This is a genomic window from Stenotrophomonas sp. GD04024, assembly GCF_029837545.1.
GTDB classification, from domain to species: Bacteria; Pseudomonadota; Gammaproteobacteria; order Xanthomonadales; family Xanthomonadaceae; genus Stenotrophomonas; species Stenotrophomonas forensis.
Genome location: NZ_JAOEDV010000004.1, coordinates 1 through 112,712, shown reverse-complemented (window position 1 = coordinate 112,712; position 112,712 = coordinate 1). Strand labels below are relative to the sequence as shown.

Here is a 112,712-nt window from a genome sequence, read left to right as displayed (position 1 = left end):
GCTCGCGGCCTTCCAGCCGTTCGTGCAGTTCCATCGTGCCCTTGAACAGCAGGAACAGGCCACCGCCCAGCAGGATCAGGTCACGCCCGGAGAAGCTGTGATCGAACAGCGTAAGCAGCGGCTCGGTCAGCTTCATGATCCAGGCCAGCGCCGCCAGCAGCACCAGCCGCATCAACAGGGCCAGGGTGAGGCCGATCACCCGTGCGCGGTCGCGCTGGTGCGGCGGCAGCTTGTCAGCCAGGATCGCGATGAACACCAGGTTGTCGATGCCGAGAACGATCTCCAGCACGACCAAAGTTGCAAGGCCCATCCATATCGAGGGGTCAGCCAACCATTCCATTTCAGGTCCGTTTCGTCAGTAGGTAAGGGAGAAAAGCAGTCATTCAATCGGCATCCTGCGCCTGCGCCGGGTCATGACCGAGCAGGTCGCCGGGCGTGCACTGCAGCTCGCGGCAGATCGCATCGAGGGTGGAAAAGCGGATGGCGCGTGCCTTGCCGGTCTTCAGGATCGACAGGTTCGCCAGGGTGATGTCGATGCGCCCGGCCAGCTCGGACAGGGTCATGCCCCGTTCCTGCAGCATGCGGTCGAGGGTGATGACGATCGCCATCAGCGCGTGCCCATCAGACCAGACCGTCCAGGTCATCGCGCATCGCCGCGCCTACGGCAAACACGCGCGCCAGCACGAACAGCATCAGCACCGCGACCAGGCCGGTGATCGACATGCCACCGCCGACCTCCATCCAGGTGAAGTCCGGGCCCATCCAGGCCGCGTAGGCGCCGATCAGGATCGACAGCAGCTCCATCGCCAGCATCAGCCACGCCATGCGCTGCAGGCGCTCTGCATTGGCGTGGGTGAACGGCCGCTCGCGCGCTGCCGATTGCAGCAGCCGCAGCAGATGGCGCAGGAACACCAGGCACAGCACCAGCAGCACGACGATGGCGCCCAGCCCCAGGCAGAAATGCAGGAACAGATCGTTGCCATGCGCGGCCGCAGCAGCAGCATCGTGGACGCTGTCCAACAGCCAGCGGCGGTCGTGGGCAACCAGGGGAATGGCCAGCAGTGCGGCCAGGATGCCCAGCCAGCACATCGCCCGCACGGCCTGCACGGCCGCCTGGGCCAGGGTGAACAAGCCTCGCGCGGGTCTGGCGCGGGCGGGTCGAGCGGTCAAGCGGCCTCCGGCATTGGGGTGGCATGCCGCCCCAGGATGGATTTATCGATAAACGATATATCACAACCCGCGTGAAAGGCTGAATCGCGCGCGTAACGCGAACCGCCGCTTGGGCGCATACGGCGTGCAGGTGCCGGCCCGCCGCCGGCACCGCCCAGGTGACGTCAGCTCACAGGTGCTGACCGAAGAACGGAATCACCGCCGCCAGTGCCTGCCGTACCGGCTCCGGCTGGTCATACAGGTCGTAGTGCGACCCACCCTCCACCACTTTCAGCTGCTTGTGCTTCGAAGCTGCACGACCATGGATCTCCAGGCCATCGCGGTAGGCACCAAACGCCCCCGGCTTGTCACCGATCACCACCAGCAGCGGCTGGGTCAGCAGCACTTCGGCCAGATGGAAGGCATCCCAGCCCACCGCCGCACCACGATGCGAGAACAGCGCGCTGACCACGCCGTTGGGCTGCGGCCCGCGCGTGCGGTAGTAGTCCGTGGCCTCCAGCACGTCGATATCGGTGATGCCGGCAGCGCGCCCCTGCTCCACCGACGGTGGCAGGAACAGGTCCACGCGTGCCTCGCCGCCACGCATCTCGGCGGTGCGCTGTGCGGCGATGGCCTCCAGCGAACCAATCGGATCGAAGCCGCCAAAGCCCTCGCGGCTGAGCCGGCCGAAGTTGACGCCGGTGATGCTGGTGACCGCCTTGATGCGGCGCTCGGTCATGGTGGCGTTGATCGCATAGCCACCACCACCACAGATGCCGAGCACGCCGATGCGTGCGGCGTCCACGTACGGCAGGGTGACCAGATAGTCGACCACGCGGCGTACATCCTCCACGCGCTGGGTCGGGTCTTCGATCCGTCGCGGTTCACCCCCGCTGGCGCCCTGGAAGCTGGCGTCGTAGGCGATCACCACGTAACCCTCGCGGGCCAGCGCCTCACCGTAGACGTTGCCGGACGTCTGCTCCTTGCAGCTGCCGATCGGGTGCATGCTGATGATCGTGGGGTAGGCCCGGTTGCGGTCGAAGTCCGGCGGAACGTGCAGGTCGGCAGCGATATGCCAGGCCATGTCCGGGTTCTGGATCTTGACGGTTTCCATGCGGTGGCTCCTCGTGTGCGGCAGGGCGACCGGTGTCGCCGTTGCAAGCACGATAGACCTGGGATTGGGAGCAGAAAAGACGCCAATCTCAACCACAGTAGTAAGCTGTGATTACCAGAATGCGACGGGCGTGGCGCCCGACCGAGCCCCCATGAGTGCCCCCACCGCGATCAACCCGGCCCTGCTGCCGCAGCTGGCCTGGTTTGCCCACATTGCCCACCATCGCAGCTTCACCAAGGCGGCCGAAGAGATGGGGGTCTCGCGCCCCGCGCTGTCGCAGAGCCTGAAGACGCTGGAGAAGCAACTGGGCGTGCGCCTTCTGCACCGGACCACCCTCGAGATGTCGCTGACCGAGGAAGGCCAGCGCCTGTTCGACGCAGTGCAGCCATCGCTGAGCACCATCGACAGCGCAGTACGCGACCTGCGCGCCAGCCATGACGCCCCCTCCGGCCTGCTGCGCATCAACACCGCACGCCTGACCGCCAAGACGCTGATCGAACCACACCTGCCTGAATTCTTCGCGCGCTACCCCGAGCTGCGCGTGGAGCTGGTGATGGACGATGGCCTGTCCAGCATCGTCGCCGAAGGCTGCGACGCCGGCATCCGGCTGGGGGAACGGCTGGCCGAAGGCATGATCGCCGTGCCGGTGACGCCGATGCTGGAAATGGTGGTGGTCGCCTCGCCGGCCTACCTGGCCCGGCATGGCACGCCCAGCACGCCCGCCGAACTGGCCGGGCATGAATGCCTGGGCTACCGCCAGACCGGCAGCGGCACGGTCTATGCCTGGGAGTTCAGCACGCCCGGCCAGCCCGGTCATGATTTTGAAGTGGAACCGCGCGGGCGCTATGTCACCAACGACGATGAGGGCATGATCCGCGCCGCGCTGCAGGGACTGGGCGTGATGCAGCACATCGACCTGTCACTGCAGCCGATGCTGGCCGATGGGCGCCTGCTGCGGTTGATGCCGGAATGGTCCGCGCCGTTCCCCGGCTTCTACCTGTACGTGCCATCGCGCGAGCAGATGCCACCCCGCGTGCGCGCGCTGATGGAATTCATGATCGAGAAGCGCGAGGGCGTCGCCAACGCGCTCGGCCGCCCCGTGCAGGCACCGGCCACCGGCGGCTAGGCGTCAGCGCAGGTAACGATAGACCAGATCATCGGCATCACTGCGCACGGCCTGGGCGTCGAGCACGCCGCCCAGCCGCTGCGCAACGGCCTGCGATGCCAGGTTGTCCGGCGCCATGTAGCTGACCAGGGTCGGCAGCTGTGCCACCACGAAGGCCCAGTCGCGCAGTGCCCCGGCCGCTTCAGTGGCGAAGCCCTGCCCTTCATGGCCGTCATACAGCAGCCAACCCAGTTCCTTCTCCGGAAACAGCGGGCCATGATTGATGCCGACCTGGCCGATGCAGGCGTGGGTGTCGGTCCGTTCGATCATCAACGCACCGTGGCCGAACAGATGCCAGCTCGCCAGGTCATGGCAGAACTGGCCCCACGCGGCAACCTCATCGAATGGACCGCCCATGCCGCGGGCGCGCGGCGACGCCAGGAACGCGGAATAGATGCCGAAGTCATCCAGCTGTTGCGGACGCAGCCGCAGGCGCGCGGTGTGCAGGGTGGGGATATCGAGCATGCTGCCGGTCGGCTCAGTACACCGCCAGGTGACCGCAACCACGTCGCTGCGGTTGCCCTTCCATCGTCACCTGCACGCTGGCCAGGGTGTCGACACCTTCGGCATTGCGGCACGACTCTCGCTTGATCTCGACAACGGCGGGCTGCCTGTCCAGCTCACCATTGAGCACGATCAGCGAACTGGGCGCATCGGCCGGCTGCCCGAGATAGCGCAACGTACCCTTGTGGGCACGGCCATCGGCGTTGAGGCTGGCATCGTGGTTGCCGTTGCCGGTGGACGCGATCTCGATGCTCCACCCTGCCCCGCCACCGGTGAACGCAGGCACCGGGCTCATGCCGCCCGCGATCGAGGGAGGCCGCGGTTCATCGGCCGTGGTCTTCGATGCAAGGCTGGCACAGCCGGCCAGCAGGCCCGCGAGCAGCGCGGCGATGACAATGGGGCGCACGGTCATGGTGGACTCCTGCAGCGATCGGGCCGCCAGTGTAGGGCGTGCCACGTGCGCCGGCGATGAACGTGGCCGGTCAACGTGAGGTGCGTCCCCCACCGGCCACGCGCACGCGGTCGCGGCCCTGTGCCTTGGCCTGGTACATCGCCGCATCCGCAGCGCGCAGCAGGGTGCGCCAGCCCAGTGCGTCGGTACCGCCCTCGGCCACGCCGAAGCTGGCGGTCACCCGCAGCGCGGTGCCGCCCCCCACCCTGATGTCCAGCTGCTGCAGCGCCAACCGCAGCGATTCGGCCAGCCGGCGACCGGCATCCAGATCGCCACCGGCCAGCAGCACCAGGAATTCTTCGCCACCGTAGCGGGCGATGCTGTCGCTGCGGCGCAGGTGGCGCTGCAGGAGCTGCGCGACCTGCACCAGTACCTCGTCGCCGGCATCATGCCCATGGCCATCATTGATCGACTTGAAGCGGTCCACGTCCAGCAGGATCACCACCGCCGCCGCAACGCCCTCGGCATGGCGCTGCTGCACCCGCTGGTCCAGCGCGCGGCGGTTCAACAGCCCGGTCAGTTCATCGGTACCCGCCAGCTGCCGCAGCTCACTGGTCAGCGCCGAGCGTTCGCGCGAGGTCTCGCGCAGGACTTCGATCGCATCGAACAGGCGCTGCATTTCCGCCAGCGGATGGGTGACGTGCTGCTCCGGCCCCGGCGCGTCGGAGGCGATCTGGATCACCTGCCGCTGCGCCTGCAGCAGGGGCCGCAGGATCTGCACATGGGCAATGCGCAGCGCTACGCCCAGCACCACCAGTGTACCCACGACCGTCGCCACCAGTACCGCCAGGCGCATGGCGGCGCGGTTGCGGGTATGTTCGAAGCGGGCAATGGCAACGCTCAGGTAGCCATCGCGCAGCGCCTCCAGTGACTGCAAGGTCGGCACATAGCGCCGGGTGAACTCGGCGGCGGTCCAGGGCGGGGGTACACCGCGACGGCCATCTTCGATCAGCTGCTCGACCATCGGCAACGATTCACCGAAGAACTGCCGCCGCGCCATGTCCCAATGCCAGGACAACGCCGGGTCGCTGCGGAACACCGCCTCGTGGCTGCCGGCCAGCCGCCACAGCTCCAGCAGGCGGCCCTCGGTCTGCAGCGCCGCGCGCACCTGCTCGTTGCGCCAGGCACCCGGCACCGCCACCGGCGCCATCACGTTGGACGCCAAACGCCCGCCGTGCTCGCGCAGGTCGATCAGCACCTGGCCCTGCATCGCCGGAATCGCTGCCTCGCGATCGGCGCGGACCAGCACGTTGATCTGTGCGGACATGAGCAGATGCAGGCGGTCGACCACCGCGAACATGCTGCTGATCGCGCGCTCCACGTCTTCGACCCGGCGTGCGTCCTGCGGCTGCGCCGCCACCCGGTCCACGCTGGCACGTGCCGACTTCAGGCGGCGTTGCGCATCGGCCAGCATCGCATGTGCATCCACCTCGCCCGGATGTGCCTTGAACGCGGTGTCCAGCTGCAGCATGGCGGCGTCGACCCGCCGCCGCACCACGGCCAGCTGCATGGCCAGCCGCGCCTGCTCGGTGCTGTCGTCCGCGCGCGCGCCCAGCAGGCTGTTGGCCGGGCCACGTTCGGAGGAGACCAGGTTGGCCAGATCAAACGTCTGCCGCAGCTGGCGCAGGCTGACCAGATTGTCCTCGGCGGCGGCATAGCGCATCGTGCCCTGGACCAGGGCGATGACCATCAGCGGCAGGGTGCAGACCACGAACAGCCCCGCCAGGATCCAGACCCAGGTCCGCAACCCGATGGGCGATACCTTGCCGGCCATTCAACTTTCCCCTGACGTGCGGATCACTGTACTGAGCGGCCCCGGCAGTGCCAAGCCAGCACTACGCAGCCCCTGCCCCTGCGTATACCCCAGTCATCGCGAACGTGCCGCCAAGAGGCGGCACCCGGCTCGCCGAAACAGATCCGTCACGTCAGCGGGGTCAGATCCAGCGTTGATCCACCAGTTCCCGCTTCACATAGGCGTAGAACACCGGCGCGGCCACCAGCCCCGGCAGGCCGAACGCCGCCTCCATCACCAGCATGGCCAGCAGCAGTTCCCAGGCGCGCGCCTGGATCTCGCCGCCGACGATGCGCGCATTGAGGAAATATTCCAGCTTGTGGATGACGATCAGGTACAGCAGCGCCGCCACCGCCACGTAGAACGACACCGACAACGCGACGATGGTGATGATGGTGTTGGAGATGATGTTGCCCACCACCGGCAGCAGCCCGGCGACGAAGGTGATCAGCACCAGCGTCTTCGACAACGGTAGGTGCACGCCGAACAAGGGCAGCACACCCAGCAGGAAAATCGCGGTGAACACGGTGTTGAGCAGCGAGATCTTCACCTGCGCGAACACCACCTGGCGGAACGCAGTGGCCAGGCGGCTGGTGCGGCCGATCAGTTCCTGCGCCAGCGGCCCCATTTTCGGCAGCGGCAGTTCGTCATACAGCGCGATCATCGCGCCCAGCACCATGCCGATCAGCACGCGCACGCCCACCTGTACCACCGAGGTACCGGCCACGCCCAGCTGGCGCTGGTGCTCGGCGGCCCAGTCGTTCAGCGCTGCGCGCAGCGCCGGCATGTCTTCGGGAATGTAGGGCTGCAACAGCGCCGGCACCTGGTGCCGCGACGAATTGAGGATCTCCATCAGCCGTGCCAGCAGCGCGTCTGGCCCGCCGGTCTCGTTGCGGAAGAACGAGGCCACGCCGATCCCGGCCAGTACCAGCGCGCTGATGATGACCGCCGACAGCACGATCACCGCGATCGCCCGTGCCCGCCCCGGTGGCAACCGGCCTTCCACGGTGGAGGCCAGCAGGTGGGTCAGCTGGAACACCAGCAGGCCCGACAGCAGCGTCACCACCAGCCCCAGCTTCAGCGCCAGCCACATGCCCAGCAGCATCATCAGCCAGGCCGCGATCCTCGGAACGGGGGGCTTGGGCTGCACAACGAGGGCGTCTTGCATGGGGGCACGTCCGGGCGGGGTGGCCCATGGTAGAGGATTGGCCGTGCGATTCCGTGTGCAGGATGAACGGCCGTTACGCCGTCATTGGGCGGCGCCGTGTTCGCCGTAGCTGGCGTTGTTCTTGCCCTGCCGCTTGGCGTGGTACAGCGCCCGGTCGGCCTGCGCCAGCCAGTCCTCCACGCTACCGCCGCGTGGCGTGGCGGCAATGCCGATGCTGACGCTGAACTCCACGCCCGGGGTGGCCTGGCGGGCGGCCTCGAGCAGGTGCAGGCGCACCCGCTCGGCCACATGCATCGCATCCACCGGCGCGCAGTCGTGCAGCAGCACGACGAACTCATCGCCGCCGAGGCGGGCCGGGGTATCGCCGGGCCGGGCAAACGCGCGCAGGGTCGAAGCGATGTGCCGCAGGACTTCATCACCGGCACGATGGCCATGCGAGTCATTGATGCGCTTGAAATCATCCACGTCCAGCATCAGCAGGCAGGCAAAACCGCCCTGCCGCTGCGCCTTGTCCAGCGCCTGTTGCGCGCGCAGGATCAGGAAGCCGCGGTTGGCCAGCTCGACCAGCGGGTCCATCCGGCTCAAGCGCTGCAGCTGCCGGTTCTGCGATTTCACCCGACGCGCCAGCTGCCAGCTGAGGATGCTCAGACCGATGCCGTAGACGAACAGGAACGGCACGCTGAGCACGATCGTGCGTTGCGAGGTTACCGGCTGATAGGGAAACCCGAGGGCCCACCAGGTGATCGCAAAACCCAGCGCCAGTGCCAGCGTGGCGCGCATCGCCAGGCGCACGCCGCCGGCAGCGATCTTGTCGGCGACCAGCAGCGCCGCGAACAGTGCACTGGGCACCGCGCTCAACCCCATGAAGGCGATCCAGCCACCGCCGAACAACGAATCGGCCACCATGCAGCGGAACTGGACTACGGCAGGCTGCCGGGAGCGGTGGGTCAGCAGCAGCGCGAGCGCGGGCCAGGCCAGTGCATTGAGCAGCAGCAGAACCCAGGCCAGCGCACCGTCATGGCGTTCCAGGATGATCGAGGCGATCGGGATCGCGCCCAGGCCATTGCCCACGAAGCGCATCCAGCCGATGCGCCGCGCCGCGCCGATGCCCTCGACCGCGACCTCGGTCGAGTCAGTCAAGAACGGCATTGCCGACCCCCTTGCGCGATCGCACGTTCCATCTCAGAACTCCACCTCAGCACTCCAGCCCGGCACTCCACCTCGACGCGTGCCGGGCTGCCTGGCGTGAGTCTGACAGCTTCGCGTCAATTCGGGATCAAGGGATCAAGGGATCAAGGTCGCAACCCTGCCTGGGCGCCGCCGTCGAGCCCCGCAGCATCAGGCTGAAATCCAGCGTCTGCTGGAGTTGCACATCGGCATGCTCGATGATCGCCAGCAGCAGCTTGACCGCGCGCTCGCCGATCTCGCGCATCGGCTGCCGGATGGTCGTCAACGGCGGCGTGAGGTAACGGGAGGACGCCAGGTCGTCGAACCCCACGATGGACAGGTCATCCGGCACGCGGATACCCCGCTCACGGCAGGCCGCCAGGGCGCCCAGCGCCATCTGGTCGCTGAAGCAGAAGATCGCGGTCGGTGCCGGTGCCACGTCCAGCAACGCCATTGCCGCCGCGTGGCCGGATTCCACGGAAAAGTCGCCTGGCACGATGCGCTGCTGGCGTAGCCGCCCGCGCGCCTTGCCCGCGGCCCGGACACCCTGCAGCCGCTGCTGGTGCAGAGGGTTGTCGGGCGGCCCGCCGACCACGGCGATCTGCTCGTGACCCAATCCGTAGAGGTGTTCCATCACCGCGCGTGCAGCCGCCGCGTTGTCGATGTGGACGCTGGGAATGCCCAGCGCAGGATCGAACTCGCATCCATTGACCACCGGTGCGGCGGCGCCGCGCTGCTGCACGATCTCGCGCGCCGTCGGCGGCAATCGATGCCCCAGCACGATCATGCCGTCGGCCTCGTTGCGCCGGAGCATCTGCGCATAGCGCTCCTCGCGGTCGGGTTGATGCTGGGTATCGCCCAGCAGCACCGCGTAGCCAACCGCCTGTGCCGCCTCTTCTGCGCCTTGCAGGATCTGGGCGAAAAATGGATTGGCGATATCCGGCACGGTGACCAGGATCTTGCCGCTGCGCTGGGTCTTGAGTGTCCTGGCCACCGTGTTGGGCACGTAGCCGAGCGCGGCAGCCGCCTGCTCGATGCGCGCGCGCGTGGCAGGCAGCACCTTGTCCGGCCGGGAGAGCGCCCGCGACACCGTGCCGGCAGAGACGCCCACGTGCTTGGCGATGTCGTAGATGGTTGCCATGGTTTCAGCTCTTATTTCCGCTGTGCACTGCACAACGGGTCTGCGGGAGGCCCATGCTAGGGTAATGCAATCGATTGCATCGAGGGCGAATCATCTTGAAGACGCTCAAGGGTCCAGCGCTGTTCCTGGCGCAGTTCATCGGCGACAAAGCTCCTTTTGATCGGCTGGACACGTTGGCCGGATGGGCCGCGGGGCTGGGCTATTCTGGCGTACAAGTACCCACCACGGCGCCCCACCTGTTCGATCTGGCCCAAGCAGCACACAGCCAGGCCTACTGCGATGATGTTGCCGGCATGCTGGCCGGACACGGTGTGCAGATCACCGAACTGTCGACCCATCTGCAGGGACAGCTGGTCGCCGTCCACCCCGCCTATGACAGCCTCTTTGACGGCTTCGCACCGCCTGCGGTGCACGGCAACCCCGCCGCCCGCCAGGCCTGGGCGGTCGATCAGCTGATGCTGGCGGCCAAAGCCAGCCAGCATCTGGGACTGACCGCGCACGCCACCTTTTCCGGTGCGCTGGCCTGGCCGTACTTCTATCCCTGGCCGCAGCGCCCGCCCGGCCTGGTGGACGAAGCCTTCGCCGAACTCGGCCGCCGCTGGCGCCCGATCCTGGATGCGTTCGACGCCTGCGGCGTGGACCTGTGCTTCGAGATCCACCCCGGCGAAGACCTGCACGACGGCGCCACCTTCGAGCGCTTCCTCGACGTGGTGGATCATCACCCGCGGGCGAAGATCCTGTATGACCCCAGCCACCTGCTACTGCAGCAGATGGACTACCTGGGCTTCATCGACCGCTATCACGACCGCATCGGCATCTTCCACGTCAAGGACGCCGAGTACCGTGCGAGCGCCCGCAGCGGCGTGTATGGCGGCTACCAGGACTGGATCGATCGTCCGGGCCGGTTCCGCTCGCTCGGCGATGGCCAGATCGACTTCAAGGCGATCTTTTCGAAAATGGCGCAGTACGACTTTCCCGGCTGGGCGGTGCTGGAGTGGGAGTGCTGCCTGAAACACCCGGAGGACGGCGCGCGCGAAGGCGCTGCCTTCATCCGCGACCACATCATCCACGTGACCGAACGCGCCTTCGATGATTTCGCCGACAGCGGCACCGACGCCGCTTCACTGCACCGCATGCTGGGAATCTGAGTCATTACCGCCCCGGGAGGGCAAGCCATGACGCACGCCATGTCGCGCTTGGGCGCGATGATGTTTCTGCAGTTCTTCATCTGGGGAGCGTGGTTCGTCACCCTGGGCACGTACCTGGTGCAGGGCCCGCTGCAGGCCAGTGCAAGCCAGGTCGCGACCGCCTTCCTCAGCCAGTCGATCGGTGCCATCGTCGCGCCCTTCCTGGTCGGGCTGATCGCCGATCGCTACTTCGCGGCGCAGCGCATCCTCGCGGTCCTGCACCTGGCCGGTGCGGTGCTGCTGTGGCTGGCGTCCACCGCGACAGACTTCACCACATTCTCCGCCTGCGTCATGGGCTACATGCTGCTGTTCATGCCGACGCTGGCACTGGCCAACAGCGTGGCGATGCGGCACATGCAATCGCCTGAAAAGCAGTTCCCGCTGGTGCGCGTAGCCGGCAGTATCGGCTGGATCATCGCCGGCGTGCTGATCGGCTGGATGGGCTGGGAGCAGGCACACCGGCTCGAGCTGACCTTCCAGATGGCCGCGCTGGCGTCGCTTCTGCTTGGCCTGTATGCCTTCACCCTGCCACACACGCCGCCGCTGGCCCGGCAGCGCGACGCCGGGCTGGGTCAGATCCTCGGGCTGGATTCACTGCGGCTGCTGAAGTCGCGCTCCTATCTGGTGTTCTTCCTGGCCTCCATCGCCATCTGCATCCCGCTCTCGTTCTACTACAACTTCACCAACCCCTATCTCAACGATCTGGGCGTGCGCGGCGCCGCGGGCCTGCAGTCGCTGGGCCAGGTTTCGGAAGTGCTGCTGATGCTGGCCATGCCGTTCCTGTTCGTGCGGCTGGGGGTCAAGACGATGCTGGCGGTGGGCATGGCAGCGTGGGTCGTGCGCTACGGCATGTTCGCCTTTGGCGATGCCGGCAGTGGCTTCTCGCTGCTGGTGATCGGCATCGTGCTGCATGGCATCTGCTACGACTTCTTCTTCGTCACCGGCCAGATCTACACCGATGCCCATGCCGGCCCCGACGCACGCAGCAGTGCGCAGGGCTTCATCACCCTGGCCACCTATGGCGTGGGCATGCTGATCGGCACCTTCCTGTCCGGCGCGGTGGTGGAGCACTACACCACCGCCGCAGGGCCCGACTGGCAGCAGATCTGGCTGTTCCCGGCCGGCGTCGCACTCATCGTGCTGATCGCCTTCCTGCTGCTGTTCCGCGACCGGCCGGTGGTTGCGGCCGCAGCGTCCACGCACTGAGGACTGCAGCCGATGCCCAAGCCTGGAATCGCCATCATCGGTACCGGCATGATCGCGGCCGTGCATCGTCGCGCCGCCTTGCTGGCCGGTGCCGACATCCGTGGCGTGGCCGCCTCTTCCGCGCAGCGCGCCGCCGAGGTAGCGCAGGCGTGGGGTGTCCCGCGCGGCTATCGCGATATCGAGGAGGTGGTGGCCGACCCGCAGGTGCAGGTCGTGCACGTCTGCACGCCCAACCACCTGCATCGGGCCATGGCCGAAGCTGCACTGCGGGCCGGCAAGCACGTGGTCTGCGAGAAGCCGCTGGCAACCACGCTGGACGACGCGCAGGCGCTGGCCGCACTGGCCAGCTCGAGCGGGCTGGTGGCCACGGTTCCCTTCGTCTACCGCTACCACCCGGTGGTGCGCGAGGCGCGCGCGCGTATCGCCGCAGGCGACATCGGGCCACTACACCTCATCCATGGCAGCTACCTGCAGGACTGGCTGCTGGACCCGGCCAGCAACAACTGGCGCGTCGATCCCGCACTGGGCGGCACCTCGCGCGTGTTCGCCGACATCGGTTCGCACTGGTGTGACCTGGTGGAATGGGTCAGCGGCGAGCGCTTCGCCGAGGTCAGCGCGGCGTTCGACACGGTGATCGCCGAGCGCAGCGCCTCCGGCGCGCAGAGTTTCAGCACCCCGGCAGCCGGCGGTGCGATGCAGGCGGTCGCCAGCGAGGACGTGGCGGCGTCGATGTTCCGCACCGGCAACGGCACGCTGGCATCACTGACCGTCAGCCAGGTCTCTGCCGGACGCCGCAATCGTCTCTGGTTCGAGATCGATGGCGCCCGGGCCAGCGTGGCGTTCAACCAGGAAGATGCCGAGCGGCTGTGGATCGGGTGGCCCGACCAGCGCGAAGAGACCTTCGTGCGTGGGCCGGGAGCCGGCAGTGCCGAACAGCGCCGGTTGTCGGTGTTGCCGGCCGGGCACGCACAGGGTTACGCCCAGTGCTTCGAGGCCTTTGTCGCCGACACCTATCGCGCCATCAACGGCGAGCGGCCCGAGGGGCTGCCTACCTTCGACGATGGCCTGCGCTCGGCGCTGATCGTCGACCGTGTCATCACATCGGCCAGGACACGCGCCTGGACCACCATCGCTTGAAACCCGGGAGGATCTCTTGATGAAAGCCCCTGTCCGTAGAACCGCAGGCCTCGTCCTGCTGCTGCTCGCTGCCCTGCCCGCCTTCGCGGGCGAAGTGGCAAGCACGCAGAAGCCGATCGCGGTGCAGATGTACACCCTGCGCAACGCCGGCTCGCTCGAGCAGCAGTTGAAGATCGTCCACGACGCGGGCGTGCATGCGGTGGAAACGGTCGGCACGCAGAACACCAGCGCGGCGGACCTCAAGCAGCTGCTGGACCGCTATTCGATCAGGGCCATTTCGTCGCACGTGCCATTGGCCGAGCTGCGCAACAACCTGGACGGCGTAGTGACCTTCAACCGCGCGATCGGCAACAGCACGCTGGTGGTGCCCTACCTGGACCAGAAGGACCGGCCGGCCGATGCCGCAGGCTGGACCGCACTGGGCCAGGAACTGGGCCGCATCGCCAAACAGGTGCGGGCCAAGGGCATGTACCTGGCCTACCACAACCACGACTTCGAGCTGGTCGACTTCAACGGCAGGACGGGACTGGAACTGCTGTTCGCCGCCGCCGGTCCCGACCTGCAGACCGAGCTGGACCTGGCCTGGGTCGCGCGTGCAGGCCTGGACCCTGCGGTGATGCTGGGCAGGTTCCGCGGGCATGTCTTCGCGGTTCACGCCAAGGACAATGCCCCCAAGGGCCAGGCCGAAGACGAGGGCGGATTCGCCGCGGTCGGCCAGGGCGTGCTGGACTGGAACGCGATCCTGCCGGCCGCAGCGGCCGCTGGCGTGCACTGGTACATCGTCGAACATGACCAACCGCGCGATCCGGCCAAGGTCATCCAGACCGGCGCGGACTACCTGCGTGAACATCTGACCGTCAATGCGCCCGCCCGTGCGCAGCCCTGACGCATGAAGGAGCCCCACATGAAAATGATCCTGGCAATGGCCGTGGCCCTGGGCGGGCTGGGCTCCGCAACGTCCGCCTGGTGCAAGGACGACCCGGCTGCGGGTGCAAAGCTCTACACCGCGAACTGCGTGGCCTGCCACGGCGCCGATCGTGCGGGCATGCCGGGCGCCTTCCCGGCGCTCACCGACATCGGCAAGCGCATGGCACCGGCGCAGATCAAGGAAAAGATCAGCAAGGGCGGTGGGCTGATGCCGCCCTTCTCCCAGCTCTCGCAGCAGGAGATCAACGACATCGCCAGCTACCTGGCGAAGTAAGCGGCCGGCGACCACGCCGGCCGTATGCCACTACAGTTCGCGCACCCAGATGTTGCGGTAGCTGACCCTGGAATCATGTTCCTGCAGATAGAGCGGTGCGCACGCGTGTGGCGCATAGGAAGGTGCACCGATGTACTCGGTCTTTCCCGCCAGCACGGTGTCGTCCTGCACCAGCACGCCGTTGTGCAGCACCGTGATGCGCGCGGGCGACACCAGCCCTCCGCCCGCCGAGAAGCGCGGTGCCTTCCAGAGGATGTCGTAGGCCTGCCACTGGCCCGGCGCGCGCGAGGCATTCACCAGCGGCATGGCCTGCTTGTAGATCGAGCCCGCCTGGCCGTTGGCATAGGTCGGATTGTTGTAGCTGTCCAGCACCTGCAGCTCATACAGCTCCTGCAGGAAGATGCCGCTGTTGCCGCGGTTCTGCCCGTCGAAACCCTTCGTGTCGGTTGGGGTGCGCCATTCGACATGCAGCTGGACATCGCAGAAGCGTTGCCTTGTGCGAATGCCTTTGCTGCCGGGCACGACAGTCATCGCGCCATCAGCAACCTTCCAGGGCACGCGCCCACCCTGCTCGGACTCCCAGGCCGAGACATCCTTGCCATCGAACAATACGATGGCGTCGGACGGCGCCTTGCCTGGCGGCGTGGCCACGGTTGCAGGCACCGGCGTCCACACCTCGGTCTTCTTCGGATCGCGCGCAGGGTCGGCGCCCTCCTGTGCGAACACGGAACCGGCGGCCAGTACACCGGCCGCGATCAGCAGCGGCTTGATCATCATGCAGCGCTCCATCAGCTGGTCCCCCATGCAGGCGTGCCGGCAACATAGGCCAGGTCGCCATCGTAGCGACCCGGTACCGCAACGTAGTGCAGCACTTCAGTCGCGCCCACCTTCGAAGTGAAGAAGCCGAAGATGGCCAGCTGCTTGAGCATCGTGAAGTAATGCGGCATCGCCTCGCCCTCTTCCGGAGTGCCCGTCTCGGTCACCTCGGCCGTGCGTGCCTTTGCTTCTGCATCCAGCGTGCGCAGCAGCGTGTTACGGGCGTCTGGCGTGAGCGATGCGAAGCGGCCACCGGAGCGCGCGTCGATGTCGGAGAGGCCGGCGCGGAACGTCGCCTGCTGCCGGGCGGTGTAGCAGTCGGCAACGAAGGTCGCCATGAACGGACCCGCACCGGCATCCTTCGCTCCCGGTGTTTTCGTCCGTGGCAGGATGGTCTCGGCGATCTCGTCCAGCAAGGCGATATCGGCGTCGGAGAAGGCAGGCATCGCCCCGGCAGCCGGTGCCTTGCCCTGTACCAGCGCCGGCAGACCGACCATGGCCGCACCCGTGGCAGCAACGATCATCTTCAGCAGTTCGCGACGATCCATCAGAGGTTCCCCGCTTTCAGTTCGCGCACGGCATGGTCGGCGGCGCGGGCTGTCAGCGCCATGTAGGTCAGCGACGGATTCACGCACGCGCTGGAGGTCATGCAGGCACCGTCGGTGACATAGACGTTGGGTGCATCCCACACCTGGTTGTGCTGGTTCAATACCGAGCTCTTCCGATCACGGCCCATGCGCGCGGTTCCCATTTCATGGATGCCCTTGCCCGGCGCGTAGTCGTTGTCGTGCATCTTCACGTCCTTGACCCCGGCCGCCTCCAGCATCTCGGCGGCATCGGCGGCCATGTCCTTGCGCATCGCCAGTTCATTGGCGCGCATGGCAACGTCCATCGCCAGCACCGGCAGTCCCCACTTGTCCTTGCGCTCGCGGTCCAGGCGGATCGTATTGTCGTGGTGCGGCAGCATTTCACCGAACCCGGTCATGCCGATGCGCCAGTCACCGGGCACGGTCAGCGCGTCCTTCAGGTCGGCACCGATGTTCAACTCGGCGATCTCGCGCGACCAGCCTGTGCGGCTGGCGCCGCCCTGGTAGCCGAACCCGCGCAGGTAACCGCGCTTGTCGGCGGCAACGTTACGGAACCGCGGAATATAGAAACCGCAGGGTCGACGGCCGAAGTAGTACTTGTCTTCGTAGCCCTCGACGCGGCCGGAAGCACCCGCTCCGAAATGATGGTCCATCACGTTATGCCCCAGCTCGCCGGACGAGGAACCCAGGCCGCCCTCCCATACATCGGTGGCCGAGTTCATCAGCAGCCAGGTCGAGTTGAAGGAGGAGGCGTTGAGGAAGATCACCTTGGCGGTGTACTGGTAGGTCTGGCCGGTCTCGGCATCGATGACTTCCACGCCGCGCGCACGCTTGCGATCCTTGTCGTAGAGCACTTCCTTGACGATCGAGAACGGCCGCAGCGTCAGGTTGCCGGTCTTCATCGCCGCCGGCAGCGTCGCCGCCTGGGTCGAGAAATAGGCACCGAAAGGACAACCCAGGATGCACTTGTTGCGGTACTGGCAGTTGACGCGACCCTGCTCGGGCATCGGCTTGGTGATGTTGGCGGTGCGCGAGTGGATCATGTGGCGGGTGCCGCCGAAGGCTTTCTTGATCCGTGCGGCCACGTCCTTCTCGACGATGTTCAACGGGATCGGCGGCAGGAATTCGCCGTCCGGCAACACGTCCAGGCCTTCGCGCGTGCCGGCGATGCCGGCGAACTTCTCCACATGGTCGTACCACGGCGCGATGTCGGCGTAGCGGATCGGCCAGTCGGTGGCGATGCCGTCCTTCAGGTTCGCCTCGAAATCCAGATCGGAGAAGCGATAGCTCTGCCGCCCCCACAGCAATGAGCGGCCACCGACGTGATAGCCACGAAACCAGTCGAAGCGCTGGGTCTCGATGTAGGGCGAGTCCTGTTCGTTGGCCCACATCCCTTCCAGGTTTTCGGCCAGGCCGTAGTCGCGCATCAGCACAGGAAAGTCGGCCCTCATCGCCTGGGTGGGCCGGTTGCGATGCGGGAAGTCCCACGCTTCCTTCATCGCGTTCACATAGTCCTTGACGTGCTCGATGTTGCGACCGCGTTCCAGCATCAGGACCTTCAGTCCCTTCTCGGTCAGCTCCTTCGCCGCCCAACCGCCACTGATTCCCGAGCCAACAACGATGGCGTCGTAGTGATTATCTGCCATGGGTTTCTCACCTGGGTGGATATCGTTTCAGACGTCGCAGAGGCGGATCGCCTCACGCAGAGAGTTGATGGGATCTGGCGCCGCAGGCATGAATTCCTGCGCCAGATAGCCCTCGAAACCGGTATCGCGGATCGCGCGGCAGATGGCCGGATAGTGGAGTTCCTGCTGGTCTCCGATCTCGTGCCGGCCAGGCACGCCTGCGGTGTGGTAATGCTTGAAGCAGGCGTGATGCCTGCCGATGGTGGCGATGATGTCGCCCTCCATGATCTGCATGTGGTAGATGTCGTAGAGCAGGCCGAAGTTGTCCGAGCCAAGCCGCTGGCACAGCTCCACACCCCAGGCGGAGTGGTCGCACAGGTAGTCGTGATGATCGACCCTGGAATTCAGCAGCTCCATCACCAGCACCACGCCGCGCTTCTCGGCATGGCCGAGGATGCGCTTGAGGCCGGCCTCGGCATTGGCCATGCCGTCCTGCGGGTCCATGCCGTTGCGGTTGCCGGAGAAGCAGATGAGATTGCGATAGCCGGCATCGGCGACCAGATCGATGTGCCGCGTGTAGCGCTCCACCAGTTGATCGTGGAACTGGCGGCCGGCAAAGCCCTGGGTCAGGCCCAGCTCTGCGCCGTTGCACATCGAGCTGTACACGTCATGGGCCTTCAGCGTCGGCCAGTCCTCCGGGCCGACCAGGTCGATGGCGGCGAAGCCGATGTCCTTCACCGTGCTGCAGAGCTGGGCCACCGACAACTGCGGGAAGGTCCAGCGCGCGACGGAATGCTTCAGGTGGCCCTTGAGCGGTGCAGTAGCGGCGAATGCAGGCAGTACACCTGCGGTGCCGAGGGCGATGCTCCCGGCAACCGCCATGCGCAGCGCATCGCGCCGCGTGACGCCCGTCGCCGGGGCCGGTCTGATCGAATGGATGGACATCCACCTTCCGGCCTCCCAACCGGTATCAAACGCAACGATTCACAGCAATGCAATCGATTGCACCATAGGGGAGGAAATTGCCGGTTTGCAAGTTGCGCTGCAAGAAATTCAATGCTGCGCGGCACAACCGCGAAGGACTCTCGAAAAAAGAAAAGCCCCGCATGGCGGGGCTTTCTTTTCTGCTGCAGGCGAGCACCCGATCAGAAGGGAATATCGTCGTCGGCGAAGTCGTCCATCGGCGGAGCCTGCTGCGGCTGCGGACGCTGGTTGCCCCCCTGGTTGCCGTAGCCGCCGCCCTGGTTGCCGCCCTGGTTGCCATAGCCACCGCCCTGGCCGCCGCGCTGGCCACCGCCACCGCCGCCGTACTCCTGGCGCGGCGCCTGCTGGCGCTGCGGGCGATCGCCGCCGTAGTTGCCGCCACCGCCACCGCCGCCGCCTTCACCACGGCCGCCCAGCATCTGCATTTCATCGGCGATGATATCGGTGGAGTACTTCTCCACGCCGTCCTGGCCGGTGTACTTGTCGTAACGCAGGCTGCCTTCGACGTAGACCGAGCTGCCCTTGCGCAGGTACTCGCCGGCGATCTCGCCAAGCTTGCCGAAGAACACCACGCGGTGCCATTCGGTGCGCTCCTGCTGGTTGCCATCCTTGTCCTTGCGGACGCTGGTGGTGGCCAGGCTGATGCGGGTGATCGCCATGCCGCCCTGGGTGTACTTCACGTCCGGGTCGTTGCCGAGATTGCCGACCAGGATGACTTTGTTGATGCCGCGCGCCATAGATGGATTCTTCCGTTGTCCGGGGCTGGGTCAGTGATAGCACACCCGACGGGGTGCCGATACGCTGGACCTCCCACGGTTGCGAATGGGGGATATCGGAACGAGGCATCTTACCATTCCCTTCGCCCCCGGCCCGTCGGGAATCCGGCCGATACGGGTCGGAACCGGCCTCAACGAAGCAGGGGGCGATCCAGCAGCAGGCCGGTGACCCGCGTAACCTCCCCCACCGCCACCACCTTGGGCCCTTCATGGCAGTGGAAGCGCACGCCCGGCCGGATACGCTCCCGGTGCAGCCCCACCCTCAGCACCTCATTGACCACGGTCAGGCCGGCCAACAGGGACTCTCCCACCGGCAGCGGCAGCTCGGTCGCCCAGCTGTCGCCCTCAGCGTGCCGGAAGTCGGGCCAGATCATGAACAGCTCGGGTGTCCCGACGTCATCGGCGTAGGCGAAGTCCCAGCGGATACCGTTCCGGGCCGGGCTGCGACGCCCACCCTCCCTTGGCGCAAGGATGCGGATCTGCGCCTCGAAATCGTCCGGGACATCCGGGTACAGGCGAAAGGTCACCCGCTGGCTCCTCCAGGTTGTGGCGTTGAACGTCTCACGACCCTGGTGGTGTCCACAACCTGGACCGGCCAGGACTGCCGGCAGCCACCGCATGGCATCATGCCCAGGCACCTTCCACCCGGCCCCTTCCGAGCCCCATGATCATCAAAGGCAAAGCCACCTCCCTGGACATCGCCCACCTGGCCGGGGTCTCCCAGCCCACCGTGTCGCGGGCCCTGCGTGGCAGCCCGATGGTCAACGCCGAGACCCGCGAGCGCATCCTGCGCATCGCCCGCGAGCTGAACTACAAGGTCGACAAGAACGCCTCCAGCCTGCGCCTGCGCAATGCCGGCACCCTGGCCCTGCTGTTCTTCGAGGACCCGACCAACGACGATTCGCTGATCAACCCGTTCTTCCATTCGATGCTGGGCTCGATCACCCGCGCCTGCGCCCTGCACGGGCAGGACCTGTTGGTCTCGTTCCAGCAGCTCTCCACCGATTGGCAGGCCGATTACGAAGACAGCAACAAGGCCGACGGCATCATCCTGCTGGGCTACGGCGACTACCACGAATCGCGCGACCGCCTGCAGCGGCTGGTCGAACAGGGTACGCACTTCGTGCGCTGGGGCGCCGCCCTGCCCGGCCAGCCCGGCGTGTCGATCGGCAGCGACAACTTCCAGGGCGGGCACGACATCACCACCCACCTGCTGCAGCAGGGCTGCCGCCGGATCGCCTTCCTCGGCCATGCCTCCAGCCATTACCCCGAATTCCAGGAGCGCTACCGCGGCCATGTGGCGGCGCTGCAGGAGCGCGGCCTGAGCGCCGAGCCAGCGCTGCAGCACGATGCCATCACCACCGAGGCTTCCGGCCAGCAGGCCTGCCAGGCGCTGCTGGCGCGCGGCGAACCGATCGACGCGATCTGCGCGGCCAGCGACCTGATCGCCATCGGTGCGATGCGGGCCCTGCGCGAGGCCGGGCTGCGGGTGCCGCAGGACGTGGCGGTCACCGGCTTCGACGACATTCCGCTGGCGGCTTCGGTGTCGCCGGCGCTGACCACCGTGCAGCAGGACACCAAGCAGGCCGGCCAGCTGCTGGTGGAGCGCCTGCTGGCACTGATCGGCCGGCAGCCGGTGGACAGCCAGAGCATCCCGGTGAAGCTGGTGGTGCGCGATTCGTCGCAGCGCGGGTAGGCAGCGAAGGGCCACTGGCCCTGCCAACGCGCGACAGCCGGATTCCCCCCCCATGACCAACGGCGGATGCGCACGGACGCGGATGCGCGGATAACGCGCAGACATCGCCCAGGGAAAGGTGTACGTCGCATGCTGAAGATCGATTCGCTGTCCAAGACGTACGCCAACGGCGTGCACGCACTCAACAACGTCAGCCTGGACATCCCGCGCGGCATGTTCGGCCTGCTCGGCCCGAACGGCGCGGGCAAGTCCTCGCTGATGCGCACACTGTCCACCCTGCAGGAGGCCGACAGTGGCACGGCCACGCTCAGCATCCCCGGCGAAGCGCCGATCGACGTGCTGCGCGACAAGGACGCCGTGCGCCGCCGGCTGGGCTACCTGCCGCAGGATTTTGGCGTGTATCCAAAGGTCAGCGCGCTGGACCTGCTGGAGCATTTCGCCGTACTCAAGGGGCTGACCCAGCGTGCGCAGCGCCGCGAAGTGGTCGATGGGCTGCTGCAGCAGGTGAACCTGTGGGATGCGCGCAAGCGCAAGCTCGGCACGTTCTCCGGCGGCATGCGCCAGCGCTTCGGCATTGCCCAGGCGCTGCTGGGCGACCCGCGGCTGGTGATCGTCGATGAACCCACCGCCGGCCTCGACCCGGAGGAGCGCAACCGATTCCTCAACCTGCTGGCGGCGATCGGCGAGAACGTGGCGGTGATCCTGTCCACCCACATCGTCGAGGACGTGACTGACCTGTGCCCGACGATGGCGATCATGAACAAGGGCCAGGTGCTGTTGACCGGGCGCCCGGCCGAAGCGATCGACGCGCTGCAGCACCAGGTCTGGCGCAAGCAGGTCGATCCTTCGGAACTGGCCGACCATGAGGCGCGCTACGTGGTGCTGTCCACGCGACTGGTGGGTGGCCGCCCGGTGATCCACGTGCACAGCGCCAACGACCCCGGCGACGGCTTCGCGGCGGTGGCGCCCGACCTCGAGGACGTGTACTTCCAGCGCCTGCGCCTGCAGGCCCGTGCCCGCGCGGCGGCCTGAGCGGAGCGCGCCATGATCCTCAACTTCTTCCGGTTCGAGCTGCGCGAGCAGCTGCGTTCTCCGCTGCTGTGGCTGCTGGCCGGGCTGTTCGCCCTGCTCGCCTTCGCCGCCGCCTCCAGCGATGCCGTACAGATAGGGGGTGGCACCGGCAACGTGCACAGCAATGCGCCGACGGTGATCGCGCAGATGCTGGGCATCTTCACCCTGCTCGGCATGCTGGTCACCGCCCTGTTCGTCAGCAACGCGCTGCTGCGTGACTTCGAACTCGGCACCGCCGAACTGATCTTCGCCAGCCCGGTGAAGCGTCGCGACTACCTGGCCGGCCGCATCGCGGCAGCGCTGGCTGCGGGGTTGCTGGTCTACGTCGTGATCGCGTTCGGCCTGTGGCTGGCACCGTTCATGCCCTGGGTCGATCCCGAGCGCATGGGGCCGATCAGCTGGCGGGGCTATGCCTGGACCTTCGCGGTCATCGTCATTCCCAACCTGCTGTTCACCACCGCACTGCTTTCACTGCTGGCGGCACTGACCCGCTCGATCCTGTGGGTGTACATCGGCCTGGTCGCCTACCTGGTGCTGTTCGGCGCCAGCGCCGCCCTGCTGCGAGACATCGACAATACGTGGATCGCGGTGCTGAGCGAGCCGTTGGGCATGCGCGCGCTGGGCCGCACCATCCGCTACTGGTCCACCGCTGAACGCAACAGCGGCATTCCGGAACTGGCTGGCTACCTGCTGGCCAACCGCGCGCTGTGGCTGGGCGTGGCCGCGCTGCTGTTTGCCGCCACGTTTGCCCTGTTCCGCACCGAGCGCAGCGGCAGCGGCCGCCGTCGATGGGGCCGCAAGCCTACCCTGCCCGCTGCGGATGCCGTCGCGGTCCGTCCCGCCCGCGCGGACCTGCCACGCGTGGTTCCGGCATTCACCGCGACCACGGCCTGGCAACAGTTCCTGCGCCAGGTGCGTTTCGACACGGGCGGCGTGCTGCGCAGCGTGCCGTTCATCGTGCTGCTGGTGCTGGGCCTGGCCAACTTCCTGCCCAGTGCGCTGTTCCGGCAAACCCTGTACGGCACCTCGATCTGGCCGGTCACCTCGCAGATGATCATGGGCCTGCAGGGTGCCTTCAGCTGGCTGCTGGTGATCATCGTGCTGTTCTTCGCCGGCGAACTGGTCTGGAAGGAACGCAGTGCGCGCATCAACGAAGTGACCGATGCCATGCCGGTGCCGAACTGGGTGCCGCTGCTGGCCAAGTTCACTGCGCTGCTGGCGGTGATCATCTGCTTCCAGGCAGCCGGCGCACTGGCCGCGATGGGCGTGCAGCTGGCCAAGGGCTACACCCATCTGGAGCCATTGCTGTACCTGCGCAGCCTGGCGCTGGATTCGGTGGTCTACATCCTGATGGGAGGCCTGGCGCTGGTGCTCCAGGTACTGACCAACAACAAGTTCGTCGGCTACGCGCTGCTGATCGTGGTGATGATCGGCCAGGGCGTGCTGGGCATGCTCGACTACACGCAGAACATCTACAACTTCGGCAGCTGGCCGATCGCCCCTTATTCGGACATGAATGGCTACGGCCACTTCCTGACCGGCCAGCTGGCGTTCCAGGGCTACTGGGCACTGTTCCTGCTGACCCTGATGTGCCTGGCCTCTGCGTTCTGGGTGCGCGGCGTCAGCCAGGGCCTGCGTCAGCGCCTGGCCTTGGCCGGTCGTCGCCTGCGCGGCCCCACCGGCGCGCTTGCCGGGCTGGCGGCGCTGGCCTTCATCGGCGTGGGCGGCTGGCTGTACTGGAGCACCAACATCCGCAACGAATTCATATCGCCCGACCAGCAGCTGGATCTGCAGGCGCGCTATGAGCGTGAACTGTCGAAGTACCGGAACCTGCCGCAGCCGCGCATCGTGGCGGTGGACAACCGCGTGGACCTGTTCCCGGAATCGCAGTCGATGGTGATCGATGCGAACTGGACGGTGCGCAACACGCATGCCGTGCCGATCCAGGACGTGCATGTCTCGATGGGCGATGACAAGCAGCTGGTCGCGGTTGACCTGGGTGGGCAGACCTTGTCGATGCACGACGCCGATCTTGGCTACCGCATCTACCGTCTGGCCACGCCACTGCAACCGGGTGAAAGCCGCAACGTCCACTTCCGGGTGGTGCAGAAACCCAACGGCATCACTGCCGGCCAGGCGCCGAGCAACATCGTCGACAACGGAACTTTCTTCAACAGCCGCGTACTGCCCTCGTTCGGTTACAACGAAGGTGCCGAGATCAGCGATCGCAACGAGCGCCGCAAACGCGACCTCGGCGAACCGCGGCGCATGCCCAGGCTGGAAGACCAAGCCGCACGTGCCAACACCTACATCTCCAATGATGCCGACTGGCTCGACTTCCGTACCACGGTCTGCACCGCGCCGGACCAGATCGCGCTGTCGCCGGGCTACCTGAAGCATGAGACCTCAGTGAACGGCCGGCGCTGCTTCAGCTATGCCATGGACCGGCCGATGCTGAACTTCTATGCCTACCTGTCGGCACGCTGGGAGGTGCGCAAGGCAACGTACAAGGACATCCCGGTGGAGGTCTACTTCGACCCGGCGCACGGCTACAACGTGGACCGGATGATCGAAGCGGTGCAGAAATCGCTGGCCTACTACGAGGCCAACTTCACGCCCTACCAGCACCGCCAGGTACGCATCATCGAGTTCCCGGGCTATGCCCGCTTCGCGCAGTCGTTCGCCAACACCATCCCCTACTCCGAGGCCATCGGCTTCATCGCCGACCTGCGTGATCCGGACAAGGTGGACTACGTGTTCTACGTCACCGCGCACGAGATCGCCCACCAGTGGTGGGCGCACCAGGTGATCGGTGCCAACGTGCAGGGCGCAACGGTCCTTTCCGAATCGCTGTCGCAGTACTCGGCGCTGATGGTGATGGAGCAGGAGTACGGCCGCCAGCAGATGCGCCAGTTCCTCAAGCGCGAACTGGATGGCTACCTGTCCGGGCGTGGTGGCGAAGCCATCGAAGAGCAGCCGCTGGAGCGCGTGGAGAACCAGCAGTACATCCATTACCAGAAGGGTTCGCTGGTGTTCTACCGGCTGCGCGAGGAAATCGGCGAGCAGGCCCTGAACCGCGCGTTGAAGCGTTTCCTGCAGGACAAGGGGTTCCAGCAGCCGCCCTACACCACCTCGCGCGAACTGCTGGGCTACATCCGTGCCGAGACCCCGGCCGACCGCCAGCAGCTGGTCACCGACCTGTTCGAGAAAATCAGTTTCTACGACAACCGGGTGATGGCCGCCAGTGCGCGCAAGCGCGATGACGGTCGCTACGACGTGACCCTGGACCTGCACGCGGCCAAGCAGTACGCCGATGGCAGGGGCAAGGAAAGCGACGGCACGATGGATGACTGGGTCGAGATCGGCGTGTTCGCCAACGGGCCTTCGGGCAAGGAACGCGACCAGAAAGTGCTGTACCTGCAGCGCCACCACATCACCGGCGCCGCGCCGAAAATCACCGTGACCGTGGACGGGAAGCCGGATGAGGCGGGCTTCGACCCGTACAACAAGCTGATCGACCGGGTGAGCAGTGACAACCGGCGCAAGGTGACGTTGTGAGGTGATCGAGCGCCGGCCCCCGTGCCGGCGCTCCGCGTGGAAACTTTAGTGCCGAGGCATGCTGTCGACGAGAGCCGCGAAGGTTCAGCGCACCGGGGGCTTCGGCCCCAACACCGCCAGCAGCACGAAGACCACGATCGAGGCAACGGTGCCGAGCGCCGCCGGCAAGCCGAACGCCCAGGCCGAGCGTCCCTGCTGGCGCGCCCATTGCGCCAGATGCCAGGCCGCGCCCAGGTTGATCAACCAGGCAATGACGAACACCGGCCATAGCACCATGCCCACTGCGCGCAGCAGGGGCATGGACACCAGCGCAGCAACGATGGCCGTGACCAGGAAGATCAGTGCGGAACTGGAATGGCGCGCCGCGTGCATGCTCATGAAGACAGCGTCCGCACCATCACCAGTACGCGATAGTTGCGGTTGTCGGCTTCCTGCAGGGGCATCCAACCCAGCCGCGAATACAGGCCACCATCCAGGGCCTCGGTCTGCAGGTACAGCTCGCAAACCCCCATCTGCGCGGCCTGCGTCACAGCCTGTTCAACCAAACCGCTGGCCAACCCGCGACCACGATGGCTTTCGGCCACGAACACACTCCCCAGCCAGTGCTCGTACTGCGGGAAGGCCTGCATCTCGCGGCGTTTGAGCTGCACTGCGCCGACCAACTGGCCGCCATCGAAGGCGGCGATCAGATGCGGGAAGCCGTCGGCATCCTGCACTGGGTTGAGCCGTTGCAGTTCCTGTTCCAGAGACAGGCCGGCGTCGCGGCCCCATTGCGCGTGATACCACTGCGCCAACTGCTGCCGTTCCGGTGCCCCGGCGGGTAATACCCTGAATTCCATGGCCATGCCTTGATGGGGAAGCGTTCTGTAGTGTCGAGCCATGCTCGACTCATCCGGTATTTCGCGAAATGCAGTCGAGCATGGCTCGACTCTACAGAATGCGCAGCGGCGATTCAGCCCTGCGCGAAATCCTTCAGGATCTCGCCGACGCCGCTGGGCGAAATTTCGAAGCCCAGCGGGGTGCCCGGGTTGATCACCACGCCGTAGCCACCCGGCACGCGGCGCAGCACGTCCAGCATCAGCCAGCGGATCTGGTGCGGTGCCTGCTGGCTGTAGATGCCGACCCGCGACGGATCGGTGAAAACGGCTACGTGCAGGGTGCCCTGCTTGTCGAACAGCAGCGGGTCGAAGCCGCTGCCGTCGGGGGTGACCAGGCTGCCGGTCAACAGCACCACCTCGGAGGCGACGAAGGCCTCCATGAAAGCGCGGATCGGCACCGCCCCGTCCATCGCCGCCTTCAGCAGGGTTTCGATCGGGGTCTGCGGGGCGAGGTCGGTCATGGCGGTACGGCAGGCTGCGGGAGGGGGCTATTGTAGAGTCGAGCTTGCTCGACTGCTCGAGAAGCGTGCCAACCAAGGTTGGCGCCCACCAGAGCGGTAGGCAGGCGCCAGGAATCCGGGGGTCGGCCAGCCGGCCGGCACTACCGCCCCAGCCGCTGGTCCCGTGCCCGCTGGTCGGCCATCGCCTTGTCCAGCTCGGCCTGCAGCGCCGGCTGCTGTACGGCAGCCTCCAGCACATAGACCTTCACCCCGTGCGCCGGCACTTCCGCGGTCAGCGCCTCCTTCACCTTCAGCTCGCCGCCGTCCAGCGCATCGCGCCAGCGACCGGCCTGAACGAAGCGCGTCACGCTGAAGGCCTTGGCTCGGTCGCCCTTGTTCAGCAGCACCAGCGCGGTCTGCGCCACGTCGCCGTGCTGCAGCACGCGGAAGAACACCGCCTCGTCGTCTTGCAGGCGCTCGTTGACCTGCAGGCCGCGCTGCAGGGCCGGGGTGGCCTCACGCAGTCGGGCGATGCGCTGCAGCGGCGCGAAGATCGGGCTCTGCGGCGCGGCATCCACGCGCGGCTGGCCAAAGTAGGCACGGTTGCCGGCGTGCTCGGCGCGGCCACGCATGAAGCCGGTTTCCGAACCGTAATAGACCACCGGGATGCCGCGTGCGGTGAACAGCCAGTTGTGCGCGTCGATGAAGCCGTTGTCGCTGGCCTGCAGGCGCGGCATGTCGTGGTTGTCGTAGAAACTCATCAGCTCGTACGGATTGGCGTACGGCCCGCCGCTCAGGTGCAGCGGCTCGGCCAGCGTCTCAAAGCCCTTTCCTGCGGTGCCAAAGGTCTGTTCCAGGGCACCGCGGAGCGGGAAGTCCAGCACGCTGACGTTGGCGTTGGCCGGCCAGGTGTGCTCGGCAATGCGCGCGGCATCGTAATCGAACGCTTCGCCGAACATGAACATGCCAGGATGCTCGGCGCGGATGCGCTTGACGAAGGCATGCCACCACGGATGCGGCAGCCAGCCGATGGTGTCGATGCGCAGCGCGTCCACGCCCTGCGCGGTCCACTGCAGGTAGGCGCCCACCAGGTAGTCCATCACTGCCGGGTTGTCCTGGTTGAAGTCGGACAGCTCGGCGAGATTGCCATCGAAGATCGAACCGTCCTTGCTGTCGACCGGGCCGATGCTGTTGTAGAACGCATGCAGCGGATTGTGCTTCGGGTCCAGCTTCTGCGGCGGCAGGTTCTGGTGGTCGGCGATCAGCTTTCCGTCCTTGTCGAAGATCTGGCCGAACTGCGGCTGCCGCGTCGGCATGGTCCAGGCCGGCGAGCCATGGTTGCCGACGATGTCCAGCACCACTTTCAAGCCTGCGCCGTGCAGTCCCCTGGTCAACCCTGCGAAGTCCAGGTCCTTGCTGGGGAGGTGCTCATCAAGTTTGTAGAAGTTGATGCCCCAGTAGCCGTGGTAGCCGGTCTTGCCACGGTCGGTCAGCGTGCTGGTGCAGCTGATCGGCTTGCTGCCGGTGAAGGCTTCATCGGGGTTGTCGACGATCGGCGTGATCCACACTGCGCCGAAGCCAAGATTGCGGATGTACTGCGCATTGTCGAGCACGCCGCGGAAATCACCGCCGAGATAGCCGATGTTGCCGTCCACCTTGTCCGGGCACGGCACCGGGATATCGAAGGTACGATGCGTGCCGCCCTGGTCGCGATGATCGTTGGACGGGTCGCCGTTGACGAAACGGTCGGTGACCACGAAGTACACCGCATCGCTGGCGAACGGCTCGGTGGTACCCACGTAATCCGGGCGCGGCGCAGCCGCCGCATGGCCGGCCAGCAGCACCAGGGAAACAGCAACAGACAGCGCACCACGCATCACACCACCTCCGGACGGGACGGGACCCGCAGCACGCACAGGCCGGCGACGAACAGGCTGCAGCCACCCAGCACCAGCACATGCATTGGCTGGCCACCCAGCCAGGTACGCAGGGCAAAGCCGAGCGCACTGGCCGCGACCAGCTGCGGGATCACGATGAAGAAATTGAAGATGCCCATGTACACGCCCATCTTCGACGCGGGCACACTGTCGGACAGCAACGCATAGGGCAGCGACAGGATCGATGCCCAGGCGAAGCCGACGCCGACCATCGACAGCAGCAGCCAGTGTGGATCGCGGATGAACATCAGCGAGACCAGCCCGGCACCGCCCAGCCACAGATTGACCAGGTGGCTCCAGCGCAGGCCGATCATCCGCACCATCGGCGGGATCAGTACCGCAGCCAGCGCGGCGAAACCGTTGTAGGCACCAAACAGCACGCCCACCCAGTTGGCGCCTTCGTTGTAGGCCACCGACTGCGGATCGGTCGAACCGAAGTGGGTACCGGCCACCGCGGCGGTGGTGTAGATCCACATCGCAAACAACGCGAACCACGAGAAGAACTGCACCCACGCCAGCCGACGCATGGTCACCGGCATCGCGCGCAGGTCGCCGACGATGGCCGCCAGCATGTGCGTGCCCGGCAACGCGCGCGCCAGTGCCAGCAGCAGGCCGTAGCCGGCGCACAGGCCGGCCAGCACGTACAGCATCTTGTCGCCCTGGCGCCAGGCAATCAGCAGCGCCAGCAGCACGCCGATTCCCAGCCACAGGGCCACCTGGCCCCACGATGCGGGCCCGATGACTGCGGTGCCGGCATGGTGCGCCGGTGGCTCGGCATCCTCGAAGCCGGCCAGTTCCGCCGGGGAATACTCGCGGGTGCTGAGCACCGTCCAGGTGATCGCCGCCAGCAGCACCACTGCGCCGAAGTAGAACGCATAGCGCACCGTATCCGGCACTTCACCAGCGACGGCCGTATTGGCCACGCCGAAGTGGGCCAGGATGAATGGCAGGAAGCTGGCCACGATGGCGCCGACGCCGATGAAGAAACTCTGCGTCGCGTAACCCGCCGGCCGCTGCCGCGGTGCCAGCTGGTCACCGACAAAGGCGCGGAACGGTTCCATCGATACGTTGATCGAAGCATCCAGCACCCACAACGTGCCGGCGGCGATCCACAGCGTGGGCGAGTTCGGCATCACCAGCAGGGCCAGCGTGGTCAGCACCGCACCGATCATGAAGAACGGACGGCGGCGGCCCCAGCGCGTCCAGGTGCGGTCGGACAGGTAGCCGATCACCGGCTGCACCAGCAGGCCGGTCAGCGGTGCGGCGATCCACAGCCCCGGCACCGCGTCCATGTCCGCGCCCAGGGTCTCGAAGATGCGGCTGGCATTGGCATTCTGCAGGGCGAACCCGAACTGGATGCCGAGGAAGCCGAAACACATGTTCCAGATCTGCCAGAACGACAGCTGCGGCTTGGCAGGACGGTTCATCGTGCTTCCTCTTCCGTTGCCACCTGGGCGACCTTCAGCGCCTGCACCTGGGCCTGGTTGAGCACGCCCTCGCGGCCGCCCTTGCCCCCGGTGTAGTGCGCGAAGTGCTGCAGCGCGCTCATGTTGAAGCCCTCTTCAAGCGTGACCATGCACTGCCCCTTGGGCACCGTGAACGTAGCCGAGGTCGAATCCTGTACGGCCACGCTGTGTGGCAGCGTGACCGTCTGCTTCTGCATAGGCTGGCCCGGGCAGTGCAGCACCAGCTGCTTCACCGCCGCGGTGACGCCGGTGTTGATCGGCCCGTTCGGGTTGCTGTACTGCAGGCGCAGGCGCACCCGCCCGGCGTTGGCCGAAGTGAACTGCAAGCGCTGCTCGCCCTGCAACAACTGCTGCGGCCCGACACAGACCGTCGGGCCGTGCAGCGATTCCAGCGCACCCTCGCGCCGGGTCAGGCTGAGGCAATGCTGCAGGCCATCGTCGCTGACGTGCACCTGGCCATTGCTGGCGGCGACCTGCTTACCGTCCTTCCACAGCCGCTGACCGGCCGCCACCGGCACGATCCAGCCGGCGCCGGCGCGCGTGGCCTGCGGTGCAGGCGGCGTGGCCGGCGCACGGGCATTGGCATCGGCGGTCATGCCGCGGCCTCCCGCCGCGGCCGGTGCGGCCACCAGCTGCACCGTGGTCGTGTTGCCGTGGGTCTGCGTGCTGCCGGCTACCAGCAGGCCAGCCCCCAGCGACGCCGGGCGCTCCAGCACGTAGCGCTTGCCGTCGGCTTCCAGGCTGATGCGACGCTGCGTGCCGAACAACTCCGGCACCAGTACCGCCGGCAGCTTGGGTTGCATGCGGCCATCGTCCTGCACGCCGAACACGCCCTCGATCACCATCGACAGATACCCGGCCACCGACCACAGCTGGCGCTCGGAGTTGACCACCGGCCCACTGAGCTTGCCTTCATCGACATGCACGGCCTGGCTGACCAGTTCGTAGTTCTCCATGTTGGAACCGGCCAGCGCCGCGCCCTGCATCAGCGAACGGATCTCGGCGGCAATGCGCGGCGCATCGTCCAGCTGGCGCGCGGCACGCAGCGAGTAGGCGCTGACGAATGGCCAGATCGCGCGGTTGTGATAGATCGGCTGCTGCGCTTCCTGCGGCCAGACCACCGGGCTGCCGGCCGGCCCCATCGGGTACGTCGCCAGCGCGCGGCGCGCGCGTTCGGCCGGCAACACGTCGGCGAGGATGCCGAGCGACAGGCCGAGCAGATCGACCTTGGCGTACGGCACCGGGTGCGCGGCTTCGCCGATGTAGCTCATGTACTGGCCGATATCCTCGCGCCAGAAGCGCGCATCGATCTGCCCTGCCAGCGCATCGGCCCATGCCCTGTAATCCGCCGCGCGGGCATCGCCCCGCTGGCCGGCCAGGCGTTCGGCCAGGCGCAGCGCCTGGTAGTGCAGCACGTTGGTGGACAGTGCGTACGAATCACCAATGAAGCGTACGTCCTCGCGCGTCCAGTCCGGATAGGTCTGCTCGCGCCAATCGAGGAACGAGGTCTCGCCGCGGTACAGGCCCATCTGCGCGTCGAACACCATCGCACGGTCCTGCGCCAGCGTGCTCTGCAGCGCCTGCCAGACCTGGTCGGCAAACGCGGGATCGTCCAGCAGATGACGTGCAGCCAGGAACCACACCACGCGGTCGCTGCTGATCGGCCAGCTGCCGCCGGACCCGGTGTCCTGCGCGACGAACAGGCCGGGCGTATGCCCATCGCGCGCGGCCGACAGCTTGAATTGCAGCGATTGCCGGGTGCGCTTCGGGTCCAGCCGTGCCAGTGCCAGGTCGGCGGCGAAGCTGACATCGCGGGTCCACACATAGGGCCAGCGCGCACCGGTCTGGAAGCATTCGCACGGTACCGGTCGGCCCTCGTCGAATGCAGGATCGCGGATCGCATCCACGCGATCCTGGTCCATCTCCTGCTGGGCCAGCGCGAACAGCGCATCGAACATCACGCTGCCGGTCTGGCTGCGCATCGGTGCGGCTGCGATCTGCACTGCGCCCTTCGGCGCATGCAGCACGAAGCTGCCGCCGGCAGCGGCTTCGGCGCGCGCCTGGCGGCCGTGGAATTGCAGGTCGGCCGCCTGCGCGGTCGAACCCAGCGCTGCCCCCAGGGCAGCGGTCAGGCAAATGATCTTCAGCATCGAAGCGGCGGACCGGCTTGCGCCCGTCGGCCTCCCTCCCTCTCTGCACGCGTTGTAGGTCCGCACCATCGTTGCCGACGGGCGGGCACGGCGCCTCCCTCAAGGTGCCTTGGCCCCATGGTAGACGCGGGGCTGTCGGCTGCGTCCGGCTGCATACGTATTCATGGCGTCGTGCGGTAGCGTACCTGTCGCACTGGCTTATGGTCCGGGTCTGCCAACGGCGCCTTGGGAGGGGAAATGCCGATGTCACCCACTGCTGTACGGCCCATGCTCGCGCTCGTGTTCGGCCTGGCGTTGCTGGCAATGGCCGCGTTGGCGCAGGCCGCGCCGCAGGTCGTCAGTGTCGAATCGCCGGGCAAGGTGCTCAAGGCCAGCCTGGTGCTGGACGGCGGCACCGCCCGCTACCGCGTCGAGCGTTTCGGCGAGACCGTGGTGGAGGATTCCAAGCTTGGCTTCGCCCTGCGCGACGGCCGCCTGGACCGTGATTTCACCCTACTCGGCCAGCAGCAACGCAGCGTCGATGACAGCTGGGAACAACCCTGGGGCGAACGTCGGCTCACCCGCAACCACTTCAACGAGCTGACCGTGCAGCTGGCCGAGACCACCGGCAGCAAGCGCCGGCTGGATGTGGTGTTCCGCGTCTACGACGATGGACTGGGCTTCCGCTACGTGTTCCCCGAGCAGCCGAACCTGCGCGAGGCGATCATCGAAGACGAGCTGACCGAGTTCGCCATTGCGCCGGAATCGACCGCCTGGTGGATTCCTGCCGGCGAGCCGATCCACTACGAATACCTGTACCAGCGCACGCCGCTGCGTGAGGTGCCGCTGGTGCATACGCCGATGACCCTGCGCAGCCGCGATGGCCTGCACGTTGCGATCCATGAGGCGGCGCTGGTGGACTACGCCGGCATGTGGCTGCGCCGCACCGAGGGCCAGCGCCTGCGCGCGCAGCTTTCGCCCTCGGCCGAGGGTTGGAAGGTGCGCCGCGCCCTGCCCTTTGCCACGCCGTGGCGCACGCTGCAGATCGCCGACCGTGCCGGCGGGCTGGTCGAATCGGACCTGATCCTCAACCTCAATGAACCCAATGCGCTGGGCGATGTGAGCTGGGTAAAGCCGGCCAAGTACCTGGGCGTGTGGTGGTCGATGCACCTGGACAACGAGAGCTGGGCGAGCGGCCCGAAGCACGCGGCCACCACCGCGAAAACGAAGAAGGTGATCGACTTCGCTGCTGCGCATGGCTTCCGCGGCGTGCTGGTGGAAGGCTGGAATCCCGGCTGGGATGGCAACTGGGTTGGCAACGGTTACGACTTCGACTTCACCCGTGCCACGCCGGACTTCGATATCGAGGCGCTCTCGGCCTACGGCCTGAAGAAGGGCGTGCACCTGATCGGCCACCACGAAACCGGCTGCGCCATCGAGCACTACGAAGACCAGCTGAGCGCCGCGCTGGACCTGTATGCGCGGCTGGGCGTGGACCAGTTCAAGACCGGTTACGTCTGCGACGACGGCCAGGTTGACCGCCGCGATCCGAGCGGCGGCCCGCTGTGGCGCGAGTGGCACGACGGGCAGTTCATGGCCCGCCACCACTTGAAGGTGGTACAGGAGGCCGCGCGCCGGCACCTGTCGGTGAACCCGCATGAGCCGATCAAGGACACCGGCCTGCGCCGCACCTACCCGAACTGGATCTCGCGCGAAGGCGCGCGCGGCATGGAGTACAACGCCTGGGGCCAGCCACCGAACCCGCCCGAGCATGAGGTCAACCTGGTGTTCACCCGCATGCTGGCCGGGCCGATGGACTACACCCCCGGCATCCTCAGCCTGAAGGGCCGCCACGGCCAGGCCATTCCCAGCACGCTGGCGCGGCAGCTGGCGCTGTACGTGGTGCTGTACAGCCCGATCCAGATGGCCGCCGACCTGCCCGAGCACTACCTGCAGCACCGCGAGGCGTTCCGCTTCATCGAAGACGTGGCGGTGGACTGGGAGCAGAGCCGCGTGCTCGATGGCGAAGTGGGCGACTACGTGACGATCGTGCGCCGCGACCGCAACAGCCGCGACTGGTTCCTCGGCAGCATCACGGATGAACACGGCCGCGTGCTGCCGGTGTCGCTGGGATTCCTTGAGCCGGGCGTGCGCTACCGCGCCGAGATCTACCGCGATGGCGTGGGTGCTGATTTCCGTAGCAATCCATTCGCGTTCGCGCGCGAAACCCGTGAGGTGACCAGCGCCGACGCACTGACGCTGGTGCTGGCACCGGGGGGTGGGCAGGCCATCCGCTTCACTCCGCTTTGAATGCCCCGATGGCGTCGGCCGCTGGCCGGCAACCCGATGCACGTGATTGCCGGCCAGCGGCCGGCACTACCGCACGTGCGACCTGAAAGCGATTACACCCCTGCAAACGCCATTGAATACGTATGCAGGGTGATTCCCGCGAAGAACGCGCTGCCTACCATAGCGGCGACGACAGCGGCCACCGCGTCGCACGTCCACGGTCACTCCGGGACGTTCACGAATCGATCTGCAACATTGCCTGGGAGGGGAAAATGTTGAACCACAAGCGCAGTGCGCTGAGTCTCGCGCTGGCCGTTGTGCTGGCGCCGACGCTGGCGTCGGCACAGTCCACGCAGAGCACCACCACGCCGGCCGCCACCGCCGCCACCAACCTGGATACGGTGCAGGTCACCGGCATCCGCCGCGGCATCGAGAGCGCGATCGCGGTCAAGCAGGACGCCACCTCGGTGGTCGAAGCGATCTCCGCCGAAGACATCGGCAAGCTGCCCGATGTCAGCATCGCCGAATCCATTTCGCGCCTGCCCGGCCTGGCCGCGCAGCGCGTGGCCGGTCGTGCGCAGGTGATCAGCGTGCGCGGCCTGTCGCCGGACTTCGCCACAACCCTGCTCAACGGCCGTGAAGTGGTCAGCACCGGCGACAACCGCGGCGTCGAGTTCGACCAGTACCCGTCCGAACTGGTCAACGGCGTGACCGTGTACAAGACCCCGGATGCCGCACTGGTCGGCCAGGGCCTGTCGGGCACCATCGACATGCAGACCGCACGCCCGCTCAGCTTCGGCGAACGCGTGATCGCGGTCAGTGGCCGCTACCAGAAGAGCTCGCTGGGCCGCGCCGCCAACGTCGATCCGTACGGCAACCGCTTCAGCGCCAGCTACATCGACCAGTTCCTGGACAAGACCCTGGGCATCGCCATCGGCTACGCGCACAGCGACATGCCGATCCAGGAAAACCAGGTCGGTCTGTACGAGCCGTGGACCACCGAGCACACCGACAAGGGCGAGCGTCGCGGAATCGCGCCGGGCACCTACTTCACCGATGGCATCAAGGCGCTGCGCCGCACCGGCAACAACAAGCGCGATGGCGTGATGGCCACCATCCAGTTCCGGCCGAACAACAGCTGGACCAGCACCTTCGACGCGTTCCACACCGAAGCCGAGCAGATCGATACCGCCAACCAGTTCGAGCTGAGCCTCAGCGGCAACGGCGAGGACAGCAACAACCCCAATGCGATCCTGCCGGTGTTCAGCAATGTCGGCCGCAACGCCGATGGCAGCTTCACCGGCGGCACGATCAACAATGCGTATCCGCTGGTGCGCGGCATGTACAACAAGCGCAAGGACAAGATCGATGCGTTCGGCTGGAACAACGAGTTCAACGTGGGTGGCGTGAAGCTGGTTGCCGACCTGAACTACTCCAAGGCCACCCGCCGCGAGATCAACCTGGAGAACAACCTGCAGCTGGTGCCGCGCCCGCAGTTCGACACGATCGGTGTCGTCGTGAACAGCGATGGTTTCTCGCAGATCAGGCCGGGCCGGGACTACTCCAACCCGGAGAGCCTGTTCCTGACCAACACCATCTATGGTTCCGGCTACGGCAAGGTGCCGGAGGTAGAGGACCGCCTGAAGGGCGCCAAGCTGGCGGCGACGCTGCCGGTTCCCGAAGCCATGTCCAGCTGGTTCTCCGATGTGGACGTGGGCGTGAACTACGCCGACCGTCGCAAGCAGAAGGCCCAGGCCGAAGGCAACATCCTGCTCGGTGCACAAGGCGAATCCACCATCGCCCCGGACCTGCAGTATCGCCCGGTCAATCTCGGCTTCGCCGGCATCGGCTACATCCCATCGTGGAATGTGCCGGCTGCGGTGGGGCGCTACATGACCTTCAACCCGGTCGACAACCTGGACTACCTGATTCCCAAGTCGTGGACGGTCGAGGAGAAGATCACCACTGCGTGGGCGCGCCTGAACATCAATACCGATATCGGCGTGGTCGGGGTGCGCGGCAACGTTGGCGTGCAGATGCAGCACACCGACCAGAGCTCGGATTCACGCTACTGGGACAGCTCGCAGCCGGCGGGCAGCAACATCCAGCCCTTCTCTGCCGGCAAGACCTACAAGGATTGGCTGCCGAGCTTGAACCTGGTGTTCATGTTCCCGCACCAGCAGACGCTGCGCTTCGCCGCTGCCAAGCAGGTGGCACGCCCGCGCGTGGACCAGATGCGCGCCGGCCTGGAGTTCGGCGTGGATACCAACAATGGCCGCCCCGGCGGCAGTGGCGGCAACCCGCTGCTGGACCCCTGGCGTGCCACCGCACTGGACCTGTCCTACGAGAAGTACTTCGGCGAGAAAGCCTACGTGGCCGCCGCGATTTTCTACAAGGACCTGAAGAGCTACGTCTACACCCAGTCGGTGGACAACTATGACTTCAGCGGGCTGCTTGGCAACTACGTACCGCCGCCGGGCATGACCGCGCCGGTACAGACCGTCGGCACGTTCTCGACCCCGCAGAATGGCAAGGGCGGCACGTTGAAGGGCCTGGAACTGACCGCGTCGTTCCCGCTGGACATGCTGACCGACAGCCTGCGCGGCTTCGGCGTGCAGGCCAGCGCGACCTTCAACAAGAGCGACATCACCATTCTGGATCCGGAGAGCGCGTCCAGCGTGGGTACCGATCCGATCAGCCTGCCGGGCCTGTCCAAGCGCGTGTACAACTTCACCGCCTACTACGAGCGTAGTGGCTTTGAAGCACGCGTGAGCCAGCGCCGCCGTTCGGACTTCATCGGTGAAATCGGCAACTTCAACGGCAACCGCACCCTGCGCTACGTGGTGGGCGAGAACGTGACCGATGCGCAGGTGAGCTATACCTTCAGCGACAGCAGCGCCCTGCGTGGCCTGACCCTGCTGCTGCAGGGCAGCAACCTGACCAACGAACCGTACCGCACCTACGCCGGCAGCAAGGACCGCCCGCTGGAGTACATCGAGTGGGGCCGCACCTACATGCTGGGCGTGAACTACAAGTTCTGACCTGGCCAAGGTAGTGCCGGCCGCTGGCCGGCAACCCTGATTCGGTAGTGCCGGCCGCTGGCCGTCAACACAAGGGGAGCAGGACCGGAAACCCGCTGCGCAGGCAGCGGGTTTTCTTTTGCATCGGCGCTGCCGTGGATGGATGCGGAACCGGCTCATCCTGCTTCGCAGGTGACCAGCGCGGCGCAGCTGATCGCGATGACCAGTATCAGCGCCAGCAGGATCCACCCACTGGATCGGCCAAGCGCGTGGCCAGCAGGGTTCAGCGCAACGGAAATGATCTGGCCCAGCAGTTCCCACATGGCAGAACCGGTCCCTGCTCAGAACTCACCCGATGCCAATTCGATGAACGAACGCTGGCGACTGGCGGCGGTGATGACGCAGGAGCGATAGACCCGATGCCCGGAGACACCCGTGACATAAGCAACGATCTGGACTGACATCTGGGCGACATAGGACCAGCCAGGTACCCATCCCACCGGCTTCGGCACGAGGCTGAAAGCAGCAGAGCAGTCCATGATGTGTTTGGTTGCCTCACCGAGAACGTGCCCCACCTCGGTGTTCATGTTCCAACCTGATGCCAGTTCGGCAGACCAGATCGCGGCTGCCACCGACCGCATGGCGGCCTGCTCTTCCACGCCTGGCAATGCCAGGATCGATGCAGGGGCGCGCTCTTCCAGCGAACGCTCGGTGGAACGCGAATGACCAGGAGACAGCTCAAATCGCTTCGCCCAGATCAGCAGCACGCGCTGTTGAAGCTCACCGGAGGTCGAGAAGTAACGCACCGCGCGGTCTTCAGCGTTGTAGTACGCCGCGTGCAGGGTGCCATCGGGGTAGACCACGACCGCCGCAGCATGATGCCCGGGGAACCCCAACCGCCACCCATCAAGCAGCAACCCTCCCTCTTTCAGCGGCACCGGTACCGCCGACTCATCGAAGTTGCGCCGGAACGCGCCGTATTCCGGTCCGAGCAACTGCTTCAGGCCGGGCACCACATCAGAGCCCTCAAAGGCATCCTCCAGCGCAGGGCCCACGGTCACGATGGGCGTGGCGCAGACAGGGTGGGCGACAGACAGCGCCACAGCCAGCGCCAACAGGCGCACCAGGGAAGTGAAGATACGCATCGGAGTTCCGCCGTGCTGGGAGGGCCATCAGTGTTTCCGCCTGCCCTGCCCGGCGCCATGCCAGAAGTTGGAAAGTCGTCGCCACCGGCGGCCCACAAAAAAGGGACGGGGCGCTTCGGCCCCGTCCCCGCAAGTACCGCCACCGGAGAAAACGGTCAGCTGCGTCGGGCGCAATACACCGCACGCGGCGGCAGCTGGAGTTCATTGCCCTGCACCGTGCCCGCATCCGGGCCCGGCACCGCCACCTGCTGCCAGTGGCCCGGCGGCAGCGGATGGCTCACCGCCTCGGCCGACAGGTTGAAGGCCAGCAGGAGGGTTTCATCTGCAAGCATACGCTCGAACAGCAGCACTGGCTCGGCACTTTCGATGAATCGGAGGCTGCCGTGCAGGAGCGCCGGCTGGCCACGCCGCCAGGCCAGGAAGGCCCGGAACGCCGCCAACACCGAGTGCGGATCGCGCTCCTGCACCGCCACCGCCGCGGCCCGGTGCTCGGCCGGGATCGGCAGCCAGGGCTTACCAGAAGTGAAACCGGCCAGCGGCGCATCGGTCCATGGTAGCGGGGTACGGCAGCCGTCACGGCCCTTGAAGTTCGGCCAGAAGGTGATGCCGTAGGGGTCCTGCAGGGCCTCGTACGGCACCTCGGCCTCGGCCAGGCCCAGCTCCTCGCCCTGGTACAGGCAGACCGAGCCACGCAGCGAGCACAGCATCGCCACCAGCATCCGCGCCAGGCGCGGGTCGGCCGGATGGCCGCCCCAGCGGCTGACCGCCCGTTCCACGTCGTGATTCGAAACCGCCCAGCACGGCCAGCCTTCGGTCATCGCCGCTTCCAGGCGCGAGACCGTGTCGCGGATGTAGGCCGCGCTGTAGTCGTCCACCAGCAGCTCGAAGCTGTAACCCATGTGCAGGCGGCCGTCGCGGGTGTACTCGGCGGTGGTGGCCAGCGAGTCCTCCGAGGAGATCTCGCCGAGACTGACCGCCCCCGGGTACGCGTCCAGCAGCGCGCGCAGGCGCTCCAGGAACGGCAGGTTCTCCGGCTGGGTATTGTTGTAGTAGTGATACTGGTAGGCGTAGGGGTTGTCCGGGCTGAAGCCGCGCCCCACCCGCTTGTCAGCCGGCTTGGGCGGGTTGTCGCGCAGCTGCGCGTCGTGGAAGCAGAAGTTGATGGCGTCCAGGCGGAAGCCATCCACGCCGCGATCCAGCCAGAAGCGCACGTTGTCCAGGGTCGCCTGCTGCACGTCCGGGTGATGGAAGTTCAGGTCCGGCTGGTCGACCAGGAAGTTGTGCAGGTAGTACTGCTCGCGGCGCGGCTCCCACTGCCAGGCACCGCCGCCGAACAGCGACAGCCAGTTGTTGGGCGGCGTGCCGTCCTCGCGCGGGTCGGCCCATACGTACCAGTCCGCCTTGGGATTGCTGCGGTCCTGGCGGCTCTCGCGGAACCAGGCGTGCTCGATCGAGGTGTGGCTCAGCACCTGGTCGATCATCACCTTCAGGCCCAGGCCATGGGCCTTGGCCAGCAGGCGATCAAAGTCGTCCAGGCTGCCGAACAGCGGATCGACGTCGCGGTAGTCGGCGATGTCATAGCCGAAATCGGCCATCGGCGACTTGAAGAACGGCGAGATCCAGATCGCGTCCACGCCCAGCGTGGCGATGTGGTCCAGGCGCTCGATGATGCCTGGCAGGTCGCCGACCCCATCGCCGTTGGCATCGAGGTAGCTGCGCGGGTAGATCTGGTAGATGACGGCTCCGCGCCACCATGGATAGTGCGACATCGACAGCCCCCCTCCGGGCATGCGTGACCCGCCGGAAGCGGGCCGAAATCCTGTTCCGGCAAGCTTAGCGGTGGCCTCCATGGCATGGCGCAACCTGCATACGTATTCACGCAGGCAGCCGGCCGGACCCGGGCGAAGGTGCCGCCCGTCGCGGTTTGCGCCCGAATTCACGGGTAGCGCCTATAATCGGCGGTGAGCCTGAAAGCCTGATCGCATGACCATCACCGAAGACACCCGTCCCTTCCTGGGCCTGCCCCAGATCCAGTCGCTTGCCGCGGCCGACATGGCCGCCGTCGACGCCCTGATCCGGCGCCGCCTGTCCTCGGACGTCGTGCTGATCAACCAGATCGCCGACCACATCATTTCCGCCGGTGGCAAACGCCTGCGCCCGATGCTGGTGATGCTGGCCGGCCACGCGGTCGGCCACGCCGGCCCGGACCACCACCAGCTGGCGGCGATCATCGAGTTCATCCACACCTCCACCCTGCTGCATGACGACGTGGTGGACGAATCCAACCTGCGCCGCGGCCGCAGCACCGCCAACGCACTGTGGGGCAACGCGCCGAGCGTGCTGGTCGGTGACTTCCTGTATTCGCGCAGCTTCCAGCTGATGGTTGAACTGGAGCGCATGCCGGTGATGCAGATCCTGGCCGATGCCACCAACCGCATTGCCGAGGGTGAAGTGCTGCAGCTGCTGCACGTGCACAATCCGGATACCGACGAAACCGCCTACCTGCGCGTGATCGAGCGCAAGACCGCGGTGCTGTTCGCCGCCGGCACCCGCCTGGGTGCGCTGGCCAGCGGTGTGGACGAAGCGACCCAGCAGGCCCTGTTCGACTACGGCATGCACCTGGGCTACGCGTTCCAGATCGCCGATGACGTGCTGGACTACTCGGCCAACGCCGAGGAACTGGGCAAGAACCTCGGTGATGACCTGGCCGAGGGCAAGGCGACGCTGCCGCTGATCCACGCCATGGCCCACTCCGATGACGCCACCCGCGAGCGCCTGCGCGCCATCGTGCAGGACGGCGATGCCTCGGCGATGCCGGAAGTGCTGGCCGCGATCCGCGCTACCGGCGGCCTGGAATACAGTCGTCGCCGTGCCGAGGAATACGCCGAAGCCGCCGAGCGCGCGCTCGATGGCCTGGCCGACAACGATGCGGTTGCCGCCCTGCGCGGCCTGGCCCGTTACGCGGTGCAGCGCTCGCATTGACCGCATTCGGTAGTGCCGGCCGCTGGCCGGCATTTCCGATGAAATCCACAGCATCATGAGGTTGCCGGCCAGCGGCCGGCACTACCGCTGCACGGATCAGCGTTTCTCGAAACGTTCCTCGAAGAACTCATCCAGCGCCTTCCACGCCCGCTTTGCCGCCCGTTCGTTGTACTGGCAGCCCGGCGGGCTGTTGGCATCGCGCTCGGCGAAGCAGTGCACCGCGCCGCTGTAGTTGGTGAACTCCCAATCGACCCTGGCCGCGTTCATTTCCTTCTGGAAACCGGCGATGTCCTCGGCGGTCACGCTCTTGTCGTCAGCACCGTTGAGCACCAGCACTGAAGGATGGCTGCCACCGGCCTGCGCCGGCAGCGGCGAACCCAGCCCACCATGCAGGCTGACCACGCCGGCCAGCGGCGCACCGGCACGGGCCAGCTCCAGCACCGTGGTGCCCCCGAAGCAGAAGCCCACCGCACCGATCCGGCTGGCATCCAGCGGCACCTTGCCGGCCTGTGCCTTGAGCACGTTCACTGCCTCCAACGCACGTGCGCGCAGCAGGGGCCGGTCGTTGCGCAGCTTGGTCGCCACCGGGCCGGCCTCGGCATCGGTCTTCGGCCGCACGCCCTTGCCGTAGACATCGGCCACCAGCACCACATAGTCATCGCCGGCCAGCTGCTTGGCCTTCTCGACCGCCGATTCGTTCACGCCTTTCCAGTTCGGCACCATCACCAGGCCCGGGCGCTTGTCGTGCTCGCCATCGTCATAGACCAGCACACCACTGAAGGTCGTACCCTGGTGCTTCCATTCCACCGGCTGCGTCTTCATCGCCGCCCACGCCGGCATCGCCGCCAGCCCCAGCATCACCGCCACACCGCATCGCCAACGATTCATGCGCCTGCTCCGCAAAAAAGGGGACGGAGGGGATTAAGCCGTATTCACCCCTCCCACGTCGCATTCTGCATTGGCGACGTGACGCAGGTGTGGTTGGATACGACTTAATCCCCTCCGTCCCTTTTTTCCGCATGAACCTTGCTGATCGCTTTCTGTCCGGACTGATCCCACGCCTGGCTGCCGATGACGCCCCCCAGTGGGCCCATGTCCGGGGCGCCAGCGCCGACGACCTGCAGCGCCTGCGCGCGCAATGGCCACAGGTGCCGGACAGCCTGGTGGTACTGCTGTCGCGCGTGGATGGCACCCACTTCCGCGAGTACCCCGGTGGCGAGGTCTGTGTACTGATGCTCGGCTCGGACGTGGAAGACGGCGGCTATCCGTACTACCTGCGCTCAGTCGCACAGATCTTCGAAGACCAGCAGCAGTGGGACGACAGCATCCGCTCGATCTACGAGGAATGGCTGGATGACGAGCCGGAAATCCTCGGCGATGGCATCGATGCCGACCTGCCGATGAGTCGCCGCCTGTGCTTCTCGCACTGCATGAACAACGGCGGCACCTCGATGCTGTACCTGGATTTCGATCCCGCGCCGGGTGGCTGCGTGGGCCAGGTGGTGCGCTACCTGCATGACCCGGACAGCTACGCGGTGATCGCGCCCAGCTTCGATGCGTACCTGCAGCAGCTGATCGACGGCGACTACGCGTTCATCGACGTGGACGACTGACCGCAGCCGAGCATGGGCTCGGCTCTACAGTAGATCCATGCCATGCGTGGATGGCGGCGTCACCCGCGTTCGATCCAATGCAACGTGCCAGGCTCGAACCCCAGCAGATCCGCGGCTGTCAGCTGCGCACGTACCCAGCGACATTCCGGTGGCTTCGGCTGCCGGGCACCCACCGCGCCATCGTAGTCACGCACCAGCAGGCCGATACGCGCCGCACCGGCCTGCAGCAGCGCGTCGATGCGTTGCAGCCACTGGCCGGCATCGCCCAGGCCTTCGCTCCGGCGTGCCTGCCGCTCCTGCTGGAAATGCGCCAACTGCTCGGCCAGGGCGCGGGCGATCTTCGCCTCGCTCCAGCCTTTCTTCCGCCAGCGCTCCGCATCGCCCTTCCATGCCGGCTCGGCCCGCGCCGCCCCCAGGGCCGTGCCGCAATCGCAGTGCGCGGCACTCAGCCACGGCTGCCAGCTGGGCCCGACCGCCGCCTGGAGGCTGGGCGATGCCTGGGCGAACAAGCGCCGGCCGCTGCGCTCCATGATCGCGGCGGCTTCAACGTGCGCAAACGAGGTGGGCAGGAACAGGGTGACGAAGGTGCACATGCAGGCTTCTCGAATCCGTCCGGGAATGCGCCGATGGTAACTCGCCCCTGCAGTAGAGCCACGCCATGGGTGGATGCGGCGCCCCCGGTTGCCGGCCAGCGGCCGGCACTACCCGATGCCCAGGCCCGGAATCGCGCTGATGGTGTCCGGATCGAAGCCGGCCAGTTCGGCGAAATGGCGGCCACGCGCCACGTAATCGCGGTAGGCGCCGAAGCTCGGTGCGCCCGGCGACAGCAGCACCACGCCGCCCTGCTCTCCCAGCGCCGCACGTGCCAGCGCCATCGCCTCGGGCAGATCGCCCGCGGCGTGCAGGCCGAAGCGGCCGGCATCGGCCAGCGGTTGCAGCATCGCGTGGATGCGCGGGCCGTTGCTGCCCATGGTCACGATTTCGACCGGCGGCACGTCATGCGCCATGTGCTGCATGAAATCGGTCCAGTCCAGGCCACGGTCGTGCCCGCCCACCAGCAGCGCGATGCGCTGGCCGGCGAAGCATTCCAGCGCCGCCAGGCTGGCATGCGGCGTGGTGCTGATCGAATCGTTGACGTAGGCCAGGCCATCGGCCACACCGATGCGCTGCAGGCGGTTCGGCAGCGGGCGGAAATCCTGTACCGCCGGTGCCAGCGCCACGGCGTCGAGACCCAGCGCTTCCAGCGCGGCCAACACCGCGCACAGGTTGCCGCGGTTGTGCCGGCCCGGCAGTGGCGTGTTGCGGGTATCGAACACAGGCTGCTCGCCCCGGTGCACGACATCGCCGCGCATGTGCCAGCCCTGCGGCTGGTTGAACCAGACCACCTCGCTGTCGGGCAGCGACAGCGAGGCCAGGTGCGGATCGGCGGCATTGAGCACGGCGATGCGCGGCGCGGCTTCGGTGACCAGCCGCAGCTTGTCTTCGATGTAACGCTGCTCGCTGCCGTGCCAGTCCAGGTGTTCAGGGAACAGATTCAGCACCACCGCCACCTGCGGATGGGCACCACTGCGCGCCACTTCGCCGGTCTGGTAGCTGGACAGCTCGACGGCCCAATACTCGGGCGCCGGCTGCGGGTCCAGCACTTCCAGCAGCGGCAGGCCGATGTTGCCGACCAGGCCGGTGCGATGCCCCGCCGCGCGCAGCAGGTGCGCGACCAGCGCGGTGGTGGTGCTCTTGCCCTTGGTGCCGGTCACGCACACGGTGTCGTGCACGATGCCGTCGTCGGCCGCGTGTTCGGCAAACCACAGCGCGGTGCCGCCGATGAAAGACGTGCCCTGCTCCGCCGCTGCCAGCGCGATCGGCTGGTAGGGGCTGATGCCGGGCGACTTGATCACCACATCGAACGCTGCCAGCGCTTCGGCCGAGGGCTCACCACGCACCTCCAGCGCGCCCTGCGTTTCCGCACGCGCCGCGTCGACTTCGCCTGCCGGGCAGAACAGGCTCAACGGCAGCGAAGGCAGCCGCTCACGCAGCACGGCGAACGCCGCACGGCCCTCACGACCCCAGCCCCACAGCGCAACGCGCTTTCCCTCAAGCTTCGAAATCTTCACGCACCCGTTCCCACAGCGCAGCCGGAACGCGATGCTCGCCCTGCAGCTGCAGCAGCGGCGCCAGTGCCAGTTCGGCGGCGTCCAGCTGCGGCTGGATCTCGTTGCAGAAGCGCTTCACCAGCACGTCTTCCTTCCATTCCGGGCGCTGCGCCAGCGTCGCCATCGCCGCACGCGATTCGCGGCCTTCGCCCACGCACTCGAACGGCTTGTGGTCCTGGAATTCCAGCAGCGCGTCGAAGCCACCGGCCTGCTCGGCATCATCCAGCAGGTTGCGGCCGAAGATGCGCACCAGGCGCGTCTTGGGCATGAAGGGGGCCAGCGCCAGGAACACGAAGTGGCACTTCGGGCAGACGCCGCACCAGCGGTTCACCGGGCGCTCGCCGAGGATATGGAAGTTGCGGTTGCAGCTGGAGAAGTGCGCGTCGTAGAAATCGGTCTTGGCGAACTGGCGGGCCACCGCCAGCTCCGACATCGGCCGCAGCAGCGAGTAGTAGTGCAGGTCCGCGGCAACGTGCGCCTGCACATGGCTGCCGAACGCCTGCTCGAATGCCCAGCCCTTGGACCACTGGTGGTTCACTTCACCGGTGCCCGGAATCTGGCTGCCGTAGCTGGCCGAGCGTTCGTTGGAAAACACCACCTGGTCCACGCCCTGCAGCAGCGCGGCCAGCACCATGATCGCCGAGTTCACCGCAGTAACCGGGATATGACCGTTCCAGGCGCCCTGGCGGTTGAGTTCGAACAGTTCCGGCGCCAGCGCGCGGCCCAGGTTCAGCGTCGGCAGGCCGGTACGCTCGGCACAGGCGCGGATCAGCTGCGAACCCCCGATCCAGGTCACCGTCTCGTCCACGCCGGCACGGCGCAGCGCTTCGATGCTGACCAGCGAATCCTTGCCGCCGCCGATGGCCACCAGCGCATGCGGCTGCAGGCCCAGCACTGGCGCCTGCACCGCTTCGCCCTGTACCGGCAGGCGGAAGCGACCGCGCAGGTTCAGGCCGTTGCGGTAGGCGAATTCGCCCAGGCCGTTGAGGTAGACCGTCTCCACCAGCGCCGCGGTGTCGGCATCGATGGCGTAGCTGTCGATGCTGACCGTCTCCGGCACGCCCGCCTTGTAGTAGCTGACACCGGCAATCAGGTGCAGCAGCTGCAGCGCGCGCTGCACGGCAGCGGCACGCGCCTCGTCCAGCACGAACGGCGCGCCGGGCACGGTGATGGTTTCCACCATCTCCGGGCCGTCGTCAAAGGCGTAGACCAGCCTGGCCACGCCGGTATCCGCAGCGAATTCGCAGCGGACGAAGCGGAAGCGGGAAACCTGGTGTTTGTCAAAAGCAGTCATGGTGTATCCGGTCAGGCACGGCCCCGCGCGATGGCGCGGAGCGTGTCGGTGGGCGGGTGCAATGCGCGGGTGGCGATCATTCGATCACGTCTTCGCGCGGCATCGCCCGCTGGTTGTAGGTGTTGGACATCACATAGCCGTAGGCACCGGCATCGGCGATCAGCATCACATCGTCCGGTGCGGTCGATACCGGCAGCTTGCGGCGCTTGCCGAACACATCGCTGGATTCGCAGATCGGGCCGACCACATCGAACGCGGCTTCGGCATAACCGCCCTGGCGGCTGAGATTCTCGATGTCGTGCCAGGCGTCGTACAGCGCCGGGCGCATCAGGGTGTTCATGCCGGCGTCCAGGCCGACGCGGCGCACGCCGTCCTTCTCCACCACCTGGGTAGCATGGGTCAGCAGCACGCCGGATTCGGCCACCAGGTAGCGGCCCGGCTCGATCGCCAGGCGGAACGCCGGGTGCAGCGCCTTGACCTCGGCCAGGCCCTCGGCCCAGGCATCCAGGTCGAACGGTTCGTCTTCATCACTGTAGGGAATCGGCAGGCCGCCGCCGATGTCGATGGTCTGCACGCTGCCGATGCGGCGGGCGAAACCGGCCAGCTCATCGCACATCAGGCGCCAGTGCTGCGCGGTCTCCACGCCGCTGCCCAGGTGCGCATGCAGGCCGACCACGCGGCTGCCCAGCTCGGTGGCCGCACGCACGAACTCGTCGACGCGGGCGATCGGCAGGCCGAACTTGGAGTCCTTGCCGCCGGTGCGGACCTTGGCATGGTGGCCTTCGCCACGGCCGAGATCGACGCGCAGCCACAGCTCTCGGTTGCGGAACAGGTCCGGCCAGCGCTGCAGTGCTTCCACGTTGTCGACGGTGACGGTCACGCCCAGCGCGAACGCCGCTTCGTACTCGCTGCGCGGGCAGAAGCTGGGGGTGAACAGCACGCGCTTGGGCGACAGCTCCGGCAGGTGCTGGAACACATGCTTCAGCTCACCCTGCGATACACACTCCAGGCCGAAGCCTTCGGCTTCCAGCAGCTGCAGGATGGCCGGGTGGCTGTTGGCCTTGATCGCGTAGTAGCGCTGGTCGATCGGCTTGATCGCGGCCAGCGCGCGGGCGCGGGCGCGCACCGTCGGCAGGTGGTAGACGTAGCGCGGCGTACCGGCATCGGCCAGCTGCAGCAGGTGCGCACGCTGGCCGCGCCACCACGGCGTGCCACGCGGGCGCACGGTGCCGGCGATCTCGCGCCAGCGCGGGCCGAACACCTCGGTCTCTTCCACCGGCATCGCGCCGCTGTCGATCAGCTCGGCATGCAGGATCGGCAGCAGGCCATCGGCATCGGCTTCGTCGATGACGAAGGTCAGGTTCAGGTCGTTGGACGACTGCGAGATCATGTGCACGCGCTCGCGGCCGAAGGTAGCCCACACGTCCGACAGCTTGTGCAGCAGCGAGCGCATGCCACGGCCGACCAGGGTGATCGCCGCGCACGGCACGATCACCTTCACCTTGCAGATCTGCGACAGGTCGGCAGACAGCGCGGCCAGCACATCGGTGTTGACCAGGTTCTCGGACGGGTCCAGCGACACGGTGACGTTGGTCTCGGCCGAACCGATCAGGTCCACCGACAGGCCATGCTTCTTGAACAGGTTGAACACATCGGCCAGGAAGCCGACCTGCTGCCACATGCCGATGCCTTCCATCGACACCAGCACGATGCCGTTGCGGCGGCTGATCGCCTTCACGCCCGGCACCGGAGCCGCACTGCCATCGATGCTGGTACCCGGTAGCTGCGGGCGCTCGGTATCGAGGATGGCCATCGGCACGCCGGCGTCACGGCACGGCTTGATCGAGCGCGGGTGCAGCACCTTGGCGCCGGTGGTGGCGATTTCCTGCGCTTCGTAATAGTCCAGGCGGGTCAGCAGGCGCGCGTCCGGCACGTCCTTGGGGTTGGCGCTGAACATGCCCGGCACGTCGGTCCAGATCTCCACGCGGCTGGCGCCGAGCAGCGCGCCGAAGTACGCCGCCGAGGTATCCGAACCACCCCGGCCGAGGATGGCGGTACCGCCGTCGGCATGCCGCGAGATGAAGCCCTGGGTGATCAGCAACCGGGTCGGCTGCGCGCGGAAGCGCTGCATCCAGTCTGCGTCCGCGCGCCACTGGCAGTTCACCGACAGCCGCTGCGACCAGTCGCTCTGGTTCGGCTGCGGCGGCATCGCGTCCAGCCACTGGCGGGCATCCATCCAGCCCATGTCCAGGCCGGAGGCGTGCAGATAGGCCGCGCCCAGCGTGGAGGACAGCAGCTCGCCCTGGCCCAGCACGTCGGCCTGCCAGTCCAGCGGGCGGGTGGCCCCACGCGGATCATCCAGCAGGCCCTGCAGCGCGGCCAGGCGCTCGGCCAGCACCTCACGGCCCAGGCCCAGCTCGACCAGGAAGCCCTCGTGGCGCTCGACCAGTGCCGCCACGCGGTCGCGGCTGTCCGGCGCACCGTCGGCGATCGCGGTCAGTTCGTTGGTGACCCCGGACAGCGCCGAGACCACCACCAGCACGCGCGAACCGGTTTCTTCCGCACGTTTTTTCGCCAGCTTCCCGATCGTGTCCCAGCGGTGGCGACGCGACACCGAGGTGCCGCCGAACTTCAGTACGATCCAACGATCGACAAGGGGGGAAGCTGACATGGATAGGCTATGTGTAATGTGGGGGAGCCGCCCGAGGGGGCGGAACCTTCGATTCTAAGCCCAATGGACCCGCCGATGGCCGCCTTCCGCTACCTGCAGCTCGATGTCTTCGCCCCCCACCCCGGCAGCGGCAATCCGCTGGGCGTGGTGCTGGGCGCCGATGGGCTCTCCAGCGCCCGCATGCAGGCCCTTGCCGCGTGGCTGAACCTGTCCGAGACGGTGTTCTTCCTGCCGCCCAGCGCCCCGGGCGCCGACTACCACATCCGCATCTTCACCCCGAACAGCGAACTGCCATTTGCCGGCCACCCCAGCGTGGGCGCGGCCTGGGCTGCAGTCACCTGCGGCCTGGCAACGCCGCGCGACGGCGGCGCGCTGGTCCAGCAATGCGCGGCCGGCCTGCTGCCGGTGCGGGTGAGTGGTGCCGCCGCTTCTCCAACCATCGAACTGGCCAGCCCACCGGCACAGCGCCTGCCGACCGACCCGGGCCAGGTGCCCGGACCGCTGTTGGCGCTGGCCGCCGCCGGGCATGCGCCCGAACTGTGGGACAACGGCCCGCGCTGGTGGCTGCTGCCGCTGCGTGACGCCGCCGCCGTGCGCGGACTGGCCCCGGACATGGCCGCCCTGCGCGACTGGACCAATGCCACTGGCGCAACCGGCGTCGCGGTATTCGCCGACGAAGCCGCAACGGACCATGCCCGCGTCGTGCGCGCGTTCTGCCCCGGCGATGCGGTGAACGTGCCCGAGGACCCGGTCACCGGCAGCGCCAATGCGCTGATCGGTGCCTGGTTGCGCGAGCGCGGCGTGCTGCCCGGTGGCAGCGGCGCCTATGTCGCCAGCCAGGGCCGCGAAGTCGGCCGCGACGGCCGCGTCCATGTCCGCGTGGATGCCGACAGCACGGTGTGGATCGGCGGCCAGGTGCAGCCGGTGATCGACGGCCAGATCAGCTGGTAACGCCGAAAGAGGGGACGGAGGGAATCACGTCGTTTGTGGCACAAGCGACGTGATTCCCTCCGCCCCCTTTTTCGTGTGCCGCGCTACCCTATGCCGCCTGTTTACTGGAGTTCCTGCCTGATGTCCGCACGACGTTTCCTGCAGCTGGATGTGTTCTCTCCGCGCGCCGGCGCCGGCAATCCGCTGGCCGTGGTGCTCGATGCCGAAGGCCTGGACGATGCCAGCATGCAGGCCATCGCACGCTGGACGCGGCTGCCCGAGACCACCTTCGTGTTCCCGGCGCAGGCAGCAGGCACCAGCTACCGGCTGCGCATGTTCAGCCCACAGAAGGAAGTGCCGTTCGCCGGCCATCCCAGCGTCGGCACCGCGCATGCGGTGCTGCAGGCAGGCCTGGCAGCGCCGGTTGACGGCGTGCTGGTGCAGGACGGCATCGCTGGCGCCCTGCCCCTGCGCGTCAGCGGCGAAGGCGCGCAGCAGCGCATCGCCATCCGTACCCCACGGGCACAGCTGGCCGAGACCACCGAAGCCAGCGATCCCCGCCTGCAGGCCGCGCTGAAGGGCTGGCCGCTGGGCACGCTGCCGCCGGCCCGCATGCAGGGCGGGCGCAGCTGGTGGGTGGTGCAGGTAGCCGATGAAGCCGCATTGCGCGCCCTGCATCCGGAGTGGGATGCGGTGGCCGCGCTGGCCGAATCCACCGACAGCATGGGCGTGTTCGCTTATGCGTTCAGCGATGGCAACGAGGGATTCGATCTGGCCGTGCGCGCCTTCGTCGGCAACGGCCGTCGCTTCGAGGACGCGGCCTCGGGTGCCGCCAACGCGGTGCTGGCGGCATGGCTGGACCTGCGCGATGCGCTGCCGCGTGGCCGCGCACCCTTCGAAGTCAGCCAGGGCCGCGAAGTCGGCCACGATGCGCGCCTGACCCTGCGGGTCGATGAAGACGGCGAGGTCTGGTCGGGGGGCCAGGTGCAGACGGTGATTGCCGGCACCATTGATTGGTAGAGCCGGCCGCTGGCCGGCTGTTACCTGGACATCGGCAGCATGCGGTTGCCGGCCAGCGGCCGGCACTACCGCAACCCTCCCGGCCCGCAATTTCTCAGCCCAGCTCGGCTTCCAGGCTGATCGGCACTGCGCTCAGCGCCTTGGACACCGGGCAGTTCTGCTTGGCGTCATCGGCGATGGCACGGAACTGTGCGGCGTCGATGCCCGGCACGACTGCCTTCACCTTCAGCCGGATCTGAGACAGCTGCGGGCCGCCTTCCAGCGACAGATCGACCTTGGCTTCGGTGTCCAGCGAGGTCGGGGTGAAGCCCGCTTCGCCCAGCTTGGCCGACAGCGCCATGGTGAAACAGCCGGCATGCGCGGCGGCGATCAGCTCTTCCGGATTGGTCCCTTTCTCGTCGCCAAAACGGCTGTTGAAGCCGTAGCGGGTCTTGTCCAACAGCCCACTCTGCGGCGTGCTCAACAGTCCCTTGCCCGACTTCAGATCGCCTTCCCAGTGCGCGGTGGCGTGTCGCGAGATTCCCATATGCTGCTCCTGCGTGGCGGTGATGAACGGCCACCCTCGCATGGACCGCGTTATCCCTGCGTCGCTCCGCCGCATGCCAATCGTCCGCCGGAAACCGGGCAACTGGACACTTCCTCACCAGCCCGACCTGCATTTTCCCCTTGTTTTCAGTGGTTTCGCACACCCCCCCGGTGATCGGGAAGCGCCCACCCGGCACGCCAGGACGGCCCCATTCCCCACCACCGGCCATGTACTGAATCGGCCTGGATATGAAAAAACATGCACTTTCCGCGCTTCGGGCTATTGGCGGCGCCCGAGAGTTGCCCTACATTGCGCTTGCCGACGGGGTTCGGCGCCGACCAAACAACCAACCGTTCACGGAACAGGAAACCATGGCAAAGACCGCTAAGAAGGCTGCCCCGAAGAAGGCAGTGAAGAAAGTCGCTACGAAGGCAGCCGCCAAGCCGGCCGCTCCGAAGCCGATCAAGGAAGTGCTGACCAAGTCCGGCCTGGTTGCACACATCGCTGAAGCCTCCGGCGTCGTCGCCAAGGACGTCCGCGCTGTGCTGGCCTCGCTGGAAAGCGCCGTCGCCTCCTCGGTGCACAAGAAGGGCGCAGGCTCCTTCACCCTGCCGGGCCTGCTGAAGATCACCACCGTCAACGTGGCGGCCAAGCCGAAGCGCAAGGGCATCAACCCGTTCACCAAGGAAGAACAGTGGTTCGCTGCCAAGCCGGCCACCACCAAGCTGAAGGTGCGTCCGCTGAAGAAGCTGAAGGACGCCGCGCTGTAAGCGCGCGCCCCGACGCGAACTCCGACGGGACGGCTCTGGCCGTCCCGTTTTTTTTTGCCCGGGCCCTCGCCCGCAACACAGCGTTGCCGGATCCCGGGAAATACGCGCTCAGGCCCGTCGTCATTGACCGGGCGAGGTCGGGTCCAGGCCCGGAACGTACCGGGTGGAACACTGCGTGCAGCGCCGGCCGTCGCCGTCGGCCGCGGGCTTGCCTATCGTGGGCCCATCCTCCACAGCTACGGCGAGCACCCCTCATGGCCAGCCCCTCCACCCGCTACCGGATCTCGGTGACCCCCATCGAAAAGGACGGGTTGCAGTGCACCGGGCGCTGCACCATCGAACTGGAACACCGCGCCAGCCGCGACCTGATGCGCCTGCTGGAAGCTGCACCGCGTACGGCCGGCATCAGTGGCGACGAGCGCGCCACCCTGGTGATCGCCAGCCAGCTGCTGCGCGACATCGTGCAGCGTCACGCCGCGACCGACGGCCACGCGCTGGCAGTCATCGCCGCACAGGTGCTGCCGGCACTGGACGCGCTGGACCAGCTGCCTTCCTCGCGCTGACCGCCGCGCACTCGATACACTGGCGCTCTCACGGTTGCCTCGGGGAGGAGGCAGGCATGCGCCGTATCCTGTTGTTGATTGCGCCCCTGGCGCTGCTCGGCTGCTCGCGGCCGGCAGCCGCACCGGATGCGGCACCTGCCGCGATACCGGCCAGCACCGATCAGCCGTCGAACATGTCGCCAACGGCAGTGCCCGACGGCGACCCACCGGCTGCGCAGTCGCCTTCGGTCGACCCCTTGTTCGCTGCGGTGGCTGCCGATGCCGAGCCGCCCTCGGTGATGCTCAACCGCTACGTGCGCGCACTGCTCAATCGCGATCGCCGCGCCAGTGATGCGGCATGGACCTTCCCACCCGGTGATGCCCGGCATGCCGACGACGCCGCGCTGCGCCAGCTGCAGGATGTACGCACGCTTCACCTGCGCAGCAGTACGCCGATTGCCCGCAGCCCGGTACAGCCCGCGCAGCTGCTGGAGGTGCCGGTGCAGGTGCGTGCGGTCACCGCCAACGGCACCTTCCATTTCAGCGGCTGGTACCGCGTGCAGCCCAGCAGCGACGGTCGCGCCTGGCAGATCCAGTCGGCGCACCTGCAGCCAACGCTGGACTGAACCGTTGCAGCCGCATGCACGCACGATTCAGCCGGCGCGGCTACTCTTTCTCCCATCCATTCCAGAGCCACCGGTCACTGCCATGCGCCTGCGTTCCCTGATGACCCGCCTCGCCGCCTCCACCGTGCTGATCGCTGCCGCGATCGGTGCGCAGGCCGCCCCCTCCATTTCCGGCCGCGAACTGTCGGTGGGTGCCAGCGACGTGCAGCAGTACCTCGACGGCAGCTTCCCGCGCACCCAGGACGCGCTGGGCGGCCTGATCGCCCTGACCATGAGCCACCCGCAGCTGAGCCTGCCGGCCGGCGAACGCTTGAACCTGGGCATGGACGTGGCACTGGCCACCGCCGGCGGCAACCCGGCCAAGCTGGGCACGGTGAAGCTCAGCAGCGGCCTGCGCTATGACGCGCAGACCCAGGGCTTCCACCTGCAGCAGCCGAGCGTGGATGACTTCACCCCGGCCAACCAGGGTGGCCGTCTCGACTCGCGCACCCGCGGCCTGCTCAATGCGTGGCTGAGCGACTACGCCCAGCGCGAGCCCATCTACAAGCTGGACCCGGCCATGGCTGGCGTGCTGGGCGCGCTGCAGGTGCAGTCGGCACAGGTGAAGAACGGCAAGCTGGTGGTTACCTTCAACCAGAACCTGGGCAACCTGGTGCCGGCAGGCATCCTCGGCAAATAAGGGTAGTGCCGGCCGCTGGCCGGCACCCTCGTCAATCATCACGCCACCAGCGCTTTCACTACCGCCTCGCTGAAAGCCGGAATGTCGTCCGGCTTGCGGCTGGTGATGACATTGCCGTCCACCACGACCTCGGCGTTGCGCCACTTGGCGCCGGCATTGGCGAGGTCCTGCTGCAGGGATGGCCACGACGTCAGCTCGCGTCCATCGGCCAGGCCGCTGTTGATCAACAGCCACGGACCGTGGCAGATGGCGGCCACAGGCTTGCCGGCCTCGGCGACGCTGCGGATGAAACCCAGCGCCGCCTCGTCGGTGCGCAGCGTGTCCGGGTTGATGACACCACCGGGCAGCACCAGGGCATCAAAGCGGCCGGCATCGGCCTCGTCCAGTGGCAGGTCTTCCGCCACCACGCCACCCCAGTCCTTGTCTTTCCAGCCCTTGATGGTCGCCTCCTTCGCAGGTGATACCACGCTGACCCGTGCACCCTCCGCCTCCAGCAGGCGCTTGGGTTCGGTCAGTTCGGACTGTTCGAAGCCGTGCGTGGCAAGGATGGCAATCTGCTTGCCGCTGAGACGCTGAGCCATGTCGGATGCTCCATCGAAAGGAGCGGACAGTGTGCGCGAGCAGCCATTGAACGGCGGTGACCCAACCGTGCACGGCAGGTGGAGACTCATGCGGTAGTGCCGGCCGCTGGCCGGCACAATCATCACATCAGTGCCGGCCAGCGGCCGGCACTACCCGCAGCGGTCAGCGCTTGGGCTGCAGCATGGTGCCGGTGCACTTGGGCGAACCGCAGCGGCACTCCCAGATCTTCTTCAGCTTCGCGGTGTGGCGCTCGGCCAGGGTGATGCCGTAGTTGTAGGTCAGCTCTTCGCCGGCCTTGATATCGCGAAGGGCCTCGATGAATACCTTGTCGCCACGGCTGTCGCCGTCTTCGTCTTCCTCGATCACCGCCTCGCAGTTCGGGTCGCAGCTGTGGTTGATCCAGCGTGCGTCGTTGCCCTTGTAGTTGGCGTCGATCACCCAGTCATCGTTGAGGGTGAACAGGAAGGTATGGCCGCTTTCGACGTCGCCGCTGTCATCGGCATCAACGTCGCCGTGGCTGCGCAGCAGGCCCTTGTACTGGATCACGCGCTCGCCCTGCTTGATCGGGGCCACGGCGAACACGCCGTTGCCATGGATGGCGGACTTGCGGGCTTGGATCTTCTTCGGCATCGGCACGGGCTGTTTGCAGCGAATGGAACGGGGATTCTCGCCCATTCCGGGTGATTGCGAAAATCACCCCATTGGCGCAGCATTGCGCCCTGGCAACGGCCCCGGTGCGTCCCCTCCCGGCCTGGCCCCAGCGCCGGCTGAATGCCCGGCTTGGATGGCGGCGAATAAAAGCGTACAATTTCAGTCCGCTTTAAGAACCACTCGCATCCCCATGTTGCGCGTCACCAAACTCACCGATTACGCCACCGTCGTGCTGACCGTGCTTGCCGCCCGTCCGGGCGAGGTACTCAGTGCCACCGAGCTGGCCGAATTCACCGGTCTGGAGCCGCCCACCGTCAGCAAGGTGCTCAAGCCGCTGGCCCAGGCCGGCCTGGTTGAGGGCCTGCGCGGTGTCCGCGGTGGCTACCGCCTGACCCGCCCAGCCCTCGAGATCTCGCTGTTCGAAGTGGTCGAGGCAATGGAAGGGCCGCTGGCCCTGACCGAATGCAGCCACGACCACCACCAGTGCGGCATGGCGCCCAAGTGCGGCGCGCGCAGCAGCTGGCGGCTGATCAACGACGTGGTCTCCGAGGCCCTGCGCGATGTCACCCTCGCGCAGATCCTGCCCCCTCTCCCCCTTGCCGATGACGAACAGCGCCGCACCATCGCTGTCGACGTCGTCTCCTGATCCGTAGGCAGCCCCCCATGGCCACCGAAACCATCGAAAACGTCGCCCACGACGACACCCCCAACCGCGAGATCCACGAGCAGCTCGGCCGCAAGTATTCGGCCGGCTTCATCACCGAGATCGAGTCGGACTCCCTGCCGCCGGGCCTGGACGAGGACACCATCCGTGCCCTGTCGGCCAAGAAGGAAGAGCCGGAGTGGATGACGCAGTGGCGCCTGGACGCCTACCGCCACTTCCTGACCATGCCGATGCCGGACTGGGCCAAGCTGGAGATCGCGCCGATCGACCTGCAGGCGCTCAGCTACTACTCCGCGCCGAAGGGCCCGAAGTACGCCTCGCTGGATGACGTGCCCAAGGAACTGCTCGACACCTACGACAAGCTGGGCGTGCCACTGCACGAGCGCGCCAAGCTGGCCGGCGTGGCGGTGGACGCGGTGTTCGACTCGGTGTCCGTCGGGACCACCTTCCGCAAGGAACTGGCCGAGAAGGGCATCATCTTCTGCTCGATGTCCGAGGCCATCAAGGAACACCCGGAACTGGTGCGCCAGTACCTGGGCACCGTGGTGCCGGTGGGCGACAACTACTTCGCCGCGCTCAACTCGGCGGTGTTCTCCGATGGCAGCTTCGTGTTCATTCCCAAGAGCGTGCGCTGCCCGATGGAACTGAGCACCTACTTCCGCATCAACGCCGGCCACACCGGCCAGTTCGAGCGCACCCTGATCGTGTGCGAGGACAAGGCCTACGTGTCCTACCTGGAAGGCTGCACCGCGCCGATGCGCGATGAGAACCAGCTGCACGCCGCGGTGGTCGAGCTGGTGGCGCTGGAAGATGCGGAGATCAAGTACTCCACGGTGCAGAACTGGTACCCGGGCGACGAGAACGGCGTCGGCGGCATCTACAACTTCGTCACCAAGCGTGCCGAATGCCGTGGCGCGCGCAGCAAGGTCACCTGGACCCAGGTCGAGACCGGCTCGGCGATCACCTGGAAGTACCCGTCCTGCGTGCTGCTGGGCGACGACTCGGTGGGCGAGTTCCACTCGGTGGCCCTGACCCACCACCGCCAGCAGGCCGACACCGGCACCAAGATGATCCACGTCGGCAAGCGCACCAAGAGCAAGATCGTCAGCAAGGGCATCAGCGCCGGCCGCGGCCAGAACACCTACCGCGGCCTGGTCAAGGTCGACCGCAACGCCGATGGCGCGCGCAACTACACCCAGTGCGATTCGCTGCTGATCGGCAAGCAGTGCGGTGCCCACACCTTCCCCTACATCGAGGTGAAGAACCCGGGCGCCACCGTCGAGCACGAGGCCACCACCTCCAAGATCTCCGACGACCAGCTGTTCTACTGCCGCGCCCGTGGCATCAGCCAGGAAGACGCGGTGTCGATGATCGTCGACGGCTTCTGCAAGCAGGTGTTCCGCGAACTGCCGATGGAATTTGCAGTGGAAGCCAAGAAGCTGCTGGAAGTCTCGCTGGAAGGCTCGGTGGGCTGACCGCCCGCCCCGCTCCTCGCAAACGCATTCCCTTTACCGGCGGGCCACGGCCCGCCCCACGGAAACCCCCACCATGCTGAAGATCGACAACCTCCACGCCCGCATCGGCGACAAGGAAATCCTCAAGGGCCTCTCGCTGGAAGTGAAGCCCGGCCAGGTGCACGCCATCATGGGCCCCAACGGCGCCGGCAAGTCCACCCTGGGCAATGTCCTGGCCGGCCGCGACGGCTACGAAGTGACCGAAGGCAGCGTGCAGTTTGAAGGCACCGACCTGCTGGATCAGGACCCGGAAGCGCGCGCCGCTGCCGGCCTGTTCCTGGCGTTCCAGTACCCGGTGGAAATCCCGGGCGTGAACAACACCTACTTCCTGCGCGCCGCGCTGAACGCCCAGCGCAAGGCACGCGGCGAAGAGGAACTCGATTCGATGCAGTTCCTCAAGCTGGTGCGGCAGAAGCTGGCCGTGCTGCACCTGAAGGACGAGCTGCTGCATCGTGGCGTCAACGAAGGCTTCTCCGGTGGCGAGAAGAAGCGCAACGAGATCTTCCAGCTGGCCGTGCTGGAGCCGAAGCTGGCGATCCTGGACGAAACCGATTCGGGCCTGGACATCGACGCGCTGAAGAGCGTGGCCGACGGCGTCAACGCGCTGCGCGCCGCCGATCGCTCGTTCCTGGTCATCACCCACTACCAGCGCCTGCTGGACTACATCAAGCCGGACGTGGTGCACGTGCTGGCCGACGGCCGCATCGTCAAGAGCGGTGGCCCGGAACTGGCGCTGGAACTGGAAGCGCACGGCTACGATTTCCTCAAGGATCGCGTGGTGCGCGAGGCGGCGGTCTGATGAGCGCGCTGCTCGACTCGATGGCCCAGGCCTTCTGCGGCAGCGATGCGCGCCGCGAAGTGCTGGACGCGGCCCTGCGCGACGGCCTGCCGGCCGCCCGCAACGAAGCCTGGAAGTACACCTCGCTGCGCCAGCTGGAACGCCGTGCGTTCGCAGCGGCGCCGCTGCAGGGCCCGGCGCTGGACGCCACGCTGCTGGAGGACATCCCGGCGCCGCGCCTGGTGTTCGTCAACGGTCGCCTCGATGCCGCGCTGAGCGACGTGCAGGCGCTGCCGGCCGGCGTACAGCTGCAGCCGCTGTCGGCCGCGCTGGCCGACGGCGAGGATGCGGTGCGTTTCCTCGGCCGCCGCTACGAGCGCAGCGAAGAGATCTTCGCCCGCCTCAACGCCGCCCTGGCCGATGAAGGCGTGGTGCTGCGCGTCGACGAAGGCGTGCAGGTGGACGTACCGCTGCAGCTGGTGTTCGCCAGCGTGGCCGGCGAAACCGACCTGGCCTGGCACCACCGCCACCTGATCGAACTGCGTGCCGGCGCCAGCCTCGGCGTGGTCGAGCACCGCTTCAGCGTGGGCGATTCGGCCCACCTGGACAACACCGTGCTGCACGCCCACGTCGCCCGCGATGCCGTGCTCAAGCACGCCCGCGTGCAGGCCGGCAGCGCGCGCCAGACCAGCTTCCTGCGCACCGACGCGGTGCTGGCCCGCGATGCGCAGTACCACCGCGTCGATCTGGAACTGGGTGCCGCGCTCAGCCGCCATGAACTGAACGTGCGCCTGGAAGGCGACAACGCCCAGCTGACCGCCAACGGCGTGCTGCTCGGCAACGGCCGCCGCCACGTCGAAACCCGCCTGGGCATCGACCACATCGCGCGCGATACCGCCTGCGAACTGCTGTGGCGCGGCGTCGCGGCCAATCGCAGCCGCGTGGTGTTCCACGGTGGCATCCAGATCCGCGAAGGCGCCGACGGCACCGACGCGAACCTGTCCAACAAGAACCTGCTGCTGTCGGCCGACGCCGAGATCGACACCCAGCCGACGCTGGTGATCGACGCCGATGAAGTGAAGGCCGCGCACGGCGCAACCGTCGGCCAGCTCGATGCCAACGCGCTGTTCTACCTGCGCTCGCGCGGGCTGCCGCAGGCCCAGGCGCAGGCGCTGCTGAGTGCCGCGTTCTGCCATGAACCGCTGAAGATCCTGCCGGAAGCACTGCGCGAGCAGCTGGCACGCCGCCTGGACAAGGCGCTGGTCGAGGCGGGTGTGGCATGAACCTGTCCACGCCGCGCCCGATCGAAGAACGCACCGGCGCCCCCGACTGGGACCGCGTCCGCCTCGACTTCCCGCTGCTGATGCGCGAAGTGCATGGCAAGCCGCTGGTCTATTTCGACAATGCCAACACCGGCCAGAAGCCGGTGCAGGTGATCGGCGCGGTGGACGAGTTCTACCGCCGCTACAACGCCAATGTCAGCCGCGCGGTGCATGTACTGGGCAGCGAAGCCACCGATGCCTACGAAGGTGCGCGCAACAAGCTGGCGCGCTTCCTCAACGTGCGCCCCAGCGATCTGGTGCTGTGCAGCGGCACCACCTTCGCCATCAACCTGGTGGCCTACTCGTGGGCGCTGCCGCGGCTGAAGGCCGGTGACGTGATCCTGGTGTCGCGCATGGAGCACCACGCCAACATCGTGCCGTGGCAGCTGGTCGCCCAGCGTACCGGCGCGACCATCCGCGTGGCCGAGATCACCCCCGACGGCGCACTGGACCTGGATGCGCTGCGCGCAGCGATGACCCCCGAGGTCAAGCTGCTGGCGGTCACCCACGTCTCCAACGTGCTGGGCACGGTCAATCCGGTGCGCGAGATCTGCCGCGAAGCGCGCAAGCGCGGCATCATCACCGTGGTCGATGGCTCGCAGGCCGTGCCGCACCGCAAGGTGGACGTGGCCGCGATCGGTTGTGACTTCTACGCCATCACCGGCCACAAGATGTGTGGCCCCACCGGCACCGGCGCACTGTGGGCGCGCCGCGAGCACCTGGACGCGATGCCGCCGTTCCTCGGTGGCGGCGAAATGATCAAGGAAGTCAGCTTCGACGGCACCGTGTTCAACGATGCCCCGCACAAGTTCGAAGCCGGCACTCCGAACATCGCCGGATTCATCGGCCTGGGCGTGGCCGCCGACTACCTGCAGCAGCTGGGCCAGGAGAACGTGGAAGCACGCGAAGCCGAACTGCTGGCGCACTTCACCGAAGAGCTGCGCCGCGTCGACGGCCTGCGCATCATCGGCGAAGCGCCGGAGAAGGCCGCGGTGGTCTCGTTCCTGATCGATGGCGCGCATGCCCACGATCTGGCCACCCTGCTGGATCTGGAAGGCGTAGCCGTGCGCTCCGGCCAGCACTGCGCGCATCCGCTGCTGCAGTACTTTGGCGTAGCCGCTACCTGCCGTGCGTCGCTGGCGTTCTACAACACGCACGCCGAGATCGAGCGGTTCATGACTGCGCTGACGAAGGTGCGGAAGTTGCTGGGGTGAGATACCTGGCGAAGCTCGGGATAGATGAAAACGCCGCAGGAAACTGCGGCGTTTTTTGTTGCGCGCTGGACGCAGGCAAGCAGAGGCGTGACTGAGAAACGCTGAGTGATGCCAGGAACTGGCAATTTCACCGCAATGCCGATCCATCCCTCATCAACGGCCTTGAGGCACCCTCCTCTAAACGCCGGAAAGCCTGGATACCACGCAGGCAATCAAGAACAAGTACATCATCACAACGCCCCTCAGCCCCACCTTTCACTCAAATGGAGCGCCGACGCCTTGGAGCTACAGAAAAGCGAAGACATCAATCGAATATCCCAACTCACGCCCCACCCCAGTCCTCGACAATCTTCTCGACTGCCAATATCTGATCCTGCGCATAGGATTCATCCCGGAAACGGATGTCAGCATCGTCAAGATAATGCCATATCAAATGCGGGACATCTATCCCACAAATGCTTGACTGAAGGGCTCGCTTAAGCGCCTCGGCCCTCGTATACCAGGCAGAGACTTGTTCCGCAGAAGCAGGTTCGGATTCCAGCAACATCCGCAGGCAGGCAGCAGCGGACTTCTCTTCATCAGCAGCACTCACCGGGGCACCTGTTTCCTTATCCACCGAGGATCAAACAATACAAGATCAGCAGCCTCACCGCGGCCTGCAGACCCAAGATTATTGTGCAGAATCGAAGTGCTCCCACTATTGAAAGGGTGAAGGTGAAGGCGCTCCACGCATCTGCGGTTCCGCGAGCGATCGGACGTGAGGCGGCCGCCAGCTTTGGCGCCCTGGCATTGACGACGATTGCTGCGCCACAAATCGTCCCTGACCCCGATAGCCTCTCAGTTGAGCCCGTCGAGAGAACTTCTGTCCCGCGCTGTTTCCAGTGGTGACCAGACGGCCACATCACGGGATAAATGCAAACGCCACAGGGAATTGCGACGTCTTTTTGTTGGTGGAGCTATGCGAACACCCAGCCCGCGGAAGCACTGCCGCTGCCAGCCACGGACCCACGCATCGAGCACAGGGTGCCTCGTATGCGCGCACCCGACATCACCGACACCCCTGACGATATTTCCCATCACCCAACAAGCATCGAGAGGCCGCAGGCCACCAAGAGCATATAGGTCGCGACGACAGCCCTCAGCATCCACCGCTCCCCCTGCGTGATCATCTGACCTTTACCGGAAAGCGCAAGAAATCCAATTCCGCGCAGGCACCGAAACCACCAATCAATTCTGATGATGCCGACTGCCTCAAGCACTTCCGGCCGCTCCCGCTCCATCTTCAGCAGCATCCGGTGCGCCGCAAATCCATTCACCCACATGCCTCCCAGAATGAAGGAAGAGCAGACAGGATAGCTCTCAATAATGCCTGCCACTTAGTTCCCCCAGAAGAAAATGTGAACTTCATTCAACCTTAATTACCGCTCCATACCGAATCGCAAAGCGCCACGGCGAGAATTATCATGAAGGAAATCATCCCCAGATGTAGGAAACGACTCGCAAGCCGGTGCGAATCACAGACATCCTTGCTCAAGAGCACTCCATCCAAGCGCCCTTCCCTTACCGCACGCAGTTGCCTGTATGTCGTGTCGAATGATGCCAGACTTCTTCCGGACAACTCAGGGTGATCGCGCCGCAAACGCATCTTGAATTCATTACAGAAATAGAAGTATGCCGGATAGAAGATCAGAATCCCAACGATTGAGAAGAAGAAGAGCCAGCTCATAGCCCTATGATTGCCCATGCTGCGCCGCTGCACGACGAACGCGAACGACATCTGCAGAGGCATGCAATGTACTATCGGCACCCGCCTCGGACACCAGCAGAATCAATCCTGTTATCAAAAACTGCTTCATCGGAGGCGAGTTCGATACCTGGAATTCACTTCAGATCTTCGAGATCAACGGACACGTCTCCGAAAGTCGCTTTTGGAATCGGACCAGGGACTCTCAAAGATTGAACGTCAAGTGGGGCGTGCATTTCGCCGAGAAGAAGATCATCCGTCGACCCGTCCGTCCTCCTAAGCCTGAAAACCCCAGTCACTGATACCCACGAATAGGCATACCGATCAAACACGCCACGCTGGAGATCTATTGGGCCCCTGATACGAACTTCGGTCTCATCGGTCACTCCAGCCTCGAACAGCTCCTTGCTGGAGCTCAATACAAAGTGCCCCCGACTAACTCCGAGATAGCCCTCCATGCGTATCGATTTCCCATCGAATAGCCGAGGAGTGGCAGCCAGCGCCCGGAAGCTGACTCGACAAGCTGGATTCTGGCCGATCCCACAGCCCTTTGCGGGCACTGCCTGCCCTCCTTCCTGAAGACCGCAACCGACCGCGGGAATCGTCAAGAAGAAGGCCACACAAAGCTGATAATTTAGTCTCACTTTTCCTCCAGCTCGAAACTCTCGCTGTTGGCAGGCGGCAACGCAGCATCCGCAGTTGCCGCCACCGCGCGCCGCAGTAGCGTAGGGGCCGACATTGCAGTCGAACCGCGTTACCCACCCGCCACCACTGCTGCTTTCAATCAGGAAAACCCACCCCGCAGGGCGGAATTCCGATCCGCTCATGGCGCAATCTCTGAAGATCCATCTCCATCAATGCGCGCGTAGACTCCGGGGGATCAAGACGCAAGCCCTGCTCAAGGATCTGCATCGCACGTTTGCAATCTCCCCTGCCCTGTTCCATAGATAGAAACAGTGCCAATCGCTGCATTGCACTGACATCCATTCTCGCGGCGCCCTCCTCAAGCCAGTAGCGATACCGCTCCATATCGCCACGTGTCGAATAGTGCCATTCGAGCTTTAGGCGGGCCTCTACTCCCCCTTTTTCAGCCATCGAAATCTGACGTTTCAGATCTTCTTCGGAAAGGACCAAGCTTCGCGCGTCTTCATGCTTCTCATTTCGGGAGAACCGCTCACCCGGAGGCTCCCCGTTACCGCAGCCAACAAGCAGCAAAGACAAAGCAAAAATTCTCGCCTCACGCATTGCCATGCTCCGCCGGCAATTCTAAATGCAGCATCCATCCACTCAGGAGATTCAGCTACGGACGCATCACTTGGAAAGGTTAACCGCAGCAACATCGTAAACCTTGGCGTCAGCAATGACGGCCGAGCAACTCTTGCGAGACGCGTCCAGCATAACTTTTCCAGAAACAGTCGCAAAATAGACGCCATGCCGCCTTTTAACGAGGCCCCAGTCTATGGTTTCCTTCTCAGTCCACACGATGATGCAACTATACATATCGGTGCGATTTGGAAGATCGGGCCCAGGATAGAAAACGACACCCCTATCGTTCTCATAAAGCATAAACCCGCTGGTCTCCACCTCCACCGAATCCAACTTCTCGGGGTCAACAATGATCCTGGCAATAGGTACGCCGCATAGCTTCTTGAGCTCTCTGGAAACGATCTCGTTGCAGCGATTCTTTACAATTGAATCCCCTGAAGCCGAAGCCCCTCCACTTGACAAGGACCAACCCACCAGCACTAGAAAGGCAGCCGACCTAAAGTATCTTCTCAAAATGTCCTGCATAGACACGCTCCGCTCCTGAGGCTTCACCTGCGGCTCGCCAAGCCTTTTGATTAAACCAAACAATCCGCCCATCCGGCCTGGCAACATAGCTATCCACTCTTTTTCCAAAGGATCTCGCGATGTCGTGGTCATCCGTCATCCCAACATAATTGAATTTTCCTGAAGCGGCATATGCACCATTTCCGCTGTGTAGATTGTTCTCCGGATGAGTGTGCAGCATTGCCCTCAACTTGTAGGCACCGCTGTAAGGAACTATGGACGCGGAGCCACTTGAAGAGCCAGCACCCCAGTCCATGACCCTGAAATCTCGCGGATTCCTCTCCTCCATGTTCGCGAAGACCTCCCTGCCAGAAGCCTCCTGAAGCGGTATGGCTTTGTCCGAAAAATATCTTGCCGCACCTTCCGGACTTGAATGTGGCAATGCCTTTGATACCTTCTCCAGATTTGTCAACTCTGCTTTGAGGCGAGTGTCGTTCATGCATATCTTCGTTCCCAGCTTGGCAGCACAGCGACCATCTGGATCGACAAATCTATAAGGATTGCTTCTTGCATACCCATAGCGAGCACCACCGCCGTCAAGCGAACTGACAGGATCGACTGACAGAAATGATCCACCCTCCGGATCATAGTACCGCTGCTGCATATAACTCAGCCCCGTCTCCGAGTCCGTCACATGCCCGGTATACCCCGGCCCATCCGTCAACGGCCGGTTGACCACCGCGCCATACGGCTCGTACACCGTACGCTCGATCACCTGGCCATTGGCATCGGTGATCGCCACCGGTGATCCCAGTGCATCGGTGTGGATGTACTCGACAACCTCCTGGGCAACCGCCGGCGCCGAACAGGCCACCAGCACCACCAGCGCGAGTACCGCTCGATTCAACAGCAAAGAGAGTCCGTTCATGGCTTAGTCCCAGCTCAGTACACCGCGGGTGACCGGCCGTTCGGCCGACCAGGGGGAACACCCACCTGCATTGCAGGCACGCACGCGATACTCGTTTGCACAGTAGGCACTGCCACCACTATTCACATAGATTGATGGCCCCGTGTACAGACGCTTGCCATCTCCGCCGCTCTCAAGTTGATACTCGGTTGCATCTGCTACTGCGATCCACCCTGCGGAGCACTGCACCTGATAGGGCGGACGACGCGTGGTCAACCATTCCGCCACATTGAGGCTCGTCGCCCCCGGCGGCAGCACCACCGCTACCGTCACGACTCCCGAATACGGGCTGCACCCGACAAAATTGCAGGCTCTCACCCGATACGCATAGCTGCCCTTGCCACGGCTGGCACCAAAGCTGTTCGCAGCGCCGTTGTGCATCACCGTCCAGCCACCACCGTTGGCACTCTCTTCCAGCACGAAGCTCTCGCTGTTGGCGGGCGCCGACCAGCTCAGGCTGTACTGCGGCACGTTGACCAGGCCCGGCGCACTGATCACCGACTCGATCGCCGGCGGCCCGATCACCGCTCCTGCAGCTGCCCGGCCAGGAGAACGTGGAAGCATGCGAGTTGGAACTACTGGCACACTTCACCGGAGAGCTGCGGCGCCTCGTCGGCCTGCGCATTATCGGCGAAGCGCGGGGGAAGGCCGCCGTCGTCTGGCCTCTGATCGGCGGCGAGCACGTGCATGAACAACTGGCGCCCCTGCTCGATCTGAACCGCCCCGGGTTCCCCGGAGACTCCGGGCCTTGAGTCACGCCGTGGTGGCGGACTCACGTTGTTGATAGTAGTTGCGTTCGGCTTCCGCTGGCGGGATGTGGCCGATCGGCCCCAGCAGGCGGCGATGGTTGAACCAGTCGACCCAACGCAGCGTGGCCAGTTCGAGTGCCTCGCGGGTCGGCCAGGATCGGCGATGCACGACTTCGGCCTTGTACAGGCCGTTGATGGTCTCGGCCAATGCATTGTCGTAACTGTCACCCACGCTGCCGACAGAGGGTTCAAGGCCTGCCTCGGCGAGGCGCTCGGTATAGCGGATCGAGACATACTGGGTGCCGCGATCGCTGTGGTGCACAAGGCGATCGTGCGGACGACGTGCATGCAACGCCTGCTCGAGTGCGTCGAGCACGAACTGCGTCTGCTGGTGCGAGGACAGCTTCCAACCGACGATCCGGCGTGCGTACACGTCGATGACGAAGGCCACGTAGGCAAAGCCCTGCCAGGTCGAAACGTAGGTGTAGTCGCTGACCCACAACTGGTCCGGGCGTTCGGCGCGGAATTTCCGGTTCACCAGGTCACGCGGACACGGGCGAGCCGGATCGGGCACCGTGGTGCGCACCGGTTTGCCGCGGATAACGCCGGCGATGCCGAGCTTGCGCATCAGGCGCTCGACCGTGCACCGCGCCACGTACTCCCGCTCTCGCCGCAGCTGACGCCAGATCTTCTGCGCGCCATAGACGCACCAGTTCTCGTGCCAGACCCGTTCGATGTGCGGCAGCAACCGCGCATCGCGTCGCGCACGTGCCGAGGCCTTCAGCGGGTCGGCACTGCGGGCTGCATGCAGGTAGTACGTCGACGGGGCGATCGGCAGCACCTTGCAGATCGGCTCGACCCCGTAGACATCGCGGTGTGTGTCGATGAACGCCTTCACGGCTTGAATCGGCGGTCGAGCTCCGCCTGGGCAAAATACGCAGACGCCTTGCGCAGGATCTCGTTGGCCTGCCGCAGCTCGCGCACTTCGCGTTCCAGCGCCTTGATCCGGGCCTGCTCCTCGCTCGTCAGGCCAGGCCGCAGGCCCTGATCACGCTCGGCACGCCGTACCCAGTTGCGCAACGACTCGGACGTGCAGCCGATCTTGCCGGCAATCGACTCGATCGCCGCCCACTGCGAACTGTGCGTGTCCTGGTGCTCCAGCACCATTCGCACCGCGCGCTCACGCACTTCCGGGGAATACTTCGATCCTCTACTCATGACTCCATCCTCTCAAGTGATGGAGCCTCCGGAAAAGCCGGGGCGGTTCAATCTGAAAGGATGAAGGTGAGATTGAGCCCGCACTGCGCGCGCCCGCCGATGCAGTACTTCAGCGTCGCGGCCACCTGCCGTACCTCGCTGGCGTCCTACAAGACGCACGGCAAGGTCAAGCGATTCATGGCGACGTTGGCGAAGGTACGGAAGTTGCTGGGATGAGTTTTCAGCAGCAGCCGAGCAAGACGAGAACGCCGCGGAAGACCGCGGCGTTTCTGTTTCTAACGACTGCCCAGATTGACTCACTGGATGACGGGCGTAAAAGGAGGCTTGCGGAGGAAGAACACAAGCACCAACCAATGCAATTCTGCATAGAACGCCCAAGAGACGAGCACTTCCATCATGCACCAGACGAGCAAGGACAAGCTGCGCCCAGCACCTGTCACCAACCCAATCGACTCATTCGCTATAAACCCAAATGAACGCCTTCCATTACCCCCATCCGATCTACGTCCACTGGAGCACTTGGGGACTTGGGAGCACCATCGCGATTCCAACGAAACGTGCCAGTCACCCGCAAGAATTTCTCCTCCCCACCTTCACCCGAAGGAATTTCTCGAAAGGCACCCGGGCTTGATTCTGGATATGCCACCAATGAACTGAATGAATCCCTTGCGTCCAATTCATCACGCGAGGGAAAGAGCAAGATCACACCATTGACCTGATCTATCCATGCATGGAAAGAAACCAATCGTCCGTCAAATTTCTCTGGCTGAGACAATAGCGCAGACATCGTGGTCATGCACGTTTCAGACCCTAACTCATTGCCACGAAGTTTACAGGCGCTTGGAGCTCCCGCGGCGCCCCCTTCCTGACTGGATGAAGAACAAGCACCAAGGATAAAGACTAGCGCAACAACTGCAAACCAACGGCGTTCGGGATCCATTATTTCACCTTAAAGAAGTAGTCTTCGGCCGCGATGTACGCGCCAGGGCTCGTTCTAGCATTGACTGCTCCATTCATACCCCTGAAGTCGAATCCCATAACGGAACCGCTAGGAGTGGCCACATAGCTGTTAACACCTGCAGATCTTGCTCTCTCCAGATCACCTCGGTAGAGACTTCCCTCCCATCGACCACCGCAGAAGCAGGATCCCTTCCAGTAGCTGAACGCCTTATTCACTGGATGCGTATGAGCAATGGCTACCCTGACACCTGGGCCTGCGTAATTGTTTTGCCCTTGAACGACGCTACCTGCTCCAGCGCCGGCAGTGGCGTCGCCCAAAGCAAAATTGACAGCTGTGTAAGACTGGTCAGAAAGTTGCGCTATATCGGCCCCTACTTCCAAATTGGTCGCAATCGTTACAGGCCTCGCAACTTCCGCAAAGTATCTGGCAGATCTAGCCTCCGAACTTTGTCGGTTAGGAATATTGTTCGCCCTGTCGATGTACGCTTGCGGATCCCTCTTGATCGCCGCCAGTTGCCCGCGAGATAGACTTTTGCCGCCTGCATTCTCGGTCATTCTGCAGTCCCAGTCCTTCCCGCACGCTCTCCTTCCATCAGGGTCGATTAGGCTATATGGGTTTGCATTTGCATACCGATACCGACCGAAAGCATTCACCGAACTTTGGAAAGCCGAAACCGGGTCAACGCTCAGGAAAGCCCCTAACGCCGGATCCATGTACCGCTGCTGCATATAACTCAGCCCCGTCTCCGAATCCATCACATGCCCGGTGTACCCCGGCCCATCCGTCAACGGCCGGTTGACCACCGCGCCATACGGCTCATACACCGTGCGCTCGATCACCTGGCCATTGGCATCGGTGATCGCCACCGGTGATCCCAGTGCATCGGTGTGGATGTACTCGACAACCTCCTGGGCAATCGCCGGCGCCACACCGGCCGCCAGCACCACCAGCGCGAGTAACGCTCGATTCAACAGCAAAGAGAGTCCGTTCATGGCTTAGTCCCAGCTCAGTACACCGCGGGTGACCGGCCGTTCGGCCGACCACGGGGAACACCCACCTGCATTGCAGGCACGCACGCGATACTCATGCGCGCAGTACGTCCCGCCGCTGTCATTCACGTAGGTTGAGGGGCCCGTGTACAGACGCTGGCCACCACCGCCGCTCTCAAGCTGATACTCCGTTGCGTCTGCCACCGGACTCCATCCTGCGGAGCACTGCACCTGATAGGGCGGCCTGCGTGTCGTCAGCCACTCCGCCAGATAGAGGCTCGTCGCCCCCGGCGGCAGCACCACCGCCACCGTCACGACTCCCGAATACGGGCTGCATCCGACGAAATTGCAGGCCCTCACCCGATACGCATAGCTGCCCTTGCCACGGCTGGCGCCAAAGCTGTTCGCAGCGCCGTTGTGCACCACCGTCCAGCCACCACCGTTGGCACTCTCTTCCAACACGAAGCTCTCGCTGTTGGCGGGCACCGACCAGCTCAGGCTGTACTGCGGCACGTTGACCAGGCCCGGCGCACTGATCACCGGCTCGATGGCCGGCGGCCCGATCACCCCCACCGATGCCGTGCCCGACCACGGACCGCAGCCGGCGCCATTGCAGGCGGCAACGCGGTAGCCGTAGTTGCCGACACCGCGTGCCGCAGTGGCGTAGGAGCCGGCATCACCGTCGAACAGCGTCACCCATCCGCCACCATTGCTGCTTTCCTGCAGCGTGTAGCGCGTGGCGCCGGCCACCCCGTTCCAGCCAATGCCGATGCTGCCCGGTGCGGAACGTGCCGGTGCCGAAATGCCCGGCGCGCCTGCAGGCGGATACACCACGGTCACCGCCGCACTGGCGCTGTAGGCGGTGCATCCCACCGGATTGCAGGCGCGGACACGATAGCCGTAGCTGCCCGCACCCTTGCCGCTGAAGTCCCTGGATTGACCCGCGGCATTGTGCACCTGGGTCCAGGCGCCACCATTGGCGCTCTCCTCCAGCTCATAACGCTCGGCACCGGACGCCACAGACCAGCTCACGCCGTAACTTCCATTGAAGGCCGTCGCCGGCACGCTCAGGGCCGGCACTGTGGACGGCGCCAGCGCCACCGCAACCGAAGCGACGTTGCTCCACTCACCACATACCGCGCGGCAACCGCGCACGCGGAACTGGTAGGTACCGGTCGCCAGGCCGGTGCTGGTGAACGATTGCGCCGCGCCGTCGAAGACGATGCTCCAGGCACCGGCCAGCGCACGCTGCAGTTCATAGCGGTTGGCCCCGCCGGCCGGGCTCCAGGTCAGGTTCACGCTGCCTTCGGTAATGTAGCCGGGCGCGCTCAGCGCAGGCGCCGCGGGGGCTGCTGCGCCGTGCACCTGGGCCACCAGGCTGCCGGACAGGTACAGGTAGTCGGTCTGCTTGCCGGTGCGCTCATTGCGCTGGAAACGCAGCACGCCGCCGTTGTCGTAGAACGAGTAGATCGCCCCCTTGCCACTGGCGCTGGCCTTCACCCGGCGACCATGGGCGTCGTACTCGTAGCTCTCCGCCGCGCCCGCATCCCGCAGGCGATTGCCATAGTCGAACGAGAATGCCTGGCCGTTGCGGACCGACAGGTTGCCCTGCACGTCGTAGCCCAGGCCCGTCACGGTGGCCCCCGTCCCGGTTTCGATCACGTTGACCAGGCGATTGCTCGGATCGAAGTAGTGCGTACGATCGCGGCTGCCGACCCTGGCACGGCGCAGGTTGTCCAGTGCGTCGTACTCGTACAGCGCATTGCCGAAGCCCGGCGCGGTCACCGTACGCAACCGGTCCAGGCCGTCATAGGTCATGTCACGGTTGCCGGGTGCGCCCGGCAGGCCGTCGGAGATGGCCATCACATTGCCACCGGCATCGTAATCGTAGCTGTCATCGAGCACCGCGGCCGCAGCGGTGGCATCGCGGCTGCGCTCGGGCAGCCCACGGGCATTCTGGGTCAGGGTATGCGCGATGCCGTTGCCGTAAACGAATCGCGCCAGCGCGCCATTGGCAAAATAGCTGGCGCTGTTTGCGTAACCGCCGACCGCTGTAGCCCGCCCCAGCGCATCCGGGGCATAGCTGACGACGCGTCCGCCCGGGTAAGTGTTGCTGGCCAGCGTGCCGTTGGCATCGTAGCCGTACGCCAGACTCAGGTTGCCCAGATCCGGATGCTGCAGCGTCTCGCTGCTGAGCAGGCGTCTGCGATTGTATTGATAGCGGTTGACGACCATCGGCCGGGCCGGGTCGTTCTGCGTACTGATTTCCGCGGGCAAGGCATCCGGCGTGTAGGACCAGCGCTGGTTTCCGCGCCCATCCGGGAACGTCAGGGTCGACAGTCGATTGGCGGCATCGTAGCTGCGCACCACCACACGGCCGCTGGCAAAGGCCTCACTGCGATTGCAGTCGGCCGCGCTGCCCAGGCCGGTCCCGGCTGCGGACCACAGCACGTTGCCGGCCGCATCATAGTCCTGCACCGTCGCGCCGGTTTCCGGTTCGATGGTCTTGCACAGCTGCTGGTAACCGTCATAGACGTAGCGGCGGGTCAACGCTTGGCTGCCATCGGCCGTGCGGCGGGTGATCGCCAACGGCTTGCCCAGCGTGTCACGCTGGATCTCGGTCACCACGCCTTCCGGATGCTGAAGCGTCAGTGGCATCTCATAGCTGGGCTGATCGTAGGCGAGATGTCGCGTGGTGGTGGCCTGCCCGCGCGGGTTGGTCACCTTCACCGACACGTTGCCCACATACTCGGTGCGCGTTACCAGATCGCCGAGTTCGGACGATTGGCTGACCACCACCGGCCGGCCCAACGCGTCGTACTGCGTCGTGGTGCCCGTCATTGCTGCATTGATGTCGGTGAGCTGTCGCGTGGGGTACGACGCAAACACCGTCTTGCCACTGCTGTCGTAGCGGGTCACCACCGCACTGTCGAGCGCGTTGTTGGCATTCTCGGTGACCAGTACCGGGCGGAACATGGCGTCCAGATAGGTGTCGGTACGGCGTCCGCCCTGGGTACGGGAGTGCTTCCACGCGCCGGCCGGCACACCCAGCTGGGCACCGCCCAGCCGCTGCAGGTCCATGGTCACACCGTTCCAGTTCACTTCATCGCCACCTGGGAACTGCTGGCTGCGCAGCCGCCCCATGCTGTCGTAGCTGAAGCTGGTGGTTGCGCCGACTTCATCGGTCAGTGAAGCGATCCAACCATTGTCATCGACGGCAACGGTACGCACCGCGCCATTGGGCGCCTCGGGTGTGGCTGGCATGCGCAGCTGCTGCGGGATGCCGCGCTTCCATCCAGACAGGTGACTGGTATTGCCACGGCCGTCGGCCACCGATGCCACCGTACCGTCGGCGGCATAGGTCACCTGCTGCGCCAGGCGGCCGAATGCATAGGCGCGCAGCGGCAGCGCATTGGCCGGGTCGAACTCGGTGCGCGACTCCTCGATGCCGTTGAGCAGGCTGCGCGCCACCTGGCCATTCACCCACAGGGCGGCATTGTCGTAATAGCCGGTCGTCCGGGTCCGGCTCTGGCCGGCGGAATTCCCTTCGTCCACCGTGACCTCGCGGACGAAGGCATCAAAGGCCTGTACGGTGCGGGTGAACTGCACGCCGTCCTGGTTCACGACCGTGCTCTGGACCGGCCGATTCAGATGTTCCCCAAGTTCGGTCGCCCCGTACTTGAGATTCCGTCCCGCCTCACGCGGAAACGGTGCATTGGCAATCTGCGCATCCGGGTAATAGTTGTTGCGCTCCGTGCGGACCACAGTGCCGCCAGCGCTGGTACTGGTCGACAGCAGCAGACCGTCGTTGTAGCCGACTTCCTTGCCGAATTCGTATGTCCGGATGACCCCATCGGGCAGGGTTTCAATCGTTATCTTCGGTTCCGCCTGCCCGACCGGGATCGCTGGCCAGCCGGCCTGGTCAACCCGCCTGTCGTACTCCCAAGCCAGGTTGGTGTACTGATAGCTCCATTGCGCCGTGGGCATCCCCGGACCGCTGATCCGCTTTGCCACCAGCGACATCGCGTCGCGGTAGATGGGCGTGAGGTTCCACCCATCGGCCAGCAGCTGGTCGTCGCCGGACGTCTGGCAATTGAAGGGCACGTTCTTGCGCCCATGCCGGAAGGGTCGGAACACGAAGGTTCCGACGGCTCCAGAGGGATGGGTGATGGACGCCGCCACTTCGGTCTGCACGATCTTGTTCGTCTTCGCGCACAACGCCGGGACTTCCATGTAGGCCCAGACGTCCTGCCCGGTGTACTCCTGGTACTTCTTCGTCACATTGACCGGAGGCAGGTCATAGCTCCAGGCAGTGCCATCGGGCAGCGTGACCGATTGCAGCGTTCCCGCCGGCGTATAGCCGTAAGTCCAGGTACGGCCCGCCGCCAGGGCCGTTGCGATGCGCCCCTGCGAGTCATAGGTCAGGCTGATGCTGCGCCCGTCGCTGGCGATGATGCGATCCAGGCGCCCGCCGCTCCACTCATAGCGGACCCAGTTGCCGAATCGGTCGACGACCTGCGACGGATAGAGGAAGACCTTCTTCCGCTGCAGCGTCGAATGGGTGATGGTGTCGTAGGGCTGCATGACAGCCGGGTCGTTGTGGCGCGCCACCATCCAGTCGAAGTAGTACTTGGTTCCGTCCGGCGCATGCCCCAGGAAGCCTTCGCCCGGCTGGCCGCTCTTGAGGGAACTGAGGCAGGAGAAGAACCATCCGCCCTTGGTATTCCACGGGGCGGGCATGCCGAGTTGTGGGATGGGCTGGCGCGCATCTCCGCTGCCGGCAAGAACCGTTTCACCGCCGCCGCCAGGCAGTGACAACCGCACTCCTTCCCAATAGGTATGGGGTGCGAACACGGTCGTCTGGGTATGCTTGTAGTTCCATACATCCAGTGCCGGAGGTGCGGAGACGGTCGAGCAACGCGCGCTCGGTGTCCAATGACCTCCCACCGCCGTTTCCGGCTGATCTCCGTAGGTGCCCGAAAGCGACGGAATGTCCAGCGTCCAGTTTCCATACTCGTTGTCGTTTGCGCTGCCGCCGATATCTCCATAGCTGCGGCCCAGCGACACCGCCAGGCCACCGTTGCCGGGAATGGAGATATCGGTGGCACTGAAACTGACAGAGCCGTCATAGAGGTTGACCTTCTCGCCGAAGATGTCTCCCTTCAGCGGCTCGACCAGATCGCCGTATTTCAGCCGCTTGTCGTATTCCTGGCGCCAGGTGGGAACGATCTGGGCAGAGGCCAGTGCCGGCGCCAGCGACAGGGCCGTCACCATCAGCAGCAGCGAAGACCTGATCGGGCCGGCATGGCGCGAGCGGAGCGTGATGCGGAACCGCATGGGGATCCTCCTTGGATCGTCCGTCCTTGAAAGCGCGCACAGACAGCAGGACCTGTCCCCTGGCCAGCGCGATCTACACCCATTTATGAATCAAACATGAAGATCGCGTCAAGGCGACATTCACGACAGGATCGGCAAACAGCCTGGGGACAGCCTCCACTCCGGTCCGCGCCCAGCCCCAGGACCTGCGCCGCAGAAGGCGTGCCCCATCTAGAATGCCCGCATGACCACCCTGACCTACCGGGCCGCCACGCCGGCCGACATCCCCGCCCTGATCGCCCTCGTTACTTCGGCCTATCGGGGTGACGCCAGCCGTGCCGGCTGGACCACCGAAGCCGACCTGCTGGACGGCGCCCGCATCGACGCCGAAGGCATCCAGGCCGACCTCGACCGCCCCCGCTCGACCATCCTGCTGGCCGAACGCGAGGGCCGGCTGGTGGCCTGCGCCCACGTCGCCGATGTCGACGGCAAGGGCTACTTCGGCATGTTCTCGGTCGACCCGGCCCAGCAGGGCGGCGGCGTCGGCAAGCAGATGATGGACGCGGCCGAAGCGCACGCTGCGCGCGAATGGAACGTGCCGGTGATGCAGATGACGGTGATCGACGTTCGCGACGAGCTGATCGCCTTCTACGAGCGTCGTGGCTACCAGCGCACCGGCATCAAGAAGCCGTTCCCGTATGGCGACGAACGCTTCGGCATCCCCAAGCGCGACGACCTGCGCTTCGAGGTCCTGGAGAAGCCGCTGGCCGGAGCCACCGCGTGAGCGAGGCCTGGACCTTCGTCTGTGCCGGCGCCGAACTGCTGCCGGGTGAAATGAAGAGCGTGTTCGACGAAGTAACCGGCACCCCGATCGTGGTGTTCAACCTCGATGGCGAGCTGTATGCGCTGGAGGACCAGTGCACGCATGAAGAGTTCGAGCTGTCCTCCGGCGAGTTCAACACCACCGAGGGCAGCGTGGAGTGCGTGCTGCACGGCGCGCGCTTCGACGTGCGCGATGGCCGCGCCCTATGCGCCCCGGCCTACACCCCGGTGCCCAAGTTCCCGGTGAAGCGCGAACACGACGCCATCTGGACCCGCGACGACCGCGACTGAGTCGCCACACCCCCGGGGCAGCCAACCCACGGGGTGGAGCTGCCGGAAGGGGCTGAGCACCCGTCCAGGGCCTCGTAGGGCCATCCTGGCAGCCCGCCCCATCGCGCACATGCGAATCATTATCGTTGATGTTATTCTTCGTAACATCTTCGTAACGACTCCGCCCCGCGCTATGGCTTCGCCCGCGCCCGCCGCCACGCTGTGCCAGCTCACCCGCCAAGGGTGGCCGCTGCTCGTGGCCGCGCTGCTGACGCTGGTGCTGGGTTGGTCGGCACTGCACGAAGGGCGTGGTACGGCAACCGCCGCCATGCCCACGGTACACGCCCAGGGTGCCGCGCCCGCGTCTCCGCCACATGCACTGCCGCACGAACAGGCGATGCACCGCGCTGAGTCCGAACCTGATGGCAGTCGCAGCGACAAGCCAGCGGTGCTGCGACGGCTCTGCCTGCAATACCCACGGCGCGCCCCTGCGGACGCTCCGGCGACGGTGACACCAGCTCCTGCGGTGCACGCGCCGGACCGACGCCAGCCCCCCTCACAGGCACCGCCCCTGCTGCTGGCCTGACGCTCTGCTGCGCGCTGCGCAGTCGTTTCCGCACGTTCCCCCTTTCGCTCCATGCCCTGCTGCCGCGCCGCCTGCGTCGGCCGCCCCTTCCTGTTCCCTCTCTGCAGACGCCCATGAAACCGATCAAGAGCCGCAAGCACGCTTCTCCGCTTCGTACCCTGCCGTTGGCCACCGCCAGTCTTGCCGCCGGCCTCGGCCTGGCGGCCCTTCCCGCGCTGGCCCACGCCGAGGCCGGCGACAACGCGCGCACCCTGGACAAGATCGATGTGCACGCCACCCGCGGCTACAAGGCCGACAAGGTGGCCTCGCCGAAGTTCACCCAGCGTCTGCAGGACACCCCGCAGACCATCCAGGTGATCACCAGCGACCTGTTCAACCAGCAGGGCGCCACCACGCTGACCGAAGCGCTGCGCAACAGCCCCGGCGTGGGCACCTTCTATGCTGGTGAGAACGGCAACACCACCACCGGCGACGCGCTGTTCATGCGTGGCTTTGACACCTCCAACAGTCTGTATGTGGACGGTGTGCGCGACCTGGGCTCGATCTCGCGCGATGTGTTCAACATCGAACAGGTGGAGGTGACCAAGGGCCCGGCCGGTACCGACAACGGCCGCTCGGCACCGACCGGTGCCATCAACCTGGTCAGCAAGCAGGCCAACCTGCAGGACGCTACCTCGGCCAGCGTTTCGCTGGGCAGCGACCAGCAACGCCGTACCACCGCCGACTGGAACCACTCGCTGGGTGCCACCAGCGCGCTGCGCATCAACGGCATGTGGCAGGACAGCGGCCAGCCCGATCGCGACCACGTGCAGAACAAGCGCTGGGGCATCGCGCCGTCGCTGGCCTTCGGCCTGGGCACCGCCACCCGCTACTACCTCAACCTGCTCTATGTGAAGCAGGACAACGTGCCCGACGGCGGCGTGCCGACCCTGGGCCTGCCTGGCTGGACCCCGCAGCCGACGCTGGAAGCACTGGCCGGCCATCCGGTGGACCCGGAAAACTTCTACGGCACCCATGCCGACCACGATGATGTGACCGCGCAGATGGCCACGTTCCGCTTCGAGCACGACTTCAACGACAGCGTGCGCCTGACCAATACCGCACGCTGGGGCCGCACCGAACAGGACTATCTGCTCACCGCCTTCATGGGCACCGGTGTGCGTGGTGCGAATGGGCGTCCGACCGGCAACATCACTTACATCAACCCGGCAGACCTTGCAACCTACACCATTGCGCGCAGCCTGCCGACCTTCAAGGATCAGCGCAACACCATCCTCACCGATCAGTTGAACCTGCGCGCGGACTTCTCCACCGGCGCGGTAGGCCATGCACTGAGTGCCGGCCTGGAATTCACCCGCGAAGAACTGGACAGCTACGGCCAGGCCGCCACCGGTGGCAGCAGCTGGCCGGCTGCCAACCTGTACGACCCCAACTGGAACGTCACTGGCCTGAACTGGGCGCACAACGGCGCCGATGCCCACGGCAAGACCACCACCTCGGCGATCTACCTGTTCGACACGCTGTCCTTCGGCGAGAGCTTCCTGCTGACCGCAGGCGTGCGTGCCGATCATTACAAGACCGAGTACGCCAGCGCCTCGGTCTGTGGCGGCCGCGGCGGCCCAGTGTGTGGCAGCAACCCCACCGGCACCGTGCTGCGCAACCCGACGCTGGACGCGTCCGATACCCTGCTGAACTGGAAGCTGGGCGCGCTGTACAAGGTGGGTGAAACGGTCAGCGTGTACGCCAACTACGCGCTTTCCCAGCAACCGCCAGGCGGTGCCAACTTCCAGCTGAGCAGCTCGGCCAGCAGCGCCGACAACCCCAAGCTGGACCCGCAGAAGGCCAAGACCTTCGAGGTGGGCAGCAAGTGGGCCTTCATGGAGGATGCGCTGGCGGTGAACCTGGCGCTGTTCCAGACCGATGTGGAAAACGAAATCAATACCACCGTGCTGGACGACGCCGGCAACCCCACCCAGACCGGCAGCAAACGGGTGAAGGGTGTTGAGCTGTCTGCCGTGGGCCGCGTGTCCGAGAACTGGTCGATCAGCGCAGGCTACAGCCACTTGAACACCGATGTGAAGGATGGTGCCAAGGTGGCCGCCGATGGCACCAACAACCTGGTCTATACCCCGGACGATACCTTCACCGGCTGGACCAGCTACGTGCTGCCGCATGGCATTACCCTGGGCGGCGGCGTGCGCTATGCCGCCGGCATGCACCGCGGTACCGACGGCGCCGTCGGCACGCCGGCATTCACCAAGTCCTACACGGTGTACGACGCCATGGTCTCGTGGGCGGTGAACGATCACGTGTCGCTGCGCTTGAACGGCTACAACCTGTTCGACAAGCAGTACGTGGCCAGCATCAACAAGAGCGGCTACCGTTACACCCCGGGCGCACCGCGCACTTTCCTGCTCAGCGCGGACATCCGCTTCTGATGGCAAGACGCGGGGGAGCCCGTCTCCCCCGCGCATCACAGAGGAACCACCATGCTGCTGCACATACCCAACGTGCTCGCCCCGGAAGAGGTGGCACAGATGCGCCAGCGGCTGGATCCGGCCGATTGGGCCGACGGTCGCGAGACCGTCGGCGCGCAGGGTGCGCAGGTCAAGCACAACCAGCAACTGCCCGATGCCTCGCCGCTGAAGGCAGAACTCGGGCAGCGCATACTCGCCGCACTGGGTCGCAGCCCGTTGTTCTTCGCTGCCGCTCTGCCGCTGAAGGTCCTGCCACCCCGCTTCAACCGCTACAGCGGCGGTGGCACCTATGGCTTCCACGTCGATGGCGCGGTGATGAACCTGGCCAACGGCGAACAGCTGCGCTCGGACATCTCCTGCACCCTGTTCCTGTCCGCGCCCGAGGAGTACGAGGGCGGCGAGCTGATCATCAGCGATACCTACGGCGAGCACGAGGTGAAGCTGCCGGCCGGCGACCTGATCGTGTACCCGTCCAGCAGCCTGCACAAGGTCAATCCGGTCACCCGTGGCGCGCGCGTGGCCTCGTTCTTCTGGGTGCAGAGCATGGTCCGCGACGACGTGCAGCGTCGCCTGCTGTGGGAAATGGACGGCTCGATCGAACGCCTGCGGCAGACCGGCGGCGACGCCGAGGCGGTGCTGCAGCTGACCGGCGTGTACCACAACCTGCTGCGGCGCTGGAGCGAAGTCTGAGCCGCACACGGCCGGGCCCGCGACATCTTGGCAATCATTCTCATTTGCAACCGCTAACCGCTCTCATTACAATCTCGCCCCGTTGATGCCGGCCCCTGCCGGCAGACGTCCGGGGATTCCTGCTTGCTGCGTCCGCTTCGCCCTCGCCCACTCGTCCATCGCAAGATGGGCACCGCCATGCGCGGCCAGCGTCCTGCGCTGGCCAGCCTGTTGGCGTGGGTGGCGATGCTGGCGTTGCTGCTGGGCACGTTGCCGCTGCTGCCGCATGCGCCGGCGCCGATGACCGTGCAGGTGCCGCTGGAAGAGCGCGGCGGCGAAGGCCCGCTGCAGGAAGAAGCACCGGCCAAGCTGCGCCGCTGTGCCGCTGCCCCGGTGAAAGCGGCCGAGAAGTCACCTCCGCCATTGCTGCTGGCCAGCCAGTGGCTGCGCACTGAACTCGAACTCGTTCCCGCTGCGCCGGCCATGCCCGGCGTGCGCCCGGACTGGCCGCTGGCCGCTCCGGATACGCCCTGGGCCGATGCGCCCGGGCGCCGCCAGCAACGCGGCCAGGCGCCGCCGCTCGCCTGATCCACGGCCCGGTGTGACCGCGTGCGCGGTCGCCTGCGCGCGCCGCTGCCTGCTTCATTCCCGTCTGCTCCATCCCTGCTGCCCCTGACCGGGCCTTCCGTGCCTGCCGCGCCCTGAGCGCGTGGCAGTGCACCACCCTGCATCCTTCGAGGTAACTGCCATGGCCCAGCGCCATCGTGTCCGTTCGTCCCTGTCCCGCCCCCTGCTGACCAGCGCCGTGCTGGTGGCCCTGTCCGCCCCCGCCTTCGCCCACGGTGACGCCGCCGGCGCCCCGCAGACGCTGGACAAGGTGGTGGTCACCGCGTCCGGCTTCGAACAGAAAGTGATCGATGCACCGGCCAGCATCAGCGTGGTCAGCCGCGAGGAACTGAGCAAGCGTCCCTACACCAATCTGGTCGATGCATTGCGCGACGTCGAAGGCATCGACGTCGGCCTGGAAGCGACCGACAAGAACGGCCGCGCCACCATCTCGATGCGCGGCCTGCCCTCCGAGTACACCCTGGTACTGATCGATGGCCGCCGCCAGAGCAACGTCGGCCAGCTGTACCCGAACAACTTCGGCGGCGGCCAGTTCGCCTACCTGCCGCCGCTGGATGCCATCGAGCGCATCGAAGTGGTACGCGGCCCGATGTCCACCCTGTACGGCTCGGATGCGATGGGCGGCGTCATCAACATCATCACCCGCCGCAACCAGGACAGCTGGCACGGCGCGCTCACCCAGGGCTTCACCGTGCAGCAGGACGACCAGTTCGGCGATGCACGCACCACCGACGTTTACCTCAGCGGCCCACTGATCAAGGATCGCCTCAGCCTGGCGGTACGCGGCAGCTACTACGACGCCAAAGCCTCCAATCCGGAGTGGGACGCACTGACCCTGCCCGACGGCAGCCTGTGGGAGCGCAGCATCGGCTTCGGTGGCGGTGGCAAGTCGGTGGCCAACACCAACTGGAACACCGGCGTGCGCCTGGACTTCCGCGTCAACGATGACCACGAGCTGTGGCTGGACTACGACGTCTCGCGGCAGAAGTACGACAACAGCGAAGGCCAGACCGGCACGCTGGACAGCCTGGCCAGCCTGTGGCGCGTCGGCAACGCGGTCATTCCCAACCCGAACGGCAGCGGCACGGTCACCCGCCGCGTGGTGCAGCCGCGCGTGGGCTACACCGCCTACCAGCGATACGAGCGCGACCAGCTGTCGCTGACCCATCAGGGCCGTTACAGCTTCGGCACCTGGCAGACCTCGCTGACCCACAGCAAGAGCAGCAACCTGGGCCGCTCGCTGCCACTGACCCTGGACGAACGCGCCAACCTGCAGACGCTGTGGAATGACGTCTGCCGCCGCACCGGCGCGGCCAACAACTGCGCGGCCGGCCGTGGCAATGCGCTGACCGCCCTCAACCCCAGCGAAATGGCACGCCTGCAGGCCTTCCTACCGCGCCCGCTGCGCACCATGGAACTGGAAGGCTACGTGCTCGACACCATGCTCGACCTCGACTTCGGCTCGCACAAGCTGACCGTGGGTGGCCAGTACAACGACACCGACATGATCGACGGCGTGTTCGGCATGGACGGCGCCGGCTACCGCAGCAACACCAAGCAGAAGCACCGCATGTGGGCGCTGTTCGCCGAGGACAACTGGGCACTGACCGACACCCTCACCGCCACCTTCGGCCTGCGCTACGACGACCACAACGTGTTCGGCAGCCATGTCAGCCCTCGTGGTTACCTGGTGTGGAATGCCAGCGATGCGTGGACCTTCAAGGGTGGCGTCAGCACCGGCTACAAGACCCCGCGTCCGGACCAGCTGTTCCCGGGCATCACCGGGTTTGGTGGCCAGGGCGTGCTGCCGCTGGTGGGCTCGCCCAACCTGAAGCCGGAAACCAGCACCAACTACGAGCTGGCCGCGTACTACGAAGGCCAGCGCTGGGGCTTCAACGTCACCGGCTTCATCAACAAATTCGAAGACAAGATCGCCAGCGGCGGCACCTTCCCGAACTGCGAAGTGGCGCCGGCCGGCAGCGGCTACTGCGTGGACATCGGCCCGGGCTGGGCGTCACTGGGCTACAGCGCGTTCACCCAGAGCGTGAACATCGACAAGGCCGAAACCCGCGGCGCGGAACTGGCCGGCCACATCGACCTGCTCGACACCCTGCAACTGCGCGGCAACTACACCTGGACCAAGAGCGAGCAGACCAGCGGCCCCGACAAGGGACGCCCGATCGCAGGCACCACACCGGCAAAGCACATGGCCAACGCCAGCCTCAACTGGCAGATCAACGAGGCCATCAGCCTGTCGTTGATCGGCGAGGGCCGCTACGACCGCTACCGCGACACCCTGATCGACAGCGCCGGTGCCCGCCATGTCCGCTATTACGAGGACTACACGATCTTCCACCTCGGTGGCAGCTGGCAGGCCACGCCATGGCTGACGGTGAACGCACGGGTCAACAACCTGTTCGACAAGAACTTCGTCTCGCAGTCGTGCCTGCTGCTCAATCCGAGCGAGTTCAGCTGCGTGGACGACTACGCGACCAAGGACCAGCGCCGCAGCTACTGGATCTCGCTCAACGCGAAGTTCTGACTTCTGCGGGGCCGGCGCTCCATCCACGCATGGCGTGGATCTACTGGACAGTGGTAGTGCCGGCCGCTGGCCGGCATCGCCTTGGCCCGGTGGGTGCCGACCTCGGTCGGCACCGCTCCCAGGGATACAGAACGACACGCAATTGCGAGCTATTCTCATCAATGATGTAATGAGCAGTCCCCATCCGCCCCGAACCGTGCCGTGAGCCGTCCTGCTTCTTCCACCGTGCAGCAGCAACAGAGCCGTGGCTTCTGGCTGCGTACGCTGCACCAGTGGCACTGGATCAGCTCGGCGGTGTGCCTGATCGGCATGCTGTTGTTCGCGGTGACCGGCCTGACCCTCAACCATGCGGCGAAGATCGAGGCCAAGCCCCAGGTGCAGAACCAGCACCTGGAACTGCCGGGCGAGCTGCTGGGCCAGCTGGGCACGCGCGAGGACGGTAACGCGCCGATCCCGCGCCCGGCCCGGCAATGGCTGGACACCCAGCTGGGCATCGCCATTGGCGGGCGCCCGGCCGAGTGGTCGGCCGAGGAGATCTACCTGTCGCTGCCGCGCCCCGGTGGCGACGCCTGGCTGAGCATCGATCGCGAAACCGGCGCGGTGGAGTACGAATCAACCTCGCGCGGCGCGGTGTCCTACCTCAACGACCTGCACAAGGGCCGCAATGCCGGCCCGGCGTGGGGCTGGTTCCTGGACCTGTTCGCCGTGGCCTGCCTGGTGTTCTGCATCACCGGCCTGTTCCTGCTGCACCTGCATGCGCGGCAGCGGCGCATGACCTGGCCGCTGGTCGGCCTGGGCCTGATGATCCCGCTGCTGATCGCCCTGCTGCTGATCCACTGACTTTTCCCTCGTTCCCGGAGCCGCTCCATGCGCGTCACCCTGACCATCGCCCTCAGCGGCCTGCTGGCCACCTCGCCGGCCTACGCTGCCACTCTCGACATCAACGTCGAAGTGCCCAAGCTCAACGTGGCCGAATACCACCGCCCGTATGTGGCGGTGTGGCTGGAAGGCGCCGACCAGAAGGTCGCGGCCAACCTCTCTGTCTGGTACCAGCAGACCAGCAACAGCGAAGGCCATGGCACCAAGTGGCTGCCCGACCTGCGCCAGTGGTGGCGCAAGAGCGGCCGCACCCTGCAGGTGCCGGTGGACGGCGTGACCGGCCCGACCCGCCCGGCCGGCAAGCACGCGCTGTCGTTCACCGACAAGCAGCCGGCGCTGAAGCAGCTCGCCCCGGGCAACTACACCCTGGTGGTCGAAGCGGTGCGTGAAGTCGGCGGTCGTGAACTGCTGAAGATCCCCTTCACCTGGCCGGCCACCGCCGCGCAGAACGGCAAGGCGCAGGGCGCCACCGAACTGGGCCAGGTCACCCTCGCCGTCAAACCCTGAAAAGGGGACGGAGGGGATTAAGTCGTAATCCCCTCGCCCTTGTCGCACCGCCCCGCATCCACTGGAGTCTTCCGCATGAAGCGCACGCTCGTCCTCGCCGCCGCCCTGGCCGCTGCCCTTCCCTTCTCTGCCCTGGCCCACAAGGCCTGGCTGCTGCCCTCGCAGACCGTGATCGCCGGTAACGCGCCGTGGATCACCGTCGACGGTGCGGTCTCCAACGACCTGTTCTACTTCAACCACGTGCCGCTGCGCCTGGAATCGCTGGTGATCACCGCCCCGGATGGCAGCACCGTGCAACCGCAGAACGCGTCCACCGGCAAGTACCGCAGCGTGTTCGACGTTGAGCTGAAGCAGCCCGGCACCTATCGCATCGCCTCGGTCAATGACGGCCTGTTCGCCACCTACGAGCAGAACGGCGAGCGCAAGCGCTGGCGCGGCAGCGTGGCTACCTTCGGTGAACTGCCGAAGGACGCGAAGAAGCTGGAAGTGAGCCAGTCGGTCGGCCGCGTGGAGACCTTCGTCACCAACGGTGCGCCGAACGACACCGCGCTGAAGCCGACCAACCGTGGCATCGAGCTGGTTGCCGTCGGCCACCCGAACGACCTGTTCGCTGGTGAGGAAGCCACCTTCCGCGTGCTGGTCGATGGCAAGCCGACCGCTGGCCTGGAGTTCGAGATCGTGCGTGGCGCCACCCGCTACCGCAATGCGCAGGACGAACTGAAGCTGACCAGCGACGCCAAGGGCGAGATCAAGGTGACCTGGCCGGAAGCCGGCATGTACTGGCTGGAAACCGGCACCGAAGATGCCAAGACCTCGGTAAAGCAGGCCGCCAAGCGCCGCCTGAGCTACGTCGCCACGCTGGAAGTGCTGCCGCAGTAATGATGCAGATCGCGATGCCGGGCCAGCCCCGGCATCGCGCCTGCGCACCACCATGACCGATACCCCGCTCGATATCGCCCGCCTCGGTGGCGCCACCATGGGCACCACCTGGAGTGTGTCGCTGGTCGCGTCGCGCCAGCGCGACCTGCACCCGCTGCATGCTGGCATCCAGGCGCGGCTGGACGAGGTGGTCGCACAGATGAGCACCTGGGAATCCGGTTCGGACCTCAGCCGCTACAACCGCGCCGAGGCCGGCCAGTGGTGCAGGCTGCCGACCGAGACGCGCCAGGTGCTGGCCTGCGCACAGGCCATCGCGGCGGCCAGTGACGGCGCCTTCGACCCCACCCTTGGCCCGTTGGTTGCACTGTGGGGTTTCGGTGCGCATGCCGGTGAACGCCGACAACCCGATGCCGCCACCCTGCAGGCCACGCGCGACCGCTGTGGTTGGCAGCGCCTGCAGTGGCAGGACGATGCGCTGCTGCAGCCGGGCGGGCTGGAACTGGATCTCTCTGCGATCGCCAAGGGCTTCGGCGTCGATCACGTCGCCGCCTGGCTGCGTGCACAAGGCATCGCGGCGGCGCTGATCGAAGTCGGCGGCGAGCTGGCGGGTTACGGCCGCAAGCCCGACGGCCAGCCATGGCGCGTGCTGGTGGAATCGGCGCCGGAAGAAGACGCGCACACCGGGACCCCGCCGCGGGTACTCGCGTTGGACGGGCTTGCGGTGGCCACTTCAGGTGATCGCTGGCACCAGTACCAGGCCGATGGCCAGGCTTACAGCCACAGCCTCGACCCGCGTACCGGCATGCCGGTGCGCCAGGTTGCAGCGGCAGTGACCGTGGTTGCCGACGACGCGATGCATGCCGATGCCTGGGCCACCGCACTGACCGTGCTCGGCCGCGAGCACGGCATGGCACTGGCCGAACGCGAAGGACTGGCCGCACGCTACCTGCAACGCACAGCAGAAGGCCCCCGCGAATTCCTCAGCAGCGCCTTCCAGCGCCTGCTCGACGAGCAGGATGCATGAGCGCACGTCCGTCGCGCGCGTGGCTCGGCAACGCTCTGGTCCTGCTTCTGCTGGCGCTGGTCGGGTGGGCGCTGCTGCGCCTGCATCTGGGCAAGACCTGGTGGCAGGGTGCGCCGCCGGCACGGCAAACGCAGATCGCGCTGATCGCTACGGCGCTGTATGCGCTGGCCTGTGCCGCGTTGTGGTGGCGTGGCCGCCCGCGTGACGACGCCCCATCGGGCGATACCGCGCCGATCCTGCTGGTCTGGGCCAGCCAGACCGGTTTCGCCCGCGAACTGGCCGAACGCAGTGCCGAGGCCCTGCGCGGTGCCGGCGTGCCGGTGCGTGTGCGCGGACTGCATGAGGTGGACGCAGCACTGCTGACGGCCAGCCAGCGCGCGTTGTTCATCGCCAGCACCACCGGTGAGGGCGACCCGCCCGACCACGCGTTGCCGTTCCTGCGCGGGGCAATGACCACGCCACCGCCGATGCAGCACCTGCACTACGGCGTGCTCGCGCTGGGCGATCGCAGCTATGGCCACTTCTGTGGATTCGGCCACCAACTGGACCAGTGGCTGTGCCAGCATGGTGCGCATCCGCTGTTCGATGCGATCGAAGTCGACAACGCCGATCCGGCCGCGCTGCGCCATTGGCAGCAGCTGCTGGGGCAGCTCGGTGGCGGCGCCAGTGAACTGCCCGACTGGAGCCCGGCCGAGTACCAGCCGTGGACGCTGCTGCAGCGCCAGCACCTGAACCCGGGCAGCCCCGGTGGTCCGGTGTACTGGCTGCGCCTGCAGCCACCCGCTGGCGCCGCTGTGCAGTGGCAGGCCGGCGACATCGCCGAGATCGGTCCGCAGCACGCTCGCCACAGCGCGCGCGCCTGGCTGGATGCACAGGGCTTCAATGCGGACACCGTGCTGGATGACGGACAGACCCTACTGGCCCGCGTCGAACGCTCGCACCTGCCCTCACTGGTTCCTGCCGGGGATCTGCCGGCGTTGCTGGCCACCCTGCAGCCGCTGCCACATCGCGAGTACTCGATCGCCTCGGTCATGGCCGACGGCGCAGTGGAACTATTGCTGCGTCGCCAGCTGCGCGCCGATGGCACACCCGGCATCGGCAGCGGCTGGCTGTGCGACCACGCGGCCATCGGCGAACCGGTGCAGCTGCGTCTGCGCCGCAACGACAATTTCCATGGCGTTGCCGCAGATGTGCCGCTGCTGCTGATCGGCAACGGCACTGGCATCGCCGGCCTGCGCGCGCATCTGCACGAACGCGCGCGCAGCGGCGCACGCCGCACCTGGCTGCTGTTCGGTGAGCGCAGCGCAGCGCACGACTTCCACTTCAGGGAAGAGCTGCATGCGATGCAGGCCGATGGCACGCTGGCGCGGCTGGATACGGTGTTCAGCCGTGACGGCGGCACGCACCGTTATGTACAGGACCGGTTGCAGGCTGAAGCGGCAACACTTCGCCAGTGGATCGATGACGGCGCGACAATCCTGGTCTGCGGCAGCCTGCAGGGCATGGCCCCAGCCGTGGATGCGGTGATCGAGCAGGTGCTGGGTGTTGCCGGCAAGGAAGCGTTGCTGCTGGCCGGCCGTTACCGGCGCGATGTGTATTGAGGCCGCCGCATCCTGGTGGGTGCGAACCGCCTTCTGGTGGGTGCGAACCTTGGTTCGCACGGTGACGCGGTATCGGCGGCCGCGTCCACGCACGGCGCAGCTCTACAAGATCATGCCCCCGCCGCGCTGATCCGTATCGCCAGCAGTTCGCCACCGCCCTGCAACGCATGTCGCTGCCGCTCACCGGCTGACAACCACGCCGTATCTCCGGCCTGCAACGGCGGCAAGCCACTGTCAGCACCAAATTCGGCCTGACCGGCCAGCAGGTGCAGCGCCCAGGCCACGCCCGGTTCGCAGAAGAAGAACATCGACCCCACCAGCGGCCGGTGCAACAGCTCGGCCTGCAGCAGATCGCGCTTCCACATCAGGTTGAAGTCATGGGTGGTGCCATCGACCAGTTCGCCATGCAGCGCTTCCTCACCAGCAAACCGCACGCGACCGTGCGGTGGCAGCACTTCGGCCACGCGGCCATCCTCGAAGCGAAGACGCACACCATTGCCCTGCAACAGCACCAGCTCGCGCTCCACGCCGGGGAAAGCTGAGAACGCGGCATCCTGCTCGATCTCGGCCACCGACAGGCGCAGCGCCCAGTCATCGCCTTGTGCCGGCAGGCGCAGGATCTCGCGGGTCCAGCCAAGTCCATTCCGCCAGCGTTCGCGGCGATAGTCCAGGCTGGAAATCACCTGGCTCGGGGTGTGCAGCAAGGAGTCGATATTCATCGGCGCATTGCATCACGCCGCGCGCCGTCGCGCATCACCGCGTGGCGAGCGTGCCCTGGCCACCACACTCGCCGCCCAGCAGCTGCGAATGCTTCAGCCAGTCCTGGTCGGGGTAGTAGGCGAACACCATCGTGCCGCCACGCAACGCATCGATCAGCGGCCTGGCCACCGACAGGCGCACCGCCGGGCAGCCCAGGCTGCGGCCAAGCCGCCCCTGCAACTGCGCGGTGGCCGGGTTCACGTAGGGCGCGCCATGGATGACGATCGCGCGTTCGCGCGCACGGTCGTTGAAGCCCGGCTCCAACCCGACCAGGCGCAGCGAGTAGCCGTTGCCGCCCATGTAGGTCTCCTGCGCGGTGAACGCGCCGAGGCTGGACATGAAACTGCCGTCGCGATTGGAGAAATGCTCGGTGCGGTTGTCGCCGCTGTTGCGTCCGTGCGCCACCCATTCCTCGAACAGCAGGCGCTGGTGGGCCAGGTCGAACACCCACAGCCGCGGCTCGGTGGACGGCCGCGAGTAGTCGATCACGCTGAGGCGATCACCATTGATGCCCAGCTCGGGCCGCTGCAACGCACAGCGCATGGCGTGCGCCGCCAGCTGCAACACGTGGCGGTCGGCCTTGGGCGCACTGCGCGACAGCAAGGCAGCCAGATCATCGGCACTGGTGGCAAGGGCGGGCGTCTGTGCCAGCGCCGGGGCGCTGGCGGAGGTCGCCAGCAGGCCGAACGCGGCCAGCCGGCACAGGCGGGATGCAGTCATGTGCACAACGGGGAGGCTCAATTACCCTTCAGGGTGGACCCTGGCGGCTCGGATTCCAAGACCGGCTGCATTCCGGATTCAGCCGGGCTTGGGCGGACCGCCGGCAGCGAGGTGACCAGCAGAGTCGTGCCCGGCACCAGCACCTGGTACAGCTGGCGGGCGAAATCGGCCGGCAGCGCCATCGGCAGCGAGGGCGTGGCCAGCAGGTCCGGGGTGGCCTGGGCACGGTCCTGGCCCAGCAGCGGGTAGGCCGTCCACTGGTGCAGGCGCTGGTTCACATCCAGCGGGCTGGGGGTATCGCTGTAGCCCTGCCCCATCACGAACAGGGTGGTGCCCTGGAACGCCGGCAGGGCGTCGGCCTTCAGCGGCGACTCGCCGATCATCACGCCATCGCGCAATACGTACAGGCGCTGGTCGTGCAGGCTGACCAGGATGCCGACCTGGCCGGCCGGGGCCGCGCTGTCGTTCCACCAGGCCTGTGCGGCACTGCCGCCCTCGGTTTCCGGCAGCGCCTGCCCGCGCGCATTCACCGGTGCCAGCACCGAGGGATAGGCCAGCGTCATCGGCGAGCTCCTGGCATCGGCCACCACCACGGTATCGCCGCGCTGGGTTTCGCTGAACAGCTTCTGCGCGAAGGCCTGCGGCAGGCGCACGCAGCCGTGCGAAGCCGGGTGGCCAGGCAGGCTGCCGCCATGCAGGGCGATGCCATCCCAGGTCAACCGCTGCATGTAGGGCATCGGCGCGCTGTTGTAGAGGTTGGACCTGTGGTCCTTGTCCTTCTGCAGGATGGTGAACACACCGGTCGGCGTCTCGTGCCCGGCCTTGCCCGAACTGATCGTGGTCAGGCCGATGGCGATGCCGTTGCGGTACACGTAGGCCCGCTGCTCATCCAGGCTGACCACCAGCACGATCGGGCCGGTCGGCGAGATTTCCGGATGCCACAGGAACTCGCCCGGCTTGAGGTCGGTCGGCCCGCGCACGTCCGTGGTGCTGGCGGCAGCAGCGGTCGTTTTGGCAACCGTCGTCGGCGCAGCGGCGTGGGCCAGCAGCGGCAGGGCCAGCGCAAGGGCGAGCATCAGGGTCGTGGGGCGGCGCGGAAGCATCCAGCGGTGTCCTTTCCATGCGAAGCGGCCACCGTACACCATCGGCCCGTGGTGGCCGTGGCAAAACCAGGCGCCGGAAATGAAACTGCCCGGCGACACAGCCATGTGTCGTACCGGGCAATCGTTACGTCCTTGTCGGCCTGCTGCCGCCCCCTCGCATCCTGCGCTGTGGGGGTAGCGTTGCGTCCTGCACGCGGCCGCGTCTGTCCTGCTTGTATCTCAGCCCCTTCCACAGGTCTGTGATGCCACCATCCTGGTGATTGGTGCCGCGTCCTGCGGCGGTCGGTGGTCACGGCCATCCTGTCCGTGTCCGGTGAACCAGCCTCCTGCCGGTTCCGACGATTCCTGCTGTCAGCGCCTGGGTACGGTCCGCACCGGTACCGATCCGGGTACCGGATCCGCTGGCAACAGCCTGTTGCCTACGGTGATCCGCTGTCGATTCCGTTCGACGATTGCTTTCCCTATCCCCTTCACCTGCGTCAGGTCCTCGACGCGGTGAAACGGGCCGTGTCTGCGCCGGTGCTCGACGATCGCCTCGGCCTTGGTGGCTCCGACCATCGTCAATCCCTGCTGCAGCGCCTGTGCATCGGCACGGTTGATATCGATCAGTTCGGCGGCATGTGCCCCCGCGATCCCCATCATCAGCACCAGTGCCCTCAACACGACAAACCAAGGCACGACGTGTATCTCCTTGTGGTTCTGGCTGCCCCGACCGGCATTCCCGTCGGTCGAAACAGTGTCCGTCACCACATGTGCACAGCCTATCGGTTTCCCGCATTTCCGTAAGCCAGCCAAATACCCGACGTGATGTAGGAAAAACCCTACCCCGGCACAGGCGTAGAATGCGCGGATCAGCCCATGCAACCGGAGTTTCAGATGGACAGCGCCAAGCTCGGCCAATTCGTCAATGACAAGTGGGACAGCGAGATCGTCCCGCAATTGGTCGACTACATCCGCATTCCCAACAAGTCGCCGATGTTCGACGCCAATTGGGTGCAGAACGGCTACATGGAACAGGCGGTCACCCTGATGGAGAACTGGGCCAAGGCGCAGCAGCTGCCCGGCCTGAAGGTCGAGGTGGTGCGCCTGGAAGGCCGTACCCCGCTGATCTTCCTGGAAATTCCGGCCACCGGCGGCGAAACCGGCGACGACACCATCCTGCTCTACGGCCACCTGGACAAGCAGCCGGAAATGACCGGCTGGGACGACGACCTTGGCCCCTGGACCCCGGTCCTGCGCGGCGACAAGCTGTACGGCCGCGGCGGCGCCGACGACGGCTATGCCATCTTCGGCTCGCTGGCCGCCGTGCTGGCGCTGCAGGCCCAGGGCCTGCCGCACGCCCGCTGCGTGGTGCTGATCGAAGCCTGTGAAGAGTCCGGCAGCTACGACCTGCCGGCCTACGTCGACCACCTGGCCGACCGCATCGGCAAGCCGTCGCTGGTGGTCTGCCTGGATTCGGGCTGCGCCAACTACGACCAGCTGTGGTGCACCACCTCGCTGCGCGGCCTGACCGGCGGCAACTTCACCGTGAAGGTGCTCAACGAGGGCGTGCATTCCGGCGATGCCTCCGGCGTGATCCCGTCCAGCTTCCGCCTGCTGCGCCAGATCCTGTCGCGCATCGAGGACCAGGACACCGGCCGCATCCTGATCGACGGCATGAACGTGGAAATCCCGGCCGAGCGCCAGGCCCAGGCCAAGCGCGCTGCCGAAGTGGTCGATACCGAGATCTTCGAGAAGTTCCCGATGGTCGACGGCCTGCGCCCGATGAACGAAGACCTGACCGAGCTGGTGCTCAACCGCACCTGGCGCCCGGCGCTGTCGGTCACCGGCGTGGGCGGCATGCCGCCGCTGGAATCGGCCGGCAACGTGCTGCGCCCGCAGACCTCGGTGAAGCTGTCGCTGCGCCTGCCGCCGACCGCCGATGGCAAGACCTGCGGCGAACTGCTGAAGGAAGCCCTGCTGCGCGATCCGCCGAACGGCGCCCACGTCACCCTGGACCTGGAGAAGGCCTCCACCGGCTGGAACGCTCCGGCCATGGCACCGTGGCTGACCCAGGCCATCGACGACGCCAGCCAGGCCTTCTTCGGCAAGCCGGCCATGTACATGGGCGAAGGCGGTTCGATCCCGTTCATGGGCATGCTGGGCGAGAAGTTCCCGGGCGCCCAGTTCATGATCACCGGCGTGCTCGGCCCGCACTCCAACGCGCATGGCCCGAACGAGTTCCTGCACATTCCGATGGGCAAGAAGGTCACCGCCTGCGTGTCCAAGGTGATCAGCGAGCACTACGCCGCCAGCCTGCGCGGCGAGACCAGCGGTTCGCCGGTGGCCGCTGACAGCGGCACCCGCCACGGCGACCACGGCTGCTGCTGATCCGGCACCCGTGACGGACGCAGCCTGGCCTTGCTAGGCTGCGTCCACCCCTAGCGGAACGCATGCACATGAATGGTCTGTTCGGCAGCAGCAGCTGGCTCTACATCATCCTGGTCGGCTTCTTCGTCGGCCTGCTTGGGCGCTTCTTCATGCCCGGCAACAACCGCATGGGCTGCCTGCTGACCATCGTGCTGGGCATTCTCGGCGCGCTGCTGGCCGGCTGGTTCGGCCAGTACATGGGCTGGTACGCCCCCGGTGAACCGGCCGGTTTCCTCGGCGCCGTGCTCGGCGCGATCGTGGTGCTGGCGATCCTGCGCCTGTTCAGCGGTCGTCGCTGACGCTGATTCCCCCTTCCCTTCTGTTCCCGACGTTGGCGCGCCCGGCGCGCCCGGATATGCCTGCATGACCGAACCCGCCTCCGATCCCCAGCGCAGCGCGCAGCGCCTGCAGTGGGCCCGTATCCAGCTGGATGATGCCAACGCCGTGGTCGAACGCGCCTCGGTCGATGCCGGCATGCGCAGCTATTGGCGCACCACCAGCACCCGCGGCAGCCACATCGTGATGGACGCGCCGCCGGGGCTGGAAGATCCGCGGCCGTGGCTGCGCATGCGCGGCCTGCTGCACGAGCACGGCCTGCGCGTGCCTGCACTGCTGGCGCAGGACCTGGACGCCGGTTTCCTGCTGCTGGAAGACCTTGGCGGCCCGACCCTGGCGAAGATCCTCGACGAGCGCAATGCCGATGAGTGGTTCGGCCGCTCGATCGAACAGCTGCTGCGCCTGCAGGCGATCCCGGTGCCGGCCGACTTCGGCCAGTTCGGCGAGGCGCTGCTGCAGCGGGATGCCGGCCTGTTCGACGAATGGTTCCTGCAGCGCCACCTGCGCCTGGAACTGGACTGCGCTGAGATCGAAGGCCTGCAGCTGGTGCACCGCCGGCTGATGGACAACGCGCTCGGCCAGGCCCAGCTGATGACCCACCGTGACTACATGCCACGCAACCTGATGCCGGTCGACAACGGCCCGGCCGTACTGGATTTCCAGGACCTGGTGCGCGGCCCGATCGCCTACGACGCGGTGAGCCTGTTCAAGGATGCGTTCCTGAGCTGGCCGCTGCAGCGCGTGGACGAATGGCTGGCGCAGTATCACGAACGCGCACGTACTGCCGGCCTGCCGGTGCCCGACCGCGCCACCTTCCTGCGCGACGCCGACTGGATGGGCATCCAGCGCCACGTGAAGATCCTCGGCCTGTTCTGCCGCCTGCGCTATCGCGACAACAAGGGCCACTACCTGGACGACGCGCCGCGCTTCATCGGCTATCTGGATGAAGTGCTGCCACGCTACCGCGAGCTGGCGCCGTTGCAGCAGCTGCTGGAAGACCGCATCAAGCCGGCGCTGGCCGAGCTGGCCGCACCGATGCGCGTGGCCCGATGAAGGCGCTGATCTTTGCCGCAGGCCTCGGCGAGCGCATGCGCCCGCTGACCCTGCATACGCCCAAACCACTGCTGGACGTGGCCGGCAAGCCGCTGATCGTCTGGCATCTTGAACGCTTGGCCGCGCTCGGCGTGCGCGAGGTGGTGGTCAACACCGCATGGCTGGCCGAGCAATTCCCGGCAGCGCTGGGCGATGGCAGCCAGTGGGGCCTGCACCTGCATTTCATGTACGAAGGACAGACCCCGCTGGAAACCGGCGGCGGCATCCTCAACGCACTGCCGGTATTGGGTGATGCGCCGTTCCTGGTGGTGAACGGCGATATCTGGACCGATTTCGATTTCGCCACGCTGCCCCGCGAGCCGCAGGGCCAGGCGCATCTGGTGCTGGTCGACAATCCTGTGCAGCACCCGCACGGTGACTACCGGCTCGACGCGCAGGGCGTGTTGCATCACGACCGCGAAGGCCCGTGCCTGACCTATGCCGGTATCGGTGTATACCGCCCTTCGATCGTGGCCGATTGGCGCGCGGTGATCGGGGATGCCCCGGGCAGCGAGCGGCGGCCGCCGAAGTTCTCGGTGGTGCCGCTGCAGAAGCATTTCATGGCGCAGGGGTTGATGACCGGGCAGCACCATCGTGGGCGCTGGACCGATGTCGGGACGGTGGATCGCCTGCGCGCGCTGGATGTTGAGTTGGCAGCGAACGGCTGAGCCCCTCGTGGCTGGTCGCGTAGAGCGGATCGCGTGCTTGGCCGGGCGGGTGGGCCATGCAGGGGACGCTGCAAGTACGTCCCTGTAAGCTCGATGGCGCCATCCATGGCGCCAACGCCCCTGCATGGCCCACCCGCCCGGCCCCTGACAGTTTCCGTGGGCGTCCAGCCACGGAAAAGAAAAAGAAAAGCAAAAGCAAAAGCGGGTCGCATCGCTGCGCTCGCTCGCATGTGTCGACCAAGGTCGACACCCACCACAAGCAAGACACGCGTCGACCAAGGTCGACACCCACCAGCAGCAGGGCAGTACGCAGTCCCGGCAGATCGCGGGAATCTGTCGAAGGCGGGGCGCTGTGGGCTTGCGGGGTGTGAGCCGCATGGATGCGGCGACCAAGCCCCCATGGATGGGTTTACGGCGTCCCCGCAAGCCCACAGCGCCCCGCCTCCCCTCAGGAAGCCAGCTTTTGACGTTGACGTTGACGTTGCTTCGGCGGGTGCAGGGCGCAGCCCTGCAAAGCAAACCCCACCCTCAGTAGCGCGGCCGGCCTTCTTCCAGCACCTGGCGCAGGAACGGCACGGTGATCCGCCGCTTCGCCGCCAGCGACTCGCGGTCCAGCCAATCCAGCAGCGTGATCAATCCACCCAGCTCGCGCCCGGTGTGCGACAGCAGCCACTCGATGGCCGCCTCGTCAATCGCCAGGCCCCGGCGCAGCGCGCGCTCGCGCAGCACCGCCGCGCGGCCTTCCTCGTCCAGCGGCTGCAGCAGCACGCGCACGCACTGGCCCAGACGCGAACGCAGGTCGGGCAGCAGCAGGCCCAGTTCGCCCGGTGCCTTCTGCGCCGTGTACAGCACGGTCACACCGGCAGCGCGCGCGCGGTTGTGGAAATCGAACAGCGCGATCTCGTCTTCGCGGTTGCCGGCCACCTCGTCCAGGCCGTCCAGCGCCACCAGCTCGCGCGACTCCAGCCCATCCAGCGCCGCGCGCACGCGGCCCGCAGCGCTGGCCAGCGGCACGTAGGTCGGCAGGCGGCCGGCCTGCTCGGCACTGGAACACATCGCCAGCGCCTGATGGGTCTTGCCCGTACCCGCCGCGCCTTCCAGGTAGACCCAATCGTGGCTGGCGCCGACCGCGATCGCACGCAGCTGCGCCAGCGCGCCATCCGGCGCGCCGATGAAGGTCTCCAAGCGCTGGTCCCGCGGGTAATGCAGGGCCAGCGGCAGTTGCGGCACACCCATCACTTCAGGTCGGGGCCCTTGTCATCCGGAAGAATGATATGAGGCTGGTCGACCACGCCATCAAGCACGATCGCCGGCTTCTCACCCACGTACAGCTCGCTCTGGCGGTAGCGCTGGTGGGCATAACGCAGCAGCACGTTGGTCACCGCCGCCACCGGCAGCGCCAGCAGCATGCCGAGGAAGCCGAACAGCTGGCCGCCGGCCATCACCGCGAAGATCACCGCCACCGGGTGCAGGCCGATCTTGTCGCCAACGATGCGCGGAGTCAGCACGTAGCTTTCCAGCAGCTGGCCGACGGTGAACACCACGCCGACCAGGATCAGCAGCTTCAGGTCGAAGCCCTGTGCCTGCACCAGCGCGGCCACCACCGCCATCAGGATGCCGGTAGTCGCGCCCAGGTACGGGATGAAGCTGATCAGCCCGGCAATCAGGCCGATCAGCAGGCCCAGCTTCAGGCCGACCAGCGACAGGCCGCCGGCGTAGATGACGCCCAATGCCAGCATCACCAGGAACTGGCCGCGGATGAACGCGCCCAGCACCTCGTTGGACTCACGCGCCAGCGCGCTGATGGTGCCGATGTGGTTGCGCGGGATCACCGACGCCACCCGTTCGACCAGCTTGTCCCAGTCGCGCAGGAAGTAGAACGCCAGGATCGGCAGCAGCAGGATGTTGACCACCCAGGTCACCATCGCAAAACCCGAGCGCGAGACGTAGCCCATGAAGGTGGTGGCGAAGCCGCCGGCCTGCTGCCAGTGGCTGCGCACCCATTCGATCAGGCGGTCCGGATCAAGCCACTGCATCACTTCCAGGCCGGTCTTCTGCTCGAACCAGGGAATCCCCTTCTCCATCAGCCACGCCTGTGCCTGCGGCGCGACCGCGATCAGGGTGGTGATCTGGCGCTCGATCATCGGCACCAGCACCAGCAGCAGGGCCACGATCACCAGCACCATCGCCGCGAACACCAGCACCACGCCGGTCATGCGCGAGCGGCCGGTGGCCTCGATGCGGTCGACCAGCGGGTCGCCCAGCCAGGCCAGCGCCAGCGCCAGCACGAACGGGGTCAGGATCGGCGCCAGCAGCCACACCACCCAGCCGACCAGGCCGGCGAACAGGATGTACTTCAGGCGGCGCAGGAACTGCGCGATTTCCGCTTCAGGGGTCAGGGTCATCGCAGGCGGTACTCGTTGCTGACCGGCGCGGCGACCGGAGTACCGGTGGTGTCATCGATCGGGGTCGGCAGGGCCGGCAGCGGCGCGCTCGGCACCAGCACGCCGTTGTCGCCCAGCATGCGGTTGAAGCCGGCCAGGCCGGTGGTCATCTCCAAGCTCAGCTCCAGCTGGCTTGCCGAGGCGTGCAGCGGGGTGACGTTGCGCACCACCGGCACGTCGCGCAGGCCGGCGGCCAGGCGCAGGTAGTCGTCGGCGCTGTTGATGCCGGTCACCACCACGCGATAGGTCCCGGCCTGGCCGGTGGCCACGCCCGCCTTGGCGTAACGCTTGACCAGCGCATCGGCGGCACCGTCGGCGCCGGCGGCCATCGCGCGCATGGCGTTGGCGTCCTTGCTGGTCCACTTGTTCAGTTCACGGCCGTTGTCGACGAACACCCAGTCCGCCTGCCAGCCGCCATTGGCGCGGTACAGCTTGCCGATCAGCTGCATCGGCGGCGAATAGCGCGAGGAGGCGCGGGCCACGGCGGCACTGTCCTGGCGCCAGATGGCCCCGGCCAGCGCCTGCTCGGCGGCGCCGCCGCTGGGCAGGCCCAGCTTGTAGCCACGCTCGATGGCGCGGTTCAGCAGCGGGCGGGCGGCATTGGCCTGCTGCACGCTGACCAGGCGCGGGCCGCTGCCGTCATCGACCGCCAGCCACAGCACCGGCTTCGGCCGCGGCTGCGGCCACAGCGGCAGGCCCAGCGCCGACACCAGTGAATCCACGTCATCCTCGCGGAAGCGCGCCACCAGCAGGGTACGGAAGCTGGGGGCGCCGCTGGCGCTCACGCTCTGGTCCTGCTTGTAGTCGTAGCTGGCCACGTAGTCCTTGGCATTGCGCAGTGCCTGCACCACGCCGGGGCGGGACATCACGCTGCGATCGCCGGACAACTTGCCCAGAACCACGCTCAGCGCGCGGGCCAGGGCGCCGTTGCGATCGGCTTCGGCCTGGCTGTTGACGGGCACTTCTGCCTCGTACGCGCCAGTGGCGGTGGCGACATCACCCTCGGTGCGCAGGCCGCTCTGGGCCATCGTGGCCACCGGCAGGCTCAGTGCAATGAGCAGGGTCAGAATCAGGCTGCGGCGCATCAGGACATCCATTGGCTCGACGTATCCGGGGGGAATTGTTGCCCGAATACGGACTTTGCGCCAATGCGGCCTGTTAAAATCGCCCGTTCAACCCCTGCCAGCGCCGACGCCCGTGACCAACACCCCGTCTTCCGCCCCCTCCCCCCTCACCTACCGTGACGCGGGTGTCGACATCGACGCCGGCAACGAGCTGGTCGAGCGGATCAAGCCCCTGGTCAAGCGCAGCTTCCGCCCGGAAGTGATGGGCGGCCTGGGTGGCTTCGGCGCCCTGTTCGACCTGTCCAACAAGTACCGCGAGCCGGTGCTGGTGTCCGGCACCGACGGCGTGGGCACCAAGCTGAAGCTGGCCCACCAGCTGAACCGCCACGATACGATCGGCATCGACCTGGTCGCCATGTGCGTGAACGACGTGCTGGTGCAGGGCGCCGAGCCGCTGTTCTTCCTGGACTACTTCGCCACCGGCAAGCTGGACATCGACACCGCCGCGGCGGTCGTGGGTGGCATCGCCAACGGCTGCACCGAGGCCGGCTGCGCACTGATCGGCGGCGAGACCGCTGAAATGCCCGACATGTACGCCCCGGGCGAGTACGACCTGGCCGGCTTCACCGTCGCCGCGGTCGAGAAGAGCGAACTGAAGGATGGTGCCAGCGTCGCCGCCGGTGACGTGCTGATCGGCATCGCTTCGTCCGGCCCGCACTCCAACGGCTATTCGCTGGTGCGCCGCATCTACGACCGCGCCGGCCAGCCGGCCGATCTGGAGCTGGAAGGCGGCGTGAAGCTGGTCGATGCGCTGATGGCGCCGACCCGCCTGTACGTGAAGCCGATCCTGTCGCTGCTGAAGTCGCACGGCGACGCCATCCACGGCATGGCCCACATCACCGGTGGCGGCCTGACCGAGAACATCATCCGCGTGGTGCCCGAAGGCCTCGGCCTGGACATCCAGGCGTCGTCCTGGACCCTGCCGCCGGTGTTCCAGTGGCTGCAGAAGGAAGGCGCAGTGGCCGACAGCGAGATGTGGCGCACCTTCAACTGCGGCATCGGCTTCGTGCTGATCGTTGCACCGGACCAGCTCGCTGCCGTGTCCGACGCGGTCAAGGCGCAGGGCCTGGAGCACTGGACCATCGGCCAGGTGGTCAGCGCCGAAGGCGCCGAGCGCGTCCACATCGGCTGATCGCACACCCAGGAGCCCGCATGGACGCAACGCCCCCCGTGTCACCTGCCCCACCGCCTCTGGCGACGGTGCCGGTGTTCAGCGCGCAGGATGCCGACCACCTGCGCATGCTGTCCATCGCGCACTACGTGGTTGGCGGCCTGATCGCGCTGTTCTCGCTGATCTTCATCCTCCACATCGTGCTGGGCATCAGCGCACTGACCGGCCACCTGCCGATGAACTCCGGTGGCCAGCCCACGTCGCCGGCCGAGCAGCGCCTGTTCGGCTGGATGTTCACCATCATCGGCTGCGTCATCGTGTTCGGTGGCGTGACGCTCGGCGCGTTCGTCGCCTATGCCGGGCGCTGCCTGGCCGGCCGCCGCCGCTACCTGCTGTGCCTGATCGTGGCCGGCCTGGCCTGCCTGTTCGCGCCGCTTGGCACGGTGCTGGGGGTGTTCAGCCTGATCATCCTGCTGCGTCCGCAGGTGAAGGCGGCCTTCGAAGCCAACGTTCCTTCCCGCAGCTGAGATTTCCATGGCTTCCGTCCCGCCCCCGTTGAACGTGCCGCCTGGCTGGACCGCGCTCCAGATCGGCGGCCACCTGCACACGCTCAGGATCCTGTTCTGCGTCTACGGCGGCATCCAGCTGGCGCTGTCCGTTGTCCTGCTGATGGCCGCACTGGGTGGCTACATCAGCGAAAGCCGGACCCCCACGGTGGGCATGTCGCCTGTGCTGCTGGCGGCGATCCTCGCTGTCGCGGCGCTGGCCATCGGTGCACTGGGCATACTCAGCCTGACCGCTGCGAACCGGCTGGGGCAGCGCTGCCAGCGCACGTTGTGCCTGGTGGCGGCCGGTGCCGCCTGCCTGGGCGGCGCGCTGGGCATCGCGCTGGGCGTATACGCCCTGATCGTGCTGCTGCGTGCGGATGTCGCCGCCAGCTTCAGCGAACCAGGCGGCGCGGTGGTCGCATGACCGCTCGCATTGCGGTACTGGCCTCCGGCCGTGGTAGCAATCTGCAGGCCATCCTCGACGCGATCGGCGACGGCCGCCTGCCGGCCGACGTGGTCGGCGTGTTCTCCGACCGTCCAGGTGCCGCAGCGCTGCAGCGGGTGGCACCGGGCCTGCGCTGGGCACACGCGCCGAAGGAGTTCAGCGACCGCGCCGCCTATGAGCAGGCGCTCGGCGATGCCGTGCAGGCATCGGCGCCGGACTGGATCGTCTGTGCCGGCTACATGCGCATCCTGGGGGCTGCCTTCGTGCAGCGCTTCGAGGGCCGCCTGGTCAACATCCACCCCTCGCTGCTGCCGCTGCACAAGGGCCTGGACACCCATGCGCGGGCCTTGGAAGCCGGCGATGCCGAGCACGGCGCCAGCGTTCACCTGGTGGTACCGGAACTGGATGCCGGGGCGGTGCTGGCGCAGGTACGGGTGCCGGTGGGGCCCGGCGACGATGCGCAGGCGCTGGCCGAGCGCGTGCTGGCGGTGGAGCACCCGTTGCTGATCGCCACCCTGCAGCTGCTGTGCGCCGGCCGCCTGACTGAACGGGAAGGACAGCCCCAGCTGGATGGTCACCCCCTGTTTAGCCCGTTGGCCCTAGATTCCGCCGGGAACCTGAACCGGTAACGCCCGTGCACACGCCCCGCTGACTGCGGGGCTGGCATCCTGCCCCTCCCTGCGGTCCCTGTCCTTCATGAAGACCACGACCCTGCTGTCCACTTCGCTGCTGCTGTCGCTGGCTGTATTGCCCGCTGCGGGCTGGGGCCAGGCGCAAGCGCCTGCCGCCTCGCCTTCCCCGGCGCCGGTGCCTGCCGTGCAGCCGCCTGCCGAGCCGGCGGCGCCGGTGTTGCCTGCGCTGGCGTGGGAACCACCGCCGCTGCAGCCGTTCACCGCCACCTACCAGGCGTTCTACAAGAGCAAGGAGGCCGGCGACGCCAGCATGCAGGTCACCCACACCGGCGGCAGCCAGTGGCGGGTCGACATGCAGGTGGTGGGCCGCCGCGGCTTTGCCAGCGTGCTCGGCCTGAACATCGAGCAGAGCACGGTGTTCGAGGAACGCGGCGGTGTTTACGCGCCACTGAGCCAGAGCACGGTGCGCAAGGGCCTGTTCCTTGGCAAGAAGGCCGTGGGCACCTACAACTGGCAGGCCGGTACCGCGCAGTGGACCGGTGACGTGAAGAAGGAACGTGCGCAGCCGATCCCGCTGCAGCCCGGCGACCAGAGCGCGCTGCTGATCAACCTGGCGATCATGCGCGATGCGCGCCCGGGTGCCACCATGCACTACCGCTACGTGGACATGGGCAAGGTCCGCCAGCATGACTACCAGGCCGCGCAGCAGACCGAGAACGTCGAAGTCGGCGACCTGTCCTACAACGCGCTGCGGGTCTACCGGACCAACGGCGGCAACAATGAAACCATCCTCTGGATCGCCAACGGTGTCCCCACCCCGGTGCGCATCCTGCAACGCGAAGACGGCGAAGACCGCGTCGACCTCCGCCTGATCGAATACCAAGGAGTCTGAGCATGAGCACCCTGACCCGCCCCCTCACCTGGATCGCCGCGGCCGCCCTGTCGATGGCCAGCCTGCCGGCCATGGCCCTGCAGCCGTTCAAGGCCGATTACCTGGCCAGCTACATGGGCATGCAGGCCAATGGCAGCATGACCCTGAGCAGCGAGGGAGCCAACAAGTGGCGCTACACGCTGCAGGTGAAGAACCAGCTGGCCGACCTGAGCCAGAGCACCGTGTTCGAAGAAGTGCGCGGCCAGCTGCGCCCGCTCAGCAGCCAGGACCGTTCGGCGCTGCTGGTGAAGAAGCGCAACGTGCAGGCCAACTACAACTGGAACAGCAACCAGGCCACCTGGACCGGCGACATCAAGCCGGACCGCGCGGGCCCGATCGCACTGAAGGCCGGTGACATGGATGCACTGCTGATCAACCTGGCGATCGCCCGCGACCTGGCCGCCGGCAAGCCGCTGACCTATCGCATGGTTGACGAAGGGCGCATCAAGAACATGACCTACCGCGTGATCGGCAAGGAGTCGATCACCGTGGGTGGCAAGAGCTACGAAGCCACCAAGGTCTCGCGCGCCGACGGCAACAAGGAGCTGATCGCCTGGATCGTGCCCGAATTCCCGGTCCCGGCACGCATGCTGCAGCGTGAGAACGACCGCGACGCGCTGGACCTGACCATCAAGGCGATGAACTGACGCGCGAACCGGTAGTGCCGGCCGCTGGCCGACATTCTCGCGATGCTCCACGAGGTTCATGGGGCTGCCGGCCAGCGGCCGGCACTACCGAAAGGAAAACGCCCGCTTTCGCGGGCGTTTTCTTATTTCTTCGCTTCGGCCGGCTTCGCTTCCGCCGGCGTGAACTCGGTGCGGCAGTCCACGCGGATCTGCTCGCCCGTGCTGCGCCAGACGAAGGTGCGGCAATGGCGGTTGCCGTCCTGGCTGTCGTTCACCGCAACCGCGTAGAACGACTCGATGATCTCGTCACGCGAGACGGTGCCATCGCCGTTCCAGTCCATGTCCTTCTGCTCGATGCCCTGGGTGATGGCGATGTTGGCGTACCAGGCGTAGCCCAGCCACGCCAGCACGATCAGCACCAGCGCCAGCAGCGCCTTGCGACGCGGGCTGAACTTGCCGCGCAGGATCATGGCACGCGCCGGATGGTGGCACCGAGCGAAGACAGCTTCTCTTCGATGTTCTCGTAGCCACGATCAAGGTGGTAGATGCGGTCGATGGTGGTGTCACCGTCGGCCATCAGGCCGGCCAGGATCAACGACGCCGACGCGCGCAGGTCGGTGGCCATCACCGGCGCACCACTCAGGCGTTCGTGGCCACGGGCAATGGCCGTGTGGCCTTCGACCTGGATGTCCGCGCCCAGCCGCAGCAGTTCGTTGACGTGCATGAAACGGTTCTCGAAGATCGTTTCATTGATCACGCCCACGCCGTCGGCCACGCAGTTGAGCGCCATGAACTGCGCCTGCATGTCGGTCGGGAACGCCGGGTACGGCGCGGTGGTCAGGTTGACCGCCTTCGGCCGCTTGCCCTGCATGTCCAGGGTGATGCTGTCATCGGTGGTCTCGATCTTCGCACCGGCCTCGACCAGCTTGGACAGCACCGCGTCCATGGTGTTCGGGCGCGCACGATTCACGGTGACCTTGCCACCGGTCATCGCCGCGGCCACCAGGAAGGTACCGGTCTCGATGCGGTCGGGCAGCACTTCGTGGCGGCCACCGGACAGGCGCTCGACGCCTTCGATGACCAGGCGCGCGGTGCCCAGGCCTTCGATCTTCGCGCCCAGCGCGATCAGGCAGTGCGCCAGATCGGTCACTTCCGGTTCCATCGCGCAGTTGTCGAGAATGGTGGTGCCTTCGGCCAGCACCGCGCCCATCAGCACGTTCTCGGTGCCGGTGACGCTGACCATGTCGAAGGTGAAATGACCGCCCTTCAGGCGCTTGGCCGAGGCCTTGATGAAGCCGTTCTCGACCACGATCTCGGCGCCCAGCGCCTGCAGGCCCTTGATGTGCTGGTCGACCGGGCGCGAACCGATCGCGCAGCCGCCCGGCAGCGACACTTCCGCAGCGCCGAAGCGGGCCAGCAGCGGGCCCAGCACCAGGATCGAGGCGCGCATGGTCTTGACCAGCTCGTACGGCGCAACGTGCTGGTTGACCGGACGCGGATCGACCACGATCGCGCTGCCGCGCGACAGCGTGCCCTGGTCGATGGTGACCTTGGCGCCCAGCTCGCCCAGCAGCTTCACCGTGGTGACCACGTCGTGCAGGTGCGGCACGTTGGTGATCTCCACCGGCGCATCGGCCAGCAGGGTCGCGCAGAGAATGGGGAGGACGGCGTTCTTGGCGCCGGAGATGCTTACTTCACCGTGCAGCGCAGCGCCGCCGGTCACAACGATCTTGGCCATGTATTCGGGATCTTCTGCGGTTCAGCCGGCTTCGGCCGGGGTCACGGTTTTCAGCGCCAGTGCGTGGATCGCACCGCCCATCAGGTCGCCCAGGGTGGCATAGACCATCCGGTGGCGGGCCAGCGGCATCCTGCCGGCAAAGGCCTCGCAGACCACGGTCGCTTCGAAATGCACGCCATCGTCGCCACGCACGTCGGCACGGGCGCCGGGCAGGCCGGTTTCGATCAGATTGCGGATGGTGTCGGCGTCCAACGGGCTTTCCTAATAAAATGATCGCTCATTCTACTTCCGCTGCGTGGCGTCCGCATGGCCGAGCCCCTCCTGCCCTTCCGTTCCGTCGACCCGGCCAGCCTGGTCGCCAGCGGCCGCCGTGTCTTCGACATCGAGCAGCAGGCCCTGAATGCGGTCGCTGCCCGCCTCGGCGAAGCGTTCCAGCAGGCCTGCCAGGCCATCCTGTCCAGCCGCGGCCGGGTGGTTGCCACCGGCATGGGCAAGTCCGGCCACATCGCCCGCAAGATCGCCGCCACCCTGGCCTCCACCGGCACCCCGGCGTTCTACGTGCACCCGGGCGAGGCTGGCCATGGCGACCTGGGCATGATCACCGAGGACGACGTGGTGCTGGCGCTGTCCTATTCGGGCGAGTCGGACGAAGTCCTGATGCTGCTGCCGGTGCTCAAGCGCCAGGGCAACCTGCTGATTTCCATGACCGGACGCCCGCAGTCCAGCCTGGCCGCCGCCGCCGACATTCACCTGGATGTCAGCGTGCCGGCCGAAGCCTGCCCGCTGGACCTGGCCCCGACCTCCAGCACCACCGCGTCGCTGGCAATGGGCGATGCGCTGGCCGTGGCCCTGCTCGATGCGCGCGGCTTCACCGCCGACGATTTCGCCCGTTCACACCCGGCCGGCAGCCTCGGCCGCCGCCTGCTGCTGCACATCACCGATGTCATGCACACCGGCGACGACCTGCCCACGGTCGGTGCCGGCGCCAGCCTCAGCGAAGCACTCATGGAAATGAGCCGCAAACGGCTGGGCATGACCGCAGTGGTCGACGCCGACGGCGTCCTGATCGGCCTGTTCACCGACGGCGACCTGCGCCGCGCGCTGGACAGCGCGCTGGACGTGCGTACCGCGAAGATCGCCGATGTGATGACCCGCAACCCACGTACCATCGGCGCCGACCAGCTGGCCGTCGAGGCCGCGCGGCTGATGGAGACCCACAAGATCACCGGCCTGATCGTGGTCGATGGCCAGGGCCGCGCGGTCGGTGCCCTGAACATTCATGACCTGTTGCGGGCGCGGGTGGTTTAACCGACAGTCCGTAGACCCCATTCAGTCTGTATCGTCCATCCGCCCACACCGAGCCTGCCGCCCTGATGCCCTGGTCCCCGCTGCCCGCCTTTCCCGCCCACCTGCATGCCGCCGCGGCCCGTATCCGCCTGGCGTGCTTCGACGTGGACGGCACCCTCACCGACGGTCGGCTGTACTACGACAAGGACGGCAATGAGAGCAAGGCGTATTTCGTGCAGGATGGCCTGGGCCTGAAACTGCTGCAGCAGCACGGCATCCATCCCGTGCTGATCACCGCGCGCAACAGCCAGTCCGCGCTGCGCCGTGGCGCCGATCTCGGCATCGACACCCAGATCGCCGTCGGCGACAAGCTGGCCAGCGTGCACGCGCTGTGCGCGCAGCACGGCATCGGCCTGGAACAGGTGGCCTTCATGGGTGACGACCTGCCGGACCTGGCGCCACTGGGTGCGGTGGGCCTGGCCGTGGCCCCTGCCAACGCGCATCCGTGGATCGCCGAGCGCGTGCACTGGCAGACCCGCGCCGAGGGCGGGCGTGGCGCTGCACGTGAACTGTGCGACGTCCTGCTGGCCGCCCAGGGCCACGTGGACGCCGTCCTGGCGAGGTTCAGCGCATGAACCGGCCGACCCTGAACTGGCGCACCGTGCTCGGCATCGGCCTGCTGCTGGCCGCACTGCTCAGCAGCTGGGCCGCGCTGCGCAACCGCGACAAGGGACCGGCCAACGGCGGCAACGAGGTCGGCGTGGACTACATCCTGCACGACTTCACCATCGTGGCCCTGGACGAGCAGGGCAAGGAATCGACCACCCTGCGCGCACCGCTGCTGGAGCGCCAGCGCGGTGACCAGACCATCAGCATCGCGACCCCGCTGTTCGAAATGCCCGACAAGGACGGCAAGCACTGGACGCTGCGTTCGGAGACCGGCTGGCTCAGCGCCAAGGGCGACGAAATGAAGCTGCGTGGCAGCGTCGCAGGCGACAGTCCCGCCGGCCCGGGCGTGCCGCCCACCACCTTCCGCACCGACCACCTGGACGTGTTTCCGAAGGAAAGCCGTGCCCGCACCGATGCGCTGGTGACCATGACCCGGCCCGGGATGGAACAGTCCGGCGTCGGTTTCGAGGTGGATTCGAAGAACAACACGTATCATTTCCTCAGCCAGTCCAAGGGCCGCTACACGCCCCGGCACTGATCCCGCCGCCAGCCTGCGACGTCCCCGGACAGGCGCAAGGCCGGCAGCCCCTCCCCGCCCCCGGTTTCCGGGAGCCCTCCACCGGTACAACGGACCCCGATGAAGATTCCCTTTGCAGCCGTACTCGCGCTCGCACTTGTTGTGCCCAGCGCCGCCTTCGCCAAGTCCACCGACCGCAACGAAGACATGCACATCGATTCCGGCGCCCAGTCGGGCATGCTCACCGGCGACGGCAAGACCGTGCTGTCGCAGGGCGTGATCATCACCCAGGGCACGCTGGACCTGCGCTCGTCCGAGGCCGAGATCTACCTCAAGGACGGCGAGCCCGTGCGTGCGGTGTTCACCGGCAAGCAGGCCACCATGAAGCAGCAGCTCGACGATGGCACCTGGATGGACGCGGTGGCCGATCGCATCGACTACGACATCAAGACCGAGATCATCACCCTGACCGGCAACTACAAGGTCACCAGCGCGCGCGGCACCAACGCGGGCCAGCGCATGGTCTACAACACCCGCAGCGGTGAGATGAACTCCGGTGGCGACGGCAGCCGCGTGCGCACCGTCATTCCGCCGAAGAACAAGAACCCGGCCGCACAGCCGACCAAGCCTGCCGGGAGCAAGAAGTAATGCTTGTCGCCAAGGGCCTGCGCAAACGCTACAAGCAGCGTGAAGTCGTCAAGGACTTCGGGCTGACCCTCGATGCCGGTGAAGTGGTCGGCCTGCTGGGCCCCAACGGTGCCGGCAAGACCACCTGCTTCTACATGATCGTCGGCCTGGTCGCGGCCGATGCGGGCAGCATCGTGCTCGACGGCCGCGACATCACCGGCGACCCGATGTACACCCGCGCCAAGCAGGGCGTGGGCTATCTGCCGCAGGAGCCCTCGGTGTTCCGCAAGCTGACCGTGGCCGACAACATCCGCCTGGTGCTGGAACTGCGCGAGGACCTGGATTCGGCCGGCCGCGAACGCGAACTGAGCAGCCTGCTCGACGAACTGCAGCTGGGCCACGTTGCCGACCAGCTCGGCGCCAGCCTGTCCGGTGGCGAACGCCGTCGGTGCGAGATCGCCCGTGCACTGGCCGCGCAGCCGCGCCTGATCCTGCTCGACGAGCCGTTCGCCGGCGTCGATCCGATTTCGGTCGGCGAGATCCAGCGCATCGTCACCCATCTCAAGCAGCGTGGCATCGGCGTGCTGATCACCGATCACAACGTGCGCGAGACCTTGGGAATCTGCGACCGCGCGTATATCCTCGCCGAGGGTGCCGTACTGGCCCAGGGCTCGCCGGAGGCGATCCTGGACAACGCCGACGTACGCCGCGTCTACCTTGGGGATTCGTTCAAGCTGTGACGGCGGGCACCCGGGCACTTTCCATCCTTTCGGCACAGGTATGAAGACTCGGCTGCAGACATCGTTGGGACAGCAGCTGGTGCTCACGCCCCAGCTGCAGCAGGCGATCAAGCTGCTGCAGATGTCCACCACCGAGCTGGAGCTGGAAATCGCCCAGGCCGTGGAAAGCAATCCGCTGCTGGACTGGGCCGACAGCAACGACAACGGCGCCACCAGCGAAGGTGGCGATGGCAGCGACGGCGACACCGCCGCCGAACCCAGCGGGAACGGCGACGACTGGGCGCCGGCTGAACTGGACTGGAGCGCCGCCGGCAGTGGCGGCAGTTTCGATGACGACGACGACAACGGCAGCGCCGCCGAGCGCGTGGCCGAAAGCGAGACGCTGGCCGATCACCTGCTGTGGCAGCTGCACCTGTCTCATCTGTCCGCACGCGATCGCAGCATCGGGGCCGCGCTGATCGATGCGCTGGACGACGATGGCTACCTGCGGGAACCGCTGGCGGCCATCGCCGAAACGCTGCTGCCCAGCATCCATGCGGACCAGGACGAGATCCTCGCCGTGCTGCATCGCATCCAGCGTTTCGATCCGGTCGGCGTGGCCGCACGCACGCTCGGTGAATGCCTGCAGCTGCAACTGGACGTGTTGCCCGCCGACACGCCAGGGCTGGTGTTGGCGCGACAGATTGCCGCAGGCCCACTGGAACGGTTGCCTCGCAGCGGCGTTGCCGGGCTCGCCCATGAACTGAAGCAAGCGCCGGCGGACGTCGAGACCGCAGTCAACCTGCTGCGTTCGCTGGACCCGCGTCCAGGCACGCAGATTGCGCCGCTTTCGCAGGACACCTACGTGGTGCCCGACGTGGTGGTGTGGCGGCAGAACGGCGTCTGGCGCGCGGCACTGGCCGGCCATGCCGGGCCGAAGGTGGTGATCCACCGCGGCTACGAACAGCTCATCCGCCGCTGTGGCGAGGCCGATGCCGGCTATCTTCGCGCGCAGCTGCAGGAGGCGCGCTGGCTGCTGAAAGGGCTGCAGCAGCGCGGCGAAACCCTGCTGCGGGTGGTGCGCAGCCTGATCCTGCAGCAGGCCGGATTCCTCGAGTTCGGCGAACAGGCGCTGCGCCCGCTGACCCTGCGCGAGATCGCCACCGAGCTCGGCCTGCACGAATCGACGATATCGCGTGCGATCGCGCGCAAGCATGTGCGCACGCCGCGCGGCACCCTGCCGCTGCGCGCCTTCTTCGCGTCGGGCATCGATACCGAGGGCGGCGGCGAGGCGTCCAGCACGGCCATCCAGGCCATGATCCGGCGGCTGATCGACGACGAGAACCCGCGCAAGCCGCTTTCTGACGCCAAGCTGGCTGACCTGCTCAAATCGTCGGGAATTCCAGTAGCGCGACGCACCGTGGCGAAGTATCGTGAAGCCATGAACATTTCCGCCTCGCACGAAAGGGTCAGAATCGCTTGACGCGCCGCCGCGCCCGGCGGAGAGGTTCATTGGCACATCCGAACACAGGAGAAACCCGATGCGCATCGAAACGTTTGGCAAAGATGTCGAAGTCACCCCGGCCCTGCAGTCCTATGTAGAGGAGAAGCTGGCCCGGATCGGAAAACACTTCGACCAGCACTGCGAAGCGCGGGTGACCCTCAAGCTGCAGAAGACCGAGCATCACGTCGACGCCAGCCTCAACATCCCGGGGCAGACCCTGCACGCCGAGGCCGGCGGCCAGACCATGTATGCCGCGATCGACCTGCTTGCGGACAAGCTTGACCGCCTTGTGATCAAGCACAAGGAGAAAAAACAGCAGCACGCGCGGCTGCCGGTGGGCGACAATGGTGGCTGATCGCCACTGTTCCCCGCAGACATGCCCCTGACTGACCTCCTGGCGGCCGTGCAGACCCAGCTCTGCACGGCCACCGACCGCGACAGCGTCCTGCAGGCCGCCGCCGGGCTGCTGGCCTGCCGCCAGGCCAATGCCGAACAGATCTACCTGAACCTGTGCCAGCGCGAAGCGCTGGGCAGTACCGCGATCGGCCACGGCATCGCCATTCCCCACGGCCGCGCGCCGACCCTGGACCGCCCCCGTGGCGCCCTGCTGCGGCTGGCGACCCCGGTCGACTTCGGTGGCGACGAGCCGGTGGACCTGGTGTTTGCGATGGCCGTCCCCGCCCACTACACCCACCAGCACCTGATGCTGCTGTCCGAGCTGGCCGAGTTGTTCTCCGCGCCCGACATCCGCCAGGCGCTGCGCGCGGCCGGCGATGCCCGGGCCCTGCGCCAGGCCCTTGAGCTGACGCCACCTGCGAGCGCCGCATGAATACCAGCATCACCGCCCGTGAACTGTTCGAACAGCAGCGCGAGCGGCTGGGGCTGCGCTGGGCCGCCGGCAAGTCCGGCGAGAAGCGTGAACTGGAGGCCGGCAATACGGTCTCGCGGCGGCCCTCGCTGGCCGGCTACCTCAATGCGATCTACCCCAACAAGGTGCAGATTCTCGGCACCGAGGAGCTGTCCTGGCTGGACGCGCTGGAACCGCGCCAGCGCTGGGAGACCATCGAGAAGATCATGCAGTCGCACCCGCTGGCGCTGGTGCTGACCCGCAACCAGCCCTGCCCGGAAGACCTGCGCGCCGCCGCGGACGAGTCCGGTACGCCGCTGTGGCTGTCCCCCAAGCGCGGCCACGAACTGCTCAACCACCTGTCCTACCATCTGGCGCGCACGCTGGCACCACGCGTGATCCTGCATGGCGTGTTCATGGAGATCTACTCCATCGGCGTGCTGATCACCGGTGAAGCCGGGTCGGGCAAGAGCGAACTGGCGCTGGAGCTGCTCAGCCGCGGCCATCGCCTGGTGGCCGACGATGCACCCGAATTCACTCAGATCGCCCCCGACGTGCTCGACGGTACCTGCCCCGAACTGCTGCAGGACCTGCTGGAAGTGCGTGGCCTGGGCGTGCTGAACGTGCGCGAGATGTTCGGCGACACGGCTGTAAAGAAGAACAAGTACCTTCGGCTGATCGTCCATCTGACCAAACCGATGACCGAACCCACGCCACATGGCTACGAGCGCCTGACCGGCGATTCGGGTACCCGCCATGTGCTGGACCTGGACGTCCCGCTGATCACCCTGCCGGTGATGCCTGGCCGCAACCTGGCCGTGCTGACCGAGGCGGCCACCCGCCTGCATATCCTGCGCACCAAGGGCATCGATCCGGCGGCGATGTTCATCGCCCGCCACAGCAATCTGCTGGAACGGCGAACGCCCTGACCCCTGTCTTTCGAAGAGCCCGTCCATGAGCACCGCCACCCCCACCGCCCCGACCCTGATCATCGTCAGCGGCCTGTCCGGCTCGGGTAAATCCGTCGCCCTGAAGACCTTCGAGGACCAGGACTACTACTGCTCGGACAACCTGCCGATCAATCTGCTCCCGGATTTCGTGCGCAGCCTGCTGGCCAACCACGACGGCAGCGCGCCGCGCCGGCTGGCGGTGGGCATCGACGTGCGCGGCCAGGCCGATCTTGGCCAGTTGGGCGACTGGCGGCGACTGGCCACCGACGCCGGCGTGGAGGTGAAGGTACTGTTCTTCGAGGCCAGCGACGAAACGGTGCTCAAGCGCTATGCCGACACCCGTCGCCGGCATCCGCTGAGCCAGCTGGGCCTGTCGCTGCCCGAAGCGATCGCACGCGAGCGCGTGCTGACCGCCCCGCTGCGCCGCGAGGCCGATGCGGTGATCGACACCAGCGCGCTCAACGTGCACCAGCTGCGGCGACGGATCATCACCGAGTTCACCCTGGACCACGCCACCCGGCTGTCGCTGCTGTTCGAATCGTTCGCCTACAAGCGCGGCGTGCCGGCCGAGGCGGACTTCGTGTTCGACGCGCGCGTGCTGCCCAACCCGCACTGGGACCCGGAGCTGCGCGCGCTGAGCGGCCGCGAGCCGGGCGTGCGCGACTACCTGGAAGCGCAGCCCGACGTGCAGCGCTACCTGGCCCAGCTGATGGACTTTCTCGATACCTGGCTTCCCAAACTGGGCGACGGCACCCGCAGCTACGTGACCGTGGCGTTCGGCTGTACCGGCGGCAAGCATCGCTCGGTGTTCCTGGCCGAGCGCATGGCCCGCCACGCACGCGAGATGGGCTGGGAAGACGTGGCGACCTACCACCGCGAGCAGGATTGAGGGGGGCGGCCGGGCTGCGCCCGGCACCCGCGGTAGTGCCGGCCGCTGGCCGGCAACCTCAACAGCAAATGCAGCATTCCGTGGGAAGACGGG

The 112,712-nt window shown here is 66.5% G+C and carries 110 protein-coding genes, 1 pseudogene and 1 other annotated feature (1 of these 112 running past the window's edge); of the genes and pseudogenes, 57 read left to right on the top strand and 54 right to left on the bottom strand.

The features are described from left to right. The 4 genes from N7590_RS02460 to N7590_RS02445 all read right to left on the bottom strand — a co-directional run. Positions 1-340: the 5' end (the start) of a TerC family protein gene (locus tag N7590_RS02460; RefSeq protein WP_164085655.1), read on the bottom strand. Its footprint begins 1,199 nt before the window's first position; only the first 340 of its 1,539 coding nucleotides appear in the window; it begins with the start codon at positions 338-340; the stop codon falls past the left edge of the window. Positions 341-383: 43 nt separating this feature from the next. Continuing rightward, complete coding sequence (locus N7590_RS02455; RefSeq protein WP_005408494.1) at positions 384-608, bottom strand: helix-turn-helix transcriptional regulator; 225 nt, start codon at positions 606-608, stop codon at positions 384-386. A 13-nt stretch (positions 609-621) separates the two neighbouring features. Then, the gene (locus N7590_RS02450; RefSeq protein WP_164241592.1) at positions 622-1,089 is read right to left on the bottom strand and encodes a DUF2975 domain-containing protein; all 468 of its coding nucleotides are present in this window, start codon (positions 1,087-1,089) and stop codon (positions 622-624) included. A 250-nt stretch (positions 1,090-1,339) separates the two neighbouring features. Further along, on the bottom strand, positions 1,340-2,263 hold the full coding sequence (locus tag N7590_RS02445; protein ID WP_279935053.1) for an alpha/beta hydrolase: 924 nt from the start codon (positions 2,261-2,263) through the stop codon (positions 1,340-1,342). A gap of 151 nt (positions 2,264-2,414) precedes the next feature. On the opposite strand from N7590_RS02445, the gene N7590_RS02440 reads away from it, so the two are divergent. Then, positions 2,415-3,389, top strand: a complete 975-nt coding sequence (locus N7590_RS02440; RefSeq protein WP_279935052.1) for a LysR family transcriptional regulator — start codon at positions 2,415-2,417, stop codon at positions 3,387-3,389. Positions 3,390-3,392: 3 nt separating this feature from the next. Here the strand turns inward: N7590_RS02440 and N7590_RS02435 are convergent, their stop codons facing one another. From N7590_RS02435 to N7590_RS02410, 6 genes are all read right to left on the bottom strand, one after another. Then, positions 3,393-3,893: a GNAT family N-acetyltransferase gene (locus tag N7590_RS02435; protein ID WP_164241568.1), complete on the bottom strand. Its 501-nt coding sequence runs from the start codon at positions 3,891-3,893 to the stop codon at positions 3,393-3,395. A gap of 13 nt (positions 3,894-3,906) precedes the next feature. Beyond that, positions 3,907-4,344 carry a hypothetical protein gene (locus tag N7590_RS02430; RefSeq protein ID WP_164241569.1) on the bottom strand — a complete coding sequence of 146 codons (438 nt, stop codon included), beginning with the start codon at positions 4,342-4,344 and terminating at the stop codon, positions 3,907-3,909. 70 nt (positions 4,345-4,414) lie between these two features. Next, positions 4,415-6,157: a GGDEF domain-containing protein gene (locus tag N7590_RS02425; protein ID WP_053508331.1), complete on the bottom strand. Its 1,743-nt coding sequence runs from the start codon at positions 6,155-6,157 to the stop codon at positions 4,415-4,417. Between the two features lie 160 nt (positions 6,158-6,317). Continuing rightward, positions 6,318-7,343, bottom strand: coding sequence for an AI-2E family transporter (locus N7590_RS02420; RefSeq protein ID WP_053508333.1), 1,026 nt, complete (start codon positions 7,341-7,343; stop codon positions 6,318-6,320). 81 nt (positions 7,344-7,424) lie between these two features. Then, positions 7,425-8,492, bottom strand: a complete 1,068-nt coding sequence (locus N7590_RS02415; protein WP_053508335.1) for a sensor domain-containing diguanylate cyclase — start codon at positions 8,490-8,492, stop codon at positions 7,425-7,427. A 127-nt stretch (positions 8,493-8,619) separates the two neighbouring features. Continuing rightward, the gene (locus tag N7590_RS02410) at positions 8,620-9,651 is read right to left on the bottom strand and encodes a LacI family DNA-binding transcriptional regulator (protein WP_053508337.1); all 1,032 of its coding nucleotides are present in this window, start codon (positions 9,649-9,651) and stop codon (positions 8,620-8,622) included. Between the two features lie 95 nt (positions 9,652-9,746). On the opposite strand from N7590_RS02410, the gene N7590_RS02405 reads away from it, so the two are divergent. From N7590_RS02405 to N7590_RS02385, 5 genes are read left to right on the top strand one after another with little or no spacing between them, the layout of a single operon-like run. Continuing rightward, a complete protein-coding gene (locus tag N7590_RS02405) occupies positions 9,747-10,799 on the top strand; it encodes a sugar phosphate isomerase/epimerase family protein (protein ID WP_164241570.1) in 1,053 nt (350 codons plus the stop codon). A gap of 27 nt (positions 10,800-10,826) precedes the next feature. Then, a complete protein-coding gene (locus N7590_RS02400; RefSeq protein ID WP_164241571.1) occupies positions 10,827-12,044 on the top strand; it encodes a nucleoside permease in 1,218 nt (405 codons plus the stop codon). A 12-nt stretch (positions 12,045-12,056) separates the two neighbouring features. Beyond that, positions 12,057-13,181 carry a Gfo/Idh/MocA family oxidoreductase gene (locus N7590_RS02395; RefSeq protein WP_164241572.1) on the top strand — a complete coding sequence of 375 codons (1,125 nt, stop codon included), beginning with the start codon at positions 12,057-12,059 and terminating at the stop codon, positions 13,179-13,181. A gap of 19 nt (positions 13,182-13,200) precedes the next feature. Next, entirely contained in the window at positions 13,201-14,067 is an 867-nt protein-coding gene (locus N7590_RS02390; RefSeq protein ID WP_164241573.1) for a sugar phosphate isomerase/epimerase, read from the top strand. Between the two features lie 18 nt (positions 14,068-14,085). After that, positions 14,086-14,382 carry a cytochrome c gene (locus tag N7590_RS02385; protein ID WP_164241574.1) on the top strand — a complete coding sequence of 99 codons (297 nt, stop codon included), beginning with the start codon at positions 14,086-14,088 and terminating at the stop codon, positions 14,380-14,382. 30 nt (positions 14,383-14,412) lie between these two features. Here N7590_RS02385 and N7590_RS02380 read toward each other — a convergent pair whose 3' ends face one another. The 6 genes from N7590_RS02380 to N7590_RS02355 form a co-directional block, all read right to left on the bottom strand. Then, positions 14,413-15,186, bottom strand: coding sequence for a DUF1080 domain-containing protein (locus N7590_RS02380; RefSeq protein WP_164241575.1), 774 nt, complete (start codon positions 15,184-15,186; stop codon positions 14,413-14,415). Next, the gene (locus N7590_RS02375; RefSeq protein WP_053449063.1) at positions 15,171-15,746 is read right to left on the bottom strand and encodes a gluconate 2-dehydrogenase subunit 3 family protein; all 576 of its coding nucleotides are present in this window, start codon (positions 15,744-15,746) and stop codon (positions 15,171-15,173) included. The genes N7590_RS02380 and N7590_RS02375 overlap by 16 nt, the downstream gene beginning before the upstream one ends. Beyond that, positions 15,746-17,431: a GMC family oxidoreductase gene (locus N7590_RS02370; RefSeq protein WP_164241576.1), complete on the bottom strand. Its 1,686-nt coding sequence runs from the start codon at positions 17,429-17,431 to the stop codon at positions 15,746-15,748. The genes N7590_RS02375 and N7590_RS02370 overlap by 1 nt, the downstream gene beginning before the upstream one ends. Before the next feature lie 27 nt (positions 17,432-17,458). Further along, positions 17,459-18,355, bottom strand: coding sequence for a TIM barrel protein (locus N7590_RS02365; protein ID WP_164241577.1), 897 nt, complete (start codon positions 18,353-18,355; stop codon positions 17,459-17,461). A 200-nt stretch (positions 18,356-18,555) separates the two neighbouring features. After that, entirely contained in the window at positions 18,556-19,131 is a 576-nt protein-coding gene (locus tag N7590_RS02360; RefSeq protein WP_006423759.1) for a single-stranded DNA-binding protein, read from the bottom strand. 170 nt (positions 19,132-19,301) lie between these two features. Continuing rightward, positions 19,302-19,697 (bottom strand): hypothetical protein, encoded by a 396-nt coding sequence (locus N7590_RS02355; RefSeq protein ID WP_164241578.1) that lies wholly within the window; start codon positions 19,695-19,697, stop codon positions 19,302-19,304. A gap of 137 nt (positions 19,698-19,834) precedes the next feature. Between N7590_RS02355 and N7590_RS02350 the strand changes: the two genes are divergently transcribed. From N7590_RS02350 to N7590_RS02340, 3 genes are all read left to right on the top strand, one after another. Next, a complete protein-coding gene (locus tag N7590_RS02350; RefSeq protein ID WP_053449060.1) occupies positions 19,835-20,866 on the top strand; it encodes a LacI family DNA-binding transcriptional regulator in 1,032 nt (343 codons plus the stop codon). Positions 20,867-20,995: 129 nt separating this feature from the next. Beyond that, entirely contained in the window at positions 20,996-21,898 is a 903-nt protein-coding gene (locus tag N7590_RS02345; protein WP_049458910.1) for an ABC transporter ATP-binding protein, read from the top strand. A gap of 12 nt (positions 21,899-21,910) precedes the next feature. Next, on the top strand, positions 21,911-25,495 hold the full coding sequence (locus N7590_RS02340) for an ABC transporter permease subunit (RefSeq protein ID WP_164241579.1): 3,585 nt from the start codon (positions 21,911-21,913) through the stop codon (positions 25,493-25,495). Between the two features lie 84 nt (positions 25,496-25,579). Here the strand turns inward: N7590_RS02340 and N7590_RS02335 are convergent, their stop codons facing one another. From N7590_RS02335 to N7590_RS02310, 6 genes are all read right to left on the bottom strand, one after another. Beyond that, the gene (locus N7590_RS02335; protein ID WP_164241580.1) at positions 25,580-25,873 is read right to left on the bottom strand and encodes a hypothetical protein; all 294 of its coding nucleotides are present in this window, start codon (positions 25,871-25,873) and stop codon (positions 25,580-25,582) included. Next, positions 25,870-26,334 carry a GNAT family N-acetyltransferase gene (locus tag N7590_RS02330; protein WP_053508353.1) on the bottom strand — a complete coding sequence of 155 codons (465 nt, stop codon included), beginning with the start codon at positions 26,332-26,334 and terminating at the stop codon, positions 25,870-25,872. Before N7590_RS02330 ends, N7590_RS02335 begins: the two co-directional genes overlap by 4 nt. A gap of 113 nt (positions 26,335-26,447) precedes the next feature. Next, positions 26,448-26,834 (bottom strand): SseB family protein, encoded by a 387-nt coding sequence (locus N7590_RS02325; RefSeq protein ID WP_049458914.1) that lies wholly within the window; start codon positions 26,832-26,834, stop codon positions 26,448-26,450. A gap of 140 nt (positions 26,835-26,974) precedes the next feature. Beyond that, entirely contained in the window at positions 26,975-28,690 is a 1,716-nt protein-coding gene (locus N7590_RS02320) for an alpha-amylase family glycosyl hydrolase (protein WP_164241581.1), read from the bottom strand. After that, positions 28,690-30,177, bottom strand: coding sequence for an MFS transporter (locus N7590_RS02315; RefSeq protein WP_164241582.1), 1,488 nt, complete (start codon positions 30,175-30,177; stop codon positions 28,690-28,692). Before N7590_RS02315 ends, N7590_RS02320 begins: the two co-directional genes overlap by 1 nt. After that, positions 30,174-32,366 carry a Six-hairpin glycosidase-like protein gene (locus tag N7590_RS02310; protein WP_164241583.1) on the bottom strand — a complete coding sequence of 731 codons (2,193 nt, stop codon included), beginning with the start codon at positions 32,364-32,366 and terminating at the stop codon, positions 30,174-30,176. The genes N7590_RS02315 and N7590_RS02310 overlap by 4 nt, the downstream gene beginning before the upstream one ends. A 237-nt stretch (positions 32,367-32,603) precedes the next feature. On the opposite strand from N7590_RS02310, the gene N7590_RS02305 reads away from it, so the two are divergent. After that, complete coding sequence (locus tag N7590_RS02305; RefSeq protein ID WP_164241584.1) at positions 32,604-34,655, top strand: glycoside hydrolase family 97 protein; 2,052 nt, start codon at positions 32,604-32,606, stop codon at positions 34,653-34,655. A 251-nt stretch (positions 34,656-34,906) separates the two neighbouring features. After that, on the top strand, positions 34,907-37,675 hold the full coding sequence (locus N7590_RS02300) for a TonB-dependent receptor (protein ID WP_164241585.1): 2,769 nt from the start codon (positions 34,907-34,909) through the stop codon (positions 37,673-37,675). Between the two features lie 155 nt (positions 37,676-37,830). Here N7590_RS02300 and N7590_RS02295 read toward each other — a convergent pair whose 3' ends face one another. The 3 genes from N7590_RS02295 to N7590_RS02285 all read right to left on the bottom strand — a co-directional run bounded on the left by N7590_RS02295 (position 37,831) and on the right by N7590_RS02285 (position 40,568). Further along, positions 37,831-37,977, bottom strand: a complete 147-nt coding sequence (locus tag N7590_RS02295) for a hypothetical protein (protein WP_006423566.1) — start codon at positions 37,975-37,977, stop codon at positions 37,831-37,833. A gap of 18 nt (positions 37,978-37,995) precedes the next feature. Continuing rightward, on the bottom strand, positions 37,996-38,799 hold the full coding sequence (locus N7590_RS02290; RefSeq protein WP_239544292.1) for a hypothetical protein: 804 nt from the start codon (positions 38,797-38,799) through the stop codon (positions 37,996-37,998). Between the two features lie 155 nt (positions 38,800-38,954). Next, on the bottom strand, positions 38,955-40,568 hold the full coding sequence (locus tag N7590_RS02285; protein WP_164241586.1) for an alpha-glucosidase: 1,614 nt from the start codon (positions 40,566-40,568) through the stop codon (positions 38,955-38,957). Between the two features lie 214 nt (positions 40,569-40,782). On the opposite strand from N7590_RS02285, the gene N7590_RS02280 reads away from it, so the two are divergent. Next, positions 40,783-41,781, top strand: a complete 999-nt coding sequence (locus N7590_RS02280; protein ID WP_053508366.1) for a polyprenyl synthetase family protein — start codon at positions 40,783-40,785, stop codon at positions 41,779-41,781. 96 nt (positions 41,782-41,877) lie between these two features. Here the strand turns inward: N7590_RS02280 and N7590_RS02275 are convergent, their stop codons facing one another. Beyond that, complete coding sequence (locus N7590_RS02275; RefSeq protein ID WP_053508368.1) at positions 41,878-42,669, bottom strand: dienelactone hydrolase family protein; 792 nt, start codon at positions 42,667-42,669, stop codon at positions 41,878-41,880. A 131-nt stretch (positions 42,670-42,800) separates the two neighbouring features. Here N7590_RS02275 and N7590_RS02270 point away from each other — a divergent pair, with 131 nt between their 5' ends. Next, complete coding sequence (locus N7590_RS02270; RefSeq protein WP_164242687.1) at positions 42,801-43,394, top strand: SMI1/KNR4 family protein; 594 nt, start codon at positions 42,801-42,803, stop codon at positions 43,392-43,394. Positions 43,395-43,453: 59 nt separating this feature from the next. On the opposite strand, the gene N7590_RS02265 is transcribed toward N7590_RS02270, so the two are convergent. The 4 genes from N7590_RS02265 to N7590_RS02250 all read right to left on the bottom strand — a co-directional run bounded on the left by N7590_RS02265 (position 43,454) and on the right by N7590_RS02250 (position 49,509). After that, positions 43,454-43,987 (bottom strand): hypothetical protein, encoded by a 534-nt coding sequence (locus N7590_RS02265; protein WP_053508372.1) that lies wholly within the window; start codon positions 43,985-43,987, stop codon positions 43,454-43,456. 108 nt (positions 43,988-44,095) lie between these two features. Beyond that, entirely contained in the window at positions 44,096-45,505 is a 1,410-nt protein-coding gene (murD, locus tag N7590_RS02260; RefSeq protein ID WP_164242688.1) for a UDP-N-acetylmuramoyl-L-alanine--D-glutamate ligase, read from the bottom strand. After that, entirely contained in the window at positions 45,486-46,838 is a 1,353-nt protein-coding gene (gene murL, locus N7590_RS02255; protein ID WP_164242689.1) for a UDP-N-acetyl-alpha-D-muramoyl-L-alanyl-L-glutamate epimerase, read from the bottom strand. Before murL ends, murD begins: the two co-directional genes overlap by 20 nt. 76 nt (positions 46,839-46,914) lie before the next feature. After that, positions 46,915-49,509 carry a bifunctional aspartate kinase/diaminopimelate decarboxylase gene (locus N7590_RS02250; RefSeq protein ID WP_164242690.1) on the bottom strand — a complete coding sequence of 865 codons (2,595 nt, stop codon included), beginning with the start codon at positions 49,507-49,509 and terminating at the stop codon, positions 46,915-46,917. 75 nt (positions 49,510-49,584) lie between these two features. Here N7590_RS02250 and N7590_RS02245 point away from each other — a divergent pair, with 75 nt between their 5' ends. Together N7590_RS02245 and N7590_RS02240 are read left to right on the top strand one after the other, a co-directional pair. After that, positions 49,585-50,460 (top strand): PhzF family phenazine biosynthesis protein, encoded by an 876-nt coding sequence (locus N7590_RS02245; protein WP_164242691.1) that lies wholly within the window; start codon positions 49,585-49,587, stop codon positions 50,458-50,460. A 120-nt stretch (positions 50,461-50,580) separates the two neighbouring features. Next, positions 50,581-51,459: a PhzF family phenazine biosynthesis protein gene (locus tag N7590_RS02240; protein WP_164242692.1), complete on the top strand. Its 879-nt coding sequence runs from the start codon at positions 50,581-50,583 to the stop codon at positions 51,457-51,459. A gap of 94 nt (positions 51,460-51,553) precedes the next feature. Here the strand turns inward: N7590_RS02240 and N7590_RS02235 are convergent, their stop codons facing one another. Next, on the bottom strand, positions 51,554-51,985 hold the full coding sequence (locus N7590_RS02235) for an OsmC family protein (protein WP_006423346.1): 432 nt from the start codon (positions 51,983-51,985) through the stop codon (positions 51,554-51,556). 371 nt (positions 51,986-52,356) lie between these two features. Here N7590_RS02235 and N7590_RS02230 point away from each other — a divergent pair, with 371 nt between their 5' ends. The 4 genes from N7590_RS02230 to N7590_RS02215 all read left to right on the top strand — a co-directional run bounded on the left by N7590_RS02230 (position 52,357) and on the right by N7590_RS02215 (position 54,602). Continuing rightward, entirely contained in the window at positions 52,357-52,755 is a 399-nt protein-coding gene (locus N7590_RS02230; RefSeq protein ID WP_008264591.1) for an HU family DNA-binding protein, read from the top strand. Positions 52,756-53,009: 254 nt separating this feature from the next. Continuing rightward, positions 53,010-53,318, top strand: coding sequence for a DUF3861 family protein (locus N7590_RS02225; RefSeq protein ID WP_164085625.1), 309 nt, complete (start codon positions 53,010-53,012; stop codon positions 53,316-53,318). Between the two features lie 56 nt (positions 53,319-53,374). Further along, on the top strand, positions 53,375-53,923 hold the full coding sequence (locus N7590_RS02220) for a hypothetical protein (RefSeq protein WP_164242693.1): 549 nt from the start codon (positions 53,375-53,377) through the stop codon (positions 53,921-53,923). Positions 53,924-54,005: 82 nt separating this feature from the next. After that, positions 54,006-54,602 (top strand): DUF1439 domain-containing protein, encoded by a 597-nt coding sequence (locus tag N7590_RS02215; RefSeq protein ID WP_008264782.1) that lies wholly within the window; start codon positions 54,006-54,008, stop codon positions 54,600-54,602. Positions 54,603-54,640: 38 nt separating this feature from the next. Here N7590_RS02215 and N7590_RS02210 read toward each other — a convergent pair whose 3' ends face one another. Both N7590_RS02210 and N7590_RS02205 read right to left on the bottom strand, forming a co-directional pair. Next, positions 54,641-55,183 (bottom strand): type 1 glutamine amidotransferase, encoded by a 543-nt coding sequence (locus N7590_RS02210; protein ID WP_279935041.1) that lies wholly within the window; start codon positions 55,181-55,183, stop codon positions 54,641-54,643. 163 nt (positions 55,184-55,346) lie between these two features. Further along, the gene (locus tag N7590_RS02205; RefSeq protein WP_012479369.1) at positions 55,347-55,814 is read right to left on the bottom strand and encodes an SET domain-containing protein-lysine N-methyltransferase; all 468 of its coding nucleotides are present in this window, start codon (positions 55,812-55,814) and stop codon (positions 55,347-55,349) included. Positions 55,815-56,025: 211 nt separating this feature from the next. Between N7590_RS02205 and N7590_RS02200 the strand changes: the two genes are divergently transcribed. The 5 genes from N7590_RS02200 (at position 56,026) to N7590_RS02180 (ending at position 61,327) form a co-directional block, all read left to right on the top strand. Further along, complete coding sequence (locus N7590_RS02200) at positions 56,026-56,481, top strand: SUF system Fe-S cluster assembly regulator (protein ID WP_008264567.1); 456 nt, start codon at positions 56,026-56,028, stop codon at positions 56,479-56,481. Between the two features lie 17 nt (positions 56,482-56,498). After that, the gene (gene sufB, locus N7590_RS02195; protein ID WP_164242694.1) at positions 56,499-57,974 is read left to right on the top strand and encodes a Fe-S cluster assembly protein SufB; all 1,476 of its coding nucleotides are present in this window, start codon (positions 56,499-56,501) and stop codon (positions 57,972-57,974) included. Positions 57,975-58,047: 73 nt separating this feature from the next. Next, positions 58,048-58,812: a Fe-S cluster assembly ATPase SufC gene (gene sufC, locus N7590_RS02190; RefSeq protein ID WP_008268735.1), complete on the top strand. Its 765-nt coding sequence runs from the start codon at positions 58,048-58,050 to the stop codon at positions 58,810-58,812. After that, positions 58,812-60,074 carry a Fe-S cluster assembly protein SufD gene (sufD, locus tag N7590_RS02185; RefSeq protein WP_164242695.1) on the top strand — a complete coding sequence of 421 codons (1,263 nt, stop codon included), beginning with the start codon at positions 58,812-58,814 and terminating at the stop codon, positions 60,072-60,074. Before sufC ends, sufD begins: the two co-directional genes overlap by 1 nt. Next, positions 60,071-61,327 (top strand): cysteine desulfurase, encoded by a 1,257-nt coding sequence (locus tag N7590_RS02180; protein ID WP_164242696.1) that lies wholly within the window; start codon positions 60,071-60,073, stop codon positions 61,325-61,327. Before sufD ends, N7590_RS02180 begins: the two co-directional genes overlap by 4 nt. A gap of 322 nt (positions 61,328-61,649) precedes the next feature. On the opposite strand, the gene N7590_RS02175 is transcribed toward N7590_RS02180, so the two are convergent. The 7 genes from N7590_RS02175 to N7590_RS02145 form a co-directional block, all read right to left on the bottom strand. Continuing rightward, a complete protein-coding gene (locus tag N7590_RS02175; RefSeq protein ID WP_279935039.1) occupies positions 61,650-61,919 on the bottom strand; it encodes a hypothetical protein in 270 nt (89 codons plus the stop codon). Positions 61,920-62,403: 484 nt separating this feature from the next. Then, a complete protein-coding gene (locus N7590_RS02170; RefSeq protein WP_164242366.1) occupies positions 62,404-62,703 on the bottom strand; it encodes a hypothetical protein in 300 nt (99 codons plus the stop codon). A 38-nt stretch (positions 62,704-62,741) separates the two neighbouring features. Then, positions 62,742-63,116: a hypothetical protein gene (locus N7590_RS02165; RefSeq protein WP_164242368.1), complete on the bottom strand. Its 375-nt coding sequence runs from the start codon at positions 63,114-63,116 to the stop codon at positions 62,742-62,744. A gap of 735 nt (positions 63,117-63,851) precedes the next feature. Beyond that, on the bottom strand, positions 63,852-64,322 hold the full coding sequence (locus N7590_RS02160) for a hypothetical protein (RefSeq protein WP_164242370.1): 471 nt from the start codon (positions 64,320-64,322) through the stop codon (positions 63,852-63,854). Positions 64,323-64,382: 60 nt separating this feature from the next. Then, on the bottom strand, positions 64,383-64,868 hold the full coding sequence (locus tag N7590_RS02155; protein ID WP_164242372.1) for a hypothetical protein: 486 nt from the start codon (positions 64,866-64,868) through the stop codon (positions 64,383-64,385). Then, entirely contained in the window at positions 64,834-65,769 is a 936-nt protein-coding gene (locus N7590_RS02150; protein ID WP_164242374.1) for an RHS repeat-associated core domain-containing protein, read from the bottom strand. The genes N7590_RS02155 and N7590_RS02150 overlap by 35 nt, the downstream gene beginning before the upstream one ends. Positions 65,770-65,772: 3 nt before the next feature. Continuing rightward, the gene (locus tag N7590_RS02145; RefSeq protein ID WP_279935037.1) at positions 65,773-66,372 is read right to left on the bottom strand and encodes a hypothetical protein; all 600 of its coding nucleotides are present in this window, start codon (positions 66,370-66,372) and stop codon (positions 65,773-65,775) included. A 5-nt stretch (positions 66,373-66,377) separates the two neighbouring features. Here N7590_RS02145 and N7590_RS02140 point away from each other — a divergent pair, with 5 nt between their 5' ends. After that, entirely contained in the window at positions 66,378-66,560 is a 183-nt protein-coding gene (locus tag N7590_RS02140; protein ID WP_279935036.1) for a hypothetical protein, read from the top strand. 1 nt (position 66,561) lies between these two features. Here N7590_RS02140 and N7590_RS02135 read toward each other — a convergent pair. Then, positions 66,562-67,775, bottom strand: a protein-coding gene (locus N7590_RS02135; protein ID WP_099475609.1) for an IS3 family transposase whose coding sequence is annotated in 2 segments (ribosomal slippage) — positions 66,562-67,490 and positions 67,490-67,775 — 1,215 coding nt in all. Because the reading frame shifts where the segments join, the coding sequence is not laid out codon by codon here. After that, positions 67,381-67,497, bottom strand: a sequence feature (AL1L pseudoknot). (Overlaps the previous gene by 117 nt.) A gap of 81 nt (positions 67,776-67,856) precedes the next feature. Here N7590_RS02135 and N7590_RS02130 point away from each other — a divergent pair. Next, positions 67,857-67,991 (top strand): annotated as a pseudogene (locus tag N7590_RS02130) (cysteine desulfurase CsdA); the annotation flags it as partial. 244 nt (positions 67,992-68,235) lie between these two features. Here N7590_RS02130 and N7590_RS02125 read toward each other — a convergent pair. From N7590_RS02125 to N7590_RS02115, 3 genes are all read right to left on the bottom strand, one after another. After that, complete coding sequence (locus tag N7590_RS02125) at positions 68,236-68,571, bottom strand: hypothetical protein (RefSeq protein WP_164242378.1); 336 nt, start codon at positions 68,569-68,571, stop codon at positions 68,236-68,238. Positions 68,572-68,714: 143 nt separating this feature from the next. After that, positions 68,715-69,728 (bottom strand): RHS repeat-associated core domain-containing protein, encoded by a 1,014-nt coding sequence (locus tag N7590_RS02120; protein ID WP_164242380.1) that lies wholly within the window; start codon positions 69,726-69,728, stop codon positions 68,715-68,717. Between the two features lie 3 nt (positions 69,729-69,731). Further along, the gene (locus N7590_RS02115) at positions 69,732-75,062 is read right to left on the bottom strand and encodes an RHS repeat domain-containing protein (protein WP_164242382.1); all 5,331 of its coding nucleotides are present in this window, start codon (positions 75,060-75,062) and stop codon (positions 69,732-69,734) included. Between the two features lie 223 nt (positions 75,063-75,285). Here N7590_RS02115 and N7590_RS02110 point away from each other — a divergent pair, with 223 nt between their 5' ends. The 11 genes from N7590_RS02110 to N7590_RS02060 all read left to right on the top strand — a co-directional run bounded on the left by N7590_RS02110 (position 75,286) and on the right by N7590_RS02060 (position 87,924). After that, the gene (locus N7590_RS02110) at positions 75,286-75,825 is read left to right on the top strand and encodes a GNAT family N-acetyltransferase (protein WP_053508393.1); all 540 of its coding nucleotides are present in this window, start codon (positions 75,286-75,288) and stop codon (positions 75,823-75,825) included. Next, positions 75,822-76,154: a non-heme iron oxygenase ferredoxin subunit gene (locus N7590_RS02105; RefSeq protein WP_053449036.1), complete on the top strand. Its 333-nt coding sequence runs from the start codon at positions 75,822-75,824 to the stop codon at positions 76,152-76,154. Before N7590_RS02110 ends, N7590_RS02105 begins: the two co-directional genes overlap by 4 nt. Before the next feature lie 678 nt (positions 76,155-76,832). Beyond that, positions 76,833-79,157, top strand: coding sequence for a catecholate siderophore receptor Fiu (locus N7590_RS02100; protein WP_164242384.1), 2,325 nt, complete (start codon positions 76,833-76,835; stop codon positions 79,155-79,157). 51 nt (positions 79,158-79,208) lie between these two features. Further along, complete coding sequence (locus tag N7590_RS02095; RefSeq protein ID WP_006423086.1) at positions 79,209-79,886, top strand: Fe2+-dependent dioxygenase; 678 nt, start codon at positions 79,209-79,211, stop codon at positions 79,884-79,886. Positions 79,887-80,051: 165 nt separating this feature from the next. Then, complete coding sequence (locus tag N7590_RS02090; protein ID WP_053508399.1) at positions 80,052-80,453, top strand: hypothetical protein; 402 nt, start codon at positions 80,052-80,054, stop codon at positions 80,451-80,453. A gap of 160 nt (positions 80,454-80,613) precedes the next feature. After that, positions 80,614-83,034 (top strand): TonB-dependent receptor, encoded by a 2,421-nt coding sequence (locus tag N7590_RS02085; protein ID WP_053508401.1) that lies wholly within the window; start codon positions 80,614-80,616, stop codon positions 83,032-83,034. A 201-nt stretch (positions 83,035-83,235) separates the two neighbouring features. Further along, a complete protein-coding gene (locus N7590_RS02080) occupies positions 83,236-83,874 on the top strand; it encodes a PepSY-associated TM helix domain-containing protein (RefSeq protein ID WP_053508404.1) in 639 nt (212 codons plus the stop codon). Positions 83,875-83,901: 27 nt separating this feature from the next. After that, positions 83,902-84,420, top strand: coding sequence for a DUF2271 domain-containing protein (locus N7590_RS02075; RefSeq protein WP_006423068.1), 519 nt, complete (start codon positions 83,902-83,904; stop codon positions 84,418-84,420). 75 nt (positions 84,421-84,495) lie between these two features. After that, positions 84,496-85,299 (top strand): DUF4198 domain-containing protein, encoded by an 804-nt coding sequence (locus N7590_RS02070; RefSeq protein ID WP_164242386.1) that lies wholly within the window; start codon positions 84,496-84,498, stop codon positions 85,297-85,299. Positions 85,300-85,351: 52 nt separating this feature from the next. After that, entirely contained in the window at positions 85,352-86,323 is a 972-nt protein-coding gene (locus tag N7590_RS02065; RefSeq protein ID WP_164242387.1) for an FAD:protein FMN transferase, read from the top strand. Next, positions 86,320-87,924: a sulfite reductase subunit alpha gene (locus N7590_RS02060; RefSeq protein WP_164242389.1), complete on the top strand. Its 1,605-nt coding sequence runs from the start codon at positions 86,320-86,322 to the stop codon at positions 87,922-87,924. Before N7590_RS02065 ends, N7590_RS02060 begins: the two co-directional genes overlap by 4 nt. A 110-nt stretch (positions 87,925-88,034) precedes the next feature. Here the strand turns inward: N7590_RS02060 and N7590_RS02055 are convergent, their stop codons facing one another. The 4 genes from N7590_RS02055 to N7590_RS02040 form a co-directional block, all read right to left on the bottom strand. Continuing rightward, positions 88,035-88,643, bottom strand: a complete 609-nt coding sequence (locus tag N7590_RS02055; RefSeq protein WP_164242391.1) for a HutD family protein — start codon at positions 88,641-88,643, stop codon at positions 88,035-88,037. Positions 88,644-88,677: 34 nt separating this feature from the next. Beyond that, positions 88,678-89,403 carry a murein L,D-transpeptidase catalytic domain family protein gene (locus tag N7590_RS02050; protein WP_164242393.1) on the bottom strand — a complete coding sequence of 242 codons (726 nt, stop codon included), beginning with the start codon at positions 89,401-89,403 and terminating at the stop codon, positions 88,678-88,680. Positions 89,404-89,420: 17 nt separating this feature from the next. Further along, positions 89,421-90,506 carry a L,D-transpeptidase gene (locus N7590_RS02045; protein ID WP_164242395.1) on the bottom strand — a complete coding sequence of 362 codons (1,086 nt, stop codon included), beginning with the start codon at positions 90,504-90,506 and terminating at the stop codon, positions 89,421-89,423. Positions 90,507-90,857: 351 nt separating this feature from the next. Beyond that, positions 90,858-91,148 carry a helix-hairpin-helix domain-containing protein gene (locus N7590_RS02040; RefSeq protein WP_272577226.1) on the bottom strand — a complete coding sequence of 97 codons (291 nt, stop codon included), beginning with the start codon at positions 91,146-91,148 and terminating at the stop codon, positions 90,858-90,860. A 234-nt stretch (positions 91,149-91,382) separates the two neighbouring features. On the opposite strand from N7590_RS02040, the gene N7590_RS02035 reads away from it, so the two are divergent. From N7590_RS02035 to murU, 4 genes are all read left to right on the top strand, one after another. Beyond that, the gene (locus tag N7590_RS02035) at positions 91,383-92,876 is read left to right on the top strand and encodes a M20 family metallopeptidase (RefSeq protein ID WP_164242397.1); all 1,494 of its coding nucleotides are present in this window, start codon (positions 91,383-91,385) and stop codon (positions 92,874-92,876) included. Between the two features lie 68 nt (positions 92,877-92,944). Further along, complete coding sequence (locus tag N7590_RS02030; RefSeq protein ID WP_053449023.1) at positions 92,945-93,214, top strand: GlsB/YeaQ/YmgE family stress response membrane protein; 270 nt, start codon at positions 92,945-92,947, stop codon at positions 93,212-93,214. 64 nt (positions 93,215-93,278) lie between these two features. Next, a complete protein-coding gene (locus N7590_RS02025) occupies positions 93,279-94,304 on the top strand; it encodes a phosphotransferase (RefSeq protein ID WP_164242399.1) in 1,026 nt (341 codons plus the stop codon). After that, positions 94,301-95,011: an N-acetylmuramate alpha-1-phosphate uridylyltransferase MurU gene (gene murU / locus N7590_RS02020; RefSeq protein WP_053449021.1), complete on the top strand. Its 711-nt coding sequence runs from the start codon at positions 94,301-94,303 to the stop codon at positions 95,009-95,011. The genes N7590_RS02025 and murU overlap by 4 nt, the downstream gene beginning before the upstream one ends. A 528-nt stretch (positions 95,012-95,539) precedes the next feature. On the opposite strand, the gene hda is transcribed toward murU, so the two are convergent. Genes hda through N7590_RS02005 form a run of 3 tightly spaced genes read right to left on the bottom strand, consistent with a single transcriptional unit; the run spans position 95,540 to position 98,540 of the window. Next, on the bottom strand, positions 95,540-96,247 hold the full coding sequence (gene hda / locus N7590_RS02015; protein ID WP_053511546.1) for a DnaA regulatory inactivator Hda: 708 nt from the start codon (positions 96,245-96,247) through the stop codon (positions 95,540-95,542). Next, positions 96,247-97,416, bottom strand: coding sequence for an AI-2E family transporter (locus N7590_RS02010; RefSeq protein WP_006423004.1), 1,170 nt, complete (start codon positions 97,414-97,416; stop codon positions 96,247-96,249). Before N7590_RS02010 ends, hda begins: the two co-directional genes overlap by 1 nt. After that, the gene (locus N7590_RS02005; RefSeq protein ID WP_230078980.1) at positions 97,413-98,540 is read right to left on the bottom strand and encodes a DUF2066 domain-containing protein; all 1,128 of its coding nucleotides are present in this window, start codon (positions 98,538-98,540) and stop codon (positions 97,413-97,415) included. Before N7590_RS02005 ends, N7590_RS02010 begins: the two co-directional genes overlap by 4 nt. A 112-nt stretch (positions 98,541-98,652) precedes the next feature. On the opposite strand from N7590_RS02005, the gene purM reads away from it, so the two are divergent. The 6 genes from purM to N7590_RS01975 all read left to right on the top strand — a co-directional run bounded on the left by purM (position 98,653) and on the right by N7590_RS01975 (position 102,893). After that, the gene (gene purM / locus N7590_RS02000; protein WP_053449018.1) at positions 98,653-99,711 is read left to right on the top strand and encodes a phosphoribosylformylglycinamidine cyclo-ligase; all 1,059 of its coding nucleotides are present in this window, start codon (positions 98,653-98,655) and stop codon (positions 99,709-99,711) included. A 20-nt stretch (positions 99,712-99,731) separates the two neighbouring features. Next, positions 99,732-100,217, top strand: a complete 486-nt coding sequence (locus N7590_RS01995; RefSeq protein ID WP_053449017.1) for a hypothetical protein — start codon at positions 99,732-99,734, stop codon at positions 100,215-100,217. A 7-nt stretch (positions 100,218-100,224) separates the two neighbouring features. Beyond that, the gene (locus N7590_RS01990) at positions 100,225-100,662 is read left to right on the top strand and encodes a hypothetical protein (protein ID WP_154582922.1); all 438 of its coding nucleotides are present in this window, start codon (positions 100,225-100,227) and stop codon (positions 100,660-100,662) included. Then, entirely contained in the window at positions 100,659-101,312 is a 654-nt protein-coding gene (gene purN / locus N7590_RS01985) for a phosphoribosylglycinamide formyltransferase (protein WP_164242737.1), read from the top strand. The genes N7590_RS01990 and purN overlap by 4 nt, the downstream gene beginning before the upstream one ends. Positions 101,313-101,379: 67 nt before the next feature. After that, positions 101,380-102,207 (top strand): DUF3108 domain-containing protein, encoded by an 828-nt coding sequence (locus N7590_RS01980; protein WP_053511541.1) that lies wholly within the window; start codon positions 101,380-101,382, stop codon positions 102,205-102,207. 2 nt (positions 102,208-102,209) lie between these two features. Beyond that, on the top strand, positions 102,210-102,893 hold the full coding sequence (locus tag N7590_RS01975; protein ID WP_053449013.1) for a DUF3108 domain-containing protein: 684 nt from the start codon (positions 102,210-102,212) through the stop codon (positions 102,891-102,893). 122 nt (positions 102,894-103,015) lie between these two features. Here N7590_RS01975 and N7590_RS01970 read toward each other — a convergent pair whose 3' ends face one another. From N7590_RS01970 to N7590_RS01960, 3 genes are read right to left on the bottom strand one after another with little or no spacing between them, the layout of a single operon-like run. Then, complete coding sequence (locus tag N7590_RS01970; protein WP_164242736.1) at positions 103,016-103,342, bottom strand: EF-hand domain-containing protein; 327 nt, start codon at positions 103,340-103,342, stop codon at positions 103,016-103,018. Further along, positions 103,339-104,610: a UDP-N-acetylglucosamine 1-carboxyvinyltransferase gene (murA, locus tag N7590_RS01965; RefSeq protein WP_006422851.1), complete on the bottom strand. Its 1,272-nt coding sequence runs from the start codon at positions 104,608-104,610 to the stop codon at positions 103,339-103,341. Before murA ends, N7590_RS01970 begins: the two co-directional genes overlap by 4 nt. 21 nt (positions 104,611-104,631) lie before the next feature. Then, the gene (locus N7590_RS01960; protein WP_006422849.1) at positions 104,632-104,862 is read right to left on the bottom strand and encodes a BolA family protein; all 231 of its coding nucleotides are present in this window, start codon (positions 104,860-104,862) and stop codon (positions 104,632-104,634) included. 54 nt (positions 104,863-104,916) lie between these two features. Here N7590_RS01960 and N7590_RS01955 point away from each other — a divergent pair, with 54 nt between their 5' ends. From N7590_RS01955 to rapZ, 10 genes are all read left to right on the top strand, one after another. Next, positions 104,917-105,918, top strand: coding sequence for a KpsF/GutQ family sugar-phosphate isomerase (locus tag N7590_RS01955; RefSeq protein WP_164242735.1), 1,002 nt, complete (start codon positions 104,917-104,919; stop codon positions 105,916-105,918). Positions 105,919-105,983: 65 nt separating this feature from the next. Beyond that, positions 105,984-106,532 carry an HAD hydrolase family protein gene (locus N7590_RS01950; RefSeq protein WP_164242734.1) on the top strand — a complete coding sequence of 183 codons (549 nt, stop codon included), beginning with the start codon at positions 105,984-105,986 and terminating at the stop codon, positions 106,530-106,532. After that, on the top strand, positions 106,529-107,104 hold the full coding sequence (gene lptC, locus N7590_RS01945; RefSeq protein WP_164242733.1) for an LPS export ABC transporter periplasmic protein LptC: 576 nt from the start codon (positions 106,529-106,531) through the stop codon (positions 107,102-107,104). The genes N7590_RS01950 and lptC overlap by 4 nt, the downstream gene beginning before the upstream one ends. 99 nt (positions 107,105-107,203) lie before the next feature. Further along, positions 107,204-107,731 carry a lipopolysaccharide transport periplasmic protein LptA gene (lptA, locus tag N7590_RS01940; protein ID WP_164242732.1) on the top strand — a complete coding sequence of 176 codons (528 nt, stop codon included), beginning with the start codon at positions 107,204-107,206 and terminating at the stop codon, positions 107,729-107,731. Continuing rightward, positions 107,731-108,450, top strand: a complete 720-nt coding sequence (gene lptB / locus N7590_RS01935; protein ID WP_053449007.1) for an LPS export ABC transporter ATP-binding protein — start codon at positions 107,731-107,733, stop codon at positions 108,448-108,450. Before lptA ends, lptB begins: the two co-directional genes overlap by 1 nt. Positions 108,451-108,490: 40 nt before the next feature. Continuing rightward, positions 108,491-109,912: an RNA polymerase factor sigma-54 gene (locus tag N7590_RS01930; RefSeq protein ID WP_164242731.1), complete on the top strand. Its 1,422-nt coding sequence runs from the start codon at positions 108,491-108,493 to the stop codon at positions 109,910-109,912. Between the two features lie 58 nt (positions 109,913-109,970). After that, positions 109,971-110,288 carry a ribosome-associated translation inhibitor RaiA gene (gene raiA / locus N7590_RS01925; RefSeq protein ID WP_279935031.1) on the top strand — a complete coding sequence of 106 codons (318 nt, stop codon included), beginning with the start codon at positions 109,971-109,973 and terminating at the stop codon, positions 110,286-110,288. Positions 110,289-110,309: 21 nt separating this feature from the next. Beyond that, the gene (locus N7590_RS01920; protein ID WP_006422799.1) at positions 110,310-110,762 is read left to right on the top strand and encodes a PTS sugar transporter subunit IIA; all 453 of its coding nucleotides are present in this window, start codon (positions 110,310-110,312) and stop codon (positions 110,760-110,762) included. Next, on the top strand, positions 110,759-111,709 hold the full coding sequence (hprK, locus tag N7590_RS01915; RefSeq protein WP_004147299.1) for an HPr(Ser) kinase/phosphatase: 951 nt from the start codon (positions 110,759-110,761) through the stop codon (positions 111,707-111,709). The genes N7590_RS01920 and hprK overlap by 4 nt, the downstream gene beginning before the upstream one ends. 25 nt (positions 111,710-111,734) lie before the next feature. After that, positions 111,735-112,619 carry an RNase adapter RapZ gene (rapZ, locus tag N7590_RS01910; protein WP_053511537.1) on the top strand — a complete coding sequence of 295 codons (885 nt, stop codon included), beginning with the start codon at positions 111,735-111,737 and terminating at the stop codon, positions 112,617-112,619. Positions 112,620-112,712 lie beyond the last annotated feature (93 nt).

Excerpts from the sequence above, each read along its gene's own strand:
- N7590_RS02440 (WP_279935052.1), top strand. The coding sequence starts at position 2,415 with ATGAGTGCCCCCACCGCGATCAACCCGGCCCTGCTGCCGCAGCTGGCC.
- N7590_RS01995 (WP_053449017.1), top strand. The coding sequence starts at position 99,732 with ATGGACGCAACGCCCCCCGTGTCACCTGCCCCACCGCCTCTGGCGACG.
- N7590_RS01930 (WP_164242731.1), top strand. The coding sequence starts at position 108,491 with ATGAAGACTCGGCTGCAGACATCGTTGGGACAGCAGCTGGTGCTCACG.
- N7590_RS02315 (WP_164241582.1), bottom strand. The coding sequence starts at position 30,177 with ATGAACCGTCCTGCCAAGCCGCAGCTGTCGTTCTGGCAGATCTGGAAC.
- lptA (WP_164242732.1), top strand. The coding sequence starts at position 107,204 with ATGAAGATTCCCTTTGCAGCCGTACTCGCGCTCGCACTTGTTGTGCCC.
- N7590_RS02045 (WP_164242395.1), bottom strand. The coding sequence starts at position 90,506 with ATGCTTCCGCGCCGCCCCACGACCCTGATGCTCGCCCTTGCGCTGGCC.
- N7590_RS02055 (WP_164242391.1), bottom strand. The coding sequence starts at position 88,643 with ATGAATATCGACTCCTTGCTGCACACCCCGAGCCAGGTGATTTCCAGC.
- N7590_RS02250 (WP_164242690.1), bottom strand. The coding sequence starts at position 49,509 with ATGTCAGCTTCCCCCCTTGTCGATCGTTGGATCGTACTGAAGTTCGGC.
- N7590_RS02085 (WP_053508401.1), top strand. The coding sequence starts at position 80,614 with ATGGCCCAGCGCCATCGTGTCCGTTCGTCCCTGTCCCGCCCCCTGCTG.
- purN (WP_164242737.1), top strand. The coding sequence starts at position 100,659 with ATGACCGCTCGCATTGCGGTACTGGCCTCCGGCCGTGGTAGCAATCTG.
- N7590_RS02430 (WP_164241569.1), bottom strand. The coding sequence starts at position 4,344 with ATGACCGTGCGCCCCATTGTCATCGCCGCGCTGCTCGCGGGCCTGCTG.
- murL (WP_164242689.1), bottom strand. The coding sequence starts at position 46,838 with ATGACTGCTTTTGACAAACACCAGGTTTCCCGCTTCCGCTTCGTCCGC.
- N7590_RS02450 (WP_164241592.1), bottom strand. The coding sequence starts at position 1,089 with ATGTGCTGGCTGGGCATCCTGGCCGCACTGCTGGCCATTCCCCTGGTT.
- N7590_RS01950 (WP_164242734.1), top strand. The coding sequence starts at position 105,984 with ATGCCCTGGTCCCCGCTGCCCGCCTTTCCCGCCCACCTGCATGCCGCC.
- N7590_RS01920 (WP_006422799.1), top strand. The coding sequence starts at position 110,310 with ATGCCCCTGACTGACCTCCTGGCGGCCGTGCAGACCCAGCTCTGCACG.
- N7590_RS02270 (WP_164242687.1), top strand. The coding sequence starts at position 42,801 with ATGAACCTTGCTGATCGCTTTCTGTCCGGACTGATCCCACGCCTGGCT.
- N7590_RS02165 (WP_164242368.1), bottom strand. The coding sequence starts at position 63,116 with ATGCCTCTGCAGATGTCGTTCGCGTTCGTCGTGCAGCGGCGCAGCATG.
- N7590_RS02425 (WP_053508331.1), bottom strand. The coding sequence starts at position 6,157 with ATGGCCGGCAAGGTATCGCCCATCGGGTTGCGGACCTGGGTCTGGATC.
- N7590_RS02410 (WP_053508337.1), bottom strand. The coding sequence starts at position 9,651 with ATGGCAACCATCTACGACATCGCCAAGCACGTGGGCGTCTCTGCCGGC.
- N7590_RS02245 (WP_164242691.1), top strand. The coding sequence starts at position 49,585 with ATGGCCGCCTTCCGCTACCTGCAGCTCGATGTCTTCGCCCCCCACCCC.
- N7590_RS02005 (WP_230078980.1), bottom strand. The coding sequence starts at position 98,540 with ATGCGCCGCAGCCTGATTCTGACCCTGCTCATTGCACTGAGCCTGCCG.
- N7590_RS02455 (WP_005408494.1), bottom strand. The coding sequence starts at position 608 with ATGGCGATCGTCATCACCCTCGACCGCATGCTGCAGGAACGGGGCATG.
- N7590_RS02360 (WP_006423759.1), bottom strand. The coding sequence starts at position 19,131 with ATGGCGCGCGGCATCAACAAAGTCATCCTGGTCGGCAATCTCGGCAAC.
- N7590_RS01990 (WP_154582922.1), top strand. The coding sequence starts at position 100,225 with ATGGCTTCCGTCCCGCCCCCGTTGAACGTGCCGCCTGGCTGGACCGCG.
- N7590_RS02305 (WP_164241584.1), top strand. The coding sequence starts at position 32,604 with ATGCCGATGTCACCCACTGCTGTACGGCCCATGCTCGCGCTCGTGTTC.
- N7590_RS02395 (WP_164241572.1), top strand. The coding sequence starts at position 12,057 with ATGCCCAAGCCTGGAATCGCCATCATCGGTACCGGCATGATCGCGGCC.
- N7590_RS02290 (WP_239544292.1), bottom strand. The coding sequence starts at position 38,799 with ATGCGTATCTTCACTTCCCTGGTGCGCCTGTTGGCGCTGGCTGTGGCG.
- N7590_RS02160 (WP_164242370.1), bottom strand. The coding sequence starts at position 64,322 with ATGGCAATGCGTGAGGCGAGAATTTTTGCTTTGTCTTTGCTGCTTGTT.
- N7590_RS02030 (WP_053449023.1), top strand. The coding sequence starts at position 92,945 with ATGAATGGTCTGTTCGGCAGCAGCAGCTGGCTCTACATCATCCTGGTC.
- N7590_RS02445 (WP_279935053.1), bottom strand. The coding sequence starts at position 2,263 with ATGGAAACCGTCAAGATCCAGAACCCGGACATGGCCTGGCATATCGCT.
- hprK (WP_004147299.1), top strand. The coding sequence starts at position 110,759 with ATGAATACCAGCATCACCGCCCGTGAACTGTTCGAACAGCAGCGCGAG.
- N7590_RS02040 (WP_272577226.1), bottom strand. The coding sequence starts at position 91,148 with ATGATGGGGATCGCGGGGGCACATGCCGCCGAACTGATCGATATCAAC.
- N7590_RS02025 (WP_164242399.1), top strand. The coding sequence starts at position 93,279 with ATGACCGAACCCGCCTCCGATCCCCAGCGCAGCGCGCAGCGCCTGCAG.
- N7590_RS02240 (WP_164242692.1), top strand. The coding sequence starts at position 50,581 with ATGTCCGCACGACGTTTCCTGCAGCTGGATGTGTTCTCTCCGCGCGCC.
- murA (WP_006422851.1), bottom strand. The coding sequence starts at position 104,610 with ATGGCCAAGATCGTTGTGACCGGCGGCGCTGCGCTGCACGGTGAAGTA.
- lptB (WP_053449007.1), top strand. The coding sequence starts at position 107,731 with ATGCTTGTCGCCAAGGGCCTGCGCAAACGCTACAAGCAGCGTGAAGTC.
- N7590_RS02340 (WP_164241579.1), top strand. The coding sequence starts at position 21,911 with ATGATCCTCAACTTCTTCCGGTTCGAGCTGCGCGAGCAGCTGCGTTCT.
- N7590_RS02365 (WP_164241577.1), bottom strand. The coding sequence starts at position 18,355 with ATGTCCATCCATTCGATCAGACCGGCCCCGGCGACGGGCGTCACGCGG.
- N7590_RS02145 (WP_279935037.1), bottom strand. The coding sequence starts at position 66,372 with ATGCTTCCACGTTCTCCTGGCCGGGCAGCTGCAGGAGCGGTGATCGGG.
- N7590_RS02035 (WP_164242397.1), top strand. The coding sequence starts at position 91,383 with ATGGACAGCGCCAAGCTCGGCCAATTCGTCAATGACAAGTGGGACAGC.
- N7590_RS02090 (WP_053508399.1), top strand. The coding sequence starts at position 80,052 with ATGGGCACCGCCATGCGCGGCCAGCGTCCTGCGCTGGCCAGCCTGTTG.
- N7590_RS02285 (WP_164241586.1), bottom strand. The coding sequence starts at position 40,568 with ATGTCGCACTATCCATGGTGGCGCGGAGCCGTCATCTACCAGATCTAC.
- N7590_RS02375 (WP_053449063.1), bottom strand. The coding sequence starts at position 15,746 with ATGGATCGTCGCGAACTGCTGAAGATGATCGTTGCTGCCACGGGTGCG.
- N7590_RS02100 (WP_164242384.1), top strand. The coding sequence starts at position 76,833 with ATGAAACCGATCAAGAGCCGCAAGCACGCTTCTCCGCTTCGTACCCTG.
- hda (WP_053511546.1), bottom strand. The coding sequence starts at position 96,247 with ATGGGTGTGCCGCAACTGCCGCTGGCCCTGCATTACCCGCGGGACCAG.
- N7590_RS01955 (WP_164242735.1), top strand. The coding sequence starts at position 104,917 with ATGGCCGAGCCCCTCCTGCCCTTCCGTTCCGTCGACCCGGCCAGCCTG.
- N7590_RS02215 (WP_008264782.1), top strand. The coding sequence starts at position 54,006 with ATGCGCCTGCGTTCCCTGATGACCCGCCTCGCCGCCTCCACCGTGCTG.
- N7590_RS02125 (WP_164242378.1), bottom strand. The coding sequence starts at position 68,571 with ATGACCACGATGTCTGCGCTATTGTCTCAGCCAGAGAAATTTGACGGA.
- N7590_RS01975 (WP_053449013.1), top strand. The coding sequence starts at position 102,210 with ATGAGCACCCTGACCCGCCCCCTCACCTGGATCGCCGCGGCCGCCCTG.
- sufD (WP_164242695.1), top strand. The coding sequence starts at position 58,812 with ATGAGCGCGCTGCTCGACTCGATGGCCCAGGCCTTCTGCGGCAGCGAT.
- N7590_RS02390 (WP_164241573.1), top strand. The coding sequence starts at position 13,201 with ATGAAAGCCCCTGTCCGTAGAACCGCAGGCCTCGTCCTGCTGCTGCTC.
- N7590_RS02320 (WP_164241581.1), bottom strand. The coding sequence starts at position 28,690 with ATGCGTGGTGCGCTGTCTGTTGCTGTTTCCCTGGTGCTGCTGGCCGGC.
- N7590_RS02415 (WP_053508335.1), bottom strand. The coding sequence starts at position 8,492 with ATGCCGTTCTTGACTGACTCGACCGAGGTCGCGGTCGAGGGCATCGGC.
- N7590_RS02385 (WP_164241574.1), top strand. The coding sequence starts at position 14,086 with ATGAAAATGATCCTGGCAATGGCCGTGGCCCTGGGCGGGCTGGGCTCC.
- N7590_RS02010 (WP_006423004.1), bottom strand. The coding sequence starts at position 97,416 with ATGACCCTGACCCCTGAAGCGGAAATCGCGCAGTTCCTGCGCCGCCTG.
- N7590_RS02075 (WP_006423068.1), top strand. The coding sequence starts at position 83,902 with ATGCGCGTCACCCTGACCATCGCCCTCAGCGGCCTGCTGGCCACCTCG.
- N7590_RS02205 (WP_012479369.1), bottom strand. The coding sequence starts at position 55,814 with ATGCCGAAGAAGATCCAAGCCCGCAAGTCCGCCATCCATGGCAACGGC.
- N7590_RS02310 (WP_164241583.1), bottom strand. The coding sequence starts at position 32,366 with ATGCTGAAGATCATTTGCCTGACCGCTGCCCTGGGGGCAGCGCTGGGT.
- N7590_RS02150 (WP_164242374.1), bottom strand. The coding sequence starts at position 65,769 with ATGAACGGACTCTCTTTGCTGTTGAATCGAGCGGTACTCGCGCTGGTG.
- N7590_RS02345 (WP_049458910.1), top strand. The coding sequence starts at position 20,996 with ATGCTGAAGATCGATTCGCTGTCCAAGACGTACGCCAACGGCGTGCAC.
- N7590_RS02110 (WP_053508393.1), top strand. The coding sequence starts at position 75,286 with ATGACCACCCTGACCTACCGGGCCGCCACGCCGGCCGACATCCCCGCC.
- N7590_RS01980 (WP_053511541.1), top strand. The coding sequence starts at position 101,380 with ATGAAGACCACGACCCTGCTGTCCACTTCGCTGCTGCTGTCGCTGGCT.
- N7590_RS02060 (WP_164242389.1), top strand. The coding sequence starts at position 86,320 with ATGAGCGCACGTCCGTCGCGCGCGTGGCTCGGCAACGCTCTGGTCCTG.
- N7590_RS02265 (WP_053508372.1), bottom strand. The coding sequence starts at position 43,987 with ATGTGCACCTTCGTCACCCTGTTCCTGCCCACCTCGTTTGCGCACGTT.
- N7590_RS02280 (WP_053508366.1), top strand. The coding sequence starts at position 40,783 with ATGACCATCACCGAAGACACCCGTCCCTTCCTGGGCCTGCCCCAGATC.
- N7590_RS02095 (WP_006423086.1), top strand. The coding sequence starts at position 79,209 with ATGCTGCTGCACATACCCAACGTGCTCGCCCCGGAAGAGGTGGCACAG.
- N7590_RS02370 (WP_164241576.1), bottom strand. The coding sequence starts at position 17,431 with ATGGCAGATAATCACTACGACGCCATCGTTGTTGGCTCGGGAATCAGT.
- N7590_RS02180 (WP_164242696.1), top strand. The coding sequence starts at position 60,071 with ATGAACCTGTCCACGCCGCGCCCGATCGAAGAACGCACCGGCGCCCCC.
- N7590_RS02120 (WP_164242380.1), bottom strand. The coding sequence starts at position 69,728 with ATGAACGGACTCTCTTTGCTGTTGAATCGAGCGTTACTCGCGCTGGTG.
- N7590_RS02230 (WP_008264591.1), top strand. The coding sequence starts at position 52,357 with ATGGCAAAGACCGCTAAGAAGGCTGCCCCGAAGAAGGCAGTGAAGAAA.
- N7590_RS01970 (WP_164242736.1), bottom strand. The coding sequence starts at position 103,342 with ATGATCCTGCGCGGCAAGTTCAGCCCGCGTCGCAAGGCGCTGCTGGCG.
- N7590_RS02330 (WP_053508353.1), bottom strand. The coding sequence starts at position 26,334 with ATGGAATTCAGGGTATTACCCGCCGGGGCACCGGAACGGCAGCAGTTG.
- rapZ (WP_053511537.1), top strand. The coding sequence starts at position 111,735 with ATGAGCACCGCCACCCCCACCGCCCCGACCCTGATCATCGTCAGCGGC.
- N7590_RS02235 (WP_006423346.1), bottom strand. The coding sequence starts at position 51,985 with ATGGGAATCTCGCGACACGCCACCGCGCACTGGGAAGGCGATCTGAAG.
- raiA (WP_279935031.1), top strand. The coding sequence starts at position 109,971 with ATGCGCATCGAAACGTTTGGCAAAGATGTCGAAGTCACCCCGGCCCTG.
- N7590_RS02435 (WP_164241568.1), bottom strand. The coding sequence starts at position 3,893 with ATGCTCGATATCCCCACCCTGCACACCGCGCGCCTGCGGCTGCGTCCG.
- N7590_RS02275 (WP_053508368.1), bottom strand. The coding sequence starts at position 42,669 with ATGAATCGTTGGCGATGCGGTGTGGCGGTGATGCTGGGGCTGGCGGCG.
- N7590_RS02295 (WP_006423566.1), bottom strand. The coding sequence starts at position 37,977 with ATGTGGGAACTGCTGGGCCAGATCATTTCCGTTGCGCTGAACCCTGCT.
- N7590_RS02210 (WP_279935041.1), bottom strand. The coding sequence starts at position 55,183 with ATGGCTCAGCGTCTCAGCGGCAAGCAGATTGCCATCCTTGCCACGCAC.
- N7590_RS02300 (WP_164241585.1), top strand. The coding sequence starts at position 34,907 with ATGTTGAACCACAAGCGCAGTGCGCTGAGTCTCGCGCTGGCCGTTGTG.
- N7590_RS02380 (WP_164241575.1), bottom strand. The coding sequence starts at position 15,186 with ATGGGGGACCAGCTGATGGAGCGCTGCATGATGATCAAGCCGCTGCTG.
- N7590_RS02335 (WP_164241580.1), bottom strand. The coding sequence starts at position 25,873 with ATGAGCATGCACGCGGCGCGCCATTCCAGTTCCGCACTGATCTTCCTG.
- N7590_RS02065 (WP_164242387.1), top strand. The coding sequence starts at position 85,352 with ATGACCGATACCCCGCTCGATATCGCCCGCCTCGGTGGCGCCACCATG.
- N7590_RS02325 (WP_049458914.1), bottom strand. The coding sequence starts at position 26,834 with ATGACCGACCTCGCCCCGCAGACCCCGATCGAAACCCTGCTGAAGGCG.
- lptC (WP_164242733.1), top strand. The coding sequence starts at position 106,529 with ATGAACCGGCCGACCCTGAACTGGCGCACCGTGCTCGGCATCGGCCTG.
- sufC (WP_008268735.1), top strand. The coding sequence starts at position 58,048 with ATGCTGAAGATCGACAACCTCCACGCCCGCATCGGCGACAAGGAAATC.
- N7590_RS02220 (WP_164242693.1), top strand. The coding sequence starts at position 53,375 with ATGCGCCGTATCCTGTTGTTGATTGCGCCCCTGGCGCTGCTCGGCTGC.
- N7590_RS02350 (WP_053449060.1), top strand. The coding sequence starts at position 19,835 with ATGATCATCAAAGGCAAAGCCACCTCCCTGGACATCGCCCACCTGGCC.
- N7590_RS02050 (WP_164242393.1), bottom strand. The coding sequence starts at position 89,403 with ATGACTGCATCCCGCCTGTGCCGGCTGGCCGCGTTCGGCCTGCTGGCG.
- N7590_RS02400 (WP_164241571.1), top strand. The coding sequence starts at position 10,827 with ATGACGCACGCCATGTCGCGCTTGGGCGCGATGATGTTTCTGCAGTTC.
- N7590_RS02225 (WP_164085625.1), top strand. The coding sequence starts at position 53,010 with ATGGCCAGCCCCTCCACCCGCTACCGGATCTCGGTGACCCCCATCGAA.
- sufB (WP_164242694.1), top strand. The coding sequence starts at position 56,499 with ATGGCCACCGAAACCATCGAAAACGTCGCCCACGACGACACCCCCAAC.
- N7590_RS02420 (WP_053508333.1), bottom strand. The coding sequence starts at position 7,343 with ATGCAAGACGCCCTCGTTGTGCAGCCCAAGCCCCCCGTTCCGAGGATC.
- N7590_RS02070 (WP_164242386.1), top strand. The coding sequence starts at position 84,496 with ATGAAGCGCACGCTCGTCCTCGCCGCCGCCCTGGCCGCTGCCCTTCCC.
- N7590_RS02115 (WP_164242382.1), bottom strand. The coding sequence starts at position 75,062 with ATGCGGTTCCGCATCACGCTCCGCTCGCGCCATGCCGGCCCGATCAGG.
- N7590_RS02200 (WP_008264567.1), top strand. The coding sequence starts at position 56,026 with ATGTTGCGCGTCACCAAACTCACCGATTACGCCACCGTCGTGCTGACC.
- murU (WP_053449021.1), top strand. The coding sequence starts at position 94,301 with ATGAAGGCGCTGATCTTTGCCGCAGGCCTCGGCGAGCGCATGCGCCCG.